The sequence below is a fragment of the Curtobacterium sp. MCBA15_007 genome (assembly GCF_001864905.1).
GTDB classification, from domain to species: domain Bacteria; phylum Actinomycetota; class Actinomycetes; order Actinomycetales; family Microbacteriaceae; genus Curtobacterium; species Curtobacterium poinsettiae.
In genome coordinates this window covers 1-92,374 of sequence record NZ_MJGM01000056.1, presented here as the reverse complement: position 1 = coordinate 92,374, position 92,374 = coordinate 1, and the positions used below count along the sequence as shown (strand labels likewise).

Here is a 92,374-nt window from a genome sequence, read left to right as displayed (position 1 = left end):
GCTGGCCGTACTGCTGCGGCGGCTGCTGCTGGCCCCGGTCGTCACCGGTCAGCTTGTCCGCGGCGCTCCGCACGATGCCACGCCAGTCCGTCCCGCCCTGCTGCGATCCGGCGCCGGGCGCGGTTCCCCCCTGCCCACGCTTCTGGAGCTGCTTGTCGATGACCTTCGAGGCCATGCCGATGATGCGGTTGAGGTTCGCCATGCCCCGACCTTTGCGTCCTCACATGTGGACGACCGGTACCGAAGCGGGGGTTCGCCGGGGCATCCGATGGGGATCCCCTGTGAGAGTCGATCTGCATATCAGCGGACACATGCACGTAGGCTGGCTCCGGTCGCGTCATCGCCGAAGCGCGACCTGGGCGAAAGCGTGAGGCCCGGGACTGCGACAACAGTTCCGGGCCTCGATTCGCCTTCCGAGTGGAAAGCCAAGGGATGCATCAACCATCCCGATTCCAACGCTCGGAACCGATGGTAGCCGAGCCCGCTCGGCGACGCATCCCTCGGCCGAAGCTCCTCGTGTCAGCCGGCGACGACACCAGGAGGTCAGCGATGTCGAACGACGCCGATGATCGGTCCAGACGTCGGGTGCCCTGGCTGGGGATCGCGAGCTTGCTCGTGACCGTGGTCAGGCTCCTGATCGACCTGTCCCGCAAGGACTGAGGACCCGGGTGTCCCGCACCACAGCCGGTGGTGCGGGACACCTGTCAATCGCGTCAGGACAGGATGCGCGCGAGGAACGCGTTGCGGAACCGCCCCGTGGGGTCGAGGTCACGGGCGAGTGCGGCGAAGTCGGACAGCCGCGGGTACGCCTCGTGCAGCCGCTCGGCGCCGGCAGCGGAGACCTTGCCCCAGTGCGGCCGCGGGTCGAAGGGCTCGAGGACGTCCTCGATCCGGGTGACCGCCGCGGCCACGGCGGCGGCGTCCCGGCGGAACGTGAAGTGCAGACCGACCGACTGTCGGCCGGATGACGGCGCGAGCCAGGCGGTGTCGGCCGCGATGGTGCGGACCTCGGCGGCGATGAGGATCGGCGCGAACAGCGACGCCAGCGGTCGGAGCGCCTCGAGTGCCGCCACGGCCGAGGCCGCGGGGATCAGGTACTCGGCCTGGATCTCGGCCCCGGTCGAGGGGGTGAACGAGGACCGGAAGTGCGGCAGCCGCTCGGCCCACGGCCCTGGCACGCCGCCCTGCTCGGTGACCCCGGCAGGGTCGTTCTCACCCGGGTGCACCGGACCCGAGGCTGCACGGGCTCCGAGGGCCACGAGGTCGACCGTCGGTGCGGCCTCGTCGACGCGGTGCTTGACCCAGACCTGCCGGGCGCCCCGGTCGTCGAACGACGTGAACATCGACACCGAGTACGCGTCGGACATCACCTGGTCGAACTGCGCGGCCACGGCCTCCCACGGCAGGTCGAGGTGCACCGTCGTGGCGACCTGGAACGTCGGCTCGATCGCGAGCTCCACCGCGGTGACGACGCCGAGCGCGCCGATCCCCACGCGGTGGGCGTCGAGCAGCCCGTCCGGCGACGCAGCGTCGACGTGGTCGAGCGCGCCGGAGGCGCGCACCACGTCGAGGCCGACCACCGCCTGCGCGAGCGACGGGTTCCGCACACCGGAGCCGTGCGTCCCCGTGGCGACGGCACCGGCCGTGGAGATGTGCGGCAGGGACGCGAGGTTCCCGAGGGCCCAGCCACGGGCCTCCAGTCCGGCCGCGACCTGGCTGTGCGTCATGCCCGCGGCCACACGGACCACCCGCCGGGCCGTGTCGATGTCGAGCACGGGCGGCAGGTCCGACAGCGAGACCTGGACGGCATCCGTGTCGGCGATGGTGTTGAACGAGTGTCGCGAGCCGAGCGCCGTCAGGCGCGGCGTCGAGGCGACGAGCTGCTGGAGCTCGTCCACCGACGTCGGGCGGGCCAGCGCCGAGGCGCGGTAGGTGACGTTGCCCGCCCAGTTCGTGCGCGTGCGCTCGGCCGCGATCACGTCGTCCATCGTGGGTCCTGACTCCCCTAGAAGCCGCGGTCGAGACGGTGCCACGTCTGCTGGAGACGCAGCTCGTCGCGGAACCCGCGTGCGGTGGTGTGCTCGTCGATCACCAGGAACTCCGTGCCGACCATCGTCGCGAAGTCCTCGACGACCTGCAGGCCGACCGCCGTCGTCATGACGGTGTGGTGCGCGGCGCCGGCGGTGAGCCAGGCCTCGGCGGCGACGGGGAACGACGGCCGGGGCTCCCAGACCGCACGGCCGACGGGAAGCTTCGGCAGGGCCTCGGTCGGGGGCACGACGTCGACGACGTTCGCGGTGAGGCGGAACCCGTCGCGGGTGTCGGAGAGCGCGACGACGACGGCCTCGCCGGAGTCGGCGGTGAAGACCAAGCGGACCGGGTCGTCCTTGCCGCCGATGCCGAGCGGGTGGATCTCGAGCGCCGGCTTCGTGGTGGTGAGCGTCGGCGAGACCTCGAGCATGTGCGCCCCGAGGATCTTCTCGGCGCCCGGGGTGAGGTCGTAGGTGTAGTCCTCCATCAGGCTCGCACCACCGGGCAGGCCGGCGCCGGCGACGTTCATCGCGCGGACCAGGACCGAGGTCTTCCAGTCGCCCTCGGCGCCGAAGCCGTAGCCGTCGGCCATCAGGCGCTGCACGGCCAGGCCCGGCAGCTGCTTGAGCGAGCCGAGGTCCTCGAAGTTCGTGGTGAAGGCGGCGCTTCCGTTCTGCGCGAGCAGCGTGCGGAGGCCGATCTCGATGGCGGCGCCGTCGCGGAGCGCGGCGTGACGCTCGCCACCGTCGCTGCGGAGTGACGGGTCCACGTCGTAGTCGCGCTCGTACGTCGCCACGAGCGCGTCGACCGCTGCCGTGTCCGCTGCTGCGGCGTCCACCGCTGCTGCGAGCTCGTTGACCGCCCACGTGTTGACCTGCACGCCGAGCTCGATCTCGGCCTCGGTCTTGTCGCCCTCGGTGACGGCGACGTAGCGCATGTTGTCGCCGAAGCGGGTGAGCTTCAGCTCGCGGACGGCCGCGGCACCTGCGGCGGCACGGGTCCAGTTCGCGACGCGCTGCTGGACGCGCGGGTCCGAGACGTGGCCGACGGCCGTGGCGTGCCGGACGCCCAGGCGGGCCAGGGCGTAGCCGAACTCACGGTCGCCGTGCGCGGCCTGGTTGAGGTTCATGAAGTCGAAGTCGATGTCCGCCCAGGGCAGCGTGACGTTCGCCTGCGTGTGCAGGTGCAGCAGCGGCTTGGTCAGGGCCTGCAGGCCGCCGATCCACATCTTGGCCGGGCTGAACGTGTGCATCCACGTGGTGACACCGATGACCTTGTCGTCGGCGCTCGCCTCGATGAGCGCCCGGCGGATGCCGTCGGCGTCCTTGAGGACGGGCTTCCAGACGAGCTGCGCCGGCAGGTGCCCGGCGAGCTCCGCGTGGACGGCCTTGCTCTGCTCCTCGACCTGGCGCAGGGTCTCCTCGCCGTAGAGCCCCTGGGAGCCGGTGAGGAACCAGACCTCGTAGCTGTCGAGCGTGGCCTGGGGGTCGACGGTGGTGTCCTGCGTCATCGCATGGCTCCTTCGGGGTTCTGTCCGTAGACGTTCTGGTAGCGATCGAAGAGTCGATCGATGTCTGCTTCGGGGATCGGGACGACCTCGCCTCCCTGCTTCGCGATGTGGACGGTCCGTGCCACGTCCTCGCACATCACGGCGGCCTTGACGGCGTCCTTCGCGTCCTTGCCGATCGTGAAGACGCCGTGGTTCTGCATCAGGACCGCACGGCTGCGGTGACCGCTCAGGGTGTCGACGATGCCGTGGCCGATCGAGTCGTCGCCGATGATCGCGAACGGGCCGACCGGGATCGGTCCGCCGAACTCGTCCGCCATCGCCGTGATCACGCACGGGATCGCCTCGGCGCGGGCGGCCCAGGCGGTGGCGTACGTCGAGTGGGTGTGCACGACACCGCCGACCTCGGGCATGTTCCGGTACACGTAGGCGTGCGCAGCGGTGTCGCTCGAGGGGCCGTGCGCGTTGCCCCAGCCCTCGGCCGGCACGCCGTCGAGGGTGCAGACGACCTGGTTCTCCGGCGTCAGGTCGTCGCTCGACACCCCGCTCGGCTTGATGACGAACAGGTCCGTACCGGGCACGCGCTCGGAGACGTTGCCGCCGGTCCAGATCACGAGGCCGTAGCGGACGAGTTCGCCGTGCAGGCGCGCGACACGCTCCCGCGTCGTCGCCACCGCCTGGCGTGTGGTCTCGTCGATCGCGTCCGTCATCGGGTCACTTCCTCTGTCTGGAGGCGCGGGTCGGCGCCGTCGGTCGCTTCGGTCGGTCCTGTGGTCGCGCTGGGGCGGGTCGCCGCCGCGGCGACGTCCTGCACGGGCAGTGCCGCCCGGTAGCGGTCCAGGTACGTCTGGAACCCGGCGACGTCCGCCGGCTCGGGTTCGGCCACGTGCACGGCGTCCCCGCCGAACACGGTGTCCGACAGGTAGTCGGCGAGCTGCTGGTCGGTGTGCTCGAGGTAGGCGGCCAGCACCGCGATCCCCCACGCTCCGCCCTCGCCCGCGGTCTCCTCGAGCGCGATCGGCACGCGCAACGCCGCCGCGAGCAGCCGCTGCGGGCTGCCGGGCGTCCGGAAGAGCCCGCCGTGCGCCGTCATCCGGTCCACCTGCACCTGTTCGCCGTGCAGGACGTCCATGCCGATGGCCAGGGTCGCGAAGGCGCCGTGCACCTCGGAGCGCACCAGGTTGCCGAGCGTGAAGCGTGCGCCGGGGGTGCGGAGCAGCAGGGGCCGGCCGTCCTCGACGTGGGTGACCGGTTCGCCCGCCAGGTAGTTGAAGGAGAGCAGGCCGCCGGCGTCCGGGTCGGTGTCGTCGGCGACGGCCTCGGCGAGCAGCGTGGCGTAGACGTCGTCGATGCCGATCGGCGTCGCGCCGGTCCGCTCGCTCGAGGCCTCGGCGAAGCGCCCGAACACCCGGGCCCAGCTCGCGATCTCGCTCGCGCCGTTGTTGCAGTGCACCATCGCCACGGCGTCCCCGGCCGGGGTGGTGACGACGTCGAGTTCCTCGTGCGCCGTGGTCAGCGGCTGCTCGAGCACGACCATCGCGAAGATGCTCGTGCCGACACTGACGTTGCCGGTGCGCGGAGCGACCGCGTTCGTCGCGACCATGCCGGTGCCGGCGTCCCCCTCGGGCGGGCAGAGCGGCGCACCGGGTTCGAGCGTGCCGGTCGGGTCGAGCCAGGCCGCTCCCTCGGGGGTCAACTCGCCCGCTTCGGCGCCGGCCACCAGGACCTCGGGCAGCAGGGACCGCAGGTCCGGCAGGCCGATCAGGTCCTCCGCGGTGGCGAGCATGGCGGGGTCGAAGTCCTTGGCACCGGGGTCACCGGGGCCGCTGTCGACGGGGCCGCCCTCGATGGGGAACATGCCGCTGGCGTCACCGACACCCAGCGCGTTCCGGCCGGTCAGACGACGGTGGACGTAGCCGGCCAGGGTCGTCACACCGGCGATCTCGGCCACGTGCGGCTCGTCGTCGAGGACCGCCTGGTACAGGTGCGCGATCGACCAGCGCAGCGGGATGTTGAACCCGAGGGCGTCGCTGAGCCGTTCGGCTGCGGGACCCGTGGAGGTGTTGCGCCAGGTGCGGAACGGCACGAGCAGCTCGCCCGCGGCGTCGAACGTCAGGTAGCCGTGCATCATCGCGCTCACGCCCACCGCGCGGAAGGTCGTCGGGGTCACGCGGTAATGCGACTCGACGTCGGCGACCAGGGCGGCGTACGCGGCACGGAGTCCGGTCTCGACGGCATCGAGTGAGTAGGTCCAGCGCCCGTCGACGTACTCGTTCTCCCACTCGTGGGACCCGGCTGCGATGGGGACGAGGTCTTCGTCCACCAGACAGGCCTTGATGCGGGTGGAGCCGAGCTCGATCCCGAGCGTGGTGCGGCCGTCCACGATCCGCTGTCGGCGGTCGTCGCCCATGCGTTCCTCCAGAACCTCGTCGTCCTCAGTGAGCGCTCACATCCTGGCACGTGAGCGCTCACACACGCAACGCGGCGGCGCGCCGCCCGTCCTGCCCGTCCCACTCGTCCGCCCGCTTCCCCCGCCGGTCGAAACTCCCCGCTCAGTTCCGCCGACCGGTCACGAACCGTCGTCCGGCGCACCTGCAGCCGACCGTTCCTGACCAATCGACGTCCCACGCACGACGGGTCGTGACCGCGCGACGCACGAGGGCGAAGACGACATGCGACCACTCGCCGCCCCGCACCCGGGCATGTCCCGACCACTCGCCGCCCCACACCCGCGCGAGTCCTGACCCCTCGCTGCCCCACACCCGTGAGCGCCGACCCGCCGAACCCACAACACCCCGAACAGCGGCGCGCGGGACGGCCACGACACCCCGTTGCCTCCCCGCCCCGCGGTCACGAACGGTCGGCTGGAGGCGCACAGAGCGACGGTTCGTGACCACTCGACCACGGCGGACGGGGTGTCGTGACCGACCTACGCCCCGACGGTGCTCTCGCGGATGACGAGCGACGGGGTCACGGCCGCCGACGCCGCGGTCCCGCCGTCGATCAGGGCGAGGAGCGCCTGCCCCGCGACGCGCCCGAGCTCCTCGAGCCGCAGGTCGACCGTGGTCAGCGGCGGCCTCGAGGCGAGCGCCATCACGTCCCAGTCATCGAAGCCCGTGACCGCGACGTCTCCCGGCACCGAGCGTCCGAGCTCCCGCAGCCGGTCGCACACGCCCCGGGCGATCTGGTCGCTGCCACAGACGATCGCGTCGACGTCGGGCGACTGCCGGGCCAGCACGTCCACGGCCTGCCGCCCCCAGCGCTCCGACCACTCGCCGTGCAGCGGCTCGGTGACCAGGTGCGACCCGAGCACCGACGTGGCACCGGCGACGCGACGCGCTGCCGACCGGTGCCGCGCCGGCCCCGTCACGATCGCGACCCGCTGCCTCCCGAGCGAGCGCACGTGCGAGGCGACGAGTGCCGAACCGGCGGCGTCGTCGAGGGTGACCGACACGTCGGCGTCGTCGGTCGAGGGTGTGAAGGCGTAGACGACCGGGATCGACACGTCGATCGGGGGCCGGGCGTCGGCGGAGCGGCCGGTCACGATGATGCCGTCGACACCGCGGGCCGCCAGGGAGCGCAGGTAGTGGGCCTCGCGCACGTGGTCGTCGCGGGTGTCGCACAGCAGGACGGCCATCCGCCCGGCGGACAGGGCGTCCTCGGCACCGAGCAGCACCGGGATCGAGAACCGGCCGAACGAGTCGGTGGTGATCATGCCGACGGTGTAGGTCCGCCCCGAGGACAGCGCGCGGGCACGGGCGTCGCCGACGAACCCGAGCTTCTCGGCGGCTTCCTTCACCCGCAGCCGGGTGGCGTCCCGCAGCTGTCCTGTGCCGTTCAGCGCCTTCGACGCGGTGCCGATCGACACTCCGGCGAGCGCCGCCACGTCGGTGATCCGGATCGGCTGTCCGGTGCGTTCGAGCGTCACGGCAACCACCTTTCCGATGACCAGGACGTGCCGATGACTTTACACAAAAGCACCGGAATGCTCTTGCGCGACGTGCGCCCCGTGTCGTAGCGTCCACCGCAGAAACCGTTTTCCGGATCGATGACGACCCGGACGGCCCGAGTCACATCGCAAGGAGGCGACATGACCACCACGCTCGCGACCGATCGCGGCGCGCACACCGCGACCCCGGTCCTCCCGACCGCCGACGCGCACCTCACGCTCCGGCCGCTGCCGACCGGCGACGCCCGGATCACGGGCGGCTTCTGGGCGCTCCGACAGGAGCGCAACGGCCGCGACGCCGTGCGGAGCGGCTACCAGCAGCTCGAGACGGCCGGTAACTTCCGCAACCTGCGCATCGCCGCGGGGCTCGAGGAGGGCGAGGCCGTCGGCCCGATCTTCATGGACTCGGACGTGACGAAGTGGCTCGAGGCCGTGGCGTGGGAGTACGGCCGCGCCCCCGCCGAGGACCTGCTCGACCTGCAGCGCGAGGTCACCGCGCTGTACGCCCGGGCACAGGCCGAGGACGGGTATTTGGACTCCGTGCAGCAGGTCCGCGGCAAGGGCGAGCGGTACACGGACCTCAAGTGGAGCCACGAGATGTACTGCGCCGGGCACCTGTACCAGGCGGCCGTGGCCCAGCACCGTGCGACGGGCGACACCGGGCTCCTCGACGTCGCGATCAAGAACGCCGACCACCTGGTCCGCACGTTCGGCGACGGCACCGCCCCGGACGGCACGCCGAAGACCCGCGACGTCGACGGCCACCCCGTCGTCGAGATGGGCCTGGTCGAGCTGTACCGCGAGACCGGCGACCGCGCCTACCTCGACCTGGCGCACTGGTTCGTCGATGCCCGGGGCCACGGGATCATCGAGCGCGCCGGCGGCGAGCCGACGTACTTCTCCGACCGGGTGCCGAGCCGCGAAGCCACGACGGTGGAGGGCCACGCGGTCCGCGCCGTGTACCTGGCCGCGGGTGCCGTGGACGTCGCGATCGAGACCGGGGACACCGAGCTCCTCACCGCGAGCGAGACGCAGTTCGCGGACATGATGGCGACGAAGGCGTTCATCACCGGCGGCCTCGGGGCTCGCTGGGACTGGGAGGCGTTCGGCGACCCGTACGAGCTGCCGACCGACCGCGGCTACGCCGAGACCTGCGCGGCGATCGGCGGGGTGCAGTGGGCCTGGCGCCTGCTGCTCGCGACCGGCAAGCCCGTGTACGCGGACGCGATCGAGCGCCTGCTCTACAACGCGTTCCTCGCCGGGGTGAGCCTGGCCGGCACCGAGTACTTCTACGTGAACCCGCTGCAGCAGCGCGACCACGCCCACCAGGACGAGAACCGCTCCCCCGCCCACGGGCGTCGCGGCTGGTTCGACTGCGCCTGCTGCCCGCCGAACATCATGCGGACCTTCGCGAGCCTCGACGGCTACCTGGCGACCGCGACGGACGGCGGGTTGCAGATCCACCAGTACGCCACCGCGGACCTCGGTCCGGTGCGCGTCGACACCGACTCCCCGCACGACGGCCGCGTCCGTGTCACGGTCACCGAGGACGGCCCGCTCGCCCTGGGCCTGCGGATCCCGGCCTGGTCGGACACCACGACCGTCACGGGTCCGGACGGGTCCGCGAACCCCACGGCGGGCACGCTGCACGTCGTCGACCGCGAGTGGTCGGCGGGCGACACCGTCGAGCTCGTCTTCGACACGACGCCGCACCGGTACGTCGCCGACGCCCGCATCGACGCCGCCCGCGGGCAGGTCGCGATCGAGCGCGGCCCGCTCGTGTACGCGGTCGAGCAGGCGGACCAGCGGGGCTTCACGGTCGACGACCTGACGGTCGACGCCGACGCGCCGATCACCGAGGAACACCGCGGCGACCTGCTCGACGGCGTCGTCACGCTGCGGATCCCGGGGCACGCCCCGGCCGAGCACGTGCAGCCGGCCTGGCCGTACCAGCGTCTGGACGGGCCGGGAGGCGCGACCACGGCCCGCGACGCGACCAACGTCGACGACGTGGCCGGTCCGCAGGGCGCCACCACGGGCCTCCAGGCCGGTCGCGACGTCCACGACGTCACCGCCACCGCGGTCCCGTACTACGCGTGGGCGAACCGGGGAGCCGCGCCGATGCGCGTCTGGCTCCCGCTGGCGCGGTGACCGGCGTGGACCGCCGTGCGTTCCTCGTCGGCGGCGTCGCCGGCGGGGCAGCCCTCGCCCTGGCCGGGTGCTCCGGCACCCTGCCGAAGGTCGTCGCGAAGCCCGCGAGCTTCGGGAAGGACGCGACCGGCACGGTGCAGGTGTGGTGCCGGTCGGCGACCCAGGCCGGCCTGACGTCGGCCGTCGCCGGGTTCAACAAGGCGAACCCGGAGCTGCAGGTCCAGCTGACCCCGGTGCCGGACGCGCAGTACGTGACCAAGCTGGCGACCGCGATCCGCGGCGGTGAGCCGCCGGACGTCGTGGACATCGACGACATCAACTCGCAGCTGTTCATCTTCCGCGAGGCGTTCGCCGACCTGACCGACGTGGTCAAGAACCTGGACTACTTCGATGCGATCTCGCCGGGGCACCTGCGCCTGCTCGAGTACCGCGACCGGTACTACGGGCTGCCGTACCTGGCGGACAACTCGCAGCTGTTCGTCAACACCGAGCTGTTCGAGCGTGCGGGCCTCGACGTCGAGGAATCGACGAAGGACCTGTCCACGCTGCTCGACGCGGCGAAGGCCATCCGGAAGCTCGACGACGACGTGTACGGCTGGTCGATCTCCGGCAACGCCGCCGGCATCATCGGCTTCGTCACGCAGCCGCACGTCTGGGCGACCGGCGTCGACATGATGACCGGCGAGGTCGGCTCCCAGCGGCCGAACATCACCGGAAACGAGGCCCTCGAACGCATGCTCGAGTTCTACCGGCAGCTGTGGAAGGACGGCGTGCTGTCGAAGGCGACGTTCTCCGACGCCGGCACCACGTGGGGTGCCGACTTCCGGGCCGGCAAGGTGGGGATCTTCCCGACCTCGTACGGGGCGACCGTGCCCGCGGCCACCAAGGCGATGCGGGCGAAGATGCAGACGGTGCTCATCCCGTCGTGGGACGGCCAGCGGTCGTTCTTCGACGGCGGCGACAACATGTGCATCCCGAACGGGGCGGCGAACCCGTCCGGTGGATGGGCGTTCATGCAGTACGCGAACGCGCTCCAACAGCAGCAGGCACTGCCGGACGGCGGGTACTTCCCGACGCGGTCCGACGCCGCCACCCCGGAGTACCGCAAGCGGTTCCCGCTGGCGTACGGCCCGCTCGACGCCATCGAGAAGGGCTACGCGCCGCAGACGCTGGCGTACAACCTGCTCAACAACCAGCCGTCGTCGCCGTACTTCGCGATGTTCCGCGAGGCCGTGTTCGGGTCGGGGAGCGCTGCCGCCATGCGGACGGCGCAGTCCGACTACCAGCGGATCCTCGACCAGGTGCAGGCCTGAGTCTGCCTGCTCGCTCGTCCCGCTCGTCTCGGGCTCTGGCTCGTCTCGCTCTTGTTGATGCACAGAGAGGTGCACGCATGTCGACCATCTCCACCCGGCGTCCCGCCGGCCGGACCGGCCCGGGCCGTCCCACCGTGGGCCGCGGCCCGGGGCGCGGCGGCTCCGCCCGGACCCGCAACTCGCTCACCCACCCGCCGCGCACCGGCGCCGTCCTCGTCGCCCCGGCGATCCTGTTCGTCGCCGTCTTCGTGCTCGTCCCGCTCGTGTTCGCGCTCTACATCTCGTTCACGAACTGGCCCCTGATCGGCCCGTACCGGTTCATCGGGCTGCAGAACTACCTGACGCTGTTCCAGGACCCGACGTTCGTGCACGCGATCGGCTACACGCTGCTGTACACGGCGATCGTGACCCTGCCGATCCTGGCGCTCGGGTACTTCTTGGCCGTGCTCGTCCGGGCCCGCCGCCGCGGCAGCACGATCCTGCGGACGGTGTTCTTCCTGCCGTACGTGGTCGGGCTGACGACGCTCTCGTTCATGCTCGTGCTCGAGGCGCAACCGAACTCCGGCGCCGTCAACATGGTGCTCCGCTGGCTCGGGATCACCGACGGCAGCACCGCGTGGCTCGTGAACGGCCCGCTGGCGACGGTGCTCATCTGCGTGCTCGTGGTCTGGGCGGTGTCGGGCTTGACGATGGTGCTGCTCATGTCGGCGATGCAGGGCGTCCCCGACGAGGTCTACGAGTCCGCGCAGCTCGAAGGGGCGTCCTGGTGGCAGACCGAACGCCTCATCACGTTCCCGATGATCCGCTCCACCGTCGCGCTGAGCGTCATCATCTCGGTGATCGGGTCGCTGCTGGCCTTCAACCAGTTCTACATCCTGACCCAGGGCGGGCCGGGCACCGAGACCACCACCATCGTGAACGCGATCTACAACCGCGGGTTCGTGAACCTGCAGCTCGGGGCCGCGACCGCCCAGTCGATCGCCCTCGTCGTGGTGATCGCCGCCGTGACGGTGTTCCAGTTCTGGGCACTGCGAGAGAAGGACTGACGCCATGAGCACCACGACCTCCCGTGCGGCCCTCTCGGCGCCGGACCTGTCCACCAGGACCCTGACCACCACGGGCGACGGCCGACGTCGGCGCCACCAGCAGGGCAGCGTCCAGCACCCGCGCGACACCACCGTGAAGCGCACCCTGTACGCGATCGCCGGCATCGGTTCCGCGCTCGTGTTCGGTGTCCCGCTCATCTGGTCGATCCTGCGGGCGTTCCAGTCCGAGGCCGTCATCACGCAGGCCCCGGACCCGGCGACGTTCTTCCAGCTCGGGTGGCAGAACTTCGCCGCCGTGTTCGCCTCGTCGTCGCACCTGCTCACCGGCGTCGTGAACTCGCTCATCGTGTCGATCGCCACGGCGGTGCTGACCGCGGTCATCGCGACGATGGCCGGCTACGGCTTCGCCCGCTTCCGGTTCCGGGGATCCGGCGTCGTGTTCGGCCTGGTGCTGCTGACGATGATGGTGCCGTTCCAGGCCATCCTCACGCCGCTGTACCTCGAGATGAACGCGATGGGGCTGACGAACTCGCTGCTCGGGCTCGTGCTGTTCTACACGACGGTGAACCTGCCGTTCGGGGTGTTCGTGATGCGGAACGCGTTCGAGTCGATCCCCACCGAGCTCGAGGACTCGGGGTTCGTCGACGGGGCCTCGCGCTTCCGGGTCGTCGTGTCGGTGCTCCGCCCGCTCCTGCTGCCCGGGGCGGCGACCGCGGCACTGTACGCGTTCCTGGCGTCGTGGACGGAGTTCCTCGGAGCGCTGACGTTCCTGACGAAGGACTCGCTGTACACGCTGCCGGTCGCGCTGCTCAACCTGCAGACCGGGGCGTACGGGCAGGTGTCCTACGGCAACCTCGTCGCCGGGTCGGTGGTGGCGATGATCCCGTGCATCGCGCTGTACGTCGGGTTGCAACGGTTCTACGTCGCCGGGCTGTCGTCCGGGGCGTTGAAGGGCTGACGGTCGGGTCAGCTCGGGGTCGTGCGCGGTGTCGCACCGTGCGCGGCCCCTCGGTCGGTGCGGGGTCGTGCGCGGCTTCGCACCGTGCGCGGCCCCTCAACCGGTGCGGTGTTGATCGCTCGGTGCGGGACTGTAGCGCCGCACCGAGCGATCAACCTCGCACCGGCCGCACAACGCTGCACCGTGCGCCGCGGGCCGGCGCACGGAAGAACCTCGCACCACCCGCACACCGCCGCACGGTGCGAGGGGGCGCTACGTGCTGCGCCGCACCACCAGCTCGGGCGCGAGCAGCGTCTCGTCGCGGGGCTCCCCCTCGACCAGGGCCCGCACGGTGTCGAGCACCCGCTCCCCCATCGCCCGGAAGTCCTGCCGCACGGTGGTCAGCGGCGGCGTGAAGTGCGCGGCCTCGGGGACGTCGTCGAAGCCCACGACCGCGATGTCGTCGGGCACCCGCAGCCCCTCGTCGGCGAAGGCGTGCAGCACCCCGAGCGCCATCTGGTCGTTGCCCGCGAAGACCGCGTCGACCGTCCCCACGTCGATGTGCCGGGCAGCTGCGAAGCCGCTCGCCGGGGTCCAGTCGCCCTCGAGCACGACGGGTTCGAGCCCGGCGTCCTGCATGATCCGCACGTAGGTGGCACGGCGGACCTCGGACTCCTGCGACACGTGCGGTCCGGCGATGTGCACGATCCGGCGGTGTCCGCGGTCGAACAGGTGCTGCATCACGAGCGAGGTGCCGGCGGCCTGGTCGATCGCGACCGCGGCGACGCTCGGCGCGACCGGGTTCCGGACGGCGTCGCGCTGCACCGCGTTCGACACCACGACGGGCACCGTGACCGGCACGGTGAGCGAGGCGAGGGCGTCGAGCACCCGGTTGTCAGCGGCGACGAGCACGATCGCGGCGACGTCCTGCGCGAGCAGCGTGGTGAGCGCTCCGGACAGGTCGGACGGCGTCGGTTCCTCGGGCAGGGTGGACAGCAGCACGTGGTACCCGGCGGACCGCGCGGCCCGTTCGAAGCCGATCGAGGTGCTCGACGGTCCGTACAGCGCGTCGCCGGCGGTGATGATGCCGAGCGCCTTGCTCCGCCCGCCGGCGAGTGCCCGGGCGGCGGCGCGGGGCCGGTACCCGAGCGCGGTGACGGCGTCGGTGACCTGCGTCCGGTACTGCTCGCGGACGGTCGGGTCACCGTTGATGACACGCGAGACGGTCTGGTGGGACACGCCCGCGCGTTCGGCGACGTCGAAGATCGTCGGGGCCTTCCGGCGCTTGCCGCCCGTGCCCTCGGGGGCGGTCCTGGTGCTCACGTGGCCAACCGTACCGCTCGGTCCGGCCACCGCGGCAAGATCACGAAACGGCGACGCTGAGTTGACACCCCGTCACGGAACCCACAAGATGTGAGCGCTCACACGAGCGCATCCCGCGGGGCACAGCAGCCCCGGCACCCGACCGCGTCGAGGACGACGCGAAGGAACAGAGGTACTTCGATGATGAAGCGCAGGATCATCGCGGGCGTCGCAGCCGTCGGCATCGCGATCTCGCTGGCCGCTTGCTCGGCCGGCGGCCGTGCATCCACCGATGGTGGCGGCAGCGGCGACAACAAGGGCGCCCTCGTCGGCGTCGCCATGCCCACCAAGGTCTCCGAGCGGTGGATCAAGGACGGCAACGCCGTCAAGAGCGACCTCGAGAAGGCCGGCTACAAGGTCGACCTCGAGTACGGCGACAACAAGGTCCAGCAGCAGGCCCAGCAGGTCAGCAACATGATCACCAAGGGCGCGAAGGTCCTGATCATCGCCTCGATCGACGGTGGCGCGCTCTCCGACCAGCTCGACGCCGCCGCCAAGGCCGGCATCAAGGTGATCTCGTACGACCGCCTGCTCACGGGCAACAAGAACGTCGACTACTACGTGTCCTTCGACAACGAGAAGGTCGGCGTCGACCAGGCGAACAGCCTGCTCACCGGCCTGGGTGTGCTCGACGCGGACGGCAAGAAGACCGGCGAGAAGGGCCCCTTCAACATCGAGGTCTTCGCCGGCTCGCTCGACGACAACAACGCCGGGTTCTTCTTCAACGGCGCCATGAAGACGCTCAAGCCGTACCTCGAGGACGGCACGCTGAAGATCCAGTCCGGCCAGGACAAGCTGTCCCAGGCCGCGACGCAGCAGTGGGACCCGGCCACGGCCAAGGCCCGCATGCAGAACCTGGTCGCCAAGTCCTACTCGGGCGGCACCACGCTCGACGGCGTGCTCTCGCCGTACGACGGCATCTCGATCGGCATCATCTCGGCACTGCAGGGTGCCGGGTACGGCACGAGCGACCGTCCACTCCCGACCGTCACGGGCCAGGACGCCGAGGCCGCCTCGGTCAAGTCGATCATCGCCGGGCAGCAGTACTCGACCATCTACAAGGACACGCGCAAGCTCGCCAAGCAGTCGGTCACCATGGCCGAGGACCTGCTCACCGGCAAGAAGCCCGAGGTCAACGACACCAAGAGCTACGACAACAAGGTCAAGGTCGTCCCGACCTTCCTGTTCCAGCCGACGGTCGTCACGAAGGACAACTACAAGGAAGTCCTCGTCGACTCGGGGTACTACACCGAAGCCGACCTGAAGTAGTCAGGGCCCATCTCTCGGACCGGAGGCGCGGTGCCAGCTGCGCACCGCGCCTCCAGTCCGTCTCCACCAGCGCGCGCACGCGCGCGCACGACGGAAAGGCGTCCACATGGCGGACACCATCCTCGAGATGCGGGACATCACCAAGACGTTCCCCGGCGTCAAGGCCCTGCAGGGGGTCACGATCGAGGTCGAGCGCGGCCAGGTCCACGCGATCTGCGGCGAGAACGGCGCAGGCAAGTCGACGCTGATGAAGGTGCTGTCGGGGGTCTACCCGGCCGGCTCCTTCGACGGCGAGATCCTGCTCGACGGCGAACCCGTGCGGTTCGCCAACATCAACGACTCCGAGGCCGCCGGCGTCGTCATCATCCACCAGGAGCTGGCCCTCAGCCCCTTCCTGTCGATCGCCGAGAACATCTTCCTCGGCAACGAGCAGTCCAAGGGCGGTTTCATCGACTGGAACAAGACGAACCTGACAGCAGCCGAGCTGCTGGGGCGCGTCGGGCTGAAGGACAACCCCGTCACCAAGGTCGTCGACCTCGGTGTCGGCAAGCAGCAGCTCGTCGAGATCGCGAAGGCGCTCTCGAAGGAGGTGAAGCTCCTCATCCTCGACGAGCCCACCGCCGCGCTGAACGACGACGACTCCGCGCACCTGCTCGAGCTCATCCGCTCGCTGCAGGCCGAGGGCATGACGGCGATCATCATCAGCCACAAGCTCAACGAGATCAAGGCGATCGCGGACAAGGTCACGATCATCCGTGACGGCAAGACCATCGAGACGCTCGACATGCGCGCCGACGATGTGTCCGAGGACCGCATCATCCGCGGGATGGTCGGCCGCGACCTGTCGAACCGGTACCCCGAGCGCGAGCACCCCGTCATCGGCGAGGAACTGCTGCGCATCGAGGACTGGACCGTCCACCACCAGCTCGACTCGTCGCGCGAGATCATCCACCGGGCGAACCTGAACGTCCGGGCCGGCGAGGTCGTCGGCATCGCCGGGCTGATGGGTGCCGGCCGCACCGAACTCGCGATGAGCGTCTTCGGCCAGTCGTACGGCACCGGCATCAGCGGCACCGTCTACAAGCGCGGCACGCCGATCAAGACGCACACCGTCTCGCAGGCGATCGACAACGGCATCGCCTACGTCACCGAGGACCGCAAGCGCTACGGCCTGAACCTGATCGACGACATCAAGCGGAACATCTCCGGGTCGGCGCTCGGGAAGCTCGCGAACTGGGGGTTCGTGAACTCCTCGGAGGAGACCACGGTCGCGAGCCAGTTCCTCAAGAGCCTCAACATCAAGGCGCCGAACGTCGACGTCGTGACGGGGAAGCTCTCCGGCGGGAACCAGCAGAAGGTCGTCCTGTCGAAGTGGATGTACGCCGACCCCGACGTGCTCATCCTCGACGAGCCCACCCGCGGCATCGACGTCGGCGCGAAGTACGAGATCTACACGATCATCAACCAGCTCGCCGACCAGGGGAAGGCGGTCATCGTGATCTCCTCCGAGCTCCCCGAACTGCTCGGCATCTGCGACCGCATCTACACGCTCTCCGAGGGCACCATCACGGCCGACGTCCCGCGCTCCGAGGCGACGCCCGAGGTCCTCATGCAGTACATGACCCAGGAACGGGAGACCCCTGTCAATGAACGCGCTTAAGTCCGCCGTCGGCTACCTCACCGGGCAGCTCCGACAGATCGGCCTGTTCATCGCGCTGATCGTCATCGTCATCTTCTTCCAGGTGACCACGAACGGCATCACGCTGGCCCCGATCAACGTGTCGAACCTGATCGTCCAGAACAGCTACATCCTCATCCTGGCCATCGGCATGGTGATGGTCATCATCGCCGGGCACATCGACCTGTCGGTCGGTTCGGTGGTCGCCTTCACCGGTGCCATGGCCGGCGTGATGATCACGCAGTGGAACATCCCGTGGCCCATCGCGGTCGTGCTCTGCCTGGTCGTCGGTGCCCTCGTCGGTGCCTGGCAGGGCTTCTGGATCGCCTACTTCGGGATCCCGGCGTTCATCGTGACGCTGGCGGGCATGCTCGCCTTCCGCGGCGCGGCCCAGATCGTGCTGCAGAACCAGCAGATCTCGCCGTTCCCGACCGGCTTCCGCTCGCTCGGCTCCGGCTTCCTGCCGTCCTTCGGCACCACCGGGTACGAGCCGCTCACGATGATCCTCGGCTTCGCCGCCGCGGCCGTCATGGTGATCGCAGCGTTCCGCGGTCGCATCACGCGTCGCAAGTACCAGCTCGAGAGCGAGCCGTTCGCCTGGTTCATCGTGAAGACGGCCTTCGGCGCCGTGCTCGTGATCTACGTGGCACTCCTGCTCGCCAGCTACAACGGCACCCCGATCGTGCTCGTCGTGCTCGGTGCGCTCGTGGTGATCTACTCGGTCGTCATGCGGAGTGCCGTGTTCGGCCGCCACATCTACGCGATCGGTGGCAACGCCCTGGCCGCGCAGCTGTCGGGTGTGAAGACGAAGCGGGTCACGTTCCTGCTCTTCGTCAACATGGGTGTCATCTCGGCCCTGGCGGGCGTGGTCTTCACCGGCCAGCTCAACCTGGCGGCTCCGGGCGCCGGCAACGGCTTCGAGCTCGACGCCATCGCCGCCGTCTTCATCGGTGGCGCGGCCGTCACCGGCGGCATCGGCACCGTGCCGGGTGCCATCGTCGGTGGTCTGATCATCGGCCTGCTGAACAACGGCATGTCGATCCTCGGTGTCGGTACCGAGTTCCAGTCCCTGATCAAGGGTCTGGTGCTGCTCGCCGCCGTCGCGTTCGACGTGTTCAACAAGCGCCGGGCGGCGTCCGCCCGCAAGTAGGGAGCGCGCGTTCGCGTTCGCTCGCGTTCGCTCGCGTTCGCTCGGTGAGCAGAAACGGTCGGGTCCTCGATGGGGACCCGACCGTTTCTGCTCACGAACGCGACAGGACGGCCCACCCCCCGGCCGGGAGGCGCAGGGTCCCGTCCCCGACATCGGCCCCGCCCGCCTCGACCTGCGTCGCGTCGGCCACGGGCACGTCGACGGGGTCGTCCGACAGGTTCAGGGCGGTCACCACGGCGGCGTCCGCCGTCGCGGTCCGCAGCACCACGGCGGTGTTGGTCAGGTGCACGACGTCGGTGTGTGCGCGGTGCAGCCACGGGTTCCGGCGGCGCAGGGCGATGAGCGCCTCGTACGCGTGCGTCAGGTCCGTCGGCTCCGGCACCTCGGCCGGGAACTCCGGGCGGACCGCGTCGTCGCCGCCCTCGCGTTCCTCCTTCACCCCGGTCCAGCCGTACTCGTCGCCCGCGTAGACCACCGGGGTCCCCGCCACCGTGAACAGCACCGCGGCGGCGTGCCCGGCGAACCGCTCCCCCACCGCGCTCGCGATCCGGGTGACGTCGTGGTTGCCGACGAACGTCGTCGGGGCGAAGGTGGCCAGCAGCGCGTCGTGCCGCTCGATCGCGTGCGCGAGCTCGTGACCGTTGCGGTCCGCGATGCCGTGCCAGATCCCCTGCCACAGCTCGTACTGGGTGAGCGAGTCCATCGTCGAGTCGCGTGCGATCGCCGCCGCGTCGCCGTGGATGACCTCACCGCTGAACCAGGCGTCCGGGAACCGCTCCCGCACCCGTGGCAGCACCCGCGCCCAGAACGCTGGCGGCACCGCGTACGCCGCGTCGAGCCGCCAGCCGTCGATCCCCCGCTCCAGCCAGTGCGTCATGACCTGCACCACGAGGTCCTCGGTGGCGCGGCTGTCGTGGTCGAGCGCGACGAGGATGTCGTGCCCCTCGAACAGCCCGACGGGCACGGGCTGTCCCGGCTGCCAGCCGGACCAGTCGATGGCGAACAGGTCGGCGGTCGGTGCCTCGGGGCCCTGTTCCGACAACGCGGTGAAGGCCGGGTGCTCGCGGCCGACGTGGTTGAACACCCCGTCCAGCAGGACCCGCACTCCATGCTCGTGCGCCGCGGTGACCAGACGGTCGAAGTCGGCGTCGTCGCCCAGGCGCGGGTCGATCCGGAAGTGGTCGACCGTGTCGTACCCGTGGGTCGAGCTCGCGAACACCGGGCCGAGCAACAGACCGTTCAGACCGAGGTCGACGACGTGGTCGAGCCACCCGGTCAGGCGGTCGAGGCGGTGTTCGAGCGGACGCTCCCCCACCGGCGTGGTCGGCCGGACCTCGGCGCCGACGAAGCCGAGCGGGTAGACGTGCCACCACATCACGTGCTGGACCCAGGCGGGGTCGGACGGACGGGTGGGGGCGGTGTCGGGGTTCACCGCTCCGATGCTGCCAGGTGCACCTGGGCCGGGTGCGTGGTCGCTGTGTACCCCCGCGGACGGCAGGACGAGGATGGGGTGATGGGACGGGCGATCAGGACGGAAGCCGATGCTTCGGCGTCGGAGTCGGCACACGCCGAGCGGACCTGCGCCTCGTGCGGTCGGCGGATGCCGTCGTCCGCGGCGCCGGAGTCGAAGTGGTGCTCGGGCGCCTGTCGCCGGCACGGTCTCGACGACACCGACCGGGCCCTCGAGCAGCGCATCGACGAACTGCTCGCAGCCCGGGCACGGACCTCGAGCATCTGCCCGTCCGAGGTCGCACGCTCGCTGGACCCGGACGACTGGCGACCGCTGATGGAGCCGGCACGGCGAGCCGCCCGGCGCATGGTCGCGCGCGGCGAGGTCGAGATCACCCAGGGCGGGTCCGTCGTCGACCCGTCGACCGCCAAGGGTCCGATCCGCATCCGCCGTCCGCGTTGAGGGAACACGTGTCGTCCAACGTGAGTTGCATCGAGGGATGACTGCAACCGGATCGACCGAACCGACCCCTGCCCGCCGCGAAGCCCTGGTCGTCGGAGCCAGTGGCATCACCGGTTCTGCCCTGGTGCGCCACCTGCTCGACCTCGGCTGGGACGTGACGGCGCTCTCCCGCCGACCGCTCGCCGAACAGGGCGTCCGGACCGTCGCGGCCGACTTGCGTGACCCCGAGAGCCTGGCGGCCGCACTCACCGACGAGCACCCGACCCACGTCTTCTTCACCGCCTGGCAGCGTCAGGAGACCGAGGCGGAGAACATCCGCGTGAACGGCGGCATGGTCCGCGACCTGCTCGCGGCGCTGTCGCACGCTCCGCTCGAGCACGTCGCCCTGGTCACCGGGCTGAAGCACTACCTCGGCCCGTTCGAGGCGTACGCCGCCGGCGAGATGCCCGACACCCCCTTCCACGAGGAGGAGCCGCGCCTCGACACCCCGAACTTCTACTACGCCCAAGAGGACGAGCTCTTCGCCGCCGCCGAGCGCCAGGGCTTCACGTGGTCGGTGCACCGCTCGCACACCGTGATCGGGCACGCCGTCGGCAACGCCATGAACATGGGCCTCACGCTCGCCGTGCAGGCCACCCTGGCGAAGGAACTCGACCTGGACTTCGTGTTCCCCGGCAGTGAGGCGCAGTGGAACGGCCTGACCGACATGACCGACGCCGGCATCCTCGCCGAGCACATGGTGTGGGCTGCGACGTCGCCCGAGGGTGCCGACGAGCCGTTCAACATCGTCAACGGTGACGTCTTCCGCTGGCGTTGGATGTGGCCGCGCCTGGCCGCGCTCCTCGGTGTCGACCCCGCGCGCGCGGTGGGCTACCAGGACACTCCGCGACCGCTCGAGGAGCAGATGGCCCCGTACGAGTCCGAGTGGGCCGGCATCGCCGAGCGCCACGGTCTCGCCGAGGCCGACATCAACCGACTCGCTTCGTGGTGGCACACCGACGCCGACCTGGGCCGTGCGATGGAGGTCGTCACCGACATGGGCAAGAGCCGAGACGCCGGGTTCACAGCGTTCCGTCGGACCGAACAGGCGTTCGCGGACCTGTTCGCCCGCTACCGGGCCGACCGGCTCATCCCCTGATCAGCGGCGCACATGTCCTGCCGCAGTGAACGGGGTACACCGCCGTCCGTACTGTCGGTGACACACCGCCGGGTCCACCGGTGATGCCCCCACCGGAAGGAATCACCATGTCGCTCGGAGACAAGGCCAAGGACGCCACCCAGAAGATCGTGGGCAAGGTCGAGGAGAAGGTCGGTGAGCACACCGACGACCAGGAGCTCCACGCCCAGGGCAAGAAGGACCAGCACATGGGCGAGGCGCGCATGCAGACGGAGAAGGCGAAGGACGCCGTCGACGACAAGTGAGCACCTGCTCGTGAACACACGAACGGCCCGATGTCTGCTGACGTCGGGCCGTTCGTGTCGGTCCGTGCCACGCACTCCGCTCTGGTCGATGCCCGCGAAGCAGGTCGACCGGGTCGGCGGGCGGACGCGTTCGCGGCTCATCGACCCATGTCCACCCACCACCGACGGAGCAGACTCGGACCATGACCGCCGAACCCGACGACCACTTCTTCGTCGTGGACGGCCGACGTTGGCGCCGCACCGACCCCGCCCTGCCCGAGGAACTCGCCGCCGCACTCCGCTCGCACCTGGGGCGCGGCCGCAACGCCGTGAAGACCGCGAAGCGCGCAGGCGACGACGAGGCCCTGGCGGCGGCGCGGCACCGGAACGGCCTGGCCAAGCACGGCCTGGGCGAGCGCGGCCCCGAGTGGTGGAGTCGCCCCGAGGCCGACCGGATCGCCGACGCCGAGCGGGCGCTGGCAGACCTGGACGCCCTCGACAGCGACTGATCCTTCCCATGACGCCCGCGCTGGAAAGCGGAATCGGGCGTACCTGGTCGAAACTTCCGACCAGGTACGCCCGATTCGACCAGGTACGCCCGATCTGACCAGGGCGGCCGCGCGGCTACGCCTCGGTGTGGCCCAGGTCGGGCTCGACGAGCAGGCACGCGGTGCGCGACGCGGCGGCGTGCAGCTCGAGCACGACGAGCTCGTTGCGACCGTGGCGGAGCACCGGGCCCGGGATCGCCAGGGTCCGCTGCGGGCCTCGCGACCAGTACCGACCGAGGCAGAACCCGTTGACCCAGGCGACTCCCTTGCGGAACCCGACGAGCGACAGGTACCGGTCGTCGACGGTGTCGAGGTCGAACGACCCCGCGGCGAACGTCGGCCCCGCGAGCACGTCCCCGCCGGAGGCAGCGACCTCGGCCAGTGCGGTGACGGCTGCCGGCGCGATCGGGTCGAGTGCGAGCGGGGACGCCGTCCAGCGGGCCACCGGGACGCCGTCGATCGAGACGCCCCCGATCAAGCCCTTCGGCTCACCGATGCGGACGCCGTAGTCGACCCGGCCCTGGTCCTCGACGAGGAGTTCGAGCGTGCCGGTCACCGGCGGCAGGGTGATGGCCCGGTCGTGGTGCTCGCGCTCCAGGACCCCGACGACGACACCGTCAGCCGACACGATCGCACGGTCACGCACCTCGGTGCCGACGGTCAGCACCCCTCCGGCGGGCAGGTCGACCTCGGCGCGGTAGACGACGAAGCCGCTCGCGGCTCCGAGGGCGTCGAAGGTCGGCGGCTCGTCGTGCGCGGACCACGTCGTGAGCGTGGGCAGCAGGGAACGGAGCGACGCGACGCGGTCCAGCCGGACGGCGAGGTCCGTGGCGGGGGCGATCCGGGCCTCCAGGCCGTCGCCGGACGCGGCCACGGGACCGAGGCGACCCGACCCACCCGGCTCCATCGCTGCGGGCAGCGGCGGCACGGGCGCGTAGCGCTCGATGACCGAGCGGAACGCGTGGAACTTCGACGTCGGCCGGCCGGCCTCGTCGAGCGGGGCGTCGTAGTCGTACGACGTCGCGATCGGACGGTAGACGCCCTTGTCGTTCGCGCCGTTCGTGAAGCCGAAGTTCGTGCCGCCGTGGAACATGTAGATGTTCACCGAGCCGCCGGCGGCGAGCAGGACGTCCAGGTCCTCGGCACTGGCGGACGCCGGCGTGGTGTGGTGGTGCTCGCCCCAGCTGTCGAACCAGCCGTCCCAGAACTCCGAGCACATCAGGGGGCCGGTGGGCTGGGCCTGCCGCAGGCGCTCGAGCCGGGCGGCGGAGCGGGAGCCGAACGAACCGGTCTTGTGCAGTGAGGGCAGCGAGCCGTCCTCGAGCATGGTGCCCATCGGCTGGTCGACGCTCGTGAAGGGGACGGTCAGCCCGATGTCGCGGTGCATCTGCTCCAGCGCGCGCAGGTACTCGGGGTCGGAGCCGTAGGCGCCGTACTCGTTCTCGACCTGCACCAGGACGATGGGCCCGCCCTGGTCGATCTGCCGCGGGACCAGCACGGGGGCCAGGTGCTGCAGGTACGTCTCGATCGCTGCGAGGAACCCGGGCTCGTTTCGGCGGACCCCCACGGAGCCGTCGGCGAAGAGCCAGTACGGCAGCCCGCCGTTGGTCCACTCGGCGCAGATGTAGGGGCCGGGGCGGACGATGGCGTGCATGCCCTCGGCCGCGACGAGGTCGAGGAAGCGGCCGAGGTCCAGGCCTCCGGACAGGTCGAACTCCCCCGGCGACGGCGCGTGCGCGTTCCACGCCACGTAGGTCTCGATGGTGTTGAGGCCCATCAGCTTGGCCTTGCGGATCCGGTCGGCCCACAGGTCGGGGTGCACGCGGAAGTAGTGGATCGCGCCGGACAGGACCCGGTGCGGCTCGCCGTCGAGCAGGAAGTCGGTGTCGCCGATGGCGAAGCGCATGGTGTGACCTTCTCATGGCCGGCCGGAGCCGGGCGTGGAGCGGGGCCGTGCGGACGTGTCCGCACGGCCCCGCGGGGATACCGGGAACTACTTGGTCGAGACCGTGAAGCCCTGGTCCTTGCCGTACTTGGCGAGGGCCTTCTGCCAGGCCTGCAGTCCGGCGTCGAGCGAGGTGCCGTTCTCGTACGCCTGGCCGACGGTGTCGGCGTAGACGCTGTTCGCGTACACCTGGTACGGCAGGTACGTGAAGTCGTTGTCCGAGGACTTCGACGCGTCGACGAGCACCTTGTTGATCTGCTGGCCGCCGAAGTAGGACGGCTTCTCGTCGAGGAAGGCCGACGAGTCCAGGTCAGCGGTGGTCGACGGGAAGCCGCCGGACTCCATGAAGACCTTCGTGGACTCCTTCGAGGAGTTCAGCCACTTGAGGAAGCCCGCGGCGAGTGCCGGGTTCTTCGACTGCTTCATGACGACCTCGGCGCTGCCGCCGTTGTTCGCGGTCTGGGCGGTGCCACCGTCGTAGGTCGGCATCGGGGCGACACGCCAGTCACCCGAGGCCTGGGCGACGCCGGACTCCAGGTTGCCGGGCATCCAGGCGCCGGTGATCAGCGTGGCGATCTCGCCGTTGCCGAGCTGCTTGTACCAGTCGTCGGTCCAACCGACCGTCTTCGACAGCAGGCCCTGCTCGACGAGCTCGTTCCAGGTGCTCGTCCACTTCTTCGAGCCCGCGTCCTGCAGGTTGATGGTCACCTTGTCACCGTCGGTGGTGAAGGGGGTGCCACCGGCCTGGGCGATCATGCTCGTGGTGAAGCCGGCGTCGCCGGAGTCCGCGGCGATGTACGCCTTCGGGTCGGCCTGGTGCAGCTTCTTGGCCGCGGTGACGTACTCGTCCCACGTCTTCGGCACGGCGATGTCGTGCTTGTCGAAGACCTTCTTGTTGTAGAACAGCGCCATGGGGCCGGAGTCCTGCGGCAGGCCGTAGACCTTGCCGTCGATCGACACCGAGCTCCAGGTGCTCTTCGCGAAGTCCTTCTCGAGCGAGTCGAAGCCGTAGCTCGACAGGTCGAGGAGCGACTCGGACAGGGCGAACTGCGGCAGGGCGTAGTACTCGACCTGGGCGACGTCGGGGGCACCCGAGCCGGCCTTGATCGTGTTCTGCAGCTTGGTGTACTGGTCGGCGCCGGTGCCGGCGTTGACGAGCTTGACCTTCACCTTCGGGTACTGCTTCTCGAACGCGGCGACCTGGGCCTTCGCCGACGGGGTCCACGACCAGTAGGTCAGGGTGCCACCGTCTTTCAGGGCCTTGTCGATGTCGTCGGCCGAACCGCCGGAGCCGGAGCTGCCGGAGGCGCACGCGGCGAGGGCGATCGCGGCGGTGACGCCGATGGCGAGGGCGCTGAGCCCGCGCCGGAGACGCTTGTTCATGGGAGTGCCTTTCACTTCTTCGTGGAGGGGGTGGTGCTGCTGTGTGCCGGACCGGGCGGCGCGTGGCGGGGTCGCCGTGCGCCTGGTGTCCGAGGGGTCAGGCCTTGACCGACCCGGCTGCGAGGCCGGACTGCCAGAAGCGCTGGAGGAAGAGGAACGCGACCACGATCGGGATGATCGTGAGGAGCGATCCCGTGACGACGAGGTTGTAGATCGGCTGCGCGCCGGACCCGGTGGCCTGCGCGTTCCACTGGTTCAGGCCGACCGTCAGTGGGTACCACTTCGGGTCGCTCAGCATGATGAGCGGCAGGAAGTAGTTGTTCCAGGTGGCGACGACCGCGAACAGCAGGACCGTGACGACACCGGGAGCGAGCAGGCGGAGCGCGATGGTGAAGAAGATCCGGAACTCGCCGGCACCGTCCATGCGGGCGGCCTCGAGCAGTTCGGCGGGGATCGCGTCGACCGCGTAGGTCCAGATCAGGTACATGCCGAACGGGCTGATCAGCGAGGGCAGGATGATCGACCACGGGGTGTTCGTCAGGCCGACCTGCGAGAAGAGCAGGAAGGTCGGGACGGCCAGTGCCGTGCCGGGGACCGCGATGGCGCCGAGGACGACGGCGAAGACCGCACGGCGCCCCGGGAACTGGAACTTCGCCATGCCGTAGCCCGCCACCGTGGCGAGCAGGGTGGCCCCGCCGGCGCCGACGACCACGTAGAGCAGCGTGTTGCCGAACCACTGCAGGAAGATGCCGTCGTTGTACGTCACCGTGTCGACGATGTTCTGCCAGAGGTTGAAGTCCCCGCCGAACCACAGACCGAAGGTGGAGAGCAGCGACGACTGCGTCTTCGTGCTGTTCACGAGCAGGTAGAACAGCGGCGCGAACGAGTACACGACGAAGACGACCATGACCGCGGTCAGCAGGCCGGACCGCTTCGGCTTGCGTCCGCCTTCCGCGGTGCGGAGCTGCCGGGAGGCGCGGATCGAGCGGGTGCGCGGCGCACGTTGCGTCGTGGTCGCCTCGGTCACCGTGGCCGCTGCGGGCCCGGCGGGGTGCTGGATGGTGCTCATCGGTTCTCCTCGCGGGTGCCGCGGACCTGGACGACGTAGGCGATCACCGCGGTGATCACGCCCATCACGATCGCGACCGTGGCGGAGTAGTTGAACTGCTGGCCGCTGAAGGACAGCGAGTAGGCGTACATGTTCGGGGTGAAGGCGCTGCCGATGACGTTCGGGGCGAGCGTCTTGAGCAGGTTCGGCTCGTTGAAGAGCTGGAAGCTGCCGATGATCGAGAAGATCGTGGCGATGACCATCGGGCCGCGGAGCGCCGGGAGCTTGATCGAGAGGACCGTGCGCATCGGGCCGGCGCCGTCGAGCTCCGCCGCCTCGTACAGCTCACCGGGGACGGTGCGGAGTGCGGCGTAGAAGATCAGCATGTTGTAGCCGAGGAACTCCCACGTGACCACGTTGCCGATCGACGTCAGGACCCAGCTCGGGCTGAACGGCTGCAGCAGGTCGATGCCGAGCGCGTCGTTCGCGGCACCGGTCAGACCGAACTGGTTGCCGTAGATGAAGCCCCAGATCAGGGCTGCGACGACACCGGGGACCGCGTAGGGCAGGAACACCGCGATGCGGAAGAAGCTCGTCCCCCACAGTCGGGCGCTGTCGAGGGCCAGGGCGGCGACGAGCGCGAGGCCGAGCATGATCGGCACCTGGACGACCAGGAAGACCGCGACCCGACCGAACCCGGACCAGAACTTGGCGTCCTGGAAGAGCTGCACGTAGTTGGCGAACCAGACGAACTGGTTGCCGCCGATGAGCTGGTCGCGGAACAGGCTGAGCCAGAGCGCGTACCCGATCGGCACGATGAGCATCAGGACCAGGACGACGACGAACGGGCCGACGAACAGCCATCCGGTGAACCGTCCCCGCGGCTTGGGGCGGCGGCCGGCGGGGCGCTCGGCGGTGGGGCGCGGTGCTGCCTCACCGGGGCGCGCTGCGAGCGTGCTCATGTGACTCCTTCGTCTGCTGCGTTCGGGTGGTCGATGTCGGCGGCTCGGCCCGGGCCGGATCAGGGTGTCCGGGCGGTCACCGATGTTGACGTCAACATCGAACGTCGCGACGATAGCATGGCAACGTCAACATGCGCTAGCGTCCGGGGGAGGCCGACCGTTCGGCCCCTCGATCCGGAAGGAGCGCCAGCGTGACGATGGAGTCCCCCGCCGGCACCCGCCGCGCCCCCTCGATGGCCGCCGTCGCCGACGCCGCGGGGGTCTCGATGCAGACCGTCTCGCGGGTCGCCCGCGGCTTCGACAACGTCAGCCCGGAGACCCGCGACCGCGTCCAGCGCGCGATGGAGTCCCTCGGCTACCGGCCGAACCGTGCCGCCCGCGCCCTGCGCTCGGGCCGCTTCCGGACCATCGGCGTGATCATGTTCACGCTCGCGTCCTTCGGCAACATGCGCACGCTCGAGGCGATCGCCGACGCCGCCGGGGTCGCCGACTTCACGATCACCCTGCTGCCCATGGCCTCGCGCACCGAGGCGGGCGTCCGGTCCGCCTTCTCACGCCTGCACGAACAGGCCGTCGACGGCGTCGTGATCATCATCGAGTCGCACATCATCGACACCGCCGAGGTCGTGCTGCCCGACGGCGTCCCCATGGTGATCGTCGACTCCACGGGCAGCACGGACCACCCCGCGATCGACACCGACCAGGCCGACGGCGCCCGGCAGGCCACGCAGCACCTGCTCGACCTGGGCCACGAGACCGTCTGGCACGTCGCCGGTCCGGATTCGTCGTACTCGGCGGCCCGTCGCCTCGCCGCATGGCAGGACACCCTGTCGCGCGCCGGTCGGCCCGTCCCCCCGGTGTTCCGCGGCGGCTGGACGACCGAGCACGGGTACGAGGCCGGGCTCGAGATCGCCGCACGGCCGGAGATCACCGCGGTGTTCGCCGCGAACGACCAGACCGCCCTCGGGGTCCTGCGCGCCGCACACGAGTCCGGCCGCCCGGTGCCGTCGTCGCTCAGCGTGGTGGGGTTCGACGACTCCCCCGAGTCCGACTCGTTCTGGCCGCCGCTGACCACCGTGCACCAGTCCTTCGACGAGGTCGGCCGCCGAGCGGTCGCCACGCTGCTCGCCCAGATCGACGGCGAGCGGGTCAGCGTCGCGTCGGACCTGGTGCCGGTGCGGCTCGTCGAGCGCGCGAGCACGGCGGCACCGCCGGCGCGCTGACGCGGCGCGCTCGTGCCGAGACTCGGCCTCGCGGACAGGCTGCGCCATCCGCGTGCCGCGCTCTGTCCGCTCAGACGAGACTCGGTCGCGGCCCGCCGCGCGCCGCAACGAGCAGAGGACGTCGGGCGCGAGCGCCCGACGTCCTCTGTGCTCACTCGACGCCCGCCGTGGCGTGCGCCGAGGCGTCTTGTCAGCCGATCGAGACGGCGGTCCAGGAGACCGGCGGGAGCTCGATCGTGACGGTGTCGCCCTCGCGGCGGACCGACTCGTTCGTGCGCAGCCCCACGCGCGAGGTGTTCTCCAGGTCGTTCACGGCGTGCAGGTCGTCGTCCCAGACACCCTCGGCGTGGACGTCGCCCGTCGCACCGATGCCTGCGAGGTCGATCGTCACCGTGGTCGGCTCGGACGGGTGGCGGTTCACCAGGAAGACCGCGGCCTTGCCGTCCTCGGTCACGGTGGCGGCGGAGTCCACGACCGGGACCTCGCCGTGCTTGCCACCGTCGACGGTGTCGCCGGAGGCCTTGACCTGCAGCGACGTCCCCTGTGCCAGGCGCGAGGTGACCGAGAACGGGAAGAACGTCGTCTGGCGCCAGGCCGGGCCGCCGGGCTCGGTCATGATCGGGCCGATCACGTTGACGAGCTGGGCGAGCGAGGCCGAGGCGACGCGGTCCGCGTGGCGGAGCAGCGAGATGAGCAGGCCACCCACGACGACGGCATCGGCGACGGTGTAGACGTCCTCGAGCAGACGCGGGGCGACGGGCCACTCGTCGAGCGTGAAGGTCTTGGCCTTGGCCTCCCACTTCTTGATCGACCAGACGTTCCACTCGTCGAACGAGATGTCGATGCGCTTGTCGGACTTCTTCTGCGCCTGGACGTGGTCGGCGGCCGTGGTGACCGTCTTGATGAAGTGGTCCATGTTGACGCCCGAGGCGAGGAACGACGGCAGGTCGTCGTCCTCCTCGTAGTAGGCGTGCGCGGAGATGTAGTCGACGTCGTCGTAGGTGTGCTCGAGGACGGTGCGCTCCCACTCGCCGAACGTCGGCATCGACGCCCCGGAGGAACCGCAGGCGACGAGCTCGAGGTCGGGCTGGATCTGTCGCATGGCCTTGGCGGTCATGGCGGCGAGCTTGCCGTAGTCGTCGGCGTTCTTGTGGCCGAGCTGCCACGGGCCGTCCATCTCGTTGCCGAGGCACCACATCGTGATGGCGAAGGGTTCCTGGCGACCGTTGGAACGACGGTAATCGGACAGTGCGGTGCCGGCGTCGATGTTGGCGTACTCGAGGAGCTCGATCGCCTCCTGCGTGCCGCGGGTACCGAGGTTCACGGCGAGCATGAGCTCGGAGCCGACCCGGTCGAGCCAGTGCTGGAACTCGTGCAGGCCGACCTCGTTCGTCTCGGTCGAGTGCCAGGCGAGGTCGAGACGGCGGGGGCGCTGCTCGACGGGGCCGACGCCGTCCTCCCACTTGTAGCCGGAGACGAAGTTGCCACCGGGGTAGCGGATGGCGGAGACGCCGAGTTCCTTGACGAGTTCGACGACGTCCCCTCGGAAGCCGTGCTCGTCGGCGGTCTCGTGGGCGGGCTCGTGGATGCCGTCGTAGACGTGGCGGCCGAGGTGCTCGACGAACCCGCCGAACAGGCGACGTCGCACCGGCCCCACGGTGAACGCGGCGTCGAGGACGAGGTGTGTGCGGGGCATGGATCTCCTTCGATCGTGGCAGTGCGGTTCGTGCGGGGAGCGGTGGGGGCGCGTACGGGAACCGAAGCGGGCCGTCACGAAAGTGAGCGCTCACCTGACGGAAACGCTACCGGGTTCCACGCCGTCGCGAAAGGGGTGGCGGATGACAGGGGCGAGCGCTAATGTGAGCGCTCACGGAGCACCGGAAGGTCGTTCCGTGTCCGGAGCAGCAGTGCTCCGGGTCCGGAGCAGCGATGCTCCGGCGGGAGCACCGACCCTGTTCCCGAGCCCGGCCCATCCCGATGGAGTGATGCCATGCCGATCCCACCCGCAACACCTGCGTCGCGCCTCTCGCGGCGGGGCTTCCTCGCCGCCGGTGCAGCGGCCGCGACGGTCCTGCCGCTCGCCGCCTGCTCCAGTCCCCTCGCCGCCGGTCTCGCCGGCAGTGCCCTCAACCCCGAGACCCTCGTCTTCTGGAACCTGTTCGGCGGCGGTGACGGCGTCCGCATGCAGGACATGGAAGCCGGCTACGCCAAGCAGCACGGCGGATCGAGCGCGCTGCAGGCCACCACGTTCGCGTGGGGCAACCCGTACTACTCGAAGGTCACACTCGCCACCGTCGGGAACAAGCCGCCGGACGTCGCGATCTCCCACCTGACCCGGGCGAAGCCCCTGTGGGACGGTGACCTGCTCGATCCCATCACCTCCGAGGACCTCGCCGGCGTCGGTATGAGCGCCGCCGACTTCAACCAGAAGGCCTGGACGGCGCAGAAGACCGACGGCAAGAACATCTGCGTGCCGCTCGACACCCACCCCTTCGTGCTGTTCTACAACGTCGACGTGTGCCGGAAGGCCGGCCTGCTCGACAGCGACGACAACCTCAAGGACCTGACGGGGATCGACGCCTTCGAGAAGGCCCTAGCGGCAGTCTCGAAGGTCACCGGCGGCACGGCGCTCAACGTCGCGAACGTCAGTGAGGTCGCGACCCCGTGGCGCTTCTTCTGGACGATGTACAACCAGATCGAGGGTGCGACGCCGTTCATCAGCGACGGCGGCTCCAAGCTCACCGTCAACGAGGACGCCTACACGAAGGTCACCGACATGACCCAGAAGTGGGTCAAGCAGGGCTGGCTCAACAAGGGCCTCGACTACGCCACCGCGCAGACGCTCATGTTCACCGGCAAGGCCGGCTTCTTCATGCAGGGCGAGTGGGAGATCAGCACCGCCCAGTCGATCAAGGGGCTGAAGTTCGGGATGGCTCCGGTCCCGCAGCTCTTCGACAAGCCGGCGACCCAGGCCGACTCGCACACGTTCATCCTGCCGAAGAAGGACCGCACGCCGGAGCAGAAGCAGGCGGCGATGCTGTTCATCAAGCAGATGCTCGAGCAGAGCCTGACCTGGGCACAGGGTGGCCACGTGCCGGCGTACCTGCCGACGTACGACAGCTCGGCCTACAAGAAGCTGACACCGCAGTCGAACTACGCCTCCGCCGCCGAGACCGCGGTGTTCGACGACGCCGCCTGGTACGGCGGCTCCGGGTCCACGTTCGAGAACACCGTGGGCGCCCAGCTGGCCCTCGTACAGCAGGGCAGCAGTTCCCCCGCCGCGGCCATGAGCGCCATCAAGTCCCAGTTGTCGACCTACCTCAACACGCCGAGCCCGCTGTGATCGGGCCTGCGACCACCACGAACGACGTGAACACCCTGCGAAAGGCACGATGACGTGACCACAGCACCTGTCCTCGACCGCCCGACGGACGCGGCGAGCGCGCCGCGACGACTCCGCCCGTACCGCTCCAGCCTGACCCGCGGCCAGGGCCGCAGCGGCTGGCTGTTCCTCGCCCCGTTCGGCCTGTTCTACATCGCCTTCCTGCTCGGCCCGACGGTCTGGATGATCGTCACGAGCTTCTTCAACACCTCGACGGTCCGCACCGGGCTCGGCAGCTTCGCCGGGTTCGCGAACTACGCGGAGATGCTCGGTCGCGACGACTTCTGGTCCTCGCTCTGGCACACACTGCAGTTCACGCTGTACACGACCCCGCCGCTCGTGATCCTGGCGTTCGTGTTCGCCGTGCTGACGAACCGGATGAACCGCGGCCAGTGGTTCTTCCGTCTGGCGTTCTTCCTGCCGTTCATCCTGCCGTCGGCGACGATCTCGCTCATCTGGGTGTTCATCTTCACGCCGAGCACCGGTCTCTTCGCGAGCGTCCAGTCGCTGCTCGGGATGACTCCGGGCGCCGGTGTCCTGGCCAGCCCGAACACGGCGATGATCGGTGTCGCCATCGCCACCGTGTGGTGGACCCTCGGCTTCAACTTCGTGCTCTACCTGGCCGGCCTGCAGGAGATCCCGCGCGAACTGTACGAAGCCGCCGCCGTCGACGGTGCCTCGAACTGGCAGCAGATCAAGTCGATCACGCTCCCCCTGCTCGGCCGCACGACGACCCTCGTCATCCTGCTGCAGATCATCGCGAGCCTGAAGATCTTCGACCAGGTCTACCTGATGACGAACGGCGGACCGGGCATCTCCACCCAGGTCTCGCTGCAGCTCATCACCGGCGTCGGATTCACCGACAACCGGCTCGGTGCCGCGTCGGCTGCGTCGGTCCTCCTGTTCATCGTGATCGTGGCGATCGCGGTCATCCGGCAGCTCGTCGAGCGCGCTGCCGCCAAGCGAGAGATCGGTGCCTGACATGACCGCCACCGAGAGCATCACCACCGGCCGGAAGCTCCGCACCGGGGTCTCGTCCGCCGCTCCCACGAGCGCCGCCAAGATCGGTGTCAGCGGGCGCGGCTTCACGATCGCGTCGGGCATCATCCTGACGATCTTCGCGATCATCTGGCTCATCCCGAGTGTGTTCGCGCTGAAGACGTCGCTGTCCGACAACGGCGTCGCCGCGCTCGGCGCGAACTCGATCCTGTCGACCTGGAACCCGACGCTGCACTCGTACGCGTCACTGTTCCAGGCCGGCGACATCTGGAACTGGTACCTGGCCAGCGGCATCACGAGCGTCGTGACCGCGGTGCTCACCGTGCTGTTCGCCTCGATGGCGGCGTTCGCGCTGTCGCGGCTGGTGTTCCGCGGCCGGAACATCGCGTTCCTGCTCATCATCCTGGGCATCATGATCCCGACCCAGGTCCTGATCATCCCGATCTTCCAGGAGCTCAACGCGGTCGGCCTGCTCAACACGTACTGGTCGGTGATCTTCCCGCAGGTGCCCGCCGTGATCGCGGTGTTCATCTTCAAGCAGTTCTTCGACGGCATCCCGAAGGAGCTCGAAGAGGCTGCGCGCATCGACGGCGCCGGCATCTGGAAGGTCTACTGGTCGGTCATCCTGCCGCTGTCGCGTCCGGTGATCGCAGCGGTGACGATCCTGACCTTCGTCGGGGTGTGGAACAACCTGCTGCTGCCGCTGTTCGTGCTGTCCAACCCGGACCTCATGACGATCCCGGTCGGGCTCGCCACGGTCCAGGGCAGCTTCGGGCAGCGCTACGCCGACATCCAGGCTGGTGCACTCCTGGCGGCGTTGCCGCTGATCATCCTCTACCTGATCTTCCAGCGGCAGATCGTGGAGGGCGTGACGGGCTCGGGCCTCAAGGGCTGACGCGGCCCCACCACGGACGGGAGGCCCGGTGCCAGCTGGCACCGGGCCTCCCGTCCGTCCGTTGGTCGCGCCTCGGGCGCGGCGTGCCTGGCGAGAGCGGGCGTACCTGGCGGGACCGGGCACACCTGCCAGGCAGCGCACGGGTCAGGCGGGGACAGAGACCTTCGTCTCGTGCTTCCAGAACCCGGAGAACGTGATGCGCGACTTCGGCAGACCGGCACGGTGCAGGTGGCGGCGGCCCTCGGTGGCGAGCTTCGACTCCCCCACGACGAACGCGTAGCCCCTGTCGTCGGACGGCACGTGCCGCTGCAGCTCCGCGAGGGCGCCGCTGCCGGGGACCGCGCCCGGCTGCCGGACGATCCACGTCACCTGCAGGCCGGTGGGGGCGTCGAGGTCGCGGATGTCGGCGGCGGTCGGGACCTCTTGGATGATGCGGCCGACGGTGTCGCGCGGCAACGACGCGGCGATGCCGACGATGCCGGGCAGGCCGGTCTCCTCCGCCGCGACGATGACCTCGCTGGTGCCGGCCGGGACGTCGAAGATGCAGCCCTGGTCGAGCATCGCGAGCTCTTCGCCGGGGCGGGCGGAGCAGGCCCAGATCGCGGCACGGCCCTCGAGCTGACCGCGGTGGTCCAGGTGCACGACGAAGTCGATGTCGAGCTCGGCGGTGCCGTCGGCGAGCAGCCGGTACGCGGCGACGGTGTAGTTCGCGCAGTGCGGGCGGATGTCCTCGGGGATGCCGAGGAACGTGGGCCACCACTTCTTGCCGTCCAGGTCGGGCATCCGGAAGGCGTCCTGGTCGGGGCGCCGGACGAACAGGCGGAACCAGTGGTCGAAACCGAGGTAGCCGAACTCGTGCAGGTCGTCGCCGGTGACGGTGACACGCTGCATCGAGGGGGTCACCCGCTGGGTCCGGAGGACACGGGCGCGGAAGAGCCGGGGGTTCGTCGGCAGGAGCCGCGGGGTCTTCGCCATGAGGCAAGGCTAACCTAAGATGACTTCCGTGCCAGCCCCCAATCCCGTTCTGGCTTCCGGTCCGGAGGCCCCCGAACCCGTCGTGTCCAGCGCCCGGGACGGCGACGCGTCCCGTGCCCTCGGTGTGCACCGGACCGCGATGCGACGACGGACCGCGGTCATCATCGGCCTCGTCGTCGCCCTGGTCCTCGTCGCCGTGGCGAGCATGCTGCTCGGCAGCAACCGCATCGGCGTCGCCGAGGTGTGGGCGGGGCTCACGCGCACCGGATCGAGCACCGACGAGGCGATCGTGTGGGGCTCCCGCATCCCGCGCACGCTCATCGGCGCAGCGGTCGGCGCGGCCCTCGGCATCGCCGGACTGCTCATGCAGGGACACACCCGCAACCCTCTCGCCGACCCCGGTCTGTTCGGCGTCTCGTCGGGCGCGGGGCTCGCGGTGGTGCTCGGCGTCTACGTGTTCGGGGTGACGAGCACGAGCGCGACCGTCTGGTTCGCACTGGTCGGGGCCCTGGTCGCCAGCGTCGTCGTCTTCTCGGTGACGATCGCCGGCAGCGGCACGGCCAGCCCGGTGCCGCTCGCCCTCGCCGGCGCCGCGGTCTCGGCGCTGCTCGCCGCCCTGACCTCGTTCGTCGTGCTGACCGACCAGGCGTCGCTCGACGCGTACCGGCTCTGGGTCGTCGGGTCGCTCGCCGCACGCCAGCTCGACATCCTCGGGGCGGTGTGGCCGTTCCTGGCCGCCGGACTCGTGCTCGCGGTGCTGAACGTCCGCGCCCTCGACGCCCTCGGGCTCGGGTCGGAGCTGGCGAAGGGCCTGGGCGAGAACGTGCTCGTCGCCCGGCTGGTCGGCCTGGGCGGGATCACGCTGCTCGCCGCCGGGGCGACCGCGGCGGCCGGCCCGATCGGCTTCGTCGGCCTGACGGTCCCGCACGTCGCCCGCGCGCTCGTCGGCACCGGACACCGCTGGACGCTGCCGGTGTCCGGTCTGGTCGGCGCCGCCCTCGTGCTGGTCGCCGACGTCATCGGTCGCCTGATCGGCGGGTTCTCCGAGGTCGAGGTCGGCATCGTGCTCGCCGTCATCGGGGGTCCGGTGTTCGTCGCCGTGGCCCGCCGCCGATCGCTGGTGTCGCTGTGAGCGGGGCAGCGGTGCGCAGCAGCGGGAGGACGCCCGGCAGCACAACCGGCATGCCCGGCAGTACACCCGGTGCGCCGGGCACGAACGGCCCCGCGGCCCGCACCCCCGGCCGTGGCGGCATCCGCATCGGCCCCGTCGGCCTCGCCTGGCGCCCCCGGGTGTTCTGGTACACCGTCGCGTCGCTCGCCACCGTCCTGGTGCTCATCGTCCTCGGCACCGCGGTCGGCTCGACGTGGATCGCGCCCGGGATCGTCATCCGGTCGCTGCTCGGGCTGGAGACCGGTCCCGACGCCTTCATCATCACCACCCTGCGCCTGCCCCGCGTGCTGACCGGCGCACTCGTCGGCCTGACCCTCGGGGTCGCCGGGGCACTGACCCAGACCTTCACGCGGAACCCCCTCGGCACCCCGGACATCATCGGCGTCACCGCGGGCGCGAGCGTCGGTGCGGTCGCCGCGATCGTCCTGGGCGGCGGGACGTACTCGGTGTCGTCCCTGGTGCTCGGTGGCGGGATCCCGGTGGCCGCCACGATCGGCGCCCTGGTCGCAGCGGTCCTGGTCTACGGCCTGGGTTGGCGCGGTGGCGTGCAGAGCTACCGGCTCGTGCTGGTCGGCATCGGCGTGAGCGCGACCCTCGACGCCGTGACCAGCTACCTGCTCGTCCGGGCGAAGATCACGGTCGCGACCGCGGCCTCGCAGTGGCTGGTCGGCAGCCTGTCGAGCACCTCGTGGGAGAGCGTCTGGCCGCTGCTCCTGGTGGCCGTGGTCGCGGTGCCGATCGCACTCGCGACGAGTGCGGCACTCGGCATCGGGCAGCTCGGCGACGAGGTCGCGACCGGCGTCGGACTCGGCGTCCAGCGGCACCGGCTGCTCGTCATCGCGCTCGCGGTCGTGCTGACCGCCGCCGCCGTGGCCGCCGCGGGACCGGTGGGCTTCGTCGCGTTCGTCGTGCCGCAGGTCGGGCTCCGGCTCGCCGGCACGAACCGGCCGCCGCTGCTGCTCGCCGGTGCGCTGGGAGCCGTGCTCGTGCTCGCCGCCGACCTGCTGTCCCGTTCCGCGTTCCCGTGGCAGGTGCCGGTCGGCATCATCACCACCGTGATCGGGGCGCCGTACCTGATCTGGCTCCTCGTCCGTCACCGCAAGGAGATGTCCCGATGACAACAGCGCACGACCGCGACCACCAGCACGAGCACGAGCACGACAGCGTGCTCGAAGCCCAGGGCCTGTCCGTCGGCTACGACCGCCAGCCGGTCCTGCGCGACCTGCACCTGCACATCGAGCGCGGCACCGTCACGACGTTCCTCGGCGCGAACGGCTGCGGCAAGTCGACCCTGCTCAAGGCGTTCGGCCGCGTGCTCAAGCCGCAGGCCGGCGAGGTCCTGCTCGACGGCGCCCCGATCCGCAAGGAGCCGAACCGACAGGTCGCCCGCAAGCTCGCGATCCTGCCGCAGTCCCCCGTCGCCCCGGCCGGCACCAGCGTGCTCGACCTGGTGATGCGCGGCCGGAACCCGCACCAGTCGTGGGCGAAGCCGTGGACCGCCGAGGACGCCGCCGTCGCCGAGGACGCGATCGCCGCCACCGGCCTGACCGAGGTCGCGCACCGCGACGTCACGAGCCTGTCCGGCGGACAGCGCCAGCGCGCCTGGATCGCCATGGTCGTCGCGCAGCAGGCCGAGACGCTCCTGCTCGACGAGCCGACGACCTACCTCGACCTCGCGCACCAGCTCGAGGTCCTGCGGCTCGTCCGACGGCTGAACCGCGAGCAGGGGTCGACGATCGTGATGGTGCTGCACGACCTGTCGCTGGCGGCGCGGTACTCGGACCGGCTCGTGGTGCTGCACGACGGCGGGGTCGTGGCCGACGGCACACCGCACGAGGTCCTCACCCCGGCACTGCTCGAGCACGCGTTCGGCCTGCACGCCCGGGTGTTCCCCGACCCCGTGACCGGTGCGCCGATGATCGTGCCCGAAGCGGACGAGCACGACCCGATCCCGAGCGCCGGAACCGAGCACACCGTCACACGCACGAAAACCGAAGACGTGCTGGCGAGTGCCGCAAAGTTAGGTTAGCCTCTCCTAATGTGAAGACCTCCCGACGTGGCCACCTGCGCGCCGCCCTCCTGACCTCCGTGACCGTCTCGGCACTCCTCCTGACCGGCTGCTCGAGCACCGGCAACTCGAACGACTCCGACTCCGACGGCGGCACCGCCGCGTCGAAGGCGTGGTCGTACCAGGACGCCACCGGCGCGACCGTCAAGGTCGACCACACGCCGAAGCGCGTCGTCGTGCTGAACGACATCGCCCTGTCGTTCATCGAGTACGGCCTGAAGCCCGTCGGCACCTTCGGGCAGCTGACGATGGCGAAGGACGCCCGGTTCAAGGGCCTCGACACCGACGGCATCACCCAGCTCGGCACCGCCTACGGCGACATCGACCTGGAGCAGCTCGCCGCGCTGAAGCCCGACCTCGTCGTGACCTCGGTCTACCCGACCGACGCGAAGGGCACGCTCGACACCACGCAGCCCGGCTACGGCTTCAAGGACAAGGCGCAGGAGAAGCAGATCAAGGCGATCGCGCCGGTCGCCGAGGTGAAGTGGGGCGGCAAGGGCGAGGACGTCATCGAGGAGATCGCGAAGCTCTCCGAGTCGCTCGGCGCGAAGGAGTCGACGGTCGACGCCGCCGAGAAGCGCTTCGACACCGCCGCCGACGAGCTCGAGAAGGTCTCGAAGGACACGGACCTGTCGGTCGTCTCGATGTACGCCGACGGTGACGGCGCGTACGTCACCCGCCCGACCGACGAGCCGTCGCTGCAGATGTACGCGTCGTACGGGGTCGACTTCGTCAACCCGAAGCCGAAGGGCTTCTACTGGGGCATCTACTCGTGGGAGAACGCCGGTCAGATCACCGGTGACGTGCTGCTGCTGTCGCAGCAGGGCTACCAGGTCGCCGACCTCGAGAAGCAGCCGACCTTCGCCGACAACGCCGCGCTCAAGGCCGGCCAGGTCCACAGCTGGACGTTCCCGGCCCTCGACTACACGTCGCAGGCCGACTACATGACCAAGCTCGCGGGCTGGCTCGAGGACAGCAAGAAGCTGTCGTAGGACGCAACCGAGAACCGGCCTGGAGGCGCGGTGCCAGCTGGCACCGCGCCTCCAGGCCGTTCGTGGCTGCGTTCCGGGCCGTCAGCCGACCGGCAGCGCCGCGTTCACCGCCGTCTGCGCGTCGCGCCAGACGGCCGCACGCGACCCGGCGTAGGTACCGCCCTGGCCGTTGGAGAACGACCGCAGGTTGTGCTTCGCGCCGTCCGTGTTGCCCTGCCAGTAGACGGTGACGGCACGCGAGGTCCCGCCCACCAACCACACCTGGTCGGCCGCGTCCGTGGTGCCGGTCTTGCCGAACAGTGTCGCGCCGTCGGGGGTCTGCCCACCGCTCGCCGTCCCGCCGCGGAAGGCGCCCTGCATGACGTCGAACGCGGTGGCCGCGGTCTGCCGGGACACCGCCTGCGTGCACGAGCGGGGCTGTCCGCCGAGCTCCTCACCGTCGGGCGCGACGACCTGGTCGATCACCACGGGTGCGCAGAACCGCCCGCCGTTCGCGATGCCGGCGTAGGCCGAGGCCATCGTGAGCGGGGCGATGCTCTCGGTGCCGAGCAACGACCCCGGGTTCCACGGCAGTTCGCCGCCGCTCGCCAGGTGCACGCCCAGCCGCTCGGCCACGTCGCGGATGTCGCACAGGTCGAGCTGCTCGGCCATCGACTGGTACGCGGCGTTGACGGACTGCGCCGTCGCCGACCGGACCGAGTACGGACCACGCTGCCCGGCTGAGTCGTTCTTCGGCTGCCAGAACGCCGAGGCGGGTTCCCCGCACGCGGTCCACTCGCTGTGCGGGTGCGGCGTGCCGTCCACGACGGTGTCCGGGCTGCGGCCGGCCTCGATCCACGCGAGCAGGGTGAACATCTTGTAGGTCGACCCGGTCTGGAAGCCGGTGGAGCTGCCGTCCGCCTCGTCGGTGGCGTAGTTCAGCGAGGTCGCGGTGCGGGGCGCGTCGGACGAGCGGTCGTGGTCGGTGTTCTGTGCCATCGTCAGCACGCGGCCCGTCCCTGCCTCGACCGTGTTGAACGTGGCCCCGAGTGCCAGCCGGGTCTCGGTCTTCGGGTCATACCGGTCGAGCAGCTGCTTCTGCGCCGCGTTCAGGTCGAGGTCGAGCGTGGTCTGGATCCGGTACCCGCCGGTGCGCCAGGCGTCCGCCCGCTGCTGCTTCGTCGCGCCGAGCTGCGGGAGCCGCTGAGCGATGGTCTCCGCGTGGTCACAGAAGAACGCGGCGCCCACCTCGACCGCCTCGCACCCCTGGTGCGGTGCCGTCAGGTGCACGGAATCGGCGACACGGGACAGCCGAGCCGTGCGGTACTCCTCGGCCGACAGGTGCCCCTGCTCGTGCATCGACCGCAGGATCACGTTCCGCCGGGCGGCGTTGTCGCGGTGGTGGTCCGGCGTCGACAGGTCCCGTCGTTCCGGCCACTGCACGATCGCGATGAGCGACGCCGCCTCGGCCGGGGTCAGGTCGCTCGCCGACTTGCCGTAGTAGTGCTGCGCCGCCGACTGCACGCCGTAGGTCTGGTCGCCGAAGTAGGCGATGTTCAGGTACGCCGCCAGGATCTGCCGCTTCGTGTACTGCTTCGCCAGGCTGATCGCGAGCTTCATCTCGGCGAGCTTGCGCTGCGGCGTCCGCCGGGTCGCCTCCTCGTACCCGGCCTCGCGCTCCTCGGCCGTGGGCAGTTCGCTGGCCTGCTGGATCTTGATGTTCCGCACGAGCTGCATCGTCAGGGTCGAACCACCCGACCCGCCCTCGGTCCCGGACGTGGCGACGCTCACGAGCGACCGGACAACGGACGTCGCGTCGACGCCGCCGGTCTCGTAGAACCGCTTGTCCTCGCCGTCCACCGCGGCGTGCTCCAGGTGGTCGCTGATCTGCTCGAGCGTGAGCTCCTGGCGGTCCTGGTCCCACACGTTCGCCAGGTGCACCGGCTCGCCGCCGCGGTACGCCCAGATCTGGTTGCGCTGCGGGAGCTGCCCGATCTCGATGTCCTCCGGCAACGACTCGAACACCCCGATCGCCGAGGTCGTGCCGACGCCGGCGACCGCGATCACCGGCGTCACCCCGACGCTCACCAGCAACCCGGCGAGCACGCTGCCACCCACGAAGCCGAGCGCGGCTCCCCCTGCACGTCGCATCGTCATGTCGTTCCCCCTCGTCCGCGCCACCGTCGGCGCGGTCCCGAGAGGCTCGCAGTCCTGCTCGGGTGGCCGCCGGGACTTCCCCGCGGAACACCGTCGTGTCCGCTGGGAAAGTGCCGGGGTCGGTCGCCGCTCGGCGCTCGCCGCCCGTGCGGAGCATGATCGGCGCATGGAGTACTCGACGGCGATGCTCACCGAGGAGACGTGGCCCGACTTCGCCGCGCTCGTGACCCGCAGCAATGGCGTGTGGGGCGGGTGCTGGTGCATCGGCTTCCACCCGGACGGCCCGCGCGGCACACCGGACCCCACGGTGTCCCACCAGGAGGCGAAGCACCGGCACGTGCGCAACGGCACGAACCACCAGGTGCTCGTCTACGCCGACGGCTCGGCGGTCGGCTGGTGCCAGTTCGGACGCCCGGCCGAGCTGCCGACGATCCTGAACCCCGGCGCCTACGCACGCGACGCCTCGACCCCGCCGGACTGGCGGATCGGCTGCGTGTTCGTGGAGTCCCGGCACCGCGGCCACGGTGTCGCACGTGCCGCGGTCACCACGGCCCTGGACGAGATCCGCCGGGCGGGCGGCGGGACGGTCGAGGCCTACCCGGAGCAGACGGTCGAGCGGAAACCGCAGCGCGGGGCGTACCTGCACACCGGACCGGAAGAACTGTTCACGCAGTTCGGGTTCGTGCGCGACCGCCGCATCGCGAAGTGGCGGTGGGTGATGCGCGCCACCGTGTGACCGATCGTCCCTGCTCGCTCCGCACCACCGGCCGCGCACGCGTACCCTGGGTGCCGTGACACGCACCGCTCCGGTACGACCGCACCGCCTCGCCCTGATCGGCGCCGCCGTGGCCCTGGTGATCGGGGTCGGACTGCTCGTCTCCCCCTGGGACGGGCCGGTCATCGTGCTCGCCTGGGCGCTCATCATCGCCGCGGTCGTCCTCGGCGCCATCACGCTGTTCTTCGTCCGGGCGCCACGCAGCTAGTCCCCGCCGCCGGGGCACTTGTCCCCTTTTCTCCCGACTGTCCGAGCGCGGCAACGGGTCTACGGTCTGTCCCGTGCGGCAACGACGCCGCACGATGACGAATCGAGCATCATGCAACGACGGATGAAGCGGATCCTCGCGCTCGCCCTGAGCGTCGGAGTCGTGGGGGCACTGGCTCCGGCGATCTCGGCCCAGGCAGTCGCCACGAGCGACACCCCGGACTTCGGCAGCAACGTGAAGGTCTACGACCCCACGGTGCCGGCGTCGACCATCCAGGCCGACGTCGACGCGGCGTTCACCAGCCAGCTCCGGAGCACGACGGCGCAGTTCGGCACGCAGCGGCACGTCTTCCTGTTCAAGCCCGGCAGCTACGGCCGCATCTGGGCGAACCTCGGCTTCTACACGTCGGTCGCCGGGCTCGGCAAGAACCCCGACGACGTCACGATCAACGGCGCGGTGAACGTCGACTCCGGGTGGAACGCCGGCGACGAGAAGAACGCGACACAGAACTTCTGGCGGTCGGTCGAGAACGTGGCGATCGCGCCCGAGAGCGGAACCGACCGGTGGGCGGTGTCCCAGGCCGCCCCGATGCGCCGGGTCCACGTGAAGGGCAACCTGACGATGGGTCCGTCGAACCAGGATGGTGGACAGGGGTACTCGTCCGGCGGCTACATCGCCGACACGAAGGTGGACGGCACGGTGACCTCGGGGTCCCAGCAGCAGTGGTACACGCGGAACTCGACGATCGGGTCGTGGCAGGGCGGCAACTGGAACATGACCTTCTCAGGGGTCCAGGGCGCCCCGGCGAACGACTTCTCGAAGAGCTACACGACGCTCGCCACCACGCCGACCACACGGGAGAAGCCGTACCTGTACGTGGATTCGTCCAACAAGTACCACGTGTTCGTCCCCTCGCTCAAGCAGAACGCGAGCGGTGTCACGTGGCCGAACACCGCCGGCACCGACCTCCCGATGCGGAACTTCTACGTCGCGCACCCGGGCGACTCGGCCGCCACGATCAACGCCGCACTCGCACAGGGACTGAACCTGTTCTTCACGCCGGGCACGTACGAGCTCGACTCGCCGATCGCCGTCACCAGGGCGGACACCGTCGTGACGGGAATCGGCTTCCCCACCCTCGTCCCCACCAGGGGCAACGCCGTTCTGACGTCGACGGACGTCGCCGGGGTGAACGTGTCGAACCTCGTCGTCGACGCCGGTGCGCAGAACAGCGCACAGCTCGTCCGCCTCGGCAGCGCTGGGTCGCACGTCGACCACGCGGGAGATCCGCAGAGCATCCAGGACGTCTTCTTCCGCGTCGGTTCGAGCGTGCAGGGCAAGGCGACGACCACCCTGCAGGTGAACGCCGACGACACACTGGTCGACCACATCTGGGCCTGGCGAGCCGACCACGGCGGGGCACCGACGGGCTGGAACGTCAACACCGGCGCGACCGGGGTCGAGGTGAACGGCAACGACGTGCTCGCCACCGGGCTCTTCGTCGAGCACTACCAGAAGTACGAAGTGCTCTGGAACGGTGAGAACGGCAGGACGATCTTCTTCCAGAACGAGATGCCGTACGACGTGCCGGACAACGCCTCCTGGCAGAGCCCGACCGGCGCGGGCTACGCGGCCTACAAGGTGGCGTCCTCGGTCACGAAGCACGAGATCTGGGGCGGCGGCGTCTACGCCTTCTTCAACACGAACCCGTCCGTGCACGCCGACCGGGCGTTCGAGGTCCCGCAGACCGCTGGCGTCCGCGCCCACGGGCTCGTCACCGTCTCGCTCGGCGACACGGGCACCATCTCGAGCATCATCAACGGCGTCGGCGGCGCGGTTCCCACACCGGCCGGCAACACCGCACCGAACCGACTCGCGTCGTACAACTGATCGGGGTCTGAGGGAGCGGGTGGTCCTGGCCGGGTGACGGCCGCACACCCCCGCACCAGCACCACCCGCACCGGCGCCGGATACGCTCGGCGCATGACGGACCAGGGGTGGCACGAGGACGTGCTCGGAGCACCGTACGAGCGGCTCGAACTGCCGCTCGGCACCGACTCCGAGGGCCCCGTCGTCGCCACCCTGGTCCGCCGACGGCACACCCCGACGGACCTGCTGCTGCACGGTCGCGGGCCCCTGCACGGGGTCGATGTGCTCTACGTGCACGGCTGGTCGGACTACTTCTTCCAGGTCGAGCTCGCCGAACGCCTGGAGCGGCTCGGCGCCCGGTTCCACGCGCTGGACCTGCGGAAGTACGGTCGGAGTCTGCGTCCGCACCAGACCCCGGGCATGGTCGACGACCTGGCCGTGTACGACGAGGACATCGCCGCAGCGCTCGACGCGATCTCGGCCGAGCACCCCGGCTCGGACCGCCGCAAGCTCGTGCCGATGGGCCACTCCACGGGCGGTCTGACCCTGTCGCTGTGGGCGGCCCGGCACCCGGAGCTCGTGCACGGCCTGGTGTTGAACAGCCCGTGGCTCGAGTTCCAGGCCACCGCGGTGGGGCGGGCCATCGTCGCACCGGTCATCAGGCTCGGCGCGCGCCGGAACCCGCTCGCGCCGATGCCCGCCGTCGACCCCGGCTTCTACACGCGCACCGTCTCGGCCGAGGGCGAGGGGTCGTGGACCTACGAGCAGCAGTGGCGGCCGGAGCGCGGCTTCCCCCTGCACCCCGGGTGGCTCGCCGCGGTCTTCGACGGTCAGGCAGAGGTCGAGAAGGGGCTCGGCATCACGGTCCCGACCCTGGTGATGCTGAGCGACAAGAGCATGCTCCAGCCGCGGTGGGACCCGGGGATGGCGCGGGCCGACGTCGCCCTGAACGTCGACACGGTGGCGCACCGTGCGCTCTCCCTCGGTGACGAGGTCACGGTCCGCCGACTCGCGGGGGCCCTGCACGACGTCGTCCTGTCCGCGCCGGACGTCCGGGAACGGGCGTACGACACCATCGGGCGCTGGGCGAGCACACTCCGGTAGTCCCGCGACGCTCCGCGAGGCGTGCGGCTCAGCCGGTCAGCCCGGCCACCGCGGCCCGGGTCGCCGCGGCGACCAGTGCATCCGACGGTTCCGCGGCGGCATCGGCCCGGCTCGTCATCACCACCAGCACGATCGGTGCTCGTCCCGGCGGCGTCACGACCGCGATGTCGTTCCGGACCCCGTAGGACGCCGTGCCGGTCTTGTCGGCGACCCGCCACGACGGGTCCACCCCGGCACGGATCGTCGCGTCCCCGGTCGTGTTGCCGAGCATCGCGTCGCGGAGCACCCGCCGGTCGGCAGCGTCGAGGACGTCCCCGAGCAGCACCGCCCGCAGGTCGGCCGCGAACCGCTCCGGCGTCGTCGTGTCACGCCGGTCGCCCGGCGTCGCCTGGTTCAGGTCGGGTTCGACCCTGTCGACGCTCGTCGTCCGGTCCCCGATGCCGCGCAGCCACCGCTCGACGGCGTCCGGGCCGCCGAGCCGCTCCACGAGCAGGTTGGCCGCGGTGTTGTCGCTGGACCGGAGCGCCGCGTCGATGAGCTCCCGGACCGTCATCCCGGTGTCGACGTGCTCGCTCGTCACGGGCGCGTACTCGAGCAGGTCACCGCGGTCGTAGTGCACGACGGTCGCCAGGTCGGCGTCGGACGAGGCGTCGAGGACCGCCGCCGCGATGAACACCTTCACCGTCGACGCGAACGCGAACCGCTCCCCTGCACGGTGCACGAGTGTCCGGCCGCTGCCGGTGTCGACCGCGGTGATACCGAGCCGAGCGTCGTACCGCCGCTCGAGCGACGCGAAGGCCCGCGCGGTTGCGGGGTCGGTCGCCGGGTCGGTCGACGGCGCCGCTGCACCCGGAGCCGACGCAGCGGCAGAAGCAGGAGCCGACGCACCGCCCGGCTCGCCGGAACACCCCACCAGTCCGACCAGCACCAGGGCCGTCAGGGCTGTGGTCGTCGTCTTCGTCCCACCTCGCACGCCCCGAGCCTGCCCGACGACCGTGCAACTACCCTGAGCGGCATGCCAGCTCCCGCCGTCCGGCTCACCCGCCTGGACCCCACCGGCACCGACCGCCCGGATCTGCTCGCGTTCCTGACGTCCGAGGAGTTCCCGTTCCACGTCCGACGGCGCATCAGCGCGGCCGACGCGGCGAGCGCCGTCGACTCCGGCGCCTACCGCGACGACGAGCACGACACGTCCTGGCTCGACCACGACGGCCTCGGACGCATCGGGCTGGTCCGCCTCGAGGACCTCGCCGACCCCGTCCCCCTGTTCGACCTGCGCCTGGCCGGTCGGTTCCGGGGCCGCGGCCTCGGGGTCCCCGCCCTGCGTGCGGTGACCGACCACGTGTTCACGACGATGCCGGCGATCACGCGCTTCGAGGGCCAGACCCGCGAGGACAACACCGCCATGCGCCGGGTCTTCGTCCGTGCCGGCTGGGTGCAGGAGGCCCACTACCGCGAGGCGTGGCCCGTCGACGGCGGCCCGGCCGTCGGGTCGGTCGGTTACGGCGTGCTGCGTCGCGACTGGGAGACGGGCGAGACCACCCCGGTGCCGTGGGACGACGTCGCGCGGTGAGCGTCTGACGGCAGCCGCCAGCAGGCGGACGGGAGGCCCGTGGCGGCGCCGCCACGGGCCTCCCGTCCGTTCGTCGGTCGCGTCTCAGGACCGCGACAGGCGCGTGACGGTGGCGTGCGCGCCGTCCGCGATGAGCCCGTCCAGGGCGTCGCGGTAGGCGGCGACGAACCGTTCGTCGTCGACCAGGTCGCCGAAGACCTGGCGGTTCGCGATGAAGGCGAGGCGGTCCTCGCGCTGGGTCAGGGCGATGCGGTGCAGGGGCTCGGCGAGCCGGTCGACGATCTCGATGGGCTCGCCGGACTCGTCGGTGCCCTCGTCGTAGCGGGCCCACGACGCGACGATGCCGGCGGACAGCGTGACGGGCCGACCGGCGGCCAGGTTCTCGCGCACGACGGGGAGCAGCCACTTCGGGATCCGGTCGCTCGACTCGGCGCAGAGCCGGGCGAGGGTGTCGCGCACCTCGGGGTTCTGGAAGCGCTCGATCAGGGTCGACTCGTACTCATCGAGGTCGATGCCGGGCACCGGGTGCAGCGTCGGTGCGCCCTCTTCGTCCATGTAGCGGCGCAGGAAGGTCGCGATCGCCGGGTCCTGTGTGGCCTCGTGCGCGTAGCGGTAGCCGGACAGGTACCCGAAGTAGCAGAGCCCCTGGTGGCTGGCGTTGAGGAGCCGGAGCTTCATGAGTTCGTACGGCTCGACGTCCTCGACGATCTGCACGTCGGCGTCCTGGTAGGGCGGCCGGCCCGCGGGGTGGTCGTCCTCGAGCACCCACTGGAAGAACGGTTCGGCGACGACGGGCCAGGCGTCGTCGATGCCGAGCTCGTCGCGGACCCAGGCGCGGTCCTCGTCGGCCGTGACCGGGGTGATGCGGTCGACCATCGAGTTCGGGAACGCCACGTGCTCGTCCATCCAGTCGGCGAAGGCCGGGTCCTGCAGCCGGGCGTAGGCGGTGAACATCGACCGGGCGACGTGCCCGTTGCCCTGGATGTTGTCGCACGACATCACGGTGAAGGGTTCCAGCCCGCGGTCCCGTCGGCGGCGCAGAGCCTCGACCACCAGGCCGAAGACCGTGCGGGGCGGGCCGTCGCCGCGCCGGTCGGCGGCGACACCCGGCTCGTCGGCGACGAACTCGCCCGTGACGTGGTCGAAGTTGTAGCCGCCCTCGGTGATGGTCAGGCTGACGATCTTCGTGTCCGGGTGCGCCATCTTCTCGACGACGGCGTCGGGGTCGTCGACGGCGAGCAGGTACTCGACGATGCTGCCGACGACGCGGGACTCGCGGGTGCCGTCCGGGTGCTTGAGGACGAGCGTGTACAGGCCGCCCTGCTCGGCCATGGCGGTCGCCATCCGGCGGTCCTGCTCGAGCACGCCGACGCCGCAGATGCCGTACTCGCGGGCCTCGCCCTGCTGCAGGAGCCGGTCGATCACCATCGCCTGGTGCGCGCGGTGGAACCCTCCGACGCCGAAGTGGACGATGCCGGCGGTGATCCCGGCGCGGTCGTAGGTGGGGACGGCGACACCGCTCGCGGCGATCTCGTCGAGGGTCTCCGGGGACAGGCGGACGGGCATCGGGTACTCCTTCGTACGACGGTGGTTCGTCGGTCCAGTCTGGCACCGGACACCTCCGCCTGAACACCGGTGCAGCACAGATGTTCACGCCGGGGGACGAACCTGGGGAAGCACCGAGCCTCATTGCACCGAGTGCATCGATGCACCTAGTGTTCCCTCTCGTGACCATCGTGACCGACCGCCGTGCCGCCCTCAAGGCGAAGCACCGCGCGGCGATCCTGCAGGCCGCCCGCGACCTGATCGACGAGCGCGGCGGACGCGACTTCAGCGTGGACGACCTCGCCGCCCGGGCCGACATCGCCCGGCGCACCGTGTTCAACCACTTCGCCTCGCTCGACGAGGTCCTGTTGGCCGTCTGCGAGCAGGAGCTGTCCGTCATCATCGACCGGTTCCTCGCCGACATGGCCCGGACGCCGGTGGGCGACGGCAGCCGGGCGTCGATGTTCGACGAGCTCGAGTCCGCGGCCCGCGGCGCCGACCTGGCCCCGGCGATCGCCGGCATGTACCGGATCCTCGGCGACCCCGGCAAGGACGACCCGAAGGCCGCGGTCCTGACCCAGACGGCGTTCTCACGCGTGACCGAACGGCTCCGGCACGAGGTCGCCCGGCGCTACCCGGCCGCCGACCCCCTCGACGCAGCGCTGCTCGTCGAAGGCCTCATGAGCGGCATCGTCGTCATCGCGGAGCACTGGCTGGCGACGTCCGGCCCCGACCTCGACCAGCCCGCCCTCGACGCGTGGGACGACCTGCTCGCCCGACTCGTGCACAGCGTCCGCAGCGGCTACATGGCCGACGACTGACACCACCCCACCTCCTCGTCCCCCAGGGGTCCACCGGCGCACCCCGCACCACCAGCACCTGACAACGAAAGGACCGCAGGCACTCCGCATGGCCGGTCTCCTCTACCGTCTCGGACGGTTCTCCGCACGACGCCACTGGCTCGTGATCATCACCTGGGTCGTGATCATGGCCGTCGCGGGCGTCACCTACACGCTCTTCGCCGGGACGATCTCGTCGTCGATCACCATCCCGAACACCAAGACCAGTCAGGTGCAGGACCAGCTCGCCGACAAGTTCCCGTCGGCGAACGGCGGCAACGGCACGATCGTCTTCGAGACGAAGGACGGCAAGGCGTTCTCGTCCTCGCAGCAGTCCGAGATCGACGACTTCCTGACCAGCCTCGAGAAGCTCGACGGCGTCAAGGGCACGACGAGCGGCTTCGCGACGCAGGACCGGCTCGACGACCAGCGGCAGAAGATCGTCGACGGTCGCGACCAGATCGAGTCCGGCCGCGCGAAGATCGAGACCGGCCAGGACCAGCTCGACGCGCAGAAGGCGCAGCTGGAGTCCGGCAAGCAGAAGATCGCGGACGCGCAGGCGCAGCTCGACGCGCAGAAGGCCAAGGCGCAGGCAGCCGGCGGCGCAGCCGTCCCCGCCGCGCAGGCGCAGGCCGCAGCGGCCCAGCTCCAGCAGGCCCAGGCGCAGATCGACGCCCAGCAGGCCCAGATCGACGCCGGCGAGCAGCAGATCGCCGACGCCCAGAAGAAGATCGACACGAACAAGCAGAAGCTCGACGACAACGAGCGGGAGCTCGAACAGGGCTCGGACCTGCTCGACCTGTCGAAGGACATCCGCTTCGTGTCGGACAACGGCAGCGCCGCGATCGGCACCGTCCAGTTCACGACGTCGACCTACGAGGTCCCCGCCGACACCAAGACCGCCATCGCGGACGACGCCGAGTCGGCCGACATCCGGGGCGTCAACGTGTACGTCTCGAACGACATCGCGCAGGGTGTGCCGTCGATCCTCGGACCGGGTGAGATCGGTGGTGTCATCATCGCCGCGATCGTGCTGCTCCTGATGCTCCGCACGGTCATCGGCGCCGCGGTCCCGCTCGTCAGCGCCGTCCTGGGCGTGGGCGTCGCCTCGCTCACCGCCCTGTCGTTCTCGAGCGTGGTCGAGTTCATCTCGGTCACGCCGGTGCTGGGGGTGATGCTGGGCCTGGCGGTCGGCATCGACTACTCGCTGTTCATCCTGAACCGGCACCGGACCCAGCTGAAGCAGGGCATGCAGGTGCACGAGTCGATCGGGCTCGCGAACGGCACCTCGGGCAACGCCGTGGTGTTCGCCGGTGCGACCGTCATCGTCGCGCTGCTCGCCCTGAACATCACCGGCATCCCGTTCCTCGGCCTGATGGGCACGGTCGGTGCGGTCGCGGTGCTCTTCGCGATCCTCATCGCGACGTCCTTCACGCCGGCCCTGCTGTCGCTGATCGGCATGCGGATCCTGCGGAAGAAGGAGCGCGCGAAGATCGGCAACACCGACTCCACGCGGATCCCGAACAAGCCCATGTCGAGCTGGCGCGCGGTCATCACGCTCGTCCTCGGCGTCGCGGTGCTCGGCACCATCGCGTTGCCGGCGACCCAGATGCGCCTCGGCCTGCCGAGCGGATCGTCCGAGGCCGTCGATTCCAGCCAGTACAAGGCCTACAAGACGCTCGAGAAGGAGTTCGGCGCCGGCCAGAACGGCCCGCTGCTCGTCGTGGCGACCCTGCCGGAGTCGATCGGCAAGAGCGACGTCACCGCGACCGAGGTCACCATCGGCCAGGCGATCGCGAAGAACGACGACGTCGAGGCCGTGCTGCCCATCGGTGCGTCGAAGGACCGTGACATCGTCGCGTTCCAGGTGAAGCCCTCGGGTGGCCCGGACAGCGTCTCGACCGAGAACGTCGTGAAGGACCTGCGCGAGCAGACCGTCTCCACCGACGACGGCAAGGTCACGCTCGGCGTCGCAGGCAACGCGTCGGCGAACATCGACGTGTCCGAGAAGCTGTCGAACGTGCTGCCGCTCTACCTCGTGGTGGTCGTCGGACTGTCGCTGATCATCCTGATCATCGTGTTCCGGTCGTTCCTCGTGCCGATCACCGCCACCGCCGGGTTCATCCTGTCCGTGCTGGCGTCGTTCGGTGGTCTGACCGCGATCTACCAGTTCGGCTGGCTCGGCTCGGTCTTCGGTGTGCACGACCCGGCACCGATCCTGAGCTTCCTGCCCATCATCGAGATCGGCATCCTGTTCGGTCTGGCGATGGACTACCAGCTGTTCCTGGTGTCCGGCATGCGTGAGGCCTACGCCCACGGCGCGAGCGCGAAGGTGGCCGTCCAGCGCGGTCTGCACGCGGGTCGCGCGGTGGTCACGGCAGCGGCGATCATCATGATCTCGGTGTTCGCGGGCTTCATCTTCTCGGACTCGTCCACCATCAAGCCGATCGGCTTCGGGCTGGCGTTCGGTGTGCTGATCGACGCCTTCGTCGTCCGCATGCTGCTCATCCCGTCGGCGATGCACCTGCTCGGCAAGAGCGCCTGGTGGTTCCCGAAGTGGCTCGACCGCATCGTGCCGGACGTCGACGTGGAGGGCGCGAAGCTCGAGCGCTCCCACCCGGTCGCCGGGCACGAGGGCACGCACACCGGCACCCACGCACTCCCCGTGGAGCCGGACGCGACGACGCACGACTCGGGGCACCCGCCCGCGCACCGCGCGTAGTCGACGCACCAGCGCAACCACCCTGGAGGCCCGGTGCCGGTCCACGAGACCGGCACCGGACCTCCAGGCCGTTGCGCCCACCGCCCCGACGCATGCGTCCGCACCTGATGCGTCCGCAACGCGCGACAGAACACGCGTCGATCGACTGGTGTTCTGTCGATACCTGTCCCTGCATGGACGCGCCACCACCGCGCCTCAGACCACTTCGTGCACGAACGAAGTACCCTGGGCGCATGACCCAGACCGCACCGGACCCGCTCGCGCTCGACCGGCAGCTCTGCTTCGCGTTGGCGGCGACGAGCCGCAGCGTCATCGGGCTGTACCGCGACCTGCTCGAACCCATGGGCCTGACCCACCCGCAGTACCTCGTGATGCTCGCCCTGTGGGAACGGGACCCGCGGTCGGTGCGCGAGATCGCCGGCGAGCTGCGACTCGACTCCGCGACGCTGAGCCCACTGCTCAAGCGACTGGAGGCCTCCGGCTACGTCCGCCGCACGCGCAGTGCCGCCGACGAACGCCAGCTCGAGGTCTCGCTGACCACCGCCGGACACGCCCTGCGCGACCGCGCCCAGGCGGTGCCGCTGGCCGTCGCAGACCGGCTCGGGTGGCCACTCGCTCGCCTGGAGTCCCTGAAGGACGAACTGACCGAGCTGCTGGAACGCGTCGACCAGGTGTGATCCGCGACCATCAGTGCCATAATGGTTCGTGCACGAACGAAAGGATGCACCGTGGGACGCTTCGGCCAGTGGTACGAACGATGGAACACGACGCTCATCGACAAGATGGGTCCCTCGCAGATCGGCGCCGGCCGCCCCGAGGGCATCGACGACCGGACGATCGACCGGGGCTGCCCCCTGTGCGGCAAGCCCCTCTCCCAGCACCAGGTGATCCGGCCGGAGGGTCAGGTGCGCTCGTCGACGCTGGTGTGCCCGCGCGACTGACGGCGCTGCCTGAAGAACTGCTCCGAGACGGAATTGCATCGGACAACTCGTCGTTCCCCCTGACGTGAAGCTCTTCGAACCCACCACCATCGGTGCCCTGTCCCTGTCGAACCGCGTCGTCATGGCCCCGCTCACCCGCACCCGCGCCGGTGAGCACGGCGTCCCGAACGACCTGCTCGTCGAGCACTACCGGCAGCGCGCCGGCCTCGGCATGATCATCACCGAGGGCACCTGGCCCGTGCAGGAGGGCCGTTCCTACCCCGGCCAGCCCGGCATCGAGACCGACGACCAGATCGCCGGCTGGCGCCGCGTGACCGACGCCGTGCACGCCGCCGGCGGCACGATCGTGATGCAGCTCATGCACGGTGGCCGCGTCTCGCACACCGACATCTCGCAGACGCCGCGCATCGTCGGCCCGTCCGCCGTCGCCGCTCCCGGCCAGACGCACCTGGCCGACGGCTCGAAGGCCGACATGCCCGTCCCGCACGCGCTGACCACCGCCGAGGTGCAGGAGGCCGTGCAGGGCTTCGTGCAGGCCGCCCGCAACGCGATCGCCGCCGGGCTCGACGGGGTCGAGGTCCACGGCGCCAACGGCTACCTGGTGCACGAGTTCATGTCGCCAGTGTCGAACACCCGCACCGACCAGTACGGCGGCTCCCCGGAGAACCGCGCGCGCTTCGCGATCGAGGTCACCACGGCCATCGCCGAGGCCATCGGCGCCGAGCGCACCGGCATCCGACTGTCGCCCGAGCACGGGATCCAGGGCGTCATCGAGGACGACGCCGACGACGTCCGCGCCACCTACACGGCCGTCGCCGAGGGCCTCGCGCCGCTCGGGCTCGCCTTCGTCGACGTCCTGCACGCCGAGCCGACCGGCGACCTGGTGCAGCACATCCGCCGGACCACCGGTGCCCCGTTCATCGTGAACTCCGGCTTCTCGTCGCTCACCACCCGCGACGAGGCCATCACGCTCGTCGACGGCGACCACGCCGACGCCGTCGCCGTGGGCCGCGCCGCGATCGCCAACCCGGACCTCGCGCACCGCTGGGAGCACGACGCCGAGCTCAACGAGCCGCGTCCGGAGCTCTTCTACGGCGCGACCGCCGAGGGCTACACGGACTACCCGTCGCTCGCCGAGGCGCGCGCGACCGTCGCGTAGTCGACGCACCGACAGAACGGACGGAACGGACGGGAGGCCCGTGGCGAAACCGCCACGGGCCTCCCGTCCGTTCTGTCGGACTGAGCGCTTCATCAGTCGATCGTCTGTTGAAATGCAGGACCGTCCCAAGTTGAGGGACGAAGTTGCTCGGACCATGCCGCAGCCATCAGCATCGCACAGCGTGATCGGTGGCCAGCGGACGCTCGAGGCAACTGAAGGGGCCCCCCCGTGCACATCTCGCGCCGAACTGCGCTCATCGGCATCACCGCCGCCGTCCCGCTCGTCACGACCACGCTCGCGGCCCCGGCCGACGCGGCGACCCCCTCCGGCTCGGCCGGCTCCCCCGGGTCGACCGGCACCTCCGGCTCGGCCGACGCGGGTGTCCTGGCCGTGCAGCGCTGGCTCAACAAGACCTTCGGGCACGTGCACGGGTGGGTGCAGGTGGACGAGGACGGACTGACCGGCAGCGGCACCGTGCTCGGGATCGTGCAGGGAACCCAGTCGCTCCTCGGCATCTCCCCCGTCGTCGCGACGTTCGGTCCGACGACACGGCAGAAACTCGAGCAGCACGGGGACGTCGGCGCCGAGACGGGCGACGACGCCGAGACCTGGCGCCGGCTCGTCCAGGCGGGACTCATCTGCAAGGGCGCGTCGACCGTCTCGCTCACCGGCGAGTTCGACGCGGCCACCGTCGCGGCCGCCGAGGCCCTGCGGTCCGACCTGGGCGCAGCTCCCGGCGGGCTCCCGCTGTCGGCCCACCTGTTCGGCGCACTCCTGACCGTCGACCCGGTGCGGCTCGCCTCCGGCGGGTCCCGATCGGTCCGCACCGTCCAGCAGTACCTCAACCGCACGTACGCCGAGGCGGTCGGCGGCGCGTACGGCAGCACGAGCGGAGTCGTCGACACGAGCACGTACGCGGCAGCGATCCGCGCCGTGCAGGTCGCGGTCGGCGTCACGGTCGACGGAGCCTGGGGTCCGGGGACGGCTGCTGCACTCCGCGCCGCGGGACCGAGCGTCGTCGGCGTGGGGGCCACCGGCGCCTGGGTGCTGCTCGTCAAGGCGCTCCTGGTGCTGAACGGTGAGCGCGTCGTGTTCAGCAGCGCCTACTCCGCGGCGGACGCCGCGGTGGTCCGTGCGTTCCAGCAGTTCCAGGCGTTCCAGCCCGCCGAACAGACCGGGACGTGCGACGCCGGCACGTGGGCGGCGCTGGCAGCGAGCACGGGCGACCCCGACCGGGCCACACCGGGGGCCGACACCGCCGTGCGCCTCGACGACGCGCGCGCTGCAGCCGTCCGTGCAGCCGGCGCCACCGGCGTCGGCCGCTACCTGACGAACCACCAGCGGTCGGGGGCGCTCGACAAGGCCCTGACGCCCGACGAGCTGCGCGTGATGGCGAGCGCCGGGCTCGGGCTGTGGCCGATCTTCGAGGAGGGCGGGTTCGCCGCCTCGTGGTTCACCGAGGAGCAGGGTGTCAAGGACGCCCACCGCGCCCACGACGCCGCTCGGGAACTCGGGATCCCCAAGCAGACCACCATCTACTTCGCCGCCGACTTCGACGCCACCGCCGCACAGGACGAGTCGCTCGTGGTGCCGTACTTCCGCGGCGTCGCAGCCGGCCTGCGGGACCGGGGGAACCTGTACAAGCAGGGCGTCTACGGATCCCGTGCCACGTGCACCGCGGTGAGCAGTTCCGGACTCGCGCACTTCTCGTTCGTCGCCGGGATGTCGCCGGCGTGGGCGGGCAACCAGCTCGAGCCCCTGCCGGGCAACTGGGCGCTCAACCAGATCCAGAACCGCACGGTCGGGTCGGGGAACGGGTCCACCGAGATCGACGCCGTGGTGGTCTCCGGGCGCGACCCGGGCGTCCCCGCGGCTCGCCTGGCCGGCTGACGGCTGCTGACCGGGATCGAGCACCGCCGTGACCACCACGACCCCGCGTGACGACGAGCCGCACGCAGTGTTCCCCCACCGTGCCACCTACGTCTTCTCGAACTTCGAGGAGGCCATCTCGATGGACTGCTACTGCGACGAGGGCGCCGACCACTTCGGCGTCTACCCGTTCTACGACGAGGTCATCAAACCGATCATCGACGATCTGACCCGACGCTTCCGGCGCCGGTTCGGGAAGGAAACCCCGTGAACACCGCACACCCCACCACCTCGACCTCCGCCCGTCAGCGCGCCCGCCGGAGCGCCGCCACCGCGCTCGCCCTCGGCCTGCTCGCAGCGGGCATCGCACTGCCCACGTCGGTGGCGAACGCCGACACCCTGTCCACCTCGGCTGAACCGACGGGTTCCACGATGACCATCTCCCACGACGGTTCCGGTCCCGCGGCGTCGACGGCGCAGCTCGACACCCTCGGCGCGCTCATCCTGCGTCGACTCGAGCTCGCCGACCCGGTGGCCGAGTCGAAGTGGCTGAGCGGCAAGCCGGTCGCCGACCCGGTGCGCGAACAGGCCGTCGTCGACGAAGCGGTGACCCTGGCCGAGCAGCAGGGCGTCGACCCCGTCCTGGTGACCCGGGTGGTCCGCGCACAGATCGCCGCGAGCAAGGTCGTCCAGCGCGGCCTCATCAACCACTGGACGCACAACCCGTGGACCGCACCGACGACGGCACCGGACCTGGCGACCATCCGGCCCCAGCTCGACGCGATCGACACCGACCTGGTGACCGCGCTCGGCCAGCTGCAGACCGTGGCCCAGGACCACCGGTGCGCGCACCTGGTGGACGCGGAGCGGAAGCACCTCGACGTCGGACTCGACTCGCTGCACCGGAAGGGGATCGACGTGGCGTGGAACACGTTCTGCGCCGCCTGACCCGAACGGGGTGACGGGCCGCAGGAGTGAGCGGCCCTAGGATGTGGTGTTCACTGACCGCTCGATCCCGGGCGAGGAAGGACACCGCGCCAGATGAACCAGCGGCAGCTCGCCATGGAGGCGTCTCGACGAGCCATCATCGACGCCGCAGGACAACAGTTCGCGGCCTTCGGCTACGAGGCGACCACGTTCTCCCGCGTGGCCGAGGCCATGGGCAAGCCGAAGTCGGCGATCGGGTACCACCTGTTCCCGTCGAAGAAGGACCTGGCGACGGCGGTCATCGAGCTGCAGCAGCAGCGCTGGCGTGAACTGTTCGACGCGCTGCCCGCCGAGCCCGGGCTCGAGCGCCTGACGGTGTTCCTCCTGACCACCGGGATCGACGTCCGCAGGGGTTCGGTCGCGGGCGGCGCCGTGCGGCTCCTGCACGAACTCGGCAAGGCCGGCGTGCCGGTGCCGCGCGGCTTCGACTGGTTCGAGATGACGCGCGGCGAGCTCGTCAGCGCCGGAGTGGCGGCCGCTGACGTCGACGCGGCCGAGGTCCAGCCGTCGGTCCTGCTGCTCCTCAACACGACACTGGGCATGGTGGACGGTTCGACACAGCTGACCGACGACGAACTCGTCGCGCAGCTCAAGGCCCTGTGGTCGCCGCTCTTCACGTCGTTCGGCATCGAGCGTGCCCCGGAGATCATCGACGCGGCCCGGCCGTACTCGCCCGGTTCCTGAGCGGTCGTCCCGTCCGGCGCACCCGTGGTCGGCCTGCACCGTACAGTGCACCATGACCGAAACAGCGCCAGCGCACCAGTTGCTCCACCTCGGGGTGCTCGCCGACTCCCGGAAGGCCGACGAGCGCCGCCTGCCGATCCACCCGGCCCACCTCGAGCGCATCGATCCGGACCTTCGCCGAGCGATGACGCTCGAGCGCGGGTACGGCGCTCGCTTCGGCGTGCCGGACGACCAGCTCGAACCCCTCGTCGGCGCGATGGCCGACCGTGACGAGGTCATCGCGACCGCGGACGTCGTCCTCCTGCCCAAGCCCCTGCCGTCCGACCTGGCGGACCTGCGTGACGGTCAGGTGCTCTGGGGGTGGCCGCACTGCGTGCAGGACCGGGAACTCACCCAGCTCGCCGTCGACAAACGACTGACGCTGATCGCGTGGGAGGCGATGAACCACTGGCGTGACGACGGTGGCTTCGGCCTGCACGTGTTCCACAAGAACAACGAGCTGGCCGGCTACTGCTCGGTGATCCACGCACTGCAGCTCTGCGGGTCGACGGGCGACTACGGGCGCCGGCTCACCGCGGTCGTCATCGGGTTCGGTGCCACGGCCCGCGGTGCGGTGACCGCCCTGAACGCACACGGCATCCACGACGTCCGCGTCCTGACCAACCGGGACATCGCGGCCGTCGGTTCACCCATCCCCTCCGTCGACATCCTGCACTTCGGGCAGACCGACGTACCGCCGTTCGACAGCGTGGTCAGCACCCCGGACGGGCCGGTCCCGCTCGCGCCGTACCTGGCCGAGAACGACATCGTCGTGAACTGCACGCTCCAGGACCCCAACGCGCCCCTGGTGTTCCTGCGCACCGAGGACCTGGCGGCCTTCCGTCCGGGGAGCCTCGTCGTCGACGTCTCCGTCGACGAGGGGATGGGGTTCAGCTGGGCGCACCCGACGTCCTTCGCACAACCGATGACCACCGTCGGCGGCACCACCAACTACTACGCGGTCGACCACAGCCCGTCGATGCTCTGGAACTCGTCGACCTGGGAGATCAGCGAGGCGCTGCTGCCGTTCCTGCGGACCGTGATGTCGGGCGCCGACGCCTGGGCCGGGTCGGAGACGATCCGCCGGGCGATCGAGATCGGGGACGGACACATCCGCAACCCGGCGATCCTGGCGTTCCAGGGCCGCTCCGCCGAGTACCCGCACCACGCCGCGGGCTGACCCTCGCCGGGATCTGCCCCTCGCCGACCGGAACGGAGAAGGGCCCCGGTGGTGTCCACCGGGGCCCTTCTTCGTACTGTGCGCTCGAAGGGACTCGAACCCCCAACCTTCTGATCCGTAGTCAGATGCTCTATCCATTGAGCTACGAGCGCGTGGCCTTGCGGCCGTGGAAGACTCTACAACAGGTGCGGCCCGGGCGCCAATCGAGGCGCTCCGGCCCCCGTGCCCGGCGTGTCGCGAGCAGCCTCCGGCGGCCGCGCGGTCACCGTGCCGCGGGCTCCTCGTCGAACACCTCGGCCAGGAACACCCGGAGCGCCTGCCACGACCGGCGGTCGGCGCGCTCCTGGTACTGCGCACCGTGGTCCGGGGCGTCGGTGCCGGGCACCGCGAACGCGTGCATCGCGCCCGAGTACGTCACGACCTGCCAGTCGACGTCCGGCGCAGCGCGCATCTCGTCCTGCCACGCGTGCACGGCCTCGTCCGGCACCACGGGGTCGGCGCCCCCGGTGAGGACGAGCAGCTTCGCCCGGATGTCGGCGGCGTCCGAGGGGTCGTGCGCGATGAGCCCGCCGTGGAACGACACGGCACCGACCAGGTCGGCCCCGGTCCGTGCGAGTTCGAGTGCGGTCGAGCCGCCGAAGCAGTACCCCATGACGACGACGCGGGCGGGGTCGACGTCCGGGTCGGCGAGCAGTCGCTCGAGTCCGGCGGTGGCGCGGGCCCGCAGCAGCGGCAGGTCCTGGTAGAAACCGCCGGCGACCTGGGCCGCGGTGTCGTCCCCGGGGCGGACGCCCGCACCGTAGACGTCCGCGCCGAACGCGACGTAGCCCAGTCGGGCGAGCATGGTCACCCGGGCTTCGACGTGCTCGTTCACGCCGTGCCAGTCGTGCACGACGAGGACGGCCGGACGACGGCCCGCGATCGCGGCGTCCTTCGCGAGCACACCGAGCAGTTCGGTGCCCTCGTGGTCGTAGGAGACGTCGTCGACACGGATGTCGGCGCCGGCGGGTTCGGGAACGGTCTGCAGGACGTCGTCGGTGGTGTTCACGTCGTCCGACGCTACGCCGCCCGTCCGGCTCAGGCCTCGATGTTGTCCCAGCCGTCGGGGCCGACCGATCCCGCTGCGTACTCGTCGAGGGGCGCCCCGCCGGCCTTCCACGCGTCGAGGAACGGTCCGACGACCTTCCAGCCCTGCACGGCGCTGTCGCCGCGGACCGACAGCGTCGCGTCACCCTCGAGCACGCCGGCCAGCACCTCGCCGTAGGCACTCAGGCGCCCGGGGTTGAAGGTCACTTCGAGGCTCGTGTGGTCGATCGTGTACGGGTCGCCGGCGCCGTTGACGTTGAGCTCGAGCTGCATCTCGTCCGGGGCGATCCAGATGCGCAGCCGGTCGGGCAGTTCGGTGCCGGTGAGTCCCTCGGGCACGTGCGGGGAGTCCTTGAACGTGATGACGATCTCGCGACGCTGCGCGGCGAGCGCCTTGCCGGAGCGCAGGGTGAACGGGACGCCGGCCCAGCGCCAGTTCGCGATCTCCAGGGTGAGCTGGGCGAGGGTCTCGGTGCCGAGCGACGGGTCCACGCCGTCCTCGTCGACGTACGACGGCAGCTGGCGGTCGCCGACGGTGCCGGCGGTGTACCGGGCGCGCTTGCCCGCGGTGACGACGTCGCCACCCCAGGGCCGGACGGCCCGCAGCACGAGCTCCTTCTGGGTGCGCAGGTCGTCGGCCTTGATCGAGGCGGGGGCCTCCATCGCGACGACCGCCATCACCTGCAGCAGGTGGCTCTGGATCATGTCGGTGAGCGCGCCGGCCTTGTCGTAGTAGCGCGCACGACCCTCGAGCCCGAGGGTCTCGTCGTAGACGATGTCGACGCGCTCGACGTGCTGCGACGACAGCAGGGGCTCGATGATGCGGTTGGCGAAGCGCAGCCCGAGCAGGTTGAGCACGGTGGAGCGTCCGAGGAAGTGGTCGACCCGGTGGATCCGTTCCTCGGGGATGAACGAGTGCAGCAGGTCGTTGAGCTTCGAGGCGCTGTCGGCGTCGGTGCCGAACGGCTTCTCGAGCGCCAGCCGGGTGCGGGCGGGCAGGTCGAGGTGGGCGAGCTGCTCGCAGCTCTTCTCGGTGACGGCCGGCGGCAGCGCGAAGTAGATCGCCGGGTCGTGGTCGCACACTTCGAGCAGTGCCCGCAGGTCGTCCGGGTCGGTGACGTCGGCCTTCCGGTAGGTGGAGGCGTCGACCACGGCCTGCAGTCGCTCAGGCAGCGCCGTGTCGCCGGAAGCGCCCTCGTCCTCCTCGTTCTTCGACGCCTGCGCGTTCTCGAAGGACTCGCGCACCTGCGCCTTCCAGTCGGCGTCGGACAGGTCCTCGACACCGGCCCCGACGAGCTGGACGTCCCAGTCGTCCTTCACCTGGAGCAGGGTCGCGAGGCCGGGCAGGAGCAGGCGCTTGGACAGGTCGCCGCTGGCTCCGAGGATGAGCAGGCTGGTCTGGAGGCTCGACATGCTGCAGACGGTACTCATCGGCCCCGGTGGATGACCGGGCCGCTACGGTGGTGTCATTCCGGCGCGAGGGAGCACCATGAGCAATGGGTACGAAGGGCGACGCCTCCGTGTCGCCGTGGTCGGGACGGGCATGATCGCCGGCGTCCACGCCCGGGCGGCCCGGGCCTCCGGTGCCGAGGTCCTGGGTGTCCTCGGGCGGAACGCCACCCGCTCCGAGCAGGTGGCGGCGCAGCTCGACCTGCCCCGTGGCTACGCCTCGCTCGACGAGGTCATCGCCGATGCCCCCGACGTCGTGCACATCTGCACCCCGAACGACCAGCACCACCCGCAGGCGCTCGCGGTGATCGCGGCCGGCATCAACGTCGTGTGCGAGAAGCCCCTGGCGATCGACCCCGCCCAGGCCGCCGAGCTCGTCGCCGCCGCTGCCGACGCCGGTGTCGTGGCCACGGTGCCGTTCGTGTACCGCTACCACCCGATGGTCCGCGAGATCCGGTCGCGCATCGCCGACGGGGAGCTCGGCCGGCTGCTCGCGGTGCACGGCCACTACCTGCAGGACTGGATGCTCGACGAGGACGCCTCGAGCTGGCGGGTCGACCCGACCTCGAGCGGGCTGTCCCGCGCGTTCGCCGACATCGGCTCGCACTGGTGCGACCTGGTCGAGTTCGTCACGGGTGAGCGCTTCGCCTCGGTGTCCGCGGCGACCGACATCGTCTACCCCACCCGGCCTGCGGCGTCCGGTCCGTCGTTCTCCGGCTCCCCCGACCCGGACCCGGTGGCGGACGCGGCGGAGCGTGCCGAGGTCACCACCGAGGACACCGCCGTGGCGACCTTCCGCACCGCCACGGGCCGCATCGGCAACGTCGTGATCTCGCAGGTCGCGTCGGGCCGCAAGAACCGCCTGTGGTTCGAGGTCGACGGCACCCGCGGCAGCGCGGCGTTCGACCAGGAGCAGCCCGAGTCCGCGTGGTTCGGCAACGAGCGCGGCGCGCAGATCGTCGTGCGCGACCCCTCGCAGGGGTACCCGGACCAGCGCCGGCTGGCGATCGTGCCGGCCGGACACCCGCAGGGGTACCTCGACGCGTTCGCGGCCTTCGTCGCCGACACCTACACCGCGGCCCGCACCGGGGTGGCACCAGACGGAATGCCGACCTTCGCGGACGGCGCCCGCTCCGCCGACATCATCGAGGCCGTGATCGGCAGCGCGGCCGAGACGACCTGGCGGGAGATCCGCTGAAGCTCGACATCGTGGATGTGAACGTCGTGTGACGAGTTGCGACGGGGTCTGGCGAGTCGCCTGTGCGTCTTCGTAGGTTCGACGGCGATGAACACTTCCCACACCACCGGATCCGCCGGTGCGACGACCCGACGGCGTCTCGGCGTCGGCGCGGCCCTCGCCACCGCCGGGGTCCTGGTCGCACTGTCCGTCCCGTCCGCAGCCGTCGCCGCCGAGGGCGACACGACGATCGACATCATCGACGTCAACGACTTCCACGGTCGCATCGAGTCCGAGGGCACCGCCGCCGACAAGGCCGCGGGCGCCGCGAAGCTCGCCGGCGTCGTGCAGTCGTACCGCGAGGCCAACCCGAACACGATCTTCGCCAGCGTCGGCGACAACGTCGGGGCCTCGACCTTCACGTCGCTCATCCAGCAGGACACCCCGACGATCGACGCCCTGAACGCCATGGACCTCGACGTCAGCGCGATCGGCAACCACGAGCTCGACAAGGGCCAGAGCGACCTGACCGGCCGCATCGAGGACCGCGCCGAGTGGCCCTACGTCTCGGCGAACATCGTCAAGGCCGGCACCACGGACCCCGCGTTCACGCCGTACTCCATCGTGGAGAAGGGCGGCGTGAAGATCGGCTTCATCGGCGCCACCACCGAGGACCTCATCCCCGGGCTCGTCAGCCCCGGCGGTGTCGAGGGCCTCGCGATGGCCCCGATCGTCAGCCAGGTCAACAAGTACGCCGAGCAGCTCACCGACGGCAAGGACGACAACGACGAGGCCGACGTGCTCGTCCTGCTCGTCCACGAGGGCGCACCGACGAACGTCCTCGCCGACGCCACCGGCTCTGGTGTGTTCGGCGAGATCACCTCGGGTGTCTCGTCGAAGGTCTCCGCCATCGTCTCAGCGCACACCCACGCGACGTACAACCACTCGATCGCGGGCCCCGACGGCACGAAGCGTCCGGTGATCCAGGCCGGGTCCTACGGCGTGGCCTTCGGGCACCTGCAGCTCACGGTGGACGCCGACAAGCAGCTCACCGGCATCACGAGCGAGGTCAAGTCGGTCAACGGCGAGACCCGTGTGCCGACCGACCCCACCTCGGTGAACGCGGTGGCCGACATCGTGACCGCCGCGAAGGCCGTCGCCGACGTCGAGGGCAGCAAGAAGCTCGGCACGATCACGGGTGACCTGCGTCGCGCCGTGCAGTCCGACCGCACGACCGAGAACCGCGGCGGCGAATCCGTCCTGGGCAACTACGTCGCCGAGGTCCAGCGCAGCGCCACCGAGCGCAACGGCTCACAGGTCGCCTTCATGAACCCCGGCGGACTCCGCACCGACATGATCGCCGCGTCGAGCGGCGCCGGCGACCCGGACGGCACCGTCACCTACAAGGAAGCCGCGCTCGTCCAGCCGTTCGCGAACACCCTGGTCACCGAGGACATGACGGGCCAGCAGATCAAGAACGCCCTCGAGCAGCAGTGGCAGCCGGACGGTCTGCCGCGTCCGTTCCTGAAGCTCGGCGTCTCGGACGGCTTCGCGTACACCTACGACCCGTCGAAGGGCCGTGGCGACCGCATCACCGGGATGACCCTCGACGGCGAGCCGATCGCGCTGACCGACACCCTCAAGGTGACCGTCAACTCGTTCCTGTCGACCGGTGGTGACAACTTCGCCGCCTTCGCGACCGGCACGAACATCGCCGACTCGGGCCAGGTCGACCTGCAGGCCCAGGTGGACTACTTCCTCGCCAACCCGACGGTCACGCCCCCGACCGACCAGCGCGCCGTCGGGGTCACGGTCACGCCGACCCCGTCCGACGGGTTCCAGCCCGGCGACGAGATCGAGCTCGACCTGTCGTCGCTCGTGTTCGGCAGCGAGGACCCCGCGAAGGCCGGCACCGTCTCGGTCAGCGCGGACGGCAAGGAGCTCGCGTCGGCCGCCATCGACCCGACGATCATCGACACGAACGACGAGCAGGGTCGCGCGACCCTGACCGTCACGGTCCCCGACATCGAGGCGCCGGCTGCACGCGCTGCCGCCCGCACCGCCGGGTCCGTTTCGCTCGCCGCCGTGGCGGAGCCGGTCGCCACGACCGACGCACCGCTCGTGGTCTCCCTGCCGGGTGATCAGACCGTCACCCTCGCCGTGACGATCCCGGTCGCCGCGGCGGTCGACCCCACCGATCCGACGGACCCGACCGACCCCACGAACCCGACGGACCCGGCCGACCCGACCCCGGGCACCGGTGGCGGGGTCACCCCCGGCCCCGGCGCGGGAACCGGTGACGACGCCGGCATCGGCGGCGTCGGCGGGACCGATGACGACCCGCGCGCCGGTGGCGACCTCGCCTACACGGGTGCGGACCTGACCGCTCCGGTGATCGCGGCCGGCCTGCTCCTGCTCGCCGGGACCACAGCACTCGTGGTCCTCCGCCGCAACCGTGCACGACGTGCCGCGACGGTCCTGACGGACTGACCCCGCGCCTCCCGAGCGCACACCGCAACGGGCCGCCTCACCATGGTGAGGCGGCCTGTTCGCGTCGGTCAGGAGGCCCGGGGCGCGTCCGGCGCACGCGTCGCGCGAGCTGGCCGCCACGGTTGCTGTCCCATCCCGGTCGAACACTGCGGATCCGCGGATCCACGCGGTACTCTCGGGGTTGTCGCACCGCGACGCGTCGTGCCGGGTCGCTTTCAGCAAGTCGGCGGTGGTTCCGTTCGACAAGACTCCGCGACGCGGGCGTCCTCCGCCTCCAGGGAAACGGCGGAGGGCGCCCACCCTTCCGGGTCAGCGACTCAACTCAGCGGAACAGCTGCTCGGCGATGTACGACCCCTTGCGCGGTGCCGGCGGCACGGCGAACACCGCGGAGCCGATGTGCGAGACGTACTCGTTCAGCCGGTCCGAGGCGCCGAGCTTCCGCTGCAACCGCGTGAAGTGGTCCGGGTCGTTCACGTAGGCGATGAACAGCAGCCCGGCGTCGAGCTGGCCGTACTCGTTGAGCCCGTCGGTGTAGTTGTACGGCCGGCGCAGGATCTTCACGCCGCCGTTCGCCTCGTGTGCGGCGAGGGCGATGTGCGACGTCGCGTCGATCTTCGTCGCACCGTCGTCGTCCTTCGCGTGGAAGTCCGGGGTGGTGTGTTCCTGTCCGCCGGAGAGCGGTGCCCCCTGGATCTTCGTCCGCCCGAACACCCGCTGCTGGTCGCTGACGACGTCGGCGTCCCAGGTCTCGATGTTCATCCGGATCTTCCGCACCACCTGGTAGCTGCCCCCGGCCATCCACCCGGCGTCGCGGTCGAGCCAGACGAACCGGTCGTGGTCGGCGTCGGTCGTGATGTTCCGGGTGCCGTCCTTGAACCCCATCAGGTTGCGGGGCGTGCTCTGGTCCGGCCCGGCCGATGCCCGACCGAAGCCGAGCACGGTCCAGCGGACGGTCGCGGTGCCGCGGGCCATCCGCGCCAGGTCGCGCACCGCGTGGTACGCCACCTGGGGGTCGTCCGCGCAGGCCTGCAGCGACAGGTCGCCGCCGGTCAGGCCCCGCTGCAGGTTGTCGCTCGGCAGCGTCGGGATGTCGGCGAGCGACGCCGGACGCCGGTCGGCCAGCCCGAAGCGCTCGTCGAAGACGCCCGGGCCGAGCCCCACCGTGACGGTCAGGGACGCCGGACCGAGGTCGAGCGCCTCGCCCGTGTCGGCACCGACCCCGTTGCCGTGGGCAGGTTCGACGCTGCCGACGGTCTTGCCGGCCTGCAGCTGGGCGATCGCGGCCGACCAGCGGGCCAGGAGCACCTGCAGCTCGGTCGTCACGGTCGTCGACAGGTCGAACGTCATGTAGACGCAGTGCCGCTGCGGGGTGGTGCTGATCCCGCCCTGTGGCTGTCGTGCCGCGGTGGCGTAGAACGGGTGGCTCGTGGACAGGTCGATCGACTCGTCGCCGTTCGTCGCCGCCGTGAACGGGTTCACGCCGGTCGCCGCGGTGGCGCCGCCGATGCCCGCGGCTGCGCCGACCCCGGCACCGGCCACGGCCAGGCCGGCGCCGAACAGTCCGCGGCGCGAGACGTTCGCCCGGGGTCCCTCGTCCGCCCGGGGTGCCTCGTCCGCCCGGGGTCCCTCGTCCAGCTCGGTCACGCGGTCGCGACCTTCTCGGCCAGGCGGGACAGCGGGTCCTGCAGCGCCTGGATCTGCTGCGAGATCGTGTTCGCGTCGGACTTCTTGGTGGCGGCGTCCCAGCTGGCGAAGCCGCCCAGGTCGTCGGCGTCGCGGTAGCCGTCCATCAGCGTGTTCGTGGCGTCGAACTCCTTGGCGATCTGCTTCGTCAGGGTCGGGTCGAGCTTGGTCAGCCCCGGCTTCAGGTACGCGAAGGCCTGGCGGGCACCCTCGACGTTGGCGGCGAGGTCGACCAGGTCGATGTGGCTGTACGCCTCTTCCTCGCCGGTGATCTTGTTCGACTGCACCTCTTCGAGCAGCCCGGCGGCACCGTTGGCCAGGTCCTCCGGCTTGTAGTCGAGCGTCGGCACGAGCTTCGCGAGCAGCTGGACGTCCTCGGTCAGGTCCGCGGCGGTCTGCTTCGTCGACGCGGTGATCTTCCCCGCCTGGAACAGGTCCTTCTCGACGGCGTGGAACCCGCTCCAGCCGACGGCCGGGTCGAGGTTCGAAGCGCGCATGTCGATCAGGTAGTCGAGGTTGCCCGCGTTGTCGGTGGCCTTGAAGCCCTTCTTGACGAAGCCGTCGACGTCGCTCTCGACGTGCTCGTAGAACGGACGGGCGTTCGCGTAGTCGGTCTTCGCCGCGTCGAGGTCGCCGGCGTCGATGTGCTTCTGCAGCTGCTCGACCGCGGCGACCATGTCGGTCACCTGGCCGTCGACGTAGGTCGCGTAGCCCTTCGTCCCGTCACGGAGCAGCGTCGAGGCGCTGCTGTTCGCGGTGGACGCAGCCTTGCCGGTGACGGTGAAGTCCGTCAGCTCGGTCTCGGCACCGGGGCAGTACACCTGGTACTTCCCGCCGGTCAGCGTGGCGGTGAACCGGACGGGGTCGAGGCCGGGTGCCAGGTTCTCCTTCTCGCCGAGGATCCGCTGGTCCTGCAGCAGCTCGACCTCGGTGATCGCGGTCGACGACTCGTTCTTCACCGTGAAGGTGACGGGGCCCGCGGGGACCTTCGTCGCGGACACCGCGCAGGCGTCCTGCCCGTCGTTGGTGAGCGTGACGGTGACGCGGGAGACCTTCGCGTCGGTGCCGGAGCCGCCGGTCTCGGCGGACCCGCCGGAGCATCCGGAGAGTGCGAGGGCGGTGACGACGCCGAGGGCGCCCAGGGTGATCAGGGGTCGGACGGGCTTACCGAAGGACATGGTCGGTGCTCCTTGCAGGGTCCGCGGCCGGAGGGCCACGAGCGGGGACGGGTTCGGGGGTGCGGGTCGTGGGGAGCCGCCGACGGCGGCGGTCACGCAGCGCCAGCAGCGCCTGCGCGGCGGCAGCGATGCCGAGGGCGATCGGCAGCCAGGCCTTCCAGAGCAGCAGGTCGGCTGACCGGGCGTCGGCCGCGGCCACCGAGGCGGCCGACCGCTCGACGCGGGCGTCGGGGACGGACCAGACGGTGCGGTCCAGGGTCGTGGTGCGTGCGGACGGGAGGCCCCCACCGCTCAGCGTCAGCACCTCGCGTTCGTCGCGGGTGGCGTCCAGGACCCCACCCCGGACCGTCCACAGGGTCACGGTGTCGCGGACGGCCCAGCGGGCCGCGAACGGGCCGGGGTTCGTCGACGGGGAGACCCCGACGGGCAGTCGGCCGAACAGTGTGACGAGGTCGTCGAGGGTCAGCCTCGACGGACGGTCGGCACCACTCCCCTGCGCACCGGTTCCGTCCTGCACGACGCGCCACCGGTCGGCGGCCACGCCCGCGCGGGTGACGCGGCGGTGGGCCGACGTCGGCAGGGTGAGACGGGCCTCCTGGCCGGTTCCGGTGCCGGCCACGCGGAGGACGCCGGACGCACCGTCGACGCTGGCCGAGACGGAGCTGGCGTCACCGCTGACCGCGGTCGTGCGGGGCAGGTCCGCCCCGCCCGTCGGCACGGCGACCGCGAGTGCCGCTGCGGCGACGGCGAGTGCGCCGGCGACGACGGCGCGCACCCGGGGCACGCGGTCCGGCGACGGACGCCAGGCGCGCGGCCACAGGGTCAGGGCCAGTACCGGGACGACGTAGAGGACCCAGCCGAGCACCTCGATGACCCGTGGGTCCGGCGGGATGCCGAGCACGCCGGTGACCAGCGCGCCCTGCACCGAACCGTTCGGGGCGAGCCACGACAGGTCGACGGTGCGCTGCTGGCCGATGACGATCCAGCCGGCCTCGTGCGCGCGGCGGAGGACGGTCAGCACCAGGCCGCCGGCGACGAAGACCAGGAAGACCCCGGTGCCGGTGAAGAACCGCGACAGGTTGAGGCGGACGCCACCGGTGTAGATACCGAAGCCGACGACGACCGCGGCGGCGATGCCGATCACGGCGCCGAGCGCGGCGAGGCCGGTGTCCGACGACGCCTGGAACGTGGCGAGGAGGAACACCGAGGTCTCGAAGCCCTCCTTCAGGACGGCGAGGAACGCCATGCCGGCGAGCGCCCAGGCGGTGCCGCGGCCGAGCGCGGCGGTCGCACTCGCTTCGAGGTCGGCGGTCAGGGTGCGCGCGTGCGTGCGCATCCAGACGATCATGCCCGTGACGAAGACGACGGCGACGATGCCGATGACCGCCTCCATGCCCTCCTGCTGCGCCTGCGGCAGCGCTTGCTCGACGGCCTGCAGCCCGAAGCCGACGGCGATGCTGAGCAGCACCGCGAGCCCGACGCCCGACCACATCGGGGCGAGCGGGACGCGGTTGCGACGCAGGAACGCGGCGATGATGCCGACGATGAGCGTGGCTTCGAGGCCTTCACGGAGACCGATGACGAGAGTGGCGAGCATGACGAAGGTGAGGCTAACCTAACCGCGGATCGGCCCGCCAGTCGTGCGACGTGATGTTTGATGGTTCTCATGAACCTGCTGTCCGTCGACGGCCTGGCGTCGGTCACGAACGTGCTCGACCTCGCCGGGGTCTTCGCGTCCGCCCTGCTCGGCGGCTCCATCGCCCGCGCGATGGACTTCGACCTGTTCGGGTTCCTGGTCGTCGGGTTCGTCTCCGGACTCGGTGGCGGGATGCTCCGCGACACCCTGCTGCAGAACGGGCCGCCCGTCGCACTGGTCGACCCGCTGTACGTGCCGGTCGCCGTCGCCGGGGCGCTCATCGCGTTCCTCGTGTCGTTCTCCGAGATCACCTGGGACCGCCTGTTCACCGTGCTCGACGCCGCCGTGATCGGGTTCTGGGCGGTGGTCGGCGTGCAGCGGACCTACGACGCCGGCCTCGACTGGCCCGCCGCGATCATCATGGGGACCATCACGGCGGTCGGTGGCGGGGCCATGCGCGACCTGCTGCTGCGACGGGTGCCGGCGGTGTTCGGCGGGAACGCGCTGTACGCCACCGTGGCCGTCGCCGCGTCGGCCACGATGGTGATCGCCTCGGCCCTCGGGTCACCCTCGATCGGCATCCTGCTCGCGATCACCCTGTCGCTCGGGCTCCGCTGGGGCGCGGTCCGCCGCGGCTGGGGACTGCCGAACGGTCGTGACTGGCAGCCGAAGTCGACCCTGGGTTCGCTGCTCCGGCGCGGTCGGAGCCTGCGACCGGACGCGCTCCGACTGCTCCGTCGACCGGGGCGTCGGACCGGTGCCGGCAGTGTCCGGGAAGAGCACGAGGACTGAGGGGCTGTCATCCGCGGCTCCGCGACGGTACGATCAGTACCGCCGGGTATCGTCCTGGTGGTTCTGCCGGTGCGATCCCGGTGAACGCTGTCCGCACAGCACCGACGCGACCCGAACGCGGCGGTTCCGAGCAGACGTGGGGATGGGGGCTTCGCTGATGCCGCGCGGGATCAGACGCGCGGCGCGGCAGGTCTCCTCCACGATGCTCTCCCCGACGACCACCAGCACAGGTCGGAGCACCAACCGATGAGCGACGACGCTTCCCCCGCCCAGCGCATCCCGCGCGCCGAGGTCCGAGAACGCCTGCTCGCCGCCGGTGCGGCCGTCTTCGCCGAACAGGGGGTCCACGGCGCCCGGCTCGACGAGGTCGCTGCGCGCGCCGGGTTCAGCAAGGGTGCGGTCTACTCGAACTTCTCGTCGAAGGAAGACCTGCTCGGGCAGGTCATGCAGCGGTCCACCAACGTGGTGCTCGGCTCCCTGCGGCAACTCGTGCACGCCGACATCGACTCCGTCGACGTCGGGAACGTCCTGCGCGTCGCGTTCGGTCAGAACGACCAGAGCGAACAGTTCGCGCTGCTGTCGACGTTCCGCGGGTACGCCGTCCGACACCCGGAGTTCCTGCCCGAGTTCATCCGGCAGCGCCGGGTGCTGCAGGACGGCGTGCTCGAACTGGTGCGGCTGTGGCTCGGTGGCCACCCCGAAGTCGACGTGGGCATGACGCCGGAGGAGCTCGCGAACGTGCTCATCGCGGCGAACGTCGGCCTGGTGTTCGACGCGCCGGCGCTACCGGGGGTCAACCCGGGCGAGCTGGTCGCGACCCTGCTCGAGGCGGTCATCCGCCGGCGCTGACGCTGCCGCGGCCGCGGCCCGCGGCCCGCGGCCCGCGGGCGGGCGCGGCGGTCGGGCTCGGCGGTCGGGGCTTCGCACCGTGCGAGGTTCGCGACCCCGTACCCGCTCAACCGCCCCGTGCACGCCTACAGCCCCGCACCGAGCCACCAACCACGCACCACCCGACGAACCCCGCACCGTGCAACATCCGCCGGGCCATCGCCTAACGGAGCCCGCACCGTGCGAGGTTCGCAACCCCGTACCCCCTCAACCGCCCCGTGCACGCCCACAGCCCCGCACCGAGCCACGAACCACGCACCACCCGACGAACCCCGCACCGTGCAACATCCGCCGGGCCATCGCCTAACGGAGCCCGCACCGTGCGAGGTTCGCAACCCCGTGCCCGCTCAACCGCCCCGTGCACGCCTACAGCCCCGCACCGAGCCACCAACCACGCACCACCCGACGAACCCCGCAGCGCCCGACGAACCCCGCACCGTGCGAGGCTCGCACCACGCGCCCGCGCCGGCGTCAGGCCGAGCGACGATCCCGACGGCGGGGCTTCGGCCCGTCGTGGGACCAGGCGGACGACGGCAACAGGCTCGGTGGCAGCAGCCGCGACCGCACGACGCGCACGCTCGGCACCGACTCGTCGAGGGCGACACGGGCCTGTCGGACGTGGCTGCCCAGCGCCGCACCGTCCGCCGATGCGGCCCCGTCGGCGGCGAAGCGCTCACGGTCGACCGCGTCGACGGCGGCCTCCAGGTGCGGCACGACCGACGCGGGCAGTCCGGGCCGCAGGCGTCCGAGCACGGCTCGGGCAGTCCGGGCCACGGCGGCGGCGTCACCCGGCGGCGCGAGGCCCGGGGCGTACCCGTGGTCGGCGACGTCGTCGAGCAGTTCCCGCCACGCCTGCACGGCAGGTGACCGACCGGCGGCGATCGCCGACAGCCGGGAGCGGCGACGAACGGCACGCACGAAGCCCGGGGCGACCAGGACCGCGAGCACGAGCAACAGGCCCACCAGCAGACCGACGGGGCCACCGCCGCCGCCGGTGCTGGACGCACCCGCAGCGCCCGGAACCGGGGACTCCGACGGAGTCGACGACGCCGACTCTTCCGCCGGGGTGGTCTGCTCGGGCGCCGGCAGCGGGGTCTCCGGCGCCGCTGCCGTCGGGGAGGCCGAGGGTTCTTCGGACGGAGCGGCCTCGTCGGAGTCGGGCGTCGGCTCGAACGCGACCCAGCCGGCGCCCTTGATGTACAGCTCGGGCCACGAGTGCAGCTGCCGGTTCGACACCGCGTACTCGCCGTCGGGCTGCGGCGACCCGGCCCGGTACCCCACCGCGATGCGCGAGGGGATGCCGAGCGTCCGGGCCATCACGGCCATCGCGGACGAGAAGTGCACGCAGTACCCGTCGCGGACGCGCAGGAACGTCGAGACGACGTCCATGCTGTCACCGTCGTAGCCCTGCTCCACCGGAGCGGTCTCGGAGTACGTGAACAGGTCGCTGCGGAACCACTGCTCGAGCGCCCGTGCCCGGCCGTAGTCGTCGGTCGCGGCTGCGGCGACACGGGTGGCGGTGGACGAGATGTTCGCCGGCAGGTCGTCGGGCAGGGCGAGGTCGGTGCGGAGCTGCTCGCGGCTGGGCTCCCGGAAGCCACGGCCGTCGGAGCGCGCGAGCACCCCCGAGGCGGCGACCGCGTCGAGGTAGTCGTTGGCGAAGGTCGAGGCGCCGTACGCCTCGTACATCGCACCCCGGGCCGTCGCGGCGCCGGTCGACCGGACGGTGCTCGAGTTCCCCATCCAGCGCCACTGCGACAGGTCGAGGTTGGTGGACTGCGACTCGATCGAGACCGCACCTGACGGCACCGGCAGGTAGGTGCTCGACAGCCCGGTGATCCGGACCGTCACGTCGCCGCGGCTCGCCAGGCGCGGGTTGACGCCCTCGGCCCACTGCTGTTCGTCGGCGGTGTCGGCTTCGGCCGCGTTCGTCACGGTCGGCACCCAGTCCCCCGTGCCGAACTCGTCCAGGTCGGCGAGCTTGAGGTACTCGGGCTGCCCGTCCGACGAGCGGTACCGGAAGACCTCGAGCTCGCTCGGGCGGCGCAGGTCGTTGCCGAGTTCGAGCAGCGTGCCGGGCCGTCCGGGCTGGATCGGGGACTGGATCGCACCGGTGACACCGGACAGCCAGCTGGCGTTGAGCGGCACGATCGTCGGCAGTCCGATGGCGACGACGAGCCCGATGGCACCGACGACGGCGGCGGGCAGTGCGCGCTGCACGGGGCGCACCGACAACCACAGCAGGGCAAGGAACGCCACCGACGTGGCGATGACGAGCGGGGTACCGGCGGGCTGGCCGGTGATGACGCCCGGCACGATCAGGATCACCAGGGCCGGGGCCGCGGCGAGCGACGGGATCCGCGCGATGGCGGCGAGGAACAGTGCGACCGCCGCCACCCACCCGATCGACGCCGTGACCACGAGCCGGATCGCGTCGGTCTGTGGCAGGGGTGCCGGGTTGAGGCGGATCGCGGCGAGCGTCTGCCCGAGGGCCCCGTCGGCGTCGAGCCACCCGAGCGGCTGGATGTCGTTGACCAGGGCGGCGGCGCACGAGCAGGCGATGACCGTGCCGACCAGGACGACGAAGCGGATGCCGGGCGTCTGCCGGCGCACCGCGAGCATCACCGCGACGAGCACGGCGACGACGACGACACCGGACACCCACCAGGCGATGCCCTGCACGAGCGGCCGGATGGCGAGGGCGGCGAGGAGCACGGGCACCGGCGCGAGGGCGACGACCCAGGCGCTCGGGACGTCACGCAGGTCGTCCCGCTCCAGGATCTCGCGCACGTCCACGCGGCCACGCACCGGTGCGGTCGCCCCGGTCACCGCGCTGCTCCGGACGGAGTCGCACCGGCGACCGGCACCACGAGGGTCCGCCAGCCACCGCGGTCGAGGATGCCCCGGACGGCAGGGTCCGGCGGCACGATGGTCGCCAGGATGCCGCGGCTCGACCCACTCGTCGCACTGACGAGCTCGGCGGCTTCCTCCGCGGTGCAGGTACCGGTCACGACGGCGGTCATCCCGTGCACGTCGCGGCCGCGGACCTCGGGCAGGACGTCGGTGACTTCGCGGGCATCGGAGCGGAGCCGGACGTCGGCGAGCCCGACGAGCACGTCGGTGAGCCCGCCGACGTCGCCCGCGTGCCGGGTCGCGCCTTCGGGGCCGTCGAACACGAGCACGACGCGGGAGGTCCGGGCGGCGAGCGCGCGGGCGACACTGGCGGCCACCACCACGGCGTGCTCGAAGGCCTGGTCACCGCCCAGGTCGGAGAGCTCCGCCAGGTCTTCCCGACCGAGGCGCTGGTAGGACTCGCGCCGGACGTCGAGCGCGATCACGGCCTCGGGCGGCTGGGCCTGCGTGGTCTGGCGGACGTGGAGTTCCCCGCGGCGCGCACTCTGGGCCCAGTGCACCCGGCGGATCGGGTCACCCGGTCGGTACGGACGGAGTTCGCTGTCGTCGGCCGAACCGCCCTGTCCGACCCGGCCCTCGTCGGCGGAGACGGCACCGGCGAGCGCTCCGGCGTCGATCGCACCAAGCGGCGCCGAGGCCGGCACGACGACGATCTCTTCGGCCGCGACGACGGGACGGTCGATCCGGAGCAGGCCGAAGGGGTCCTCGACCCGGATCGTGACGGGCCCGACCAGCGAGCGGCCGCGGTGCATCGCGAGCGCTTCGACGTCGAGCACCGCCGGCGGCAGGCCCGGTCCGACCTCGGCGTAGGTCTCCGCCTCGGCCAGGCTGGCGAAGGCGTCCTCGAGCTGTTCGCGGACGAGCAGCGTCGCCCGCGGCCCGAACGGCAGGCTGGTGCCGCCCAGGGTGATGCGTTCGCGGTAGACCTCGCCCACCTGCACGATCGCCCGGGCGGTGCTGCGGCTGCCTCGCAGCGGGGTCGCGACGACGAACGCCATGACGATGCCGAGCACGACGAGCACGAGCAGCAGGAGCCCTGCCGTGACCGCGACGCTCGTGGAGCCGACCAGGCCGCCGCCGACCAGGCCGATGCCGACCGCGATGACCGTCCAGCCGCGGACCGTCGGACGCGGGAACGGGGTCCGGCGTGCCAACGAGAGCCCGCGGCGACCGAACCGGGCGGCCGTGGACCGCGCGGCACCGACGCGTCGCAGCAGCGACGGCGGTGCCGGTGGACGCGCCATCAGGAGCGGACGGGGGTGGCCGTGAACGGGATGGCGGTGTCCGAGACGATGCGGACAACGATCTCGCGCACGGTGTCCTCGCCGGTGCCGCCGAGCCCACGGGCGACCGGCACGAGCCGGTGTGCGAGGACGATCGGGGCGAGCGCTGCGACGTCGTCGGGGGTGACGAACGGCCGGCCGGCCAGCGCAGCGTGCGCACGCGCGGCCTGCGCGAGGTGCAGCGTCGCACGGGGGCTCGCACCGAGCACCAGGTCGGGGTGCGTGCGCGTCGACCGGACGATCGCGATGATGTACGCCTCGACGTCGGGGGCGATGTGCACGTGGGCCACGGTCTCGATGATCTGCCGCAGGGTGGTGACGTCGACGATCGGCCGCAGGCGCGACAGCGGGTCGCTGCCGCCGCGGTTCGCGAGCATCTGCCGTTCGGCGTCGACGCTCGGGTAGCCCATCGCGATGCGCGCCATGAAGCGGTCGCGCTGGGCTTCGGGCAACGGGTACGTGCCCTCCATGTCGATGGGGTTCTGCGTCGCGACGATCATGAACGGACGGTCCAGCTGCCGCGTCACGCCGTCGACGGTGACCTGCGACTCGGCCATCGCCTCGAGCAGGGCCGACTGGGTCTTCGGGCTGGTGCGGTTGATCTCGTCGCCGATGACGACGTTCGCGAACACCGGGCCGGGCGAGAACCGGAAGGTGCCGGACGACTGGTCGAAGATGTTCACGCCCGTGACGTCGGACGGCAGCATGTCGGAGGTGAACTGGATGCGGTTCACCGACCCGCCGACCGAGGCGCCGAGCGCCTTGGCGAGCACGGTCTTGCCGACCCCGGGGACGTCCTCGACGAGCAGGTGCCCCTCGGCGAGCATCACCGTCAGGGCGGTTCGGATGGCTTCCGTCTTGCCGTCGATCACCGTGGCGACGGAGGCCACGATGTCGTCGCCCACCGATCGCACGTGTTCGAGCGGGAAGGCGGGGTCGGTCGGTTCCGGCACGCAGGGCTCCATCGTCACAGGACAGGTGTCGTGCATGCTACCCCGGCCCGGTGACAGCACCCGGCACGGGTGCACCGGCTGGTCGTTCCGCGCACCGGTGGCCGATCCGCGCAGGGTGCGGCCGGGAGGCACGGCGCACCACGAGCGGATCCGTCACCCGGTGTGCGGAACGGTTCACGGGCCTCCAGGCGGTGTGCGGGTCTGCCGCCGGACGGTCAGGCCCGGTGCGGCAGTGCCGCGTCCGCGGCGCGCAGCACGCGCGCGGCGACCGCGACGCCGTCTTCGCGCCCGAGCTCGGTGTCCTCGTGCTCGATGTTCACCCACATGTCCGGGTCGATCGCGCGCAGGGCCTCGAGGAACGTCGTCCAGTACGCCTCGTCGTGGCCCTTGCCGAGCGCGACGAAGTCCCACGCCGACGGCTTCGGCCACTCGTTCGCCCACTCGTCGCCGCCCAGGTTCGTGCGTGGCTCGTCGGTCGACAACCGGCGGAACGAGTTGTCGAGCACGCCGTTGATCGCCGCGTGCGGGTTGATCCGGACGTCCTTCGCGGCGGCGTGGAAGACCAGCGGGCCGAGGTCGCGGGCGACCGCCACCGGGTCCATGTGCTGCCAGAACAGGTGTGAGGCGTCGAGCTCGACCCCGACGTTCGTCAGCCCGCCGCGTTCGACGAGCTCGCGGATCGTCGCCGGGTTGAACACCAGGTTCTGCGGGTGCAGCTCGAGCGCGACCTTCACGCCGTGCTCCCGGGCCAGGGCGTCGATCTCCTGCCAGAACGGCACCGCGACGTTCCACTGGTGTTCGAGGACGTCGAGCGCGGCCGAGTTCCACGCGTTCACGATCCAGTTCGGCCGCGTCCCGCCGGGCTCCCCCGCCGGCAGGCCGGACATCGTGACGACGCGGTCCTGTCCGAGGCGGGCCGCGAGGCGGATGCTGCGGCGGACGTCCTCGGCGTGGGCGGGACCGATCGCGGGGTCGGGGTGCAGCGGGTTGCCGTTGCAGTTGAGGCCGGCGATCGAGACACCCGTCCCCGCGAACTGCGCGAGGAAGGCGTCACGGGCTGCGTCGTCGACCAGGATCGCGTCGAGGTCGGGCACGTGCACCGGGGGCAGGAAGCCGCCGGTGTTCAGCTCGATGCCGGTCAGGCCGTTGGCCGCGATGACCCGGAGTGCGTCGGCGAGGGGCCGGTCGTGCAGGATCGCGTTGTAGAGACCGAGCTTCATGCCGTCACTGCTTCCTTGATCGTCTCGGTGGTGCCCCCGGCCGCGGCGGACCGTGCCACCGCGTCGAGGACCTCCATGTTGTGCACGCCGTCGTCGAACGTGGCGTTCGCGGGCAGGGCGTCGGGTACGTCGCCGGACAGCCCGGCGACCTCGTCGAGGAACGCCCGCGCCTGGTACTCGAACATCTGGTTCTGCCCCCAACCGACGCCCGGGGCGTCCATCGCCATGCCGCCCGCGACGTAGGGGTGGTCCGGGCCGAGCACGACCTGGCGGTACCCGCCCGTACGCGAGCCGTCGGACTGCAGCGCGAGGCCGATCTCGGAGGCGCGCTCCTGGTCCCACCGGGCGGCCCCGCGCTCGCAGAACACCTCGATGACGAGTCCGTTCGGATGCCCGGCCGCGACGCGGGAGGCCTCGAGCGACCCGACGACCGTGCCGTCACCGAAGCGTGCACTGAACGTGGCGTAGTCGTCGTTCCCGACAGCCGCGGTCGCACCGGTGAGCGGGACCGCCTGCCCCCGCAGGGCGTGTCCGGCGGCCACGGGTCGCTCGGTGATCGACGTGGTGAACGTCCCACCGCTGACGCTCCGGACCGGTCCGGCGAGGAACTCGGCGACGTAGGACAGGTGCGAGCCGACGTCGGCGAGCGCCCCGGACCCGGGCTCCCCCGCGAAGCGCCACGAGAACGGGACGTCGGGCGAGGCGCCGTAGTCGGTCCAGTACCGACCCGAGACGTGCAGGACCCGGCCGAGCGTGCCGTCCTCGACGAGCTCCTTGATGGCCGCGAGCCCGGGAGCGCGACGGTAGGTGAAACCGATGCGGCCGAGGACTCCGCGCTGCTCGGCCTCGGCAGCGGCGGACGCCATGGCGCGGGCGTCGTCGAGCGAGTCGGACAGCGGCTTCTCGCACAGCACGTGCTTGCCGGCGGCGAGCAGCCCCTCGACGATCTCGCGGTGCAGCGTGTTCGCGACGACGACGCTCACCACGTCGATGTCGTCCGCTGCCGCGATGGCCCGCCAGTCGGTGTCGTGCCGCTCGTAGCCGAAGCGCCGTGCGGCCTCGGCGGCGAGGGGCTCGTACACGTCGCCGACCGAGACGAGCCGGACCGGCGGCAGCGTCGAGGTGAAGAGGGAGGGTGCGTTCCGCCACGCAGCCATGTGGGCCTTGCCCGCCATGCCCGCGCCGATGACGGCGACGCCGATGCTGTCGCTCATGTTCTCTCCTTCGAGAAGGTCGCTGAATCCGATTCTGGAACGTTCCAGAACATGTCGGTAGACTGTAGCCGCACCAGCCCATGTCCTGTCAAGCACCGTGCCGGAAAGGCTCAGCGTGACCCCTCGCCCGCCGACGATCATCGACGTCGCCGCACGCGCGGGCGTCTCGAAGTCCCTGGTGTCGATGGTGCTGCGCGACGACCCCGGAGTCTCCCCCGCCCGCCGCTCCGCGGTGCTCGCCGCCGTCACGGAGCTCGGCTACCGCCCGAACCGCGCCGCCGCCATCCTCGCCGGCACCCGGACCCGCACCATCGGCGTCATCGTCGACGACTTCCGGAACCCCTGGTACGTCCCGATGCTCGACGGCATCCGCGAGGCCCTCGCCCCGCACGGACTCCGCCTCACCCTCGCCGACACCCGCGCCAACGCCCACCTCGGCTCCTCGCCGTTCGACGACCTGGTCTCCCTGCGGGTCGACGGCGTGGTGCTCGCCGCCGAGGGCTTCCCCGACGTCGTCGTCCCCGCGGACACCCCGGTCGTGGTCGCCGGTGCGCGTGAGGACGTCCCAGGCGGACTCGACGTGGTCGCCTCCGACGAAGCGGCCGGCGGACGGCTGGCAGCGGATCACCTGATCGGGCTGGGTCACCGCCGCATCGTCCACGTGACCGGCTCGGGAGGCCCGGCTGCGCTCCGCCGGGACGCCACCGTCGCGCAGCTGGTCGCGTCGGGCATCGAGCCGCTGGTCTCCGGCTCCGGCCCCACCTCGGAAGCCACCGGCTACGAGGGCACGCGGCTCGCACTCCGGGAGCACCCCGACCTGACCGCGGTGTTCGCCGCGAACGACGTCATGGCGATGGGTGCGATCGCCGCCGTGCAGGAAGCCGGACTCCGCGTGCCGCAGGACGTCTCGGTGATCGGCAACGACGAGACCCCGCTCGCCGCGTCACCCCTGCTTCGCCTGACGACGGTCGACCCGCACAACGACGAGGTGGGGCGCCTGGCGGCTGCGCGGTTGGTGGAGCGGATCGGCGCGGCTGCGGGAGCCCCGGCGGGTCCCATCCGGACGCTCGTGCCGCCGACGCTCGTGGTCCGGTCGACGACGGGGCCGCCGCGCGCCTGATCGCGCTCGAGCCGCGGAACCTGGTTCCGGCGGGGTCGACCGCCGTGCGAGGCGCCCGGGAATGACGAAACCCCGGTCCGCTCGGACCGGGGTTTCGTCATGCTGTTCGTACAGTGCGGAGACGGAGGGATTTGAACCCTCGGTCCCCTCAAAGGGGACTCCACCTTAGCAGGGTGGTGCACTCGGCCGGACTATGCGACGTCTCCAAGCACTCTCGCGAGCGCTCCGACCACCATACAGGAGGACCGCGCCAGTCTCGACCCGACGCACGCCCGCGCGTGGCTCGGGCCGGACAGCGCGGTCCCCCGAAGTGGGGACACATCGGGGTTGTCGGGGCGTACCCCACTGCATAGCATCGTCGGGACGCGGCAATCACGTTCCGGGGTTCGTCCCCGTCGTCGCGACACAGCACCCGACGTCGTTCTCCGCGCGGGCGCGGCGCGCCCGATCGCGTGGTGCCCGACGGGGAGCGACTTCCCCGGGGGCGCGGCCCACCACCGCGCCCCCGTTCCTGCGTTCGGGGGCAGGCAGCTACCGAGCCGAGACTCGTCCCCGCGGACAGTCCACGGGCGTTGAAGGCCGCAAAGAGTCCGCCCGACCGAGACTCGGGGCCAGCGAGGGCCCGCCCCGCGCCTCAGTACCCGAACGCCTTGGAGCAGGTCTGCTGGTCGGCTGACTGGCCCTCGAGTCCGTCGATGGTCTCGGGCGTCGCCGAGGGGGTGCGGGGCGCAGCCGACGACGGTGCTGCCGGGGTCGCGGGCGTCGCCGGCTTCGGCGCAGCCTCCGGAGACGACGGTGCAGCGGTCGGCTGCGTCGGACCCGTCTGCGTCGGACTCGTCTCCGACCCGATGCCCGTGCTGTCCGCCCCGAGCGAGAACGACTGGTCGGCCTTGATCTTCGCGAACAGCTGGTCGGCCAGGTACGTCGTCGGCTGGACCTTCCCGGCGTAGACCCCGGTGCCGCCCGTGGTGCCCGGGTACTGCACGAAGTTCACCTGCGCCAGCGGCAGGTCGCGGAGCGCCAGACCCATCTGCACCATCGTCCCGATGTCGTTCAGGCTCTGGGACAGCTGCATGTTCGACGCCGCCGCCCGGGCCAGCTTGTACAGGCGGGCGGGCGAACCGAGGGTGTCGTTCGACTTCACGGTGCGGAGCAGCGACGACAGGAACACCTGCTGGCTCGAGATCCGGGCGAGGTCCGACCCATCGCCCACGCTGTGCCGGGTGCGCAGGAACGCCAGGGCATCGTCACCCTGCAGCGTCGAGGTGCCGGCGGGCAGGTTCAGCCCCGTGTACGAGTCGGTGATCGGCTGGGCGACGCAGACCGGCACGCCGCCGATCGCGTTCGACATCTCGATGACACCCTTGAACGACACCGCCGCCGAGTACTGGATGTCGAGCCCGGTCAGCCCGGCGACCGTCTGGGTGACGCAGTTCAGGCCGCCCTCGCCGAACGAGGTGTTGATCGGCTGCGCCGCCATCGCCGGGGCGGTGCCCGTGCCGTCGGTCTTCTTGCAGGCCGGGATCGGTGTGACGAGGTCACGCGGGATGCTCACCGCGGTGGCGTTGGTGTGGTCCGCCGAGACGTGCAGCAGGATGTTGACGTCGTTGAGGGTCGCGTCGCGCTCCCCGAACGCAGCGCTCTGGTCGGGGTCGTTGTCGGTGCCGACGACGAGCATGTTGAAGCCGCCCTTGAAGGCGCTGAGGGGCTTGGGACCACCCTTCGCCTGCGGCGCGGGCTGGCCCTGGATCTCCACCCCGTCACCGAGGTCGTCCGTGACCTGCTTCGCCGCGATCGCCGTGACCGAGACCGAGCTCACGAGCGCCACCGCGACGACGGCGGAGACCGTCTTGGCCACGGTCGCGAGGGGGCTCGAGCGCCGGAGACGTCCGTGCCGTGCGATCCCGGACGCTCGGTTCAAGCGGTGGGATCGGTCGCGGACGTCGTTCACGGGCACTCCTGTCGTCGGTGGACACGCCGGGGACGGCAACCGGTCAAGGCTGCCACGACGTTTCCTGACGATCCGGTGCGAGGTGCACCGGCGATGCTCGGTGAACGGCATCGCGACCAGCGGATCCGCGGCGGTCGGCACGGACCTGAACGGATCCGCAGCCGACGCCGCGTCAGGCCGACACCACCACCCGGAAGCGGTCCGGCAGGGCGATCAGGGCGGTCGAGAGTTCGAGGAGTGCGGCGGCGCAGTCGTCGAGGGCATCGCGGCCGGCGGCGTCCACCGCTCGCTCCACGATCTCGACCCGTCGGCGCCGGTCGACCACGGCGTCGATCCCGTTCGCCAGGGCGACGTCATCGGTGAAGAACATGTCGAGCACGATGCGCTGCGACAGCAACCAGTCGCCGCTCACCGACGATCCGCGGCGCCGCAGGTACCAGGACCCGAGCTCGACGAAGGCACCGGCCTCGGTCCAGCACTCGCGGAGCCACGCCTTGTCGAACCGGTCCTGGTAGCCGACGGCGCTCGACGGAGGATCGGCGAGCATGGTCTGCGCGATCCGGAGGCGCTCGGTCATCTGGTCGACCGACCAGTGCGAGATCACGACCCCGACGTACCGCTGGACGGTCGCCAGCTGGAGCGATTCGAGGGTCACCAGTGCTTCGCGCACAGGCGTCCGCGACACCCGCATGTCCGATGCCAGGGTGTCGAGCCGCAGCCGCTGCCCACGGCGGTACTCGCCCCGCAGGACGTTGTCGAGCAGGCGCAGGAACACCGCGTCGCGCAGCAGGCTGCGCCGCAGGCCGTGGGGATCGAGGTCGCCGGCCGCGGCGCGCATCGGGGTGTGCTCCATCACCCCAGGGTCACGCACGGGCGAAGCCCCCGGGGAGCGGGCGGCCGCTGTCGTGGATGATCGTCGCCGGTGTCGGACTGTGGAGGAGTGCCATGCAGGCACAGTGACAGCGCTGCGGCGGCGGCGCTAAACACTCTGCATACAGAATGTCAGGCCGTCGCCACCGTGCTCACTTCCGGTCGGACTTCGCATCCCCGGTGAGCACCGAGAGCGGTTGGGTGACGTCCTCCAGCCCCTTCCGCGCGGCGTCGACCCCGAAGATCAGGGCCACCACGCCGCCACCGATCATCACCGCGGATCCGAGCAGGTACCCCCAGAACAGCGGCTCCCGCGACGACCCGTCCCCGATGAAGGCACCGTAGACGGCCGGGGCGACCGCACCGAAGATCTGCGCCAGGGCGAAGAAGTACGAGATGGCCTGCGACCGCAGCTCGAGCGGGAAGATCTCGCTGACCGTCAGGTACGCACTCGACGCACCGGCCGAGGCGAAGAAGAACGAGACGCACCAGAAGGCGACCTGCACCGTGGCCGAGATCGCGTCGGCCCGGAACAGGAACGCCGACGTGGCGAGCACGAGCCCGGACACCAGGTACGTCAGGAAGATCATCTGGCGACGACCCCAGGTGTCGAAGAAGCGCCCGAGGATGATCGGCCCGAGCAGGTTGCCGATCGCGAACGGGAAGAAGTAGACCGCCGTCTCCGCTGTCTTCAGGCCGAAGAAGTTCGTCAGCACGAGCGCGTAGGTGAAGAAGATCGCGTTGTACAGGAACGCCTGCGTGATCATCATCGTCGCGCCGACGAGCGTCCGCGTCGGGTACTGCTTCAGCAGCACGCGCGCGATGGTCAGGAACCCGACGCGGTCGGTCGGTGTGACGGTCATCGCCTTCGACTGGTCGACCTCGGGCAGCGGTTTGCCGGTCGCCTGCTCCACCGACGCCTCGATGCGGGAGACGGTGGCCTCGGCTTCTTCCTGACGTCCGTGCGTCATCAGCCACCGCGGACTCTCCGGGATGTGCCGGCGCAGGAAGATGATCGCGATGCCGAGCACCGGGCCGAGGAAGAACCCGATGCGCCAGCCGATGTCCTCGGCGAAGTACGACGTGTCGAGCAGGTAGATGTTCGCGAAGGCGCCGAGTGCCGCGCCACCCCAGTACGTGCCGTTGATGGCGATGTCGACGTGCCCGCGGTACTTCGCGGGGATGAGTTCGTCGATCGCGGAGTTGATCGCCGCGTACTCGCCACCGATGCCCAACCCCGCCACGAACCGGAAGGCCGCCAGGAACCAGAAGTCCTGCGCGAGGCCCGCGATGCCGGAACCGATCAGGTAGATGGCCAGCGTCAGGATGAACAGCTTGCGGCGGCCCAGCCGGTCGGACATCCGCCCGAACACCAGGGCGCCGACGACCTGCCCGACCAGGTAGATCGTGCCGAGCAACGTCACCTGTTGCGTCGACAGGTTCAGGTCGGCCTGGAACCCGGCGTTCGAGACGATCTGGATCTCGAGACCGTCGAGGATCCAGGACACGCCGAGTCCGACGACGACGCTCCAGTGGAACCGGGTCCACGGCAAGCGGTCCATCCTGGCGGGCACCAGGCTCTTGATGGTTGCGTTCGCGCTGCTCACGAAAGGGGACCGTACGCCGAGATCGCCGAGGTGGTTCAGATGCGGTACGAGCAACCGGGGGCGGAGCCGGATCCCCCTACTTCGAATCCGGCTCCGTCGCCGGGATCTCAATGATCGCAAGTGCGATGGAAACCCACAAGCGGACGGACGGGAGGCCCGTGGCGGGGCCCGCCACGGGCCTCCCGTCCGACAAGGCGTAACGTCCAGAACGTGACCCGACCTGACATCCGCACGGTCGGCGAGCTCCGCACCTCTGGTCACGTCCAGAAGACGGTCCGCGCCGAGATCCGCGACAACCTGCTCACCGCCCTGCGCCAGGGCACCGATCCGTGGCCCGGCCTGCACGGCTTCGAGACCACCGTCATCCCCCAGCTCGAACGCGCCCTGATCGCCGGGCACGACGTCGTCCTGCTCGGCGAGCGCGGCCAGGGCAAGACCCGCCTGCTCCGCACCCTGCAGGGCCTGCTCGACGAGTGGACGCCGGTCATCACCGGCTCCGAGCTCGGCGAGCACCCGTACGAACCGATCACGACGGCGAGCATCCGACGTGCCGACGAGCTCGGTGACGCCCTGCCGATCAGCTGGCGGCACCGCGACGACCGCTACGTCGAGAAGCTCGCGACGCCGGACACGAGCGTCGCCGACCTGATCGGCGACGTCGACCCGATGAAGGTCGCCGAGGGTCGCAGCCTGGGCGACCCGGAGACCATCCACTTCGGGCTGGTCCCGCGCGGCCACCGCGGCATCGTCGCGATCAACGAACTGCCCGACCTGGCCGAACGCATCCAGGTCGCGATGCTCAACGTGATGGAGGAACGCGACGTCCAGATCCGCGGCTACGTGCTGCGGCTGCCGCTCGACGTGCTCGTCGTGGCGAGTGCGAACCCCGAGGACTACACGAACCGCGGCCGGATCATCACGCCGCTGAAGGACCGCTTCGGCGCCGAGATCCGCACGCACTACCCGATCGAGCTCGACGACGAGATCGCCGTCATCCGGCAGGAGGCGCAGCTGACGGCCGAGGTGCCCGACGCGCTGATCGAGATCCTCGCCCGCTTCACCCGGGCGCTCCGTTCGTCGAGCGCCGTCGACCAGCGCAGCGGCGTGAGCGCCCGGTTCGCGATCGCGGGTGCCGAGACGGTGTCCGCCGCCGCCGTGCACCGCGCAGCACGCCAGGGCGAGGACGAGGCGGTCGCCCGCCCGATCGACCTCGAGACCGCGGTGGACGTCCTCGGCGGCAAGATCGAGTTCGAGAACGGCGAAGAGGACCGGGCCGACGAGGTCCTCGAGCACCTGCTCCGCACCGCGACCGCCGAGACCGTGCGCGCCCGGTTCAGGGGTCTCGACTTCGCGGTGCTCGTGGACGCGCTCGACGGCGGCACGATGGTGACCACGGGCGAGCAGGTCAGCGCCCGGGCGTTCCTCGAGGGGCTGCCGTCGATCGGCGAGTCCGACCTGTACGACCAGGTGTGCGACCGGATGGGTGCCACGAACGACGGCGAACGCGCCGGCGCGATCGAGCTCGCCCTCGAGGGCCTGTTCCTGGCCCGACGCATCAGCAAGGAGTCCGGCGGGGGCGAAGCCGTCTATGGCTAGGCAGAACCGACGCCTGACGCGCGACACCCGCTACGGGGCCTACACCGACGGGCCGGACCCGCTCGCGGCCCCGGTCGACCTGGCCGAGGCACTCGACGCCATCGGGCGGGACGTGATGGGCGGCACGTCGCCCGAGCGCGCGATGCGGGAGTTCCTGCGACGCGGTGGCCGGACGCAGCGCGGCCTCGACGACCTGGCCCGCCAGGTGGCCGAGCGGCGCCGTGAACTGACGAGCCGGAACAACCTCGACGGCACCCTGCAGCAGGTCCGCGAACTGCTCGACCAGGCGCTCCGTGCCGAACGCGGCGAACTCGCCCGCAACGTCGACCTCGACGACGGCGACCGGGCGCTGGCCGAACTGCAGCTCGACAGCCTGTCGCCCTCCCCCGCCGCCGCGGTGCAGGAGCTCGGCGGCTACGACTGGACGAGCCCCGAGGCCCGGCAGAAGTACGACGAGATCAAGGACCTGCTCGGCCGCGAGGTGCTCGACCAGCGCTTCGCCGGCATGAAGCAGGCGCTCGAGGGCGCCACCGACCAGGACCGGGCCGCGGTCAGCGCGATGATGCAGGACCTCAACGCCCTGCTCGAGGCGCACGCTCGCGGTGAGGACACCCGGCAGCAGTTCGACGACTTCATGGACCAGCACGGCGAGTACTTCCCGTCGGACCCCGCGAACGTCGACGAGCTGCTCGACGACCTGGCAGCCCGCGCGGCCGCAGCGCAGCGCATGCGGAACTCGATGACCCAGGAGCAGCGGGACGAACTCGACTCCCTCGCCCAGCAGGCGTTCGGCTCCCCGGACCTGATGGGGCAGCTGTCCCAGCTCGACGGGAACCTGCGGTCCCTGCGGCCCGGCGAGGACTGGGGCGGGTCGGAGCGCATGGACGGCGAGCAGGGCCTCGGGCTCGGCGACGGCACCGGGGTGTTCCAGGACATCGCGGACCTCGACGCGCTCGCCGACCAGCTCGCCCAGTCCGGCCCCGGCTCGGAACTCGACGACCTGGACCTCGACGCGCTGTCCCGGCAGCTGGGCGACGAAGCGGCGGTCGACGCGAAGACCCTGCAGCGGCTCGAACAGGCGCTCCGGAACTCGGGGGCGATGCGCCGCGGTGCCGACGGGCAGCTCCGGCTGACCCCGAAGGCGATGCGGCAGCTCGGCAAGAGCCTGCTCAAGGACGTCGCCCAGCGGATGTCCGGTCGCCAGGGCGCCAGGGACCTCCGTCGCTCGGGCGCCGCGGGTGAACCGTCAGGGGCGTCACGGCAGTGGGCGTTCGGCGACACCGAGCCGTGGGACATCCCCCGCACGATCACGAACGCCGTGGTGCGGACGGCGACCAGCGGCCGGCAGGGAGCCGGCGTGCACCTGAGCATCGACGACGTCGAGGTGCAGGAGACCGAGGCCCGCACCCAGGCCTGCGTCGCGCTGCTCGTCGACACGTCGTTCTCGATGGCGATGGAGGACCGCTGGGTCCCGATGAAGCGCACGGCCCTGGCGCTCCACACCCTGGTGTCGACCCGGTTCCGCGGCGACGACCTGCAGCTCATCGCCTTCGGTCGCGAGGCCGAGGTGATGGACGTCGAACAGCTCGTCGGTCTCGACGCGATGTGGGACAAGGGCACGAACCTGCACCACGCCCTGCTGCTCGCCAACCGGCACTTCCGCAAGCACCCCACGGCCCAACCGGTGCTCCTCATCGTCACGGACGGCGAGCCGACCTCGCACCTCGAGCCGAACGGGCAGGTCTGGTTCGACTACCCGCCCGACCCGGTGACGATCGCGTTGACCGTCCGGGAGCTCGAGAACGCCGGACGCCTCGGCGCCCAGACGACGTTCTTCCGGCTCGGCGAGGACCCGGGGCTCGCCCGGTTCATCGACGCGATGGCGAAGCGGGTGGACGGCAGCGTCGTGGCGCCGGAGAACGACGACCTCGGGGTCGCCGTGGTCGGCTCGTACCTCGGCTCGCGTCGCGGGGCCGGCGGCGCGCTCTTCCGCGACGACTGGGGGCTCTGAAGCCAGCCACGGACAGCCGGGAGGCCCGTGGCGAGACCGCCACGGGCCTCCAGTTACGTCTCTGGGTGCGTCTAGAACAGCGGCCAGGGCACGGCGGGGCCGTGACCGGGCGGCGGCGGGAAGATCCCGACGGCACGCAGGGCCGCGCAGCGCGCCCGGAGCGTGTCGATCTCCTCGTCCGTCAGGTGCTCGGCGAGCTCGTCGCCGAGACCGCCGCGCAGGGCTTCGGACACGCGGTCGAGGCCCTCGAGCTCGTCCGGACCGAGCGGCTCGCCGATCCAGCCCCACAGGACCGTCCGGAGCTTGTGCTCGGCGTGGAAGGTGAGCCCGTGGTCCACGCCGAAGCGGTGGCCGTCGGGCATCGCGAGCACGTGCCCGCCCTTGCGGTCGGCGTTGTTCACGACGACGTCGAAGACGGCCATCCGGCGCAGGGCCTCGGAGTCCTCGTGCACGAGCGTGACGGGCTGGTCGTGTTCGTCGATGGCCTCGAGCACGGGCAGCCAGGGCGAACCGTCCGCCTCGGCGAGTTCGGGTGCCACCAGGTCGACGGCGTCCTGCTCGGGGTCGACGTCCTGCCAGCGCTGCACCATGCCGGGCCCGAACGGACCGTCACCCATCCACGTGGGCGGGACGACGCCCCAGCCGAACGCCTCGGAGACCAGGTGTGCGGCGATCTCGCGGCCGGCGAGCGTGCCGTCCGGGAAGTCCCACAGCGGGCGCTCGCCCTCGACGGGCTTGTAGACGACGGTCGCGCCGTCGAGGTCGGCGAGGAAGGTGGCGTTGGACGCCTCACGGATGCGCGCCCGGACGGAGAGCGATCCGTCGCTCATGCGTCGCCGGGCGGACGACCGGCGGCGACGACCTCACGCGTGCGCTCGACGAATGCCCGGGCGGTGCCGACCGGGATCTTCACCTGGAACAGCTCGGCGGGTTCGGGGATCTCCACGACGGCCTCGATCTCGACGCCGTCCTCGCTCTCCTCGGACACGATCTCGACCTCGTCGTCGATCGGGTACGCCTCGATGACGACCTGGGCGGTGGACGGGTCGAAGCCCAAGCTCAGCGCTCCGGCGCGGAACTCGGCCTCGACCGGCTGGTCGAGGGGCTCCGGGTCGCGGAGTTCGGCGGGCACGGACGGCGGCACGCTGAAGCGGTTGTCGTCGACGGTCGCGACCTCGTCGAGGAGCTCGTCGATCTTGTCGGCGAGCACGGAGGTCTGCTCCTTCTCGAGCGCGACGCTGGTGACGCGTCGACCGGAGCGGGCCTGGATGTAGAAGGCGCGCTCACCCGGACGGCCGATGGTGCCGACGACGAGGCGGTCCGGCCAGTCGAAGCCGTGGACGATGGTGGGCATACCCGCATTGTAGGAGCGCTCGGCTCCGCCCGTTCAGGGTCGCGCAGGTCAGCCGGGCGCGTCGGGGGCCGGACGCCCGGTGCCGGTGTGCGCATCGGGTTCCGGATGTCCAGCGCCGCCGCCGACCGCGGCCTCCCCGCTGGGAGCCGGGGCGGTGCACAGCCAGGACAGGTCGCCCGACTCGGTGTTCGTCGCGACGACCTCGGGGCGGTGCTCGCCGTACCGCACGACCGACACCGAGGCCGGCCCGACGCCGATGCGCTGGAACAGGTCCAGGTGCATGCCGAACGCGTCGGCCAGGACGCTCTTGATGATGTCGCCGTGGCTCACCGCGACCCAGACCGCGCCGGGTCCGTGCTCCGCCTCGACCTCGGCGTCGATGCGCCGGACGGCCGCGACGGCACGGGACTGCATCGTCTGCATGGACTCGCCGCCGGGGAACACGACGGCACTGGGGTTCGCCTGCACCGTGCGCCAGAGGGGCTCCTTCGCCAGGTCGGCGAGCTTCCGGCCCTGCCACTGCCCGTAGTCGGCCTCGGTGATGGCGCGCTCGATCAGCAGATCGGACGCGCCGGACTGCCGGTCGGGCTGGCGGCCGGGCTGCCGGCCGGGCTGCCGGCCGGGCTGCCGGTCGAGGATCGCGCGGGCGGTCTGTCGGCAGCGCTCGAGCGGACTCGACACCACGGCGACCACGGGCACCGCGGCGATGCGCTCCGCGGTCCGCTCGGCCTGGGTCCGCCCGACGGCGTCGAGTCGCACGCCGGCGGTGCGTCCGGCCAGGACGCCGGTGGCGTTCGCGGTGGTGCGTCCGTGACGGACGAGGAGGACGGTCGCCATGCGCCCGATCCTAGGCGCGCGGACGTGCTGCCCTCGACGCGTTGCCCGTCAGAAGCGGCGCGGCGGCCCGCTGGTCGGTAGCGTCTGGCGCATGCCGTTCTTCCGCGACGCTCCGCGCCCGACCACCCCAGCCCCGCCGTCCAGGGTCCAGGCCGCATGGTCCGACTCCGCCGGGCACTTCGCGACCCGGTGCCTGCAGCTGATCATCGTCGTGGTGGTCGTCGCCGGGGTCGTCTGGGCGAGCAACATCCTGAGCGTCGTCACGATCCCCGTGCTCCTCGCGCTCATCATCGCGTCGGCGATGCACCCGGTCGTGTCGTGGCTGCGCAAGCACCGCGTGCCGTCGGTGCTCGCCACCCTCGCCGTCTTGATCGGCGTGCTCGCGATCCTGGGCCTGATCGGCTGGCTCATCGTCGTCGCGGTCGAGAACCAGTGGTCGCAGCTGCAGAAATCGGCGGTCGACGGGTTCCAGCAGCTGCAGGAGTTCGCGAAGAACCTGCCGTTCTCGATCTCCGACAAGCAGATCGACGACGCCGTCGCGTCGGCGTCCGACTTCGTCACGAGCGCCCAGTTCGGCTCCGGTGCGCTGGCGGGCGCGTCGGCCACCGCGAACTTCCTGACCGGGCTCGTGCTGATGATCGTCGTGCTGTTCTTCTTCCTCAAGGACGGCCCGAGCATCTGGGAGTTCCTGCTCCGTCCCTTCACCGGTGAGCGCTACGCCCGCGCACGTCGTGTCGGTGACCGGGTCGTCTCGACCCTCGGCGGCTACGTCCGCGGCACCGCCACCGTCGCCGCCGTGGACGCGATCGGCATCGGGGTCGGCATCGCGATCGTCGGCGTGCCCCTGGCCCTGCCGCTGGCCGTCATCGTCTTCATCACGGCGTTCATCCCGATCGTCGGTGCGACCGCTGCCGGCATCCTCGCCGCCCTCGTCGCGCTCGTCGCCCTCGGCCCGGTGCAGGCGCTCATCGTGATCGGCATCGTGGTGCTGGTGAACCAGCTCGAGGGCAACCTGCTGCAGCCGGTCCTGATGGGGCGGACGCTCAAGCTGCACGGCCTCGTCATCCTGATCGGCCTGACCGCCGGCACCGTGCTCGCCGGCATCACGGGCGCGATCATCTCGGTGCCGCTGATCGCTGCGGCCTGGGGCGCCATCCTGGTGTGGGACGGCCCGAACACCCCGGCTCGCCCCTGGCGGAAGAAGCGCAACGAGGACGTCACCGCGCACGAGCTGCCGCAGGGCTGATCCGCGGCGCCGATCCGTGGGGCGCGTTGCGGACATCCACTTCGCGCAACGGCCTGCCACCCAGCAGTATGGAGGAGTGCTCGTCTCCATCGTCTACATGAGTCGTGCCGTCGTGCCCTTCGACGACCAGGCCATGGCGGTGCTGCTCGCTGAGTCCCGGCTGCGGAACGAAGCGCTCGGGGTCTCCGGGCTCCTGCTCGCCAAGGGCGGCCGGTTCATGCAGCTGCTCGAGGGGCCGGCATGGAGCGTGCAGGACCGGTACGACGTCATCGCGAAGGACCGGCGGCACGGTGAGGTCAAGTCGCTCGTGCGCGAGGACATCGAGCGCCGGCGCTTCGACGGCTGGTCGATGGCGTACCGAGCACTCGACGACTCCGACATCCGGTCAGAAGCGGGCTTCAGTCCCTTCCTCTCCGGCACGATGGACTTCCCGCGCTCGTTCGACCGGACCAGTGCGGCCTGGCTGCTGAAGTGGTTCCGCGACCGCGAGCTGCACGACCTCTGACCCGTCGGCTGCGCCGCGCCGTCCGGCCACCGCACCGTGCGGGCTTCGCACCGTGCGCCCACCGCCACCCGGTGCGAGCTTGCCCACACCGTGCGCGCTTACCGCGCCGCACCACGCCACCAACCCCGCACCCAGTCACCACACACGCACCGTGCGCACCGCCGGACGGGAGGCCCGTGGCCGGCCCGCACCGCGCCTCCCGGCCACCGCACCGTGCGCCCACCGCCACCCGGTGCGAGCTTGCCCACACCGTGCGCGCTCACAGCGCCGCACCACGCCACCAACCCCGCACCCGGTCACCACACACGCGCCGTGCGCACCGCCGGACGGGAGGCCCGTGGCGGGCCCGCACCGCGCCTCCCGGCCACCGCACCGTGCGGGCTTCGC

75 protein-coding genes, 2 tRNA genes and 1 pseudogene are annotated in these 92,374 nt (G+C 71.0%); 43 read left to right on the top strand and 35 right to left on the bottom strand.

Annotated elements, in window-relative coordinates:
- The 6 genes and pseudogenes from BIU95_RS18785 to BIU95_RS14205 all read right to left on the bottom strand — a co-directional run.
- Positions 1 to 202 (bottom strand): annotated as a pseudogene (locus BIU95_RS18785) (hypothetical protein); the annotation flags it as partial.
- Between the two features lie 511 nt (positions 203 to 713).
- The gene (locus BIU95_RS14225) at positions 714 to 1,988 is read right to left on the bottom strand and encodes a D-arabinono-1,4-lactone oxidase (RefSeq protein WP_071251966.1); all 1,275 of its coding nucleotides are present in this window, start codon (positions 1,986 to 1,988) and stop codon (positions 714 to 716) included.
- Positions 1,989 to 2,005: 17 nt separating this feature from the next.
- Complete coding sequence (gene araA / locus BIU95_RS14220; protein WP_071251965.1) at positions 2,006 to 3,541, bottom strand: L-arabinose isomerase; 1,536 nt, start codon at positions 3,539 to 3,541, stop codon at positions 2,006 to 2,008.
- On the bottom strand, positions 3,538 to 4,248 hold the full coding sequence (locus tag BIU95_RS14215; protein ID WP_017888397.1) for an L-ribulose-5-phosphate 4-epimerase: 711 nt from the start codon (positions 4,246 to 4,248) through the stop codon (positions 3,538 to 3,540). The genes araA and BIU95_RS14215 overlap by 4 nt, the downstream gene beginning before the upstream one ends.
- Complete coding sequence (locus BIU95_RS14210; protein WP_071251964.1) at positions 4,245 to 5,948, bottom strand: xylulokinase; 1,704 nt, start codon at positions 5,946 to 5,948, stop codon at positions 4,245 to 4,247. Before BIU95_RS14210 ends, BIU95_RS14215 begins: the two co-directional genes overlap by 4 nt.
- Before the next feature lie 519 nt (positions 5,949 to 6,467).
- Positions 6,468 to 7,466, bottom strand: coding sequence for a LacI family DNA-binding transcriptional regulator (locus tag BIU95_RS14205; RefSeq protein ID WP_071251963.1), 999 nt, complete (start codon positions 7,464 to 7,466; stop codon positions 6,468 to 6,470).
- Between the two features lie 162 nt (positions 7,467 to 7,628).
- Between BIU95_RS14205 and BIU95_RS14200 the strand changes: the two genes are divergently transcribed.
- The 4 genes from BIU95_RS14200 (at position 7,629) to BIU95_RS14185 (ending at position 12,955) form a co-directional block, all read left to right on the top strand.
- Positions 7,629 to 9,638: a glycoside hydrolase family 127 protein gene (locus BIU95_RS14200; protein WP_071251962.1), complete on the top strand. Its 2,010-nt coding sequence runs from the start codon at positions 7,629 to 7,631 to the stop codon at positions 9,636 to 9,638.
- On the top strand, positions 9,635 to 10,951 hold the full coding sequence (locus BIU95_RS14195; protein ID WP_254783374.1) for a sugar ABC transporter substrate-binding protein: 1,317 nt from the start codon (positions 9,635 to 9,637) through the stop codon (positions 10,949 to 10,951). Before BIU95_RS14200 ends, BIU95_RS14195 begins: the two co-directional genes overlap by 4 nt.
- Before the next feature lie 77 nt (positions 10,952 to 11,028).
- Positions 11,029 to 11,997: a carbohydrate ABC transporter permease gene (locus BIU95_RS14190; protein WP_017888392.1), complete on the top strand. Its 969-nt coding sequence runs from the start codon at positions 11,029 to 11,031 to the stop codon at positions 11,995 to 11,997.
- Between the two features lie 4 nt (positions 11,998 to 12,001).
- Positions 12,002 to 12,955, top strand: coding sequence for a carbohydrate ABC transporter permease (locus BIU95_RS14185; protein WP_083389389.1), 954 nt, complete (start codon positions 12,002 to 12,004; stop codon positions 12,953 to 12,955).
- Positions 12,956 to 13,207: 252 nt separating this feature from the next.
- Here the strand turns inward: BIU95_RS14185 and BIU95_RS14180 are convergent, their stop codons facing one another.
- Positions 13,208 to 14,257 carry a substrate-binding domain-containing protein gene (locus BIU95_RS14180; RefSeq protein WP_017888390.1) on the bottom strand — a complete coding sequence of 350 codons (1,050 nt, stop codon included), beginning with the start codon at positions 14,255 to 14,257 and terminating at the stop codon, positions 13,208 to 13,210.
- A gap of 180 nt (positions 14,258 to 14,437) precedes the next feature.
- Between BIU95_RS14180 and chvE the strand changes: the two genes are divergently transcribed.
- From chvE to mmsB, 3 genes are all read left to right on the top strand, one after another.
- On the top strand, positions 14,438 to 15,565 hold the full coding sequence (gene chvE / locus BIU95_RS14175) for a multiple monosaccharide ABC transporter substrate-binding protein (RefSeq protein ID WP_017888389.1): 1,128 nt from the start codon (positions 14,438 to 14,440) through the stop codon (positions 15,563 to 15,565).
- Between the two features lie 106 nt (positions 15,566 to 15,671).
- Positions 15,672 to 17,225, top strand: coding sequence for a multiple monosaccharide ABC transporter ATP-binding protein (gene mmsA, locus BIU95_RS14170; RefSeq protein ID WP_042540350.1), 1,554 nt, complete (start codon positions 15,672 to 15,674; stop codon positions 17,223 to 17,225).
- Positions 17,212 to 18,393, top strand: coding sequence for a multiple monosaccharide ABC transporter permease (gene mmsB / locus BIU95_RS14165; RefSeq protein WP_017888387.1), 1,182 nt, complete (start codon positions 17,212 to 17,214; stop codon positions 18,391 to 18,393). Before mmsA ends, mmsB begins: the two co-directional genes overlap by 14 nt.
- A gap of 91 nt (positions 18,394 to 18,484) precedes the next feature.
- Here mmsB and BIU95_RS14160 read toward each other — a convergent pair whose 3' ends face one another.
- The gene (locus BIU95_RS14160; RefSeq protein WP_254783372.1) at positions 18,485 to 19,825 is read right to left on the bottom strand and encodes an alpha-amylase family glycosyl hydrolase; all 1,341 of its coding nucleotides are present in this window, start codon (positions 19,823 to 19,825) and stop codon (positions 18,485 to 18,487) included.
- Between the two features lie 81 nt (positions 19,826 to 19,906).
- On the opposite strand from BIU95_RS14160, the gene BIU95_RS14155 reads away from it, so the two are divergent.
- From BIU95_RS14155 to BIU95_RS14145, 4 genes are all read left to right on the top strand, one after another.
- Positions 19,907 to 20,305, top strand: coding sequence for a DUF3253 domain-containing protein (locus BIU95_RS14155; protein WP_071251960.1), 399 nt, complete (start codon positions 19,907 to 19,909; stop codon positions 20,303 to 20,305).
- 37 nt (positions 20,306 to 20,342) lie between these two features.
- Positions 20,343 to 21,443, top strand: coding sequence for an SDR family oxidoreductase (locus BIU95_RS14150; RefSeq protein ID WP_071251959.1), 1,101 nt, complete (start codon positions 20,343 to 20,345; stop codon positions 21,441 to 21,443).
- A gap of 107 nt (positions 21,444 to 21,550) precedes the next feature.
- A complete protein-coding gene (locus BIU95_RS17835) occupies positions 21,551 to 21,727 on the top strand; it encodes a CsbD family protein (protein ID WP_017888383.1) in 177 nt (58 codons plus the stop codon).
- 182 nt (positions 21,728 to 21,909) lie between these two features.
- A complete protein-coding gene (locus tag BIU95_RS14145) occupies positions 21,910 to 22,215 on the top strand; it encodes a hypothetical protein (protein WP_056070334.1) in 306 nt (101 codons plus the stop codon).
- Positions 22,216 to 22,330: 115 nt separating this feature from the next.
- Here the strand turns inward: BIU95_RS14145 and BIU95_RS14140 are convergent, their stop codons facing one another.
- The 4 genes from BIU95_RS14140 to BIU95_RS14125 all read right to left on the bottom strand — a co-directional run bounded on the left by BIU95_RS14140 (position 22,331) and on the right by BIU95_RS14125 (position 27,592).
- The gene (locus BIU95_RS14140) at positions 22,331 to 24,160 is read right to left on the bottom strand and encodes a beta-galactosidase family protein (protein WP_071251958.1); all 1,830 of its coding nucleotides are present in this window, start codon (positions 24,158 to 24,160) and stop codon (positions 22,331 to 22,333) included.
- A gap of 87 nt (positions 24,161 to 24,247) precedes the next feature.
- On the bottom strand, positions 24,248 to 25,582 hold the full coding sequence (locus BIU95_RS14135) for a sugar ABC transporter substrate-binding protein (protein ID WP_017888380.1): 1,335 nt from the start codon (positions 25,580 to 25,582) through the stop codon (positions 24,248 to 24,250).
- 97 nt (positions 25,583 to 25,679) lie between these two features.
- On the bottom strand, positions 25,680 to 26,489 hold the full coding sequence (locus BIU95_RS14130; RefSeq protein ID WP_231564118.1) for a carbohydrate ABC transporter permease: 810 nt from the start codon (positions 26,487 to 26,489) through the stop codon (positions 25,680 to 25,682).
- Between the two features lie 158 nt (positions 26,490 to 26,647).
- The gene (locus BIU95_RS14125; RefSeq protein WP_071251957.1) at positions 26,648 to 27,592 is read right to left on the bottom strand and encodes a carbohydrate ABC transporter permease; all 945 of its coding nucleotides are present in this window, start codon (positions 27,590 to 27,592) and stop codon (positions 26,648 to 26,650) included.
- Between the two features lie 197 nt (positions 27,593 to 27,789).
- Here BIU95_RS14125 and BIU95_RS14120 point away from each other — a divergent pair, with 197 nt between their 5' ends.
- A complete protein-coding gene (locus BIU95_RS14120) occupies positions 27,790 to 28,815 on the top strand; it encodes a LacI family DNA-binding transcriptional regulator (RefSeq protein ID WP_031260382.1) in 1,026 nt (341 codons plus the stop codon).
- 190 nt (positions 28,816 to 29,005) lie between these two features.
- Here BIU95_RS14120 and BIU95_RS14115 read toward each other — a convergent pair whose 3' ends face one another.
- Complete coding sequence (locus tag BIU95_RS14115; protein WP_017888376.1) at positions 29,006 to 30,511, bottom strand: alpha-N-arabinofuranosidase; 1,506 nt, start codon at positions 30,509 to 30,511, stop codon at positions 29,006 to 29,008.
- A gap of 294 nt (positions 30,512 to 30,805) precedes the next feature.
- Here BIU95_RS14115 and BIU95_RS14110 point away from each other — a divergent pair, with 294 nt between their 5' ends.
- Genes BIU95_RS14110 through BIU95_RS14100 form a run of 3 tightly spaced genes read left to right on the top strand, consistent with a single transcriptional unit; the run spans position 30,806 to position 34,091 of the window.
- Entirely contained in the window at positions 30,806 to 32,158 is a 1,353-nt protein-coding gene (locus BIU95_RS14110) for an extracellular solute-binding protein (protein WP_042540360.1), read from the top strand.
- Positions 32,159 to 32,212: 54 nt separating this feature from the next.
- The gene (locus BIU95_RS14105) at positions 32,213 to 33,178 is read left to right on the top strand and encodes a carbohydrate ABC transporter permease (RefSeq protein WP_017888374.1); all 966 of its coding nucleotides are present in this window, start codon (positions 32,213 to 32,215) and stop codon (positions 33,176 to 33,178) included.
- 1 nt (position 33,179) lies between these two features.
- On the top strand, positions 33,180 to 34,091 hold the full coding sequence (locus BIU95_RS14100; RefSeq protein ID WP_017888373.1) for a carbohydrate ABC transporter permease: 912 nt from the start codon (positions 33,180 to 33,182) through the stop codon (positions 34,089 to 34,091).
- A 144-nt stretch (positions 34,092 to 34,235) separates the two neighbouring features.
- Here BIU95_RS14100 and BIU95_RS14095 read toward each other — a convergent pair whose 3' ends face one another.
- Positions 34,236 to 35,066 (bottom strand): siderophore-interacting protein, encoded by an 831-nt coding sequence (locus BIU95_RS14095; protein ID WP_071251956.1) that lies wholly within the window; start codon positions 35,064 to 35,066, stop codon positions 34,236 to 34,238.
- A 28-nt stretch (positions 35,067 to 35,094) separates the two neighbouring features.
- Between BIU95_RS14095 and BIU95_RS14090 the strand changes: the two genes are divergently transcribed.
- The 4 genes from BIU95_RS14090 to BIU95_RS14075 are packed head-to-tail and all read left to right on the top strand — an operon-like array spanning position 35,095 to position 39,297.
- Positions 35,095 to 36,198 (top strand): iron ABC transporter permease, encoded by a 1,104-nt coding sequence (locus BIU95_RS14090; protein ID WP_231564117.1) that lies wholly within the window; start codon positions 35,095 to 35,097, stop codon positions 36,196 to 36,198.
- A 50-nt stretch (positions 36,199 to 36,248) separates the two neighbouring features.
- Positions 36,249 to 37,355, top strand: coding sequence for an iron chelate uptake ABC transporter family permease subunit (locus BIU95_RS14085; protein ID WP_071251955.1), 1,107 nt, complete (start codon positions 36,249 to 36,251; stop codon positions 37,353 to 37,355).
- Positions 37,352 to 38,266, top strand: a complete 915-nt coding sequence (locus BIU95_RS14080; RefSeq protein WP_071251954.1) for an ABC transporter ATP-binding protein — start codon at positions 37,352 to 37,354, stop codon at positions 38,264 to 38,266. The genes BIU95_RS14085 and BIU95_RS14080 overlap by 4 nt, the downstream gene beginning before the upstream one ends.
- An 11-nt stretch (positions 38,267 to 38,277) precedes the next feature.
- Entirely contained in the window at positions 38,278 to 39,297 is a 1,020-nt protein-coding gene (locus tag BIU95_RS14075) for an ABC transporter substrate-binding protein (RefSeq protein WP_017888368.1), read from the top strand.
- A gap of 81 nt (positions 39,298 to 39,378) precedes the next feature.
- Here the strand turns inward: BIU95_RS14075 and BIU95_RS14070 are convergent, their stop codons facing one another.
- Positions 39,379 to 41,433, bottom strand: a complete 2,055-nt coding sequence (locus BIU95_RS14070) for a transglycosylase domain-containing protein (protein WP_235517581.1) — start codon at positions 41,431 to 41,433, stop codon at positions 39,379 to 39,381.
- 166 nt (positions 41,434 to 41,599) lie between these two features.
- Between BIU95_RS14070 and BIU95_RS14065 the strand changes: the two genes are divergently transcribed.
- The 4 genes from BIU95_RS14065 to BIU95_RS14050 all read left to right on the top strand — a co-directional run bounded on the left by BIU95_RS14065 (position 41,600) and on the right by BIU95_RS14050 (position 45,389).
- Positions 41,600 to 42,169 (top strand): GNAT family N-acetyltransferase, encoded by a 570-nt coding sequence (locus BIU95_RS14065; RefSeq protein ID WP_071252042.1) that lies wholly within the window; start codon positions 41,600 to 41,602, stop codon positions 42,167 to 42,169.
- Positions 42,170 to 42,224: 55 nt separating this feature from the next.
- Complete coding sequence (locus BIU95_RS14060) at positions 42,225 to 42,416, top strand: hypothetical protein (RefSeq protein WP_071251953.1); 192 nt, start codon at positions 42,225 to 42,227, stop codon at positions 42,414 to 42,416.
- A 123-nt stretch (positions 42,417 to 42,539) separates the two neighbouring features.
- Positions 42,540 to 44,306: a hypothetical protein gene (locus BIU95_RS14055; protein ID WP_017888364.1), complete on the top strand. Its 1,767-nt coding sequence runs from the start codon at positions 42,540 to 42,542 to the stop codon at positions 44,304 to 44,306.
- Positions 44,307 to 44,399: 93 nt separating this feature from the next.
- Positions 44,400 to 45,389, top strand: coding sequence for an alpha/beta hydrolase (locus BIU95_RS14050; protein WP_042540386.1), 990 nt, complete (start codon positions 44,400 to 44,402; stop codon positions 45,387 to 45,389).
- A 28-nt stretch (positions 45,390 to 45,417) separates the two neighbouring features.
- On the opposite strand, the gene bla is transcribed toward BIU95_RS14050, so the two are convergent.
- Positions 45,418 to 46,362 carry a class A beta-lactamase gene (gene bla, locus BIU95_RS14045; protein ID WP_083389387.1) on the bottom strand — a complete coding sequence of 315 codons (945 nt, stop codon included), beginning with the start codon at positions 46,360 to 46,362 and terminating at the stop codon, positions 45,418 to 45,420.
- 42 nt (positions 46,363 to 46,404) lie between these two features.
- Here bla and BIU95_RS14040 point away from each other — a divergent pair, with 42 nt between their 5' ends.
- Positions 46,405 to 46,962 (top strand): GNAT family N-acetyltransferase, encoded by a 558-nt coding sequence (locus tag BIU95_RS14040; protein ID WP_071251952.1) that lies wholly within the window; start codon positions 46,405 to 46,407, stop codon positions 46,960 to 46,962.
- A gap of 84 nt (positions 46,963 to 47,046) precedes the next feature.
- Here BIU95_RS14040 and BIU95_RS14035 read toward each other — a convergent pair whose 3' ends face one another.
- Positions 47,047 to 48,528, bottom strand: coding sequence for a mannitol dehydrogenase family protein (locus BIU95_RS14035; RefSeq protein WP_071251951.1), 1,482 nt, complete (start codon positions 48,526 to 48,528; stop codon positions 47,047 to 47,049).
- 161 nt (positions 48,529 to 48,689) lie between these two features.
- Here BIU95_RS14035 and BIU95_RS14030 point away from each other — a divergent pair, with 161 nt between their 5' ends.
- From BIU95_RS14030 to BIU95_RS13985, 10 genes are all read left to right on the top strand, one after another.
- Positions 48,690 to 49,328 (top strand): TetR/AcrR family transcriptional regulator, encoded by a 639-nt coding sequence (locus tag BIU95_RS14030; protein ID WP_017888359.1) that lies wholly within the window; start codon positions 48,690 to 48,692, stop codon positions 49,326 to 49,328.
- 88 nt (positions 49,329 to 49,416) lie between these two features.
- The gene (locus BIU95_RS14025; RefSeq protein ID WP_071251950.1) at positions 49,417 to 52,068 is read left to right on the top strand and encodes an MMPL family transporter; all 2,652 of its coding nucleotides are present in this window, start codon (positions 49,417 to 49,419) and stop codon (positions 52,066 to 52,068) included.
- Between the two features lie 233 nt (positions 52,069 to 52,301).
- Positions 52,302 to 52,745: a MarR family winged helix-turn-helix transcriptional regulator gene (locus BIU95_RS14020; RefSeq protein WP_017888357.1), complete on the top strand. Its 444-nt coding sequence runs from the start codon at positions 52,302 to 52,304 to the stop codon at positions 52,743 to 52,745.
- A 51-nt stretch (positions 52,746 to 52,796) separates the two neighbouring features.
- Complete coding sequence (locus BIU95_RS14015; RefSeq protein WP_017888356.1) at positions 52,797 to 53,009, top strand: hypothetical protein; 213 nt, start codon at positions 52,797 to 52,799, stop codon at positions 53,007 to 53,009.
- 64 nt (positions 53,010 to 53,073) lie between these two features.
- The gene (locus BIU95_RS14010) at positions 53,074 to 54,168 is read left to right on the top strand and encodes an alkene reductase (RefSeq protein WP_056070304.1); all 1,095 of its coding nucleotides are present in this window, start codon (positions 53,074 to 53,076) and stop codon (positions 54,166 to 54,168) included.
- A gap of 228 nt (positions 54,169 to 54,396) precedes the next feature.
- Complete coding sequence (locus tag BIU95_RS14005) at positions 54,397 to 56,058, top strand: glycoside hydrolase domain-containing protein (protein ID WP_071251949.1); 1,662 nt, start codon at positions 54,397 to 54,399, stop codon at positions 56,056 to 56,058.
- 28 nt (positions 56,059 to 56,086) lie between these two features.
- Complete coding sequence (locus BIU95_RS14000; protein WP_017888353.1) at positions 56,087 to 56,308, top strand: hypothetical protein; 222 nt, start codon at positions 56,087 to 56,089, stop codon at positions 56,306 to 56,308.
- Positions 56,305 to 56,985 (top strand): gamma subclass chorismate mutase AroQ, encoded by a 681-nt coding sequence (gene aroQ, locus BIU95_RS13995; RefSeq protein WP_017888352.1) that lies wholly within the window; start codon positions 56,305 to 56,307, stop codon positions 56,983 to 56,985. Before BIU95_RS14000 ends, aroQ begins: the two co-directional genes overlap by 4 nt.
- Positions 56,986 to 57,078: 93 nt before the next feature.
- Complete coding sequence (locus BIU95_RS13990; RefSeq protein ID WP_017888351.1) at positions 57,079 to 57,708, top strand: TetR/AcrR family transcriptional regulator; 630 nt, start codon at positions 57,079 to 57,081, stop codon at positions 57,706 to 57,708.
- 52 nt (positions 57,709 to 57,760) lie between these two features.
- On the top strand, positions 57,761 to 58,927 hold the full coding sequence (locus BIU95_RS13985; RefSeq protein WP_071251948.1) for a N(5)-(carboxyethyl)ornithine synthase: 1,167 nt from the start codon (positions 57,761 to 57,763) through the stop codon (positions 58,925 to 58,927).
- Between the two features lie 79 nt (positions 58,928 to 59,006).
- Here BIU95_RS13985 and BIU95_RS13980 read toward each other — a convergent pair.
- From BIU95_RS13980 to BIU95_RS13970, 3 genes are all read right to left on the bottom strand, one after another.
- A tRNA-Arg gene (locus tag BIU95_RS13980) sits at positions 59,007 to 59,079 on the bottom strand.
- Positions 59,080 to 59,189: 110 nt separating this feature from the next.
- A complete protein-coding gene (locus BIU95_RS13975) occupies positions 59,190 to 59,975 on the bottom strand; it encodes a dienelactone hydrolase family protein (RefSeq protein WP_042540609.1) in 786 nt (261 codons plus the stop codon).
- Between the two features lie 29 nt (positions 59,976 to 60,004).
- Positions 60,005 to 61,426 carry a glucose-6-phosphate dehydrogenase gene (locus tag BIU95_RS13970; RefSeq protein ID WP_056070295.1) on the bottom strand — a complete coding sequence of 474 codons (1,422 nt, stop codon included), beginning with the start codon at positions 61,424 to 61,426 and terminating at the stop codon, positions 60,005 to 60,007.
- Positions 61,427 to 61,502: 76 nt separating this feature from the next.
- Between BIU95_RS13970 and BIU95_RS13965 the strand changes: the two genes are divergently transcribed.
- Together BIU95_RS13965 and BIU95_RS13960 are read left to right on the top strand one after the other, a co-directional pair.
- Positions 61,503 to 62,660 (top strand): Gfo/Idh/MocA family protein, encoded by a 1,158-nt coding sequence (locus tag BIU95_RS13965; RefSeq protein ID WP_071251947.1) that lies wholly within the window; start codon positions 61,503 to 61,505, stop codon positions 62,658 to 62,660.
- An 87-nt stretch (positions 62,661 to 62,747) separates the two neighbouring features.
- Positions 62,748 to 65,129 (top strand): bifunctional UDP-sugar hydrolase/5'-nucleotidase, encoded by a 2,382-nt coding sequence (locus BIU95_RS13960; protein ID WP_071251946.1) that lies wholly within the window; start codon positions 62,748 to 62,750, stop codon positions 65,127 to 65,129.
- A gap of 322 nt (positions 65,130 to 65,451) precedes the next feature.
- Here BIU95_RS13960 and BIU95_RS13955 read toward each other — a convergent pair whose 3' ends face one another.
- Genes BIU95_RS13955 through efeU form a run of 3 tightly spaced genes read right to left on the bottom strand, consistent with a single transcriptional unit; the run spans position 65,452 to position 69,588 of the window.
- On the bottom strand, positions 65,452 to 66,774 hold the full coding sequence (locus BIU95_RS13955) for a Dyp-type peroxidase (protein ID WP_139179812.1): 1,323 nt from the start codon (positions 66,772 to 66,774) through the stop codon (positions 65,452 to 65,454).
- Positions 66,771 to 67,991 (bottom strand): iron uptake system protein EfeO, encoded by a 1,221-nt coding sequence (gene efeO / locus BIU95_RS13950; protein WP_071251945.1) that lies wholly within the window; start codon positions 67,989 to 67,991, stop codon positions 66,771 to 66,773. Before efeO ends, BIU95_RS13955 begins: the two co-directional genes overlap by 4 nt.
- Positions 67,978 to 69,588 (bottom strand): iron uptake transporter permease EfeU, encoded by a 1,611-nt coding sequence (gene efeU, locus BIU95_RS13945; protein WP_071251944.1) that lies wholly within the window; start codon positions 69,586 to 69,588, stop codon positions 67,978 to 67,980. Before efeU ends, efeO begins: the two co-directional genes overlap by 14 nt.
- A 69-nt stretch (positions 69,589 to 69,657) precedes the next feature.
- Between efeU and BIU95_RS13940 the strand changes: the two genes are divergently transcribed.
- Entirely contained in the window at positions 69,658 to 70,419 is a 762-nt protein-coding gene (locus BIU95_RS13940) for a trimeric intracellular cation channel family protein (protein ID WP_056070282.1), read from the top strand.
- Between the two features lie 246 nt (positions 70,420 to 70,665).
- Positions 70,666 to 71,268 (top strand): TetR/AcrR family transcriptional regulator, encoded by a 603-nt coding sequence (locus BIU95_RS13935; protein WP_017888341.1) that lies wholly within the window; start codon positions 70,666 to 70,668, stop codon positions 71,266 to 71,268.
- A gap of 510 nt (positions 71,269 to 71,778) precedes the next feature.
- Here the strand turns inward: BIU95_RS13935 and BIU95_RS13930 are convergent.
- From BIU95_RS13930 to BIU95_RS13910, 5 genes are all read right to left on the bottom strand, one after another.
- Positions 71,779 to 74,136 (bottom strand): DUF3488 and transglutaminase-like domain-containing protein, encoded by a 2,358-nt coding sequence (locus BIU95_RS13930; protein WP_071251943.1) that lies wholly within the window; start codon positions 74,134 to 74,136, stop codon positions 71,779 to 71,781.
- Positions 74,133 to 75,464, bottom strand: coding sequence for a DUF58 domain-containing protein (locus BIU95_RS13925; RefSeq protein WP_071251942.1), 1,332 nt, complete (start codon positions 75,462 to 75,464; stop codon positions 74,133 to 74,135). Before BIU95_RS13925 ends, BIU95_RS13930 begins: the two co-directional genes overlap by 4 nt.
- Entirely contained in the window at positions 75,464 to 76,468 is a 1,005-nt protein-coding gene (locus BIU95_RS13920) for a MoxR family ATPase (protein WP_056071020.1), read from the bottom strand. Before BIU95_RS13920 ends, BIU95_RS13925 begins: the two co-directional genes overlap by 1 nt.
- 203 nt (positions 76,469 to 76,671) lie before the next feature.
- Positions 76,672 to 77,676, bottom strand: coding sequence for a sugar phosphate isomerase/epimerase (locus tag BIU95_RS13915; protein ID WP_071251941.1), 1,005 nt, complete (start codon positions 77,674 to 77,676; stop codon positions 76,672 to 76,674).
- A complete protein-coding gene (locus BIU95_RS13910) occupies positions 77,673 to 78,890 on the bottom strand; it encodes a Gfo/Idh/MocA family protein (protein WP_071251940.1) in 1,218 nt (405 codons plus the stop codon). The genes BIU95_RS13915 and BIU95_RS13910 overlap by 4 nt, the downstream gene beginning before the upstream one ends.
- 115 nt (positions 78,891 to 79,005) lie before the next feature.
- Between BIU95_RS13910 and BIU95_RS13905 the strand changes: the two genes are divergently transcribed.
- Positions 79,006 to 80,010, top strand: coding sequence for a LacI family DNA-binding transcriptional regulator (locus tag BIU95_RS13905; protein ID WP_083389384.1), 1,005 nt, complete (start codon positions 79,006 to 79,008; stop codon positions 80,008 to 80,010).
- A gap of 116 nt (positions 80,011 to 80,126) precedes the next feature.
- Here BIU95_RS13905 and BIU95_RS13900 read toward each other — a convergent pair.
- The 4 genes from BIU95_RS13900 to BIU95_RS13885 all read right to left on the bottom strand — a co-directional run bounded on the left by BIU95_RS13900 (position 80,127) and on the right by BIU95_RS13885 (position 84,393).
- Positions 80,127 to 80,216 (bottom strand) — tRNA-Ser (locus BIU95_RS13900).
- A 428-nt stretch (positions 80,217 to 80,644) separates the two neighbouring features.
- Complete coding sequence (locus BIU95_RS13895) at positions 80,645 to 81,868, bottom strand: LCP family protein (protein WP_254783370.1); 1,224 nt, start codon at positions 81,866 to 81,868, stop codon at positions 80,645 to 80,647.
- A gap of 265 nt (positions 81,869 to 82,133) precedes the next feature.
- Positions 82,134 to 82,814: a GntR family transcriptional regulator gene (locus tag BIU95_RS13890; protein ID WP_056070268.1), complete on the bottom strand. Its 681-nt coding sequence runs from the start codon at positions 82,812 to 82,814 to the stop codon at positions 82,134 to 82,136.
- 169 nt (positions 82,815 to 82,983) lie between these two features.
- Positions 82,984 to 84,393 (bottom strand): MFS transporter, encoded by a 1,410-nt coding sequence (locus BIU95_RS13885; RefSeq protein WP_071251938.1) that lies wholly within the window; start codon positions 84,391 to 84,393, stop codon positions 82,984 to 82,986.
- Positions 84,394 to 84,648: 255 nt separating this feature from the next.
- Between BIU95_RS13885 and BIU95_RS13880 the strand changes: the two genes are divergently transcribed.
- Positions 84,649 to 86,034 carry an AAA family ATPase gene (locus tag BIU95_RS13880; RefSeq protein WP_017888312.1) on the top strand — a complete coding sequence of 462 codons (1,386 nt, stop codon included), beginning with the start codon at positions 84,649 to 84,651 and terminating at the stop codon, positions 86,032 to 86,034.
- Positions 86,027 to 88,045: a VWA domain-containing protein gene (locus BIU95_RS13875; protein ID WP_071251937.1), complete on the top strand. Its 2,019-nt coding sequence runs from the start codon at positions 86,027 to 86,029 to the stop codon at positions 88,043 to 88,045. The genes BIU95_RS13880 and BIU95_RS13875 overlap by 8 nt, the downstream gene beginning before the upstream one ends.
- 71 nt (positions 88,046 to 88,116) lie before the next feature.
- Here BIU95_RS13875 and BIU95_RS13870 read toward each other — a convergent pair whose 3' ends face one another.
- The 3 genes from BIU95_RS13870 to BIU95_RS13860 are packed head-to-tail and all read right to left on the bottom strand — an operon-like array spanning position 88,117 to position 90,236.
- Positions 88,117 to 88,875, bottom strand: coding sequence for an SCO1664 family protein (locus tag BIU95_RS13870; RefSeq protein ID WP_071251936.1), 759 nt, complete (start codon positions 88,873 to 88,875; stop codon positions 88,117 to 88,119).
- Complete coding sequence (locus tag BIU95_RS13865) at positions 88,872 to 89,399, bottom strand: DUF3090 domain-containing protein (RefSeq protein WP_017888309.1); 528 nt, start codon at positions 89,397 to 89,399, stop codon at positions 88,872 to 88,874. Before BIU95_RS13865 ends, BIU95_RS13870 begins: the two co-directional genes overlap by 4 nt.
- 48 nt (positions 89,400 to 89,447) lie before the next feature.
- On the bottom strand, positions 89,448 to 90,236 hold the full coding sequence (locus BIU95_RS13860; protein ID WP_071251935.1) for an MSMEG_4193 family putative phosphomutase: 789 nt from the start codon (positions 90,234 to 90,236) through the stop codon (positions 89,448 to 89,450).
- Between the two features lie 91 nt (positions 90,237 to 90,327).
- On the opposite strand from BIU95_RS13860, the gene BIU95_RS13855 reads away from it, so the two are divergent.
- The gene (locus BIU95_RS13855; protein ID WP_017888307.1) at positions 90,328 to 91,482 is read left to right on the top strand and encodes an AI-2E family transporter; all 1,155 of its coding nucleotides are present in this window, start codon (positions 90,328 to 90,330) and stop codon (positions 91,480 to 91,482) included.
- Positions 91,483 to 91,558: 76 nt separating this feature from the next.
- Positions 91,559 to 91,987 carry a BLUF domain-containing protein gene (locus BIU95_RS13850; protein ID WP_017888306.1) on the top strand — a complete coding sequence of 143 codons (429 nt, stop codon included), beginning with the start codon at positions 91,559 to 91,561 and terminating at the stop codon, positions 91,985 to 91,987.
- The last annotated feature ends 387 nt before the right edge of the window (positions 91,988 to 92,374 follow it).

What these genes read in the sequence shown, in the direction of transcription:
- BIU95_RS14225 (WP_071251966.1), bottom strand. Translation starts at nt 1,988, where the DNA reads ATGGACGACGTGATCGCGGCCGAGCGCACGCGCACGAACTGGGCGGGC.
- araA (WP_071251965.1), bottom strand. Translation starts at nt 3,541, where the DNA reads ATGACGCAGGACACCACCGTCGACCCCCAGGCCACGCTCGACAGCTAC.
- BIU95_RS14215 (WP_017888397.1), bottom strand. Translation starts at nt 4,248, where the DNA reads ATGACGGACGCGATCGACGAGACCACACGCCAGGCGGTGGCGACGACG.
- BIU95_RS14210 (WP_071251964.1), bottom strand. Translation starts at nt 5,948, where the DNA reads ATGGGCGACGACCGCCGACAGCGGATCGTGGACGGCCGCACCACGCTC.
- BIU95_RS14200 (WP_071251962.1), top strand. Translation starts at nt 7,629, where the DNA reads ATGACCACCACGCTCGCGACCGATCGCGGCGCGCACACCGCGACCCCG.
- BIU95_RS14190 (WP_017888392.1), top strand. Translation starts at nt 11,029, where the DNA reads ATGTCGACCATCTCCACCCGGCGTCCCGCCGGCCGGACCGGCCCGGGC.
- BIU95_RS14185 (WP_083389389.1), top strand. Translation starts at nt 12,002, where the DNA reads ATGAGCACCACGACCTCCCGTGCGGCCCTCTCGGCGCCGGACCTGTCC.
- chvE (WP_017888389.1), top strand. Translation starts at nt 14,438, where the DNA reads ATGATGAAGCGCAGGATCATCGCGGGCGTCGCAGCCGTCGGCATCGCG.
- mmsA (WP_042540350.1), top strand. Translation starts at nt 15,672, where the DNA reads ATGGCGGACACCATCCTCGAGATGCGGGACATCACCAAGACGTTCCCC.
- mmsB (WP_017888387.1), top strand. Translation starts at nt 17,212, where the DNA reads ATGAACGCGCTTAAGTCCGCCGTCGGCTACCTCACCGGGCAGCTCCGA.
- BIU95_RS14155 (WP_071251960.1), top strand. Translation starts at nt 19,907, where the DNA reads ATGGGACGGGCGATCAGGACGGAAGCCGATGCTTCGGCGTCGGAGTCG.
- BIU95_RS14150 (WP_071251959.1), top strand. Translation starts at nt 20,343, where the DNA reads ATGACTGCAACCGGATCGACCGAACCGACCCCTGCCCGCCGCGAAGCC.
- BIU95_RS17835 (WP_017888383.1), top strand. Translation starts at nt 21,551, where the DNA reads ATGTCGCTCGGAGACAAGGCCAAGGACGCCACCCAGAAGATCGTGGGC.
- BIU95_RS14145 (WP_056070334.1), top strand. Translation starts at nt 21,910, where the DNA reads ATGACCGCCGAACCCGACGACCACTTCTTCGTCGTGGACGGCCGACGT.
- BIU95_RS14140 (WP_071251958.1), bottom strand. Translation starts at nt 24,160, where the DNA reads ATGCGCTTCGCCATCGGCGACACCGACTTCCTGCTCGACGGCGAGCCG.
- BIU95_RS14135 (WP_017888380.1), bottom strand. Translation starts at nt 25,582, where the DNA reads ATGAACAAGCGTCTCCGGCGCGGGCTCAGCGCCCTCGCCATCGGCGTC.
- BIU95_RS14130 (WP_231564118.1), bottom strand. Translation starts at nt 26,489, where the DNA reads ATGGTCGTCTTCGTCGTGTACTCGTTCGCGCCGCTGTTCTACCTGCTC.
- BIU95_RS14125 (WP_071251957.1), bottom strand. Translation starts at nt 27,592, where the DNA reads ATGAGCACGCTCGCAGCGCGCCCCGGTGAGGCAGCACCGCGCCCCACC.
- BIU95_RS14120 (WP_031260382.1), top strand. Translation starts at nt 27,790, where the DNA reads ATGGAGTCCCCCGCCGGCACCCGCCGCGCCCCCTCGATGGCCGCCGTC.
- BIU95_RS14115 (WP_017888376.1), bottom strand. Translation starts at nt 30,511, where the DNA reads ATGCCCCGCACACACCTCGTCCTCGACGCCGCGTTCACCGTGGGGCCG.
- BIU95_RS14110 (WP_042540360.1), top strand. Translation starts at nt 30,806, where the DNA reads ATGCCGATCCCACCCGCAACACCTGCGTCGCGCCTCTCGCGGCGGGGC.
- BIU95_RS14100 (WP_017888373.1), top strand. Translation starts at nt 33,180, where the DNA reads ATGACCGCCACCGAGAGCATCACCACCGGCCGGAAGCTCCGCACCGGG.
- BIU95_RS14095 (WP_071251956.1), bottom strand. Translation starts at nt 35,066, where the DNA reads ATGGCGAAGACCCCGCGGCTCCTGCCGACGAACCCCCGGCTCTTCCGC.
- BIU95_RS14085 (WP_071251955.1), top strand. Translation starts at nt 36,249, where the DNA reads ATGCCCGGCAGTACACCCGGTGCGCCGGGCACGAACGGCCCCGCGGCC.
- BIU95_RS14080 (WP_071251954.1), top strand. Translation starts at nt 37,352, where the DNA reads ATGACAACAGCGCACGACCGCGACCACCAGCACGAGCACGAGCACGAC.
- BIU95_RS14070 (WP_235517581.1), bottom strand. Translation starts at nt 41,433, where the DNA reads ATGACGATGCGACGTGCAGGGGGAGCCGCGCTCGGCTTCGTGGGTGGC.
- BIU95_RS14065 (WP_071252042.1), top strand. Translation starts at nt 41,600, where the DNA reads ATGGAGTACTCGACGGCGATGCTCACCGAGGAGACGTGGCCCGACTTC.
- BIU95_RS14055 (WP_017888364.1), top strand. Translation starts at nt 42,540, where the DNA reads ATGAAGCGGATCCTCGCGCTCGCCCTGAGCGTCGGAGTCGTGGGGGCA.
- BIU95_RS14050 (WP_042540386.1), top strand. Translation starts at nt 44,400, where the DNA reads ATGACGGACCAGGGGTGGCACGAGGACGTGCTCGGAGCACCGTACGAG.
- BIU95_RS14040 (WP_071251952.1), top strand. Translation starts at nt 46,405, where the DNA reads ATGCCAGCTCCCGCCGTCCGGCTCACCCGCCTGGACCCCACCGGCACC.
- BIU95_RS14035 (WP_071251951.1), bottom strand. Translation starts at nt 48,528, where the DNA reads ATGCCCGTCCGCCTGTCCCCGGAGACCCTCGACGAGATCGCCGCGAGC.
- BIU95_RS14025 (WP_071251950.1), top strand. Translation starts at nt 49,417, where the DNA reads ATGGCCGGTCTCCTCTACCGTCTCGGACGGTTCTCCGCACGACGCCAC.
- BIU95_RS14020 (WP_017888357.1), top strand. Translation starts at nt 52,302, where the DNA reads ATGACCCAGACCGCACCGGACCCGCTCGCGCTCGACCGGCAGCTCTGC.
- BIU95_RS13990 (WP_017888351.1), top strand. Translation starts at nt 57,079, where the DNA reads ATGAACCAGCGGCAGCTCGCCATGGAGGCGTCTCGACGAGCCATCATC.
- BIU95_RS13985 (WP_071251948.1), top strand. Translation starts at nt 57,761, where the DNA reads ATGACCGAAACAGCGCCAGCGCACCAGTTGCTCCACCTCGGGGTGCTC.
- BIU95_RS13970 (WP_056070295.1), bottom strand. Translation starts at nt 61,426, where the DNA reads ATGTCGAGCCTCCAGACCAGCCTGCTCATCCTCGGAGCCAGCGGCGAC.
- BIU95_RS13965 (WP_071251947.1), top strand. Translation starts at nt 61,503, where the DNA reads ATGAGCAATGGGTACGAAGGGCGACGCCTCCGTGTCGCCGTGGTCGGG.
- BIU95_RS13960 (WP_071251946.1), top strand. Translation starts at nt 62,748, where the DNA reads ATGAACACTTCCCACACCACCGGATCCGCCGGTGCGACGACCCGACGG.
- efeO (WP_071251945.1), bottom strand. Translation starts at nt 67,991, where the DNA reads ATGTCCTTCGGTAAGCCCGTCCGACCCCTGATCACCCTGGGCGCCCTC.
- efeU (WP_071251944.1), bottom strand. Translation starts at nt 69,588, where the DNA reads ATGCTCGCCACTCTCGTCATCGGTCTCCGTGAAGGCCTCGAAGCCACG.
- BIU95_RS13940 (WP_056070282.1), top strand. Translation starts at nt 69,658, where the DNA reads ATGAACCTGCTGTCCGTCGACGGCCTGGCGTCGGTCACGAACGTGCTC.
- BIU95_RS13935 (WP_017888341.1), top strand. Translation starts at nt 70,666, where the DNA reads ATGAGCGACGACGCTTCCCCCGCCCAGCGCATCCCGCGCGCCGAGGTC.
- BIU95_RS13925 (WP_071251942.1), bottom strand. Translation starts at nt 75,464, where the DNA reads ATGGCGCGTCCACCGGCACCGCCGTCGCTGCTGCGACGCGTCGGTGCC.
- BIU95_RS13920 (WP_056071020.1), bottom strand. Translation starts at nt 76,468, where the DNA reads ATGGAGCCCTGCGTGCCGGAACCGACCGACCCCGCCTTCCCGCTCGAA.
- BIU95_RS13915 (WP_071251941.1), bottom strand. Translation starts at nt 77,676, where the DNA reads ATGAAGCTCGGTCTCTACAACGCGATCCTGCACGACCGGCCCCTCGCC.
- BIU95_RS13910 (WP_071251940.1), bottom strand. Translation starts at nt 78,890, where the DNA reads ATGAGCGACAGCATCGGCGTCGCCGTCATCGGCGCGGGCATGGCGGGC.
- BIU95_RS13890 (WP_056070268.1), bottom strand. Translation starts at nt 82,814, where the DNA reads ATGGAGCACACCCCGATGCGCGCCGCGGCCGGCGACCTCGATCCCCAC.
- BIU95_RS13885 (WP_071251938.1), bottom strand. Translation starts at nt 84,393, where the DNA reads ATGGACCGCTTGCCGTGGACCCGGTTCCACTGGAGCGTCGTCGTCGGA.
- BIU95_RS13875 (WP_071251937.1), top strand. Translation starts at nt 86,027, where the DNA reads ATGGCTAGGCAGAACCGACGCCTGACGCGCGACACCCGCTACGGGGCC.
- BIU95_RS13870 (WP_071251936.1), bottom strand. Translation starts at nt 88,875, where the DNA reads ATGAGCGACGGATCGCTCTCCGTCCGGGCGCGCATCCGTGAGGCGTCC.
- BIU95_RS13865 (WP_017888309.1), bottom strand. Translation starts at nt 89,399, where the DNA reads ATGCCCACCATCGTCCACGGCTTCGACTGGCCGGACCGCCTCGTCGTC.
- BIU95_RS13860 (WP_071251935.1), bottom strand. Translation starts at nt 90,236, where the DNA reads ATGGCGACCGTCCTCCTCGTCCGTCACGGACGCACCACCGCGAACGCC.
- BIU95_RS13855 (WP_017888307.1), top strand. Translation starts at nt 90,328, where the DNA reads ATGCCGTTCTTCCGCGACGCTCCGCGCCCGACCACCCCAGCCCCGCCG.